The 113,377-nt window shown below is 60.7% G+C and carries 107 protein-coding genes, 2 tRNA genes, 1 other RNA gene, 1 pseudogene and 1 riboswitch (1 of these 112 cut by a window edge); of the genes and pseudogenes, 50 read left to right on the top strand and 61 right to left on the bottom strand.

The window, feature by feature from the left end; genetic code table 11:
* The 6 genes from ACM6IP_RS02975 to ACM6IP_RS02950 form a co-directional block, all read left to right on the top strand.
* Positions 1-2,365 carry the 3' portion of a multidrug efflux RND transporter permease subunit gene (locus ACM6IP_RS02975; protein ID WP_414860920.1) on the top strand. It extends 731 nt beyond the left edge of the window, so the window shows 2,365 of its 3,096 coding nt (coding positions 732-3,096); its start codon lies off the left edge, out of view; the stop codon is at positions 2,363-2,365.
* Between the two features lie 8 nt (positions 2,366-2,373).
* Positions 2,374-3,051, top strand: a complete 678-nt coding sequence (locus ACM6IP_RS02970; RefSeq protein WP_414860919.1) for a heavy metal response regulator transcription factor — start codon at positions 2,374-2,376, stop codon at positions 3,049-3,051.
* A complete protein-coding gene (locus tag ACM6IP_RS02965; RefSeq protein ID WP_095168928.1) occupies positions 3,041-4,405 on the top strand; it encodes a heavy metal sensor histidine kinase in 1,365 nt (454 codons plus the stop codon). Before ACM6IP_RS02970 ends, ACM6IP_RS02965 begins: the two co-directional genes overlap by 11 nt.
* A gap of 141 nt (positions 4,406-4,546) precedes the next feature.
* On the top strand, positions 4,547-4,771 hold the full coding sequence (locus ACM6IP_RS02960) for a hypothetical protein (protein ID WP_095168929.1): 225 nt from the start codon (positions 4,547-4,549) through the stop codon (positions 4,769-4,771).
* Between the two features lie 193 nt (positions 4,772-4,964).
* Positions 4,965-6,284: an OprD family porin gene (locus ACM6IP_RS02955; protein WP_414860918.1), complete on the top strand. Its 1,320-nt coding sequence runs from the start codon at positions 4,965-4,967 to the stop codon at positions 6,282-6,284.
* Positions 6,285-6,561: 277 nt separating this feature from the next.
* Positions 6,562-8,070: a sensor domain-containing diguanylate cyclase gene (locus ACM6IP_RS02950; protein WP_095168931.1), complete on the top strand. Its 1,509-nt coding sequence runs from the start codon at positions 6,562-6,564 to the stop codon at positions 8,068-8,070.
* 71 nt (positions 8,071-8,141) lie between these two features.
* Here the strand turns inward: ACM6IP_RS02950 and lpxC are convergent, their stop codons facing one another.
* The 18 genes from lpxC to rsmI all read right to left on the bottom strand — a co-directional run bounded on the left by lpxC (position 8,142) and on the right by rsmI (position 27,706).
* Positions 8,142-9,053 carry a UDP-3-O-acyl-N-acetylglucosamine deacetylase gene (gene lpxC, locus ACM6IP_RS02945; RefSeq protein WP_007939852.1) on the bottom strand — a complete coding sequence of 304 codons (912 nt, stop codon included), beginning with the start codon at positions 9,051-9,053 and terminating at the stop codon, positions 8,142-8,144.
* Positions 9,054-9,165: 112 nt separating this feature from the next.
* The gene (gene ftsZ, locus ACM6IP_RS02940; RefSeq protein ID WP_095168932.1) at positions 9,166-10,362 is read right to left on the bottom strand and encodes a cell division protein FtsZ; all 1,197 of its coding nucleotides are present in this window, start codon (positions 10,360-10,362) and stop codon (positions 9,166-9,168) included.
* Between the two features lie 74 nt (positions 10,363-10,436).
* Positions 10,437-11,699: a cell division protein FtsA gene (gene ftsA / locus ACM6IP_RS02935; RefSeq protein ID WP_095168933.1), complete on the bottom strand. Its 1,263-nt coding sequence runs from the start codon at positions 11,697-11,699 to the stop codon at positions 10,437-10,439.
* 14 nt (positions 11,700-11,713) lie between these two features.
* Positions 11,714-12,580, bottom strand: a complete 867-nt coding sequence (locus tag ACM6IP_RS02930; RefSeq protein ID WP_095168934.1) for a cell division protein FtsQ/DivIB — start codon at positions 12,578-12,580, stop codon at positions 11,714-11,716.
* Positions 12,581-12,584: 4 nt separating this feature from the next.
* Complete coding sequence (locus tag ACM6IP_RS02925; RefSeq protein WP_095168935.1) at positions 12,585-13,541, bottom strand: D-alanine--D-alanine ligase; 957 nt, start codon at positions 13,539-13,541, stop codon at positions 12,585-12,587.
* A complete protein-coding gene (gene murC, locus ACM6IP_RS02920) occupies positions 13,538-14,998 on the bottom strand; it encodes a UDP-N-acetylmuramate--L-alanine ligase (RefSeq protein ID WP_095168936.1) in 1,461 nt (486 codons plus the stop codon). The genes ACM6IP_RS02925 and murC overlap by 4 nt, the downstream gene beginning before the upstream one ends.
* A complete protein-coding gene (gene murG / locus ACM6IP_RS02915) occupies positions 14,991-16,061 on the bottom strand; it encodes an undecaprenyldiphospho-muramoylpentapeptide beta-N-acetylglucosaminyltransferase (protein WP_401128404.1) in 1,071 nt (356 codons plus the stop codon). Before murG ends, murC begins: the two co-directional genes overlap by 8 nt.
* Positions 16,051-17,268 (bottom strand): putative lipid II flippase FtsW, encoded by a 1,218-nt coding sequence (ftsW, locus tag ACM6IP_RS02910; RefSeq protein WP_095168938.1) that lies wholly within the window; start codon positions 17,266-17,268, stop codon positions 16,051-16,053. The genes murG and ftsW overlap by 11 nt, the downstream gene beginning before the upstream one ends.
* On the bottom strand, positions 17,265-18,611 hold the full coding sequence (gene murD / locus ACM6IP_RS02905) for a UDP-N-acetylmuramoyl-L-alanine--D-glutamate ligase (protein ID WP_414860917.1): 1,347 nt from the start codon (positions 18,609-18,611) through the stop codon (positions 17,265-17,267). The genes ftsW and murD overlap by 4 nt, the downstream gene beginning before the upstream one ends.
* 5 nt (positions 18,612-18,616) lie before the next feature.
* Complete coding sequence (gene mraY, locus ACM6IP_RS02900; RefSeq protein ID WP_095168940.1) at positions 18,617-19,699, bottom strand: phospho-N-acetylmuramoyl-pentapeptide-transferase; 1,083 nt, start codon at positions 19,697-19,699, stop codon at positions 18,617-18,619.
* The gene (locus ACM6IP_RS02895; RefSeq protein ID WP_414860916.1) at positions 19,699-21,066 is read right to left on the bottom strand and encodes a UDP-N-acetylmuramoyl-tripeptide--D-alanyl-D-alanine ligase; all 1,368 of its coding nucleotides are present in this window, start codon (positions 21,064-21,066) and stop codon (positions 19,699-19,701) included. Before ACM6IP_RS02895 ends, mraY begins: the two co-directional genes overlap by 1 nt.
* Positions 21,059-22,522 carry a UDP-N-acetylmuramoyl-L-alanyl-D-glutamate--2,6-diaminopimelate ligase gene (locus ACM6IP_RS02890; RefSeq protein ID WP_159997893.1) on the bottom strand — a complete coding sequence of 488 codons (1,464 nt, stop codon included), beginning with the start codon at positions 22,520-22,522 and terminating at the stop codon, positions 21,059-21,061. The genes ACM6IP_RS02895 and ACM6IP_RS02890 overlap by 8 nt, the downstream gene beginning before the upstream one ends.
* Entirely contained in the window at positions 22,522-24,261 is a 1,740-nt protein-coding gene (locus ACM6IP_RS02885; protein WP_177440661.1) for a peptidoglycan D,D-transpeptidase FtsI family protein, read from the bottom strand. Before ACM6IP_RS02885 ends, ACM6IP_RS02890 begins: the two co-directional genes overlap by 1 nt.
* The gene (gene ftsL / locus ACM6IP_RS02880) at positions 24,261-24,554 is read right to left on the bottom strand and encodes a cell division protein FtsL (RefSeq protein WP_095168944.1); all 294 of its coding nucleotides are present in this window, start codon (positions 24,552-24,554) and stop codon (positions 24,261-24,263) included. The genes ACM6IP_RS02885 and ftsL overlap by 1 nt, the downstream gene beginning before the upstream one ends.
* Positions 24,551-25,498 (bottom strand): 16S rRNA (cytosine(1402)-N(4))-methyltransferase RsmH, encoded by a 948-nt coding sequence (rsmH, locus tag ACM6IP_RS02875; RefSeq protein ID WP_162530210.1) that lies wholly within the window; start codon positions 25,496-25,498, stop codon positions 24,551-24,553. The genes ftsL and rsmH overlap by 4 nt, the downstream gene beginning before the upstream one ends.
* Entirely contained in the window at positions 25,495-25,950 is a 456-nt protein-coding gene (gene mraZ / locus ACM6IP_RS02870) for a division/cell wall cluster transcriptional repressor MraZ (protein WP_019693566.1), read from the bottom strand. The genes rsmH and mraZ overlap by 4 nt, the downstream gene beginning before the upstream one ends.
* 454 nt (positions 25,951-26,404) lie before the next feature.
* Positions 26,405-26,758, bottom strand: an RNA gene (gene rnpB / locus ACM6IP_RS02865) — RNase P RNA component class A.
* A gap of 75 nt (positions 26,759-26,833) precedes the next feature.
* A complete protein-coding gene (gene rsmI / locus ACM6IP_RS02860; protein ID WP_095169036.1) occupies positions 26,834-27,706 on the bottom strand; it encodes a 16S rRNA (cytidine(1402)-2'-O)-methyltransferase in 873 nt (290 codons plus the stop codon).
* Positions 27,707-27,915: 209 nt separating this feature from the next.
* Between rsmI and ACM6IP_RS02855 the strand changes: the two genes are divergently transcribed.
* The 4 genes from ACM6IP_RS02855 (at position 27,916) to ACM6IP_RS02840 (ending at position 31,359) form a co-directional block, all read left to right on the top strand.
* Positions 27,916-29,727, top strand: a complete 1,812-nt coding sequence (locus ACM6IP_RS02855; RefSeq protein ID WP_095168945.1) for a penicillin-binding protein activator — start codon at positions 27,916-27,918, stop codon at positions 29,725-29,727.
* A complete protein-coding gene (locus tag ACM6IP_RS02850) occupies positions 29,727-30,089 on the top strand; it encodes a YraN family protein (protein WP_095168946.1) in 363 nt (120 codons plus the stop codon). Before ACM6IP_RS02855 ends, ACM6IP_RS02850 begins: the two co-directional genes overlap by 1 nt.
* Positions 30,090-30,190: 101 nt before the next feature.
* Complete coding sequence (locus tag ACM6IP_RS02845; protein WP_007904374.1) at positions 30,191-30,784, top strand: phosphoheptose isomerase; 594 nt, start codon at positions 30,191-30,193, stop codon at positions 30,782-30,784.
* Positions 30,781-31,359 (top strand): BON domain-containing protein, encoded by a 579-nt coding sequence (locus tag ACM6IP_RS02840; RefSeq protein ID WP_414860915.1) that lies wholly within the window; start codon positions 30,781-30,783, stop codon positions 31,357-31,359. Before ACM6IP_RS02845 ends, ACM6IP_RS02840 begins: the two co-directional genes overlap by 4 nt.
* 70 nt (positions 31,360-31,429) lie before the next feature.
* Here the strand turns inward: ACM6IP_RS02840 and ACM6IP_RS02835 are convergent, their stop codons facing one another.
* The 7 genes from ACM6IP_RS02835 to rplM all read right to left on the bottom strand — a co-directional run bounded on the left by ACM6IP_RS02835 (position 31,430) and on the right by rplM (position 36,302).
* Positions 31,430-31,843, bottom strand: coding sequence for a ClpXP protease specificity-enhancing factor (locus ACM6IP_RS02835; protein WP_095168948.1), 414 nt, complete (start codon positions 31,841-31,843; stop codon positions 31,430-31,432).
* Positions 31,844-31,859: 16 nt separating this feature from the next.
* The gene (locus ACM6IP_RS02830; protein ID WP_095168949.1) at positions 31,860-32,477 is read right to left on the bottom strand and encodes a glutathione S-transferase N-terminal domain-containing protein; all 618 of its coding nucleotides are present in this window, start codon (positions 32,475-32,477) and stop codon (positions 31,860-31,862) included.
* 150 nt (positions 32,478-32,627) lie between these two features.
* Complete coding sequence (locus tag ACM6IP_RS02825) at positions 32,628-33,410, bottom strand: cytochrome c1 (RefSeq protein ID WP_095168950.1); 783 nt, start codon at positions 33,408-33,410, stop codon at positions 32,628-32,630.
* Positions 33,410-34,621 carry a cytochrome b gene (locus ACM6IP_RS02820; RefSeq protein ID WP_095168951.1) on the bottom strand — a complete coding sequence of 404 codons (1,212 nt, stop codon included), beginning with the start codon at positions 34,619-34,621 and terminating at the stop codon, positions 33,410-33,412. Before ACM6IP_RS02820 ends, ACM6IP_RS02825 begins: the two co-directional genes overlap by 1 nt.
* On the bottom strand, positions 34,621-35,214 hold the full coding sequence (gene petA / locus ACM6IP_RS02815) for a ubiquinol-cytochrome c reductase iron-sulfur subunit (protein ID WP_095168952.1): 594 nt from the start codon (positions 35,212-35,214) through the stop codon (positions 34,621-34,623). The genes ACM6IP_RS02820 and petA overlap by 1 nt, the downstream gene beginning before the upstream one ends.
* A gap of 252 nt (positions 35,215-35,466) precedes the next feature.
* Complete coding sequence (gene rpsI / locus ACM6IP_RS02810; RefSeq protein WP_008080273.1) at positions 35,467-35,859, bottom strand: 30S ribosomal protein S9; 393 nt, start codon at positions 35,857-35,859, stop codon at positions 35,467-35,469.
* Between the two features lie 14 nt (positions 35,860-35,873).
* Positions 35,874-36,302, bottom strand: a complete 429-nt coding sequence (gene rplM, locus ACM6IP_RS02805; RefSeq protein ID WP_007905295.1) for a 50S ribosomal protein L13 — start codon at positions 36,300-36,302, stop codon at positions 35,874-35,876.
* 245 nt (positions 36,303-36,547) lie between these two features.
* On the opposite strand from rplM, the gene ACM6IP_RS02800 reads away from it, so the two are divergent.
* The gene (locus ACM6IP_RS02800) at positions 36,548-37,588 is read left to right on the top strand and encodes an NADP(H)-dependent aldo-keto reductase (RefSeq protein ID WP_401128426.1); all 1,041 of its coding nucleotides are present in this window, start codon (positions 36,548-36,550) and stop codon (positions 37,586-37,588) included.
* 102 nt (positions 37,589-37,690) lie between these two features.
* On the opposite strand, the gene ACM6IP_RS02795 is transcribed toward ACM6IP_RS02800, so the two are convergent.
* Entirely contained in the window at positions 37,691-38,827 is a 1,137-nt protein-coding gene (locus tag ACM6IP_RS02795) for an acyl-CoA dehydrogenase family protein (protein ID WP_414860914.1), read from the bottom strand.
* Between the two features lie 244 nt (positions 38,828-39,071).
* On the opposite strand from ACM6IP_RS02795, the gene ACM6IP_RS02790 reads away from it, so the two are divergent.
* From ACM6IP_RS02790 to ACM6IP_RS02770, 5 genes are all read left to right on the top strand, one after another.
* Positions 39,072-39,968: a GlxA family transcriptional regulator gene (locus ACM6IP_RS02790; RefSeq protein ID WP_174244637.1), complete on the top strand. Its 897-nt coding sequence runs from the start codon at positions 39,072-39,074 to the stop codon at positions 39,966-39,968.
* Positions 39,969-40,164: 196 nt separating this feature from the next.
* Entirely contained in the window at positions 40,165-42,111 is a 1,947-nt protein-coding gene (locus tag ACM6IP_RS02785; protein WP_414860913.1) for a flavin monoamine oxidase family protein, read from the top strand.
* Between the two features lie 205 nt (positions 42,112-42,316).
* On the top strand, positions 42,317-43,204 hold the full coding sequence (locus ACM6IP_RS02780; protein WP_095168956.1) for a nitrilase family protein: 888 nt from the start codon (positions 42,317-42,319) through the stop codon (positions 43,202-43,204).
* 16 nt (positions 43,205-43,220) lie between these two features.
* A complete protein-coding gene (locus ACM6IP_RS02775) occupies positions 43,221-44,414 on the top strand; it encodes a hypothetical protein (RefSeq protein ID WP_095168957.1) in 1,194 nt (397 codons plus the stop codon).
* 77 nt (positions 44,415-44,491) lie between these two features.
* Complete coding sequence (locus ACM6IP_RS02770) at positions 44,492-45,475, top strand: asparaginase (RefSeq protein ID WP_095168958.1); 984 nt, start codon at positions 44,492-44,494, stop codon at positions 45,473-45,475.
* A 92-nt stretch (positions 45,476-45,567) separates the two neighbouring features.
* On the opposite strand, the gene zapE is transcribed toward ACM6IP_RS02770, so the two are convergent.
* From zapE to ACM6IP_RS02755, 3 genes are all read right to left on the bottom strand, one after another.
* Positions 45,568-46,662 (bottom strand): cell division protein ZapE, encoded by a 1,095-nt coding sequence (gene zapE / locus ACM6IP_RS02765; protein WP_095168959.1) that lies wholly within the window; start codon positions 46,660-46,662, stop codon positions 45,568-45,570.
* A 90-nt stretch (positions 46,663-46,752) separates the two neighbouring features.
* Positions 46,753-48,108, bottom strand: a complete 1,356-nt coding sequence (locus ACM6IP_RS02760) for a tryptophan--tRNA ligase (RefSeq protein WP_414860912.1) — start codon at positions 48,106-48,108, stop codon at positions 46,753-46,755.
* A 24-nt stretch (positions 48,109-48,132) separates the two neighbouring features.
* Positions 48,133-48,762, bottom strand: coding sequence for an alpha/beta hydrolase (locus tag ACM6IP_RS02755; RefSeq protein ID WP_159997911.1), 630 nt, complete (start codon positions 48,760-48,762; stop codon positions 48,133-48,135).
* Between the two features lie 146 nt (positions 48,763-48,908).
* On the opposite strand from ACM6IP_RS02755, the gene ACM6IP_RS02750 reads away from it, so the two are divergent.
* Entirely contained in the window at positions 48,909-49,343 is a 435-nt protein-coding gene (locus ACM6IP_RS02750; protein ID WP_095168962.1) for a YhcB family protein, read from the top strand.
* Between the two features lie 164 nt (positions 49,344-49,507).
* Here the strand turns inward: ACM6IP_RS02750 and ACM6IP_RS02745 are convergent, their stop codons facing one another.
* Positions 49,508-50,236 (bottom strand): OmpA family protein, encoded by a 729-nt coding sequence (locus tag ACM6IP_RS02745; RefSeq protein ID WP_095168963.1) that lies wholly within the window; start codon positions 50,234-50,236, stop codon positions 49,508-49,510.
* Positions 50,237-50,351: 115 nt separating this feature from the next.
* On the bottom strand, positions 50,352-50,996 hold the full coding sequence (locus ACM6IP_RS02740; RefSeq protein ID WP_095168964.1) for an MBL fold metallo-hydrolase: 645 nt from the start codon (positions 50,994-50,996) through the stop codon (positions 50,352-50,354).
* Between the two features lie 134 nt (positions 50,997-51,130).
* On the opposite strand from ACM6IP_RS02740, the gene ACM6IP_RS02735 reads away from it, so the two are divergent.
* On the top strand, positions 51,131-51,337 hold the full coding sequence (locus ACM6IP_RS02735; RefSeq protein WP_414860911.1) for a DUF6434 domain-containing protein: 207 nt from the start codon (positions 51,131-51,133) through the stop codon (positions 51,335-51,337).
* Positions 51,338-51,365: 28 nt separating this feature from the next.
* Here ACM6IP_RS02735 and ACM6IP_RS02730 read toward each other — a convergent pair whose 3' ends face one another.
* Both ACM6IP_RS02730 and ACM6IP_RS02725 read right to left on the bottom strand, forming a co-directional pair.
* A complete protein-coding gene (locus ACM6IP_RS02730; RefSeq protein ID WP_159997915.1) occupies positions 51,366-51,866 on the bottom strand; it encodes a methylated-DNA--[protein]-cysteine S-methyltransferase in 501 nt (166 codons plus the stop codon).
* A gap of 151 nt (positions 51,867-52,017) precedes the next feature.
* Complete coding sequence (locus ACM6IP_RS02725) at positions 52,018-53,388, bottom strand: aspartate aminotransferase family protein (protein WP_414860910.1); 1,371 nt, start codon at positions 53,386-53,388, stop codon at positions 52,018-52,020.
* A gap of 233 nt (positions 53,389-53,621) precedes the next feature.
* On the opposite strand from ACM6IP_RS02725, the gene ACM6IP_RS02720 reads away from it, so the two are divergent.
* Positions 53,622-54,542, top strand: coding sequence for a LysR family transcriptional regulator (locus ACM6IP_RS02720; RefSeq protein ID WP_095168968.1), 921 nt, complete (start codon positions 53,622-53,624; stop codon positions 54,540-54,542).
* A gap of 15 nt (positions 54,543-54,557) precedes the next feature.
* Here the strand turns inward: ACM6IP_RS02720 and ACM6IP_RS02715 are convergent, their stop codons facing one another.
* The 5 genes from ACM6IP_RS02715 to ACM6IP_RS02695 form a co-directional block, all read right to left on the bottom strand.
* Entirely contained in the window at positions 54,558-57,296 is a 2,739-nt protein-coding gene (locus ACM6IP_RS02715) for a LuxR C-terminal-related transcriptional regulator (RefSeq protein WP_414860909.1), read from the bottom strand.
* A 223-nt stretch (positions 57,297-57,519) separates the two neighbouring features.
* Complete coding sequence (locus ACM6IP_RS02710) at positions 57,520-58,884, bottom strand: DUF1329 domain-containing protein (protein WP_095168970.1); 1,365 nt, start codon at positions 58,882-58,884, stop codon at positions 57,520-57,522.
* A gap of 27 nt (positions 58,885-58,911) precedes the next feature.
* Entirely contained in the window at positions 58,912-60,786 is a 1,875-nt protein-coding gene (locus tag ACM6IP_RS02705) for a DUF1302 domain-containing protein (RefSeq protein WP_159997923.1), read from the bottom strand.
* A gap of 337 nt (positions 60,787-61,123) precedes the next feature.
* Positions 61,124-62,806, bottom strand: coding sequence for a fatty acid--CoA ligase (locus ACM6IP_RS02700; RefSeq protein ID WP_414860908.1), 1,683 nt, complete (start codon positions 62,804-62,806; stop codon positions 61,124-61,126).
* A gap of 149 nt (positions 62,807-62,955) precedes the next feature.
* Complete coding sequence (locus ACM6IP_RS02695) at positions 62,956-64,140, bottom strand: MFS transporter (RefSeq protein WP_414860907.1); 1,185 nt, start codon at positions 64,138-64,140, stop codon at positions 62,956-62,958.
* Between the two features lie 86 nt (positions 64,141-64,226).
* Here ACM6IP_RS02695 and ACM6IP_RS02690 point away from each other — a divergent pair, with 86 nt between their 5' ends.
* Positions 64,227-65,000 carry an AraC family transcriptional regulator gene (locus ACM6IP_RS02690; RefSeq protein ID WP_414860906.1) on the top strand — a complete coding sequence of 258 codons (774 nt, stop codon included), beginning with the start codon at positions 64,227-64,229 and terminating at the stop codon, positions 64,998-65,000.
* On the opposite strand, the gene ACM6IP_RS02685 is transcribed toward ACM6IP_RS02690, so the two are convergent.
* Positions 64,984-65,613 (bottom strand): LysE family translocator, encoded by a 630-nt coding sequence (locus ACM6IP_RS02685; RefSeq protein ID WP_095168975.1) that lies wholly within the window; start codon positions 65,611-65,613, stop codon positions 64,984-64,986. The two genes, ACM6IP_RS02690 and ACM6IP_RS02685, sit on opposite strands and share 17 nt — an antisense overlap.
* Before the next feature lie 91 nt (positions 65,614-65,704).
* Here ACM6IP_RS02685 and ACM6IP_RS02680 point away from each other — a divergent pair, with 91 nt between their 5' ends.
* The 3 genes from ACM6IP_RS02680 (at position 65,705) to ACM6IP_RS02670 (ending at position 68,550) form a co-directional block, all read left to right on the top strand.
* Positions 65,705-66,670: a 2-hydroxyacid dehydrogenase gene (locus tag ACM6IP_RS02680; RefSeq protein ID WP_414860905.1), complete on the top strand. Its 966-nt coding sequence runs from the start codon at positions 65,705-65,707 to the stop codon at positions 66,668-66,670.
* Positions 66,671-66,703: 33 nt separating this feature from the next.
* Positions 66,704-67,702, top strand: a complete 999-nt coding sequence (locus ACM6IP_RS02675; RefSeq protein ID WP_095168977.1) for a class I SAM-dependent methyltransferase — start codon at positions 66,704-66,706, stop codon at positions 67,700-67,702.
* A 52-nt stretch (positions 67,703-67,754) separates the two neighbouring features.
* A riboswitch (yybP-ykoY riboswitch) is annotated at positions 67,755-67,876 on the top strand.
* An 89-nt stretch (positions 67,877-67,965) separates the two neighbouring features.
* Complete coding sequence (locus tag ACM6IP_RS02670) at positions 67,966-68,550, top strand: TMEM165/GDT1 family protein (RefSeq protein ID WP_095168978.1); 585 nt, start codon at positions 67,966-67,968, stop codon at positions 68,548-68,550.
* A 36-nt stretch (positions 68,551-68,586) separates the two neighbouring features.
* On the opposite strand, the gene ACM6IP_RS02665 is transcribed toward ACM6IP_RS02670, so the two are convergent.
* From ACM6IP_RS02665 to ACM6IP_RS02650, 4 genes are all read right to left on the bottom strand, one after another.
* Positions 68,587-69,405 carry a M48 family metallopeptidase gene (locus ACM6IP_RS02665; protein WP_095168979.1) on the bottom strand — a complete coding sequence of 273 codons (819 nt, stop codon included), beginning with the start codon at positions 69,403-69,405 and terminating at the stop codon, positions 68,587-68,589.
* A gap of 110 nt (positions 69,406-69,515) precedes the next feature.
* The gene (locus ACM6IP_RS02660) at positions 69,516-70,136 is read right to left on the bottom strand and encodes an SOS response-associated peptidase (protein WP_414860904.1); all 621 of its coding nucleotides are present in this window, start codon (positions 70,134-70,136) and stop codon (positions 69,516-69,518) included.
* Between the two features lie 35 nt (positions 70,137-70,171).
* Entirely contained in the window at positions 70,172-70,432 is a 261-nt protein-coding gene (locus tag ACM6IP_RS02655; RefSeq protein WP_095168981.1) for a putative signal transducing protein, read from the bottom strand.
* A gap of 12 nt (positions 70,433-70,444) precedes the next feature.
* On the bottom strand, positions 70,445-70,627 hold the full coding sequence (locus tag ACM6IP_RS02650) for a CPXCG motif-containing cysteine-rich protein (protein WP_095168982.1): 183 nt from the start codon (positions 70,625-70,627) through the stop codon (positions 70,445-70,447).
* A gap of 140 nt (positions 70,628-70,767) precedes the next feature.
* On the opposite strand from ACM6IP_RS02650, the gene ACM6IP_RS02645 reads away from it, so the two are divergent.
* Complete coding sequence (locus ACM6IP_RS02645; RefSeq protein WP_159997931.1) at positions 70,768-71,934, top strand: 1-acyl-sn-glycerol-3-phosphate acyltransferase; 1,167 nt, start codon at positions 70,768-70,770, stop codon at positions 71,932-71,934.
* A gap of 54 nt (positions 71,935-71,988) precedes the next feature.
* On the opposite strand, the gene ACM6IP_RS02640 is transcribed toward ACM6IP_RS02645, so the two are convergent.
* Positions 71,989-72,273, bottom strand: a complete 285-nt coding sequence (locus ACM6IP_RS02640; protein ID WP_159997933.1) for a hypothetical protein — start codon at positions 72,271-72,273, stop codon at positions 71,989-71,991.
* Between the two features lie 174 nt (positions 72,274-72,447).
* On the opposite strand from ACM6IP_RS02640, the gene ACM6IP_RS02635 reads away from it, so the two are divergent.
* Positions 72,448-72,654: a hypothetical protein gene (locus ACM6IP_RS02635; protein ID WP_095168985.1), complete on the top strand. Its 207-nt coding sequence runs from the start codon at positions 72,448-72,450 to the stop codon at positions 72,652-72,654.
* 70 nt (positions 72,655-72,724) lie between these two features.
* Here ACM6IP_RS02635 and ACM6IP_RS02630 read toward each other — a convergent pair whose 3' ends face one another.
* Complete coding sequence (locus tag ACM6IP_RS02630; RefSeq protein ID WP_095168986.1) at positions 72,725-73,309, bottom strand: YajG family lipoprotein; 585 nt, start codon at positions 73,307-73,309, stop codon at positions 72,725-72,727.
* A gap of 182 nt (positions 73,310-73,491) precedes the next feature.
* On the opposite strand from ACM6IP_RS02630, the gene ACM6IP_RS02625 reads away from it, so the two are divergent.
* Both ACM6IP_RS02625 and mqo read left to right on the top strand, forming a co-directional pair.
* Positions 73,492-73,725, top strand: a complete 234-nt coding sequence (locus tag ACM6IP_RS02625; RefSeq protein ID WP_095168987.1) for a hypothetical protein — start codon at positions 73,492-73,494, stop codon at positions 73,723-73,725.
* 711 nt (positions 73,726-74,436) lie between these two features.
* Positions 74,437-75,945 carry a malate dehydrogenase (quinone) gene (mqo, locus tag ACM6IP_RS02620; protein ID WP_095168988.1) on the top strand — a complete coding sequence of 503 codons (1,509 nt, stop codon included), beginning with the start codon at positions 74,437-74,439 and terminating at the stop codon, positions 75,943-75,945.
* 67 nt (positions 75,946-76,012) lie between these two features.
* Here the strand turns inward: mqo and ACM6IP_RS02615 are convergent, their stop codons facing one another.
* From ACM6IP_RS02615 to ACM6IP_RS02605, 3 genes are all read right to left on the bottom strand, one after another.
* On the bottom strand, positions 76,013-76,300 hold the full coding sequence (locus tag ACM6IP_RS02615) for a PA4642 family protein (protein ID WP_095168989.1): 288 nt from the start codon (positions 76,298-76,300) through the stop codon (positions 76,013-76,015).
* A 63-nt stretch (positions 76,301-76,363) separates the two neighbouring features.
* Positions 76,364-76,852, bottom strand: a complete 489-nt coding sequence (locus tag ACM6IP_RS02610) for a hypothetical protein (RefSeq protein ID WP_414860903.1) — start codon at positions 76,850-76,852, stop codon at positions 76,364-76,366.
* 121 nt (positions 76,853-76,973) lie between these two features.
* Entirely contained in the window at positions 76,974-77,531 is a 558-nt protein-coding gene (locus ACM6IP_RS02605) for a hypoxanthine-guanine phosphoribosyltransferase (RefSeq protein ID WP_095168991.1), read from the bottom strand.
* A gap of 164 nt (positions 77,532-77,695) precedes the next feature.
* On the opposite strand from ACM6IP_RS02605, the gene upp reads away from it, so the two are divergent.
* Both upp and ACM6IP_RS02595 read left to right on the top strand, forming a co-directional pair.
* Complete coding sequence (upp, locus tag ACM6IP_RS02600; RefSeq protein ID WP_095168992.1) at positions 77,696-78,334, top strand: uracil phosphoribosyltransferase; 639 nt, start codon at positions 77,696-77,698, stop codon at positions 78,332-78,334.
* Positions 78,335-78,336: 2 nt separating this feature from the next.
* Complete coding sequence (locus ACM6IP_RS02595) at positions 78,337-79,611, top strand: uracil-xanthine permease family protein (RefSeq protein ID WP_414860930.1); 1,275 nt, start codon at positions 78,337-78,339, stop codon at positions 79,609-79,611.
* Positions 79,612-79,694: 83 nt separating this feature from the next.
* On the opposite strand, the gene hemH is transcribed toward ACM6IP_RS02595, so the two are convergent.
* Together hemH and ACM6IP_RS02585 are read right to left on the bottom strand one after the other, a co-directional pair.
* Positions 79,695-80,717, bottom strand: a complete 1,023-nt coding sequence (hemH, locus tag ACM6IP_RS02590; protein ID WP_414860902.1) for a ferrochelatase — start codon at positions 80,715-80,717, stop codon at positions 79,695-79,697.
* A gap of 13 nt (positions 80,718-80,730) precedes the next feature.
* Positions 80,731-81,633, bottom strand: a complete 903-nt coding sequence (locus ACM6IP_RS02585) for a TIGR01777 family oxidoreductase (protein WP_414860901.1) — start codon at positions 81,631-81,633, stop codon at positions 80,731-80,733.
* Positions 81,634-81,829: 196 nt separating this feature from the next.
* On the opposite strand from ACM6IP_RS02585, the gene ACM6IP_RS02580 reads away from it, so the two are divergent.
* The 6 genes from ACM6IP_RS02580 (at position 81,830) to ACM6IP_RS02555 (ending at position 87,583) form a co-directional block, all read left to right on the top strand.
* Positions 81,830-82,816 (top strand): NAD(P)/FAD-dependent oxidoreductase, encoded by a 987-nt coding sequence (locus tag ACM6IP_RS02580; RefSeq protein ID WP_095168996.1) that lies wholly within the window; start codon positions 81,830-81,832, stop codon positions 82,814-82,816.
* Between the two features lie 146 nt (positions 82,817-82,962).
* Entirely contained in the window at positions 82,963-83,925 is a 963-nt protein-coding gene (locus tag ACM6IP_RS02575) for a YbgA family protein (RefSeq protein WP_414860900.1), read from the top strand.
* Positions 83,926-84,864, top strand: coding sequence for a MerR family transcriptional regulator (locus ACM6IP_RS02570; protein WP_095168998.1), 939 nt, complete (start codon positions 83,926-83,928; stop codon positions 84,862-84,864).
* Between the two features lie 20 nt (positions 84,865-84,884).
* Positions 84,885-86,330 carry a deoxyribodipyrimidine photo-lyase gene (phrB, locus tag ACM6IP_RS02565; protein WP_414860929.1) on the top strand — a complete coding sequence of 482 codons (1,446 nt, stop codon included), beginning with the start codon at positions 84,885-84,887 and terminating at the stop codon, positions 86,328-86,330.
* 72 nt (positions 86,331-86,402) lie between these two features.
* Positions 86,403-87,185, top strand: a complete 783-nt coding sequence (locus ACM6IP_RS02560) for an SDR family NAD(P)-dependent oxidoreductase (RefSeq protein ID WP_320333008.1) — start codon at positions 86,403-86,405, stop codon at positions 87,183-87,185.
* 92 nt (positions 87,186-87,277) lie between these two features.
* Complete coding sequence (locus ACM6IP_RS02555) at positions 87,278-87,583, top strand: YkgJ family cysteine cluster protein (RefSeq protein ID WP_095169000.1); 306 nt, start codon at positions 87,278-87,280, stop codon at positions 87,581-87,583.
* A 24-nt stretch (positions 87,584-87,607) separates the two neighbouring features.
* On the opposite strand, the gene ACM6IP_RS02550 is transcribed toward ACM6IP_RS02555, so the two are convergent.
* The 6 genes from ACM6IP_RS02550 to hemA all read right to left on the bottom strand — a co-directional run bounded on the left by ACM6IP_RS02550 (position 87,608) and on the right by hemA (position 92,966).
* Positions 87,608-88,126 (bottom strand): acyloxyacyl hydrolase, encoded by a 519-nt coding sequence (locus tag ACM6IP_RS02550; protein ID WP_414860899.1) that lies wholly within the window; start codon positions 88,124-88,126, stop codon positions 87,608-87,610.
* 107 nt (positions 88,127-88,233) lie between these two features.
* Positions 88,234-89,025, bottom strand: coding sequence for a glutamate racemase (gene murI, locus ACM6IP_RS02545; protein WP_414860898.1), 792 nt, complete (start codon positions 89,023-89,025; stop codon positions 88,234-88,236).
* Positions 89,018-89,773, bottom strand: a complete 756-nt coding sequence (locus tag ACM6IP_RS02540; RefSeq protein WP_095169003.1) for a molybdopterin-synthase adenylyltransferase MoeB — start codon at positions 89,771-89,773, stop codon at positions 89,018-89,020. Before ACM6IP_RS02540 ends, murI begins: the two co-directional genes overlap by 8 nt.
* Positions 89,767-90,597 carry a peptide chain release factor N(5)-glutamine methyltransferase gene (gene prmC, locus ACM6IP_RS02535; RefSeq protein ID WP_414860897.1) on the bottom strand — a complete coding sequence of 277 codons (831 nt, stop codon included), beginning with the start codon at positions 90,595-90,597 and terminating at the stop codon, positions 89,767-89,769. Before prmC ends, ACM6IP_RS02540 begins: the two co-directional genes overlap by 7 nt.
* Positions 90,598-91,680, bottom strand: a complete 1,083-nt coding sequence (gene prfA / locus ACM6IP_RS02530) for a peptide chain release factor 1 (protein ID WP_095169005.1) — start codon at positions 91,678-91,680, stop codon at positions 90,598-90,600. It lies immediately after the preceding gene.
* The gene (hemA, locus tag ACM6IP_RS02525; protein WP_095169006.1) at positions 91,677-92,966 is read right to left on the bottom strand and encodes a glutamyl-tRNA reductase; all 1,290 of its coding nucleotides are present in this window, start codon (positions 92,964-92,966) and stop codon (positions 91,677-91,679) included. The genes prfA and hemA overlap by 4 nt, the downstream gene beginning before the upstream one ends.
* Positions 92,967-93,283: 317 nt before the next feature.
* Between hemA and ACM6IP_RS02520 the strand changes: the two genes are divergently transcribed.
* The 9 genes from ACM6IP_RS02520 to ACM6IP_RS02480 all read left to right on the top strand — a co-directional run bounded on the left by ACM6IP_RS02520 (position 93,284) and on the right by ACM6IP_RS02480 (position 101,526).
* On the top strand, positions 93,284-95,008 hold the full coding sequence (locus tag ACM6IP_RS02520) for a tetratricopeptide repeat protein (RefSeq protein ID WP_095169007.1): 1,725 nt from the start codon (positions 93,284-93,286) through the stop codon (positions 95,006-95,008).
* A gap of 4 nt (positions 95,009-95,012) precedes the next feature.
* Complete coding sequence (lolB, locus tag ACM6IP_RS02515; RefSeq protein WP_414860896.1) at positions 95,013-95,630, top strand: lipoprotein insertase outer membrane protein LolB; 618 nt, start codon at positions 95,013-95,015, stop codon at positions 95,628-95,630.
* Position 95,631: 1 nt separating this feature from the next.
* Complete coding sequence (ispE, locus tag ACM6IP_RS02510; RefSeq protein WP_159997957.1) at positions 95,632-96,483, top strand: 4-(cytidine 5'-diphospho)-2-C-methyl-D-erythritol kinase; 852 nt, start codon at positions 95,632-95,634, stop codon at positions 96,481-96,483.
* A gap of 36 nt (positions 96,484-96,519) precedes the next feature.
* Positions 96,520-96,594: transfer RNA gene (locus ACM6IP_RS02505), tRNA-Gln, on the top strand.
* Positions 96,595-96,640: 46 nt separating this feature from the next.
* Positions 96,641-97,582 carry a ribose-phosphate pyrophosphokinase gene (locus ACM6IP_RS02500; protein ID WP_003171603.1) on the top strand — a complete coding sequence of 314 codons (942 nt, stop codon included), beginning with the start codon at positions 96,641-96,643 and terminating at the stop codon, positions 97,580-97,582.
* Positions 97,583-97,721: 139 nt separating this feature from the next.
* Complete coding sequence (locus ACM6IP_RS02495; protein ID WP_095169010.1) at positions 97,722-98,321, top strand: 50S ribosomal protein L25/general stress protein Ctc; 600 nt, start codon at positions 97,722-97,724, stop codon at positions 98,319-98,321.
* A 168-nt stretch (positions 98,322-98,489) separates the two neighbouring features.
* Positions 98,490-99,074: an aminoacyl-tRNA hydrolase gene (gene pth / locus ACM6IP_RS02490; RefSeq protein ID WP_095169011.1), complete on the top strand. Its 585-nt coding sequence runs from the start codon at positions 98,490-98,492 to the stop codon at positions 99,072-99,074.
* A 22-nt stretch (positions 99,075-99,096) separates the two neighbouring features.
* Positions 99,097-100,197, top strand: a complete 1,101-nt coding sequence (ychF, locus tag ACM6IP_RS02485; protein ID WP_095169012.1) for a redox-regulated ATPase YchF — start codon at positions 99,097-99,099, stop codon at positions 100,195-100,197.
* A 210-nt stretch (positions 100,198-100,407) separates the two neighbouring features.
* Positions 100,408-101,526, top strand: a complete 1,119-nt coding sequence (locus ACM6IP_RS02480; RefSeq protein WP_414860895.1) for a transketolase-like TK C-terminal-containing protein — start codon at positions 100,408-100,410, stop codon at positions 101,524-101,526.
* A gap of 11 nt (positions 101,527-101,537) precedes the next feature.
* Here ACM6IP_RS02480 and ACM6IP_RS02475 read toward each other — a convergent pair whose 3' ends face one another.
* Positions 101,538-101,984 carry a MarR family winged helix-turn-helix transcriptional regulator gene (locus tag ACM6IP_RS02475; protein ID WP_414860894.1) on the bottom strand — a complete coding sequence of 149 codons (447 nt, stop codon included), beginning with the start codon at positions 101,982-101,984 and terminating at the stop codon, positions 101,538-101,540.
* Positions 101,985-102,159: 175 nt separating this feature from the next.
* Between ACM6IP_RS02475 and aceE the strand changes: the two genes are divergently transcribed.
* Positions 102,160-104,829, top strand: a complete 2,670-nt coding sequence (gene aceE / locus ACM6IP_RS02470; protein WP_414860893.1) for a pyruvate dehydrogenase (acetyl-transferring), homodimeric type — start codon at positions 102,160-102,162, stop codon at positions 104,827-104,829.
* A gap of 101 nt (positions 104,830-104,930) precedes the next feature.
* Here aceE and ACM6IP_RS02465 read toward each other — a convergent pair whose 3' ends face one another.
* On the bottom strand, positions 104,931-106,136 hold the full coding sequence (locus ACM6IP_RS02465; RefSeq protein ID WP_095169016.1) for an MFS transporter: 1,206 nt from the start codon (positions 106,134-106,136) through the stop codon (positions 104,931-104,933).
* 250 nt (positions 106,137-106,386) lie between these two features.
* Here ACM6IP_RS02465 and ACM6IP_RS02460 point away from each other — a divergent pair.
* Together ACM6IP_RS02460 and ggt are read left to right on the top strand one after the other, a co-directional pair.
* A tRNA-Met gene (locus ACM6IP_RS02460) sits at positions 106,387-106,463 on the top strand.
* Between the two features lie 147 nt (positions 106,464-106,610).
* Entirely contained in the window at positions 106,611-108,455 is a 1,845-nt protein-coding gene (gene ggt / locus ACM6IP_RS02455; RefSeq protein WP_414860892.1) for a gamma-glutamyltransferase, read from the top strand.
* Positions 108,456-108,523: 68 nt separating this feature from the next.
* Here the strand turns inward: ggt and ACM6IP_RS02450 are convergent, their stop codons facing one another.
* Together ACM6IP_RS02450 and ACM6IP_RS02445 are read right to left on the bottom strand one after the other, a co-directional pair.
* Positions 108,524-109,000 (bottom strand): GNAT family N-acetyltransferase, encoded by a 477-nt coding sequence (locus ACM6IP_RS02450; RefSeq protein WP_320333015.1) that lies wholly within the window; start codon positions 108,998-109,000, stop codon positions 108,524-108,526.
* Between the two features lie 25 nt (positions 109,001-109,025).
* Entirely contained in the window at positions 109,026-109,667 is a 642-nt protein-coding gene (locus tag ACM6IP_RS02445) for a LysE family translocator (RefSeq protein ID WP_159997963.1), read from the bottom strand.
* Between the two features lie 141 nt (positions 109,668-109,808).
* Between ACM6IP_RS02445 and ACM6IP_RS02440 the strand changes: the two genes are divergently transcribed.
* The 3 genes and pseudogenes from ACM6IP_RS02440 to ACM6IP_RS02430 all read left to right on the top strand — a co-directional run bounded on the left by ACM6IP_RS02440 (position 109,809) and on the right by ACM6IP_RS02430 (position 111,663).
* Positions 109,809-110,618 carry an AraC family transcriptional regulator gene (locus ACM6IP_RS02440; protein WP_414860891.1) on the top strand — a complete coding sequence of 270 codons (810 nt, stop codon included), beginning with the start codon at positions 109,809-109,811 and terminating at the stop codon, positions 110,616-110,618.
* Positions 110,619-110,695: 77 nt separating this feature from the next.
* Complete coding sequence (locus ACM6IP_RS02435) at positions 110,696-111,064, top strand: cupin domain-containing protein (protein ID WP_095169021.1); 369 nt, start codon at positions 110,696-110,698, stop codon at positions 111,062-111,064.
* 36 nt (positions 111,065-111,100) lie between these two features.
* Positions 111,101-111,663 (top strand): annotated as a pseudogene (locus ACM6IP_RS02430) (GNAT family N-acetyltransferase).
* On the opposite strand, the gene ACM6IP_RS02425 reads toward ACM6IP_RS02430, so the two are convergent.
* Positions 111,648-112,964 carry a methyl-accepting chemotaxis protein gene (locus tag ACM6IP_RS02425; protein WP_414860890.1) on the bottom strand — a complete coding sequence of 439 codons (1,317 nt, stop codon included), beginning with the start codon at positions 112,962-112,964 and terminating at the stop codon, positions 111,648-111,650. The pseudogene ACM6IP_RS02430 and the gene ACM6IP_RS02425 overlap by 16 nt on opposite strands.
* Positions 112,965-113,377 lie beyond the last annotated feature (413 nt).

Genomic DNA, 113,377 nt, shown 5'->3' with positions numbered 1-113,377 from the left:
ATACGGCGAACTGATCGTCTCCTACAAAGACGGCGCACCGGTGCACCTGCGCGATGTCGCCCGGGTGGTCAACGGCGCGGAGGACGCTTACGTGCAGGCCTGGTCCGGCACGCAGCCGGGGGTCAACCTGGTAATTTTCCGTCAGCCGGGGGCCAATATCGTCGAGACCGTCGACCGTATCCAGGCCGCGTTGCCCAGCCTGCAGGCGATGCTGCCGGCGTCGGTCGAGGTCAAGGTGCTGATCGACCGTACCCAGACCATCCGCGCCTCGCTGCACGAGGTAGAACTGACGCTGTTGATCGCGGTGTTGCTGGTGGTGGCCGTGATGGCGCTGTTCCTGCGCCAGCTGTCGGCGACGCTGATCGTCTCCAGCGTGCTCGCGGTGTCGTTGATCGCCAGTTTTGCCCTGATGTATGTGATGGGCTTCAGCCTCAACAACCTGACCCTGGTGGCGATCGTGATTTCGGTCGGCTTCGTGGTCGACGATGCGATTGTGGTGGTGGAGAACATTCACCGCCACCTGGAGGCCGGCGACGACCAACGCGTGGCGGCGATCAAGGGCGCCAGCGAGATCGGCTTCACCGTGGTCTCGATCAGCTTCTCGCTGGTGGCCGCGTTCATTCCGTTGCTGTTCATGGGCGGGGTGGTCGGGCGCCTGTTCAAGGAGTTTGCCTTGACGGCCACCTCGACCATCCTGATTTCGGTGGTGGTGTCCCTGACCCTGGCGCCCACGCTGGCAGCGCTGTTCATGCGTGCCCCCAAACATGACGCCCACGCCAAGCCTGGCTTTGGTGAGTACCTGCTGGCGCTCTATGAAAAAGGACTGCGTCGCGCCCTGGCCCACCAAAAGTTGATGCTCGGGGTCTTCGGTTTGACCCTGAGCATGGCCGTCGCCGGTTATGTGTTTATCCCCAAGGGCTTCTTTCCTATTCAGGACACCGGCTTCATCTTCGGCACTACAGAAGCCGCCGCCGACATCTCCTACAACGACATGGTGAAAAAACACCTGGCAATGGCCAAGATCGTCGCCGCCGACCCGGCCGTGGAGGTGTTCTCCCACTCAGTGGGCGTCTCGGGCAGCAACCAGACCATCGCCAACGGCCGCTTCTGGATCACCCTCAAACCTCGGAGCGAGCGCGATGTGTCGGCCAGTGAGTTCATCGACCGGATTCGCCCACAGCTGATGAACGTCCCCGGCATCGTCCTCTACCTGCGGGCTGGTCAGGATATCAACCTCAGTTCCGGCCCCAGCCGGGCACAGTATCAGTACGTACTCAAGAGCAACGACGGCCCGACGTTGAACCTATGGACCCAGCGCCTGACGGACAAGCTACGCGGCATCCCGGCTTTCCGCGACATATCCAACGACCTGCAACTGGGCGGCAGCATTACCCACATCACCATCGACAGGGCGGCGGCCGCGCGTTTCGGGCTGACCGCCAGTGATGTCGACGAAGCACTCTACGACGCCTTCGGCCAGCGCCAGGTCAATGAGTTCCAGACCCAGATCAACCAGTACAACGTGATCCTCGAACTGGACACCCGGCAACGGGGCAAGGCCGAAAGCCTGGCGTATTTCTACCTGCGCTCGCCCCTGAGCGGCGAGATGGTGCCGCTGTCGGCGCTGGCCCGCTTCGACGCACCGACCATCGGCCCGCTGTCCATCGCCCACGACGGCATGTTCCCCGCCGCCAACCTGTCGTTCAACCTGGCGCCTGGTGTGGCCCTGGGCGATGCGGTGATCCTGCTCAACCAGGCGAAAGCCGAAATCGGCATGCCGACCTCGGTCAACGGCAACTTCCAGGGCGCAGCCCAGGCATTCCAGAGTTCGCTGGCCAGCCAGCCCTGGTTGATCCTGGCGGCGCTGGTGGCGGTGTACATCATTCTCGGGGTGCTCTACGAGAGTTTCGTGCACCCGTTGACGATCATCTCGACCCTGCCCTCGGCAGGCCTCGGCGCCGTGATCATGTTGTGGCTGCTGGGCCAGGACTTCTCGATCATGGCGCTGATCGGCCTGGTGTTGCTGATCGGCATCGTCAAGAAAAACGGCATCCTGATGATCGACTTCGCCCTCGATGCCCAGCGCAAGGGTGGGCTTACGCCCGAGGACGCGATCTACCAGGCCTGTATCACGCGCTTTCGGCCAATCATCATGACCACCCTCGCCGCCTTGCTGGGCGCCCTGCCGCTGATGCTGGGCCACGGCCCCGGTGCCGAATTGCGCCAGCCATTGGGGATTGCCGTGGTCGGCGGCTTGCTGGTGAGTCAGGCGCTGACGCTGTTTACCACGCCCGTCATATACTTGTGGCTTGAACGGCTGTTTCATCGGCCTACACCAGCACCTGCGCTGGCGACTACACACTGAGGCGGGTCATGCGTGTCCTGATCGTTGAAGACGAAGAAAAAACCGCAGACTACCTGTATCGCGGCCTGACGGAACAAGGCTACACCGTGGACGTCGCCCCCGATGGCATCGAAGGCTTGCACCTGGCGCTGGAAAGCGACTATGCGGTGATTGTCCTCGACGTGATGCTGCCGGGGCTGGATGGCTACGGCGTGCTGCGGGCCTTGCGGGCGCGCAAACAGACGCCGGTGATCATGCTCACCGCCCGCGAGCGGGTCGAGGACCGGATCCGCGGCCTGCGCGAGGGTGCCGACGATTACCTGGGCAAGCCCTTCTCGTTCCTCGAACTGGTGGCCCGCCTGCAGGCCTTGACCCGCCGCAGTGGCGGGCATGAACCGGTGCAGGTGAGCGTGGCCGACCTGTGGATAGATCTGCTCAGCCGCAAGGCCACCCGCGCCGGTACCCGTCTGGACCTGACGGCCAAGGAATTCTCGTTGCTCAGCGTGCTGGCCCGGCGCCAAGGTGAAATCCTCTCGAAAACCTCGATTGCCGAAATGGTCTGGGACATCAATTTCGACAGCGATGCCAATGTCGTTGAAGTGGCAATCAAGCGCCTGCGGGCGAAAATCGACGGCCCGTTCGACGAGAAACTGCTGCACACCATCCGTGGCATGGGCTATGTGCTGGAGAGCCGTCGTGCCTCGTAACTCGATCGCCCTGCGCCTGAGCGCGATGTTCACCCTGGTGGCCGCGCTGGTGTTCCTGGTGATCGGCTGGGCCTTGTACCAGCAGGTCGACAAGGCTCTGGGCCTATTGCCGGAAGCGGAGCTGGATGCGCGCTACAGAGTGCTCGAATCCACGGTGGGCAGTCATGGCACCCCGGAACATTGGGTCAAGATCAACAACAAACTCAATCTGCTGGGCGAAGGTGACAAGTGCATCAGTTTCTGGATCATCAGCGGCGATAGCCGTTACGAATACGGCGCTATCACCCCACAGATCCGCGCCTTCGCCGCAGGCCCGCTGGGCATGCGCGACCTGCAGTTACCAGAGCAGCCCTACCCACTGAAAGTGCTGGTCAGCCAGTTCCCGGCCAAGGATCAGCGCCCGCCGTTGCGCTTCATGATCGGCATCGACACGCAGACTTTTTATGAAACCCAGCATCACCTGCTGATCGCCCTGATCAGCCTGGCGATCATAGGTGTACTGCTGGCCTCCGCATTGAGTTACTGGGTCGCGCGAATTGGCCTCAAGCCATTGATCAAGTTATCCCAGGAAGCGCAACGTCTGGCCCCACCGCTGCTGTCGGCGCGCTTGCAACTGTCGCCCTTGCCGCCGGAACTCGATCAGTTTGTCACCTCGTTCAACTCGACCCTAGAGCGGGTCGAACAGGCCTATACCCGCCTGGAATCGTTCAACGCCGACGTCGCTCACGAACTGCGTTCACCGCTGACCAACCTGATCGGCCAGACCCAGGTAGCCCTGACGCGCGGACGCTCGGCGGAACACTACTTCGAAGTGCTGCAATCGAACCTGGAAGAGCTCGAGCGGTTACGCTCGATCATCAACGACATGCTGTTCCTGGCCAGCGCCGACCAGGGCAGCAAGGCCACCAAACTCACCAGCACCTCGTTGGCCGATGAAGTGGCGACCACCCTGGATTACCTGGACTTCATCCTCGAGGATGCCCAGGTCCAGGTCCGGGTCAGCGGTGACGCCCAGGTGCGGATTGAAATCGCCCACCTGCGCCGGGCCTTGATCAACCTGCTGAACAACGCGGTACAACACACCGCGCCCGGACAGGTGATCGAGGTGCGGATCGACGCCGAACACCATCAGGTTCGCCTTGGAGTGACCAACCCCGGCGAGCCGATTGCCAGCGAACACCTGCCGCGCCTGTTCGAGCGTTTCTACCGGGTCGACGCCTCGCGCAGCAACAGTGGCGCCAACCACGGCCTGGGGCTGGCCATCGTCAAGGCAATTGCGCTGATGCACGGCGGCGATGTGTTTGTGCGCAGTGACGAAGGGGTCAATACCTTCGGTATCTACCTGCCCATCTAATGGCATCCGCAGGCTGGGCGCGGCACCAACTATTGCTGTTCCCGCAACAGTCCTTTCTGTAATCCGCTCTGTTTCCTTTTACCCGCGCCCCTTATCTTTGCCCGCACCAAACAGCACTTGCCAAGCAAGAAGGTTTTTCAGATGTCCAACAGTATGGGTATTGCCAGCGCTTTCGTTTTGTCGTCCTTGTTCCTCTCGCCATTGGCCATGGCCGAAGAGTCGCCAGCCTTTATCGCGCAGAATGCCGCGCGTGCAGCCGCCTTCGACAAGGCCCAGAACGAACTGACCGCCAAGGCGCAAAACCCTGAGCACGCCCCGCAAGCAGCGACTGTCCAGGCTCAGCCGCAGGTTGAGAAAGACAGCTGATTGATCGGCGTTTCGAGTTTCCCTCGACACTTTACTCGGCTCTTTCCCAAGTGAAGTTGTCTTAAAAGCCGCTGCTATCAGCGGCTTTTTTTTATTGTGTTTTTGCCCCGCGCGCGCACGTCCCCCTTAATAAGAAACACCGGATTTCAAACAATGACCCTACAGGTCATTGCGCCAAGGAGCTGTACCCCACGTGAGTATCACCGTCAAACTGTGCCCTCTGTTCATTGCAATCGCCGCAACGATCCCCACCGCCGCCCAGGCCACCGAAAACTCCCCGCACGAAGGTTTTGTCGAGGGTTCCAGCCTCAACCTCAGTGCCCGCAACTACTACATGAACCGCAATCGCCTGCAGCAGGCTGATGACAACATCGAGTGGGGCCAGGGTTTTCTCGGACAATTCGAGTCGGGTTACACCCAGGGGCCACTGGGTTTTGGCCTGGACGCCAATGCCATGCTCGGGCTGAAACTCGATGGCGGGGGCGGCACCGACGGCTCCAGCATCCTGCCGACCGGCGATGGCAACGGCAAAGCCCCGGGGTCGTTTTCCACCAGCGGCGCGACCCTGAAAATGCGCGCCATGGACACGGAGCTCAAGGCCGGTGACCTGTTCCTCAATAACCCGGTGATCGCCGGCGGCATGAGCCGCATGCTCCCGCAGACTTTTCGCGGCGTCAGCCTGAGCAACCACAGCTTCGACGGCTGGCTGCTCGAAGGTGGCCAGGCCAGTTTCACCAAGCCGTACAACCAGAGCGGGCACCAGCGCATCGGCACTGCCTACGGGACCTTGGCCGAGGGTGACGAAAGCCGCCACCTGAACTGGGCCGGCGTGGCCTGGAGCGCGGTGCCAGGGCTTAGCAGCAGCCTGTACGCCTCCGAGCTCAAGGACGTGTGGAACCAGTACTACTACGACCTCGACTACAACTACTCGCTGAGCGAGCACGTCGGCCTGAACCCGGGCCTGCACTACTATCACACCCAGGACAGTGGCGAGGCGCTGCTGGGGGCGATCGACAACAACACCTACAGCCTGCATTTGACCCTCGGTGTCGGTAATCACAGCGTCACGGCGGCGTACCAGCGGGTGAACGGTAATACCCCGTTTGACTACATCGCCCAGGGCGACAGCGTCTACCTCGACAACTCGCAGCAATACTCGGACTTCAACGGCCCCAACGAGCGTTCGTGGAAGCTCAAGTACGCCTATGATTTTGCCGCTGTGGGCATGCCCGGCCTGACCTCGGCCCTGTCCTATTCGCGCGGCACCCTCGACTTGCGCAAAGTCGATCCGCACAGCCCCGGCTATGGCGCGTGGTACAACGCGGACGGCCAGCACGCCAAACACTGGGAGCGCGATCTCGACCTGCAGTACGTGGTCCAGGACGGCACGGCGAAAAACCTCGCCGTGCGCCTGCAATGGGCAACCAACCGGGGTGGCAACGGCTATGGCGCACTGGACAACGACACCGATGAGTACCGGGTGATCCTCGACTACCCGCTGAACGTTTTCTAAGGCGCGCCTGCGCATACCTATGGGAATGAGCCGGGCGGCCCTCCGTCTGCTCGCGATGAACCGCAGAGCGCCGGATGTTCACGGCATTCGTGCGTTTTCGTTCACGTCCATCGCGAGCAAGCTCGCTCCTACATAATGCTTCATCGCGGGGCTGGCGTTTTTTGCGCCTGGGATCTATATATGCAACCAAGCTAACGATCAACGAACTGATATCTGCAATGCCGCCCGGCCCGTTCGGGAACTACGCTGATGATGTCCCTCTGCAGAAATCAGAACCATGAGTGCAAGCCGTACGCACCTCCACTTGACGGGTAACACCCGCCGCCCCGAATTCATGCTGATTCTGGGCAGCTCGCTGACCGTCATTGCCATCATCGCCATCGTCACTTTCCTGCTGATACGCGAGCACGCCAACGCGATGCAGGCGGCGACCCGCAGCGCGACCAATATCGTGCAGTTGATCGACGCGGATGTGCTGCGCAACGTCGAACTCTATGACCTGTCACTGCAAGGCCTGATTGCCGCCGCCCAGCGTGACGACCTGCAACAGGTGTCGGCACAGATCCGTCACCTGGTGCTGTTCGATCGCTCCAGCACCGCACGTTTCAAAGGCGACCTGCTGTTGCTGGACAAGTATGGCAACGTGATCGCCGACTCCTCCCTGGTGACCCCGAAGCCGGGGAACTTCGCCGACCGTGATTACTTCCTGGCTCATGCGTTCAACGATGACACCGGGATGTTTATCAGCCGTCCTTTCAAACCCCGCTGTGAGTGCCCCGACAGCGAGCAGTGGCGCATCAGTTTCAGCCGGCGCATCTCTTCACCCTCCGGCGAGTTTCTCGGCGTGGCCGTGGCGTCCATGCGTCTCGCGTATTTCGACGAGTTGTTCAAGAGCCTGAACATCGGCAACGACAGCACCCTCAATGTGCTCGACAAGGACGGTATTCTGCTCGCGCAAAAACCCATGCTGCGTGACAACAGCATCGGCAAGAGCTTCGGCAACCGCCCCAATGTGGTTCGAATCATGCGCGAAGGCACAGGCAGTTTCAGCAGTGTCTCAAGCATGGACCACCGCAATCGCCTGTACACCTTCTCGCGCGTCGGCAATCTGCCATTGACGGTGATCGTGGCGCTGTCCATGGACGAAGTCTTCGCCACCTGGAAACGCACCGCCTATGTGATCAGTGGTGCCACCGGTGTGCTGTGCATCGGCCTGATGTGGCTGGCCCTACTGCTGTGTCGCGAGCTGCGTTTGCGCCAGCACGCCGAGCAGGAACTCGCCCAGCAGGCGGCCATTGATTCGCTCACCGGAGTGGCCAACCGCCGCACCCTGGATACGGTATTGAATCGCGAATGGTCGCGTGCCCATCGCTCGGGGAAACCGCTGTCGGTGCTGATGATCGACGCCGATCACTTCAAAGCCTTCAATGACCGGCATGGTCATCAAGGCGGGGATGATGCGTTGCGCGTGCTGGCCAGGGTCATCAGCGAAAATATCCGCCGCCCGGCTGATCTCGCTGCACGCTATGGCGGCGAAGAGTTCGCCGCGGTGCTGCCCGAAACCGATACCGCCGGTGCACTGCGCATCGCTGAAAATATTCGTGCGGCGGTCGAACGACTACCGCCCTTTGCCGCCGACGAATCGCCCATGACCGTCAGCATCGGCCTCAGTACCTCCACGGGGCAACCGAACCAGAGCCTGGAAAACCTGATGTACACCGCTGACAAGGCGCTGTACCAGGCCAAGCACCGGGGACGCAACTGCGTGGTCAGTGCGCAGGAGTAGGTCCGGTATTTGCGCCAGGCATAAAAAAAGGCCACCCGAAGGCAGCCTTTAAAAACTAGAGAGGTTTTTACTTACACTGCCGCAACTGGGCGCATGTAAGAGATCGGAGCAGTGCTGGCGTCTTCAAAAGTCACGACTTCCCAAGCATCTGTCTGCTCAATCAATTTGCGCAGAAGCTGGTTGTTCAGTGCGTGGCCGGACTTGAAGCCCTTGAACTCACCAATCAGGCTATTGCCCAGCAGGTAGAGGTCGCCAATGGCGTCGAGGATCTTGTGCTTGACGAATTCGTCTTCGTAGCGAAGGCCGTCTTCGTTCAATACACCGTCCGCATCGACCACGATGGCATTTTCAACGCTACCGCCGAGTGCGAGGTTGTGCTTGCGCAGGTACTCGATATCACTCATGAAACCAAAGGTCCGGGCGCGGCTGACTTCTTTTACGAACGAAGTGCTGGAAAAATCCACGCTGGCACTTTGGGTGCGGTCACGAAACACCGGGTGATCGAAATCGATCTCGAAGCTCACCTTGAAACCTTCGAAAGGGACAAAAGTGGCGCGCTTGTCGCCATCTTCCACTGTCACTTCACGCAGGATACGGATGAACTTCTTGGCGGCATCCTGTTCTTCCAGGCCAGCCGATTGAATCAGGAATACAAAAGGTCCAGCGCTACCATCCATGATTGGCACTTCGGACGCGGAGAGCTCGACGTAGGCGTTATCGATGCCCAGGCCAGCCATGGCCGAGAGCAAGTGCTCCACCGTGTCCACTTTGACGTCACCGTTGACCAAAGTGGTCGACATGGTGGTTTCGCCAACGTTTTCTGCGCGAGCAGGAATCTGCACCACAGGGTCGAGATCGGCACGACAAAACACAATGCCAGTGTCGACAGGTGCAGGCTTGAGGGTCAGGTAGACCTTCTCCCCGGAGTGCAGGCCGACACCTGTGGCACGGATAATATTCTTCAGGGTGCGTTGTTTAATCATGGCATGGGCCGCTTCAGCGCAAAGTGCGAACTGGTATCAACAAAGGCTGGCGATAATAGCAGACCAGACCTTTGCTGAACACCAATCAACTTAATACGCCTGATACATTTCATCAATCGGCCTGACGACGCAGGAATGCCGGGATGTCCAGGTAATCCAGATCGTCTTGCGGATTGAGCTTTGCCGCCGCCGCTGCGCCGGCCTGAGCCTGGTTGCGCATCACGGTTGGACGGTCCAGGTCGCGGTAGTTCACCGACGGCATTTCCGGACGTGCGGCAGCGGCAGAAGGAGCCGGGGCGCTGGTCATGGAAGTGTGGACGGTGTTGTCGATGACCTTGACCGGCTTCTCGATTTTCGCGCCCAGACCGGTAGCAACAACGGTCACGTGCAGTTCGTCGCGCATGTCTGGATCGATAACGGTACCGACCTTGACCATCGCGTGCTCGGAAGCGAAGGCTTCGATGATGCTACCCACGTCGGAGTACTCACCCAGGGACAGGTCAGGACCGGCGGTGATGTTCACCAGGATGCCACGCGCACCTTGCAGGTTGACGTCTTCGAGCAACGGGTTGCGGATGGCCGCTTCAGTCGCTTCACGTGCACGGTTCGGACCGCTGGCGCAGCCAGTGCCCATCATCGCCATGCCCATTTCGCTCATCACGGTACGCACGTCGGCGAAGTCGACGTTGATCATGCCCGGACGCTTGATGATGTCGGAGATACCGCGCACGGCACCGGCCAACACGTCGTCAGCCTTGGCGAAAGCCGACAGCAGGCTGGCGTCCTTGCCGAGGATGGTCAGCAGCTTCTCGTTGGGAATGGTGATCAACGAGTCGACGCTTTCGGACAGCAGACGAATACCTTCGTCGGCCAGTTGCATACGCTTGCGACCTTCGAACGGGAACGGACGGGTCACCACCGCAACGGTGAGGATCCCCATTTCCTTGGCCACTTCGGCGATTACAGGTGCAGCACCGGTACCGGTACCACCACCCATGCCGGTGGTAATGAACACCATGTTGGTGCCCGCCAGTACTTCGGCGATGCGCTCACGGTCTTCCATGGCGGCCTGACGACCGACTTCAGGATTCGCGCCGGCGCCCAGGCCTTTGGTTACGCTGGTGCCCAGTTGCAGGATGGTCCGCGCGCTGATGCTTTTCAGCGCCTGGGCATCAGTGTTGGCGCAGATGAACTCAACGCCTTCAATGTTGCTCTTGACCATGTGATTGACAGCGTTGCCGCCGCCTCCGCCAACACCGATGACTTTAATGACCGGGCTTGCGGGGATGTTGTCTACGAGTTCGAACATTTTCCCTCTCCTTCAATTCTCTAGTTTTTTTCGCCTACTGCGCCTACTGCTTGTAACGGTGTTGCGGTAAATCTTTAGAAATTGCCCTGGACCCAGCTCTTGATGCGGTCGAGCAACGGGCTCTTGGCCTCTTCGTTGCTGTAGCTATCGCGGCTGCTGCTGATCCCCGAGAAGGAAATGCCGTCGGACTGCTTTTGCAGGCCATACATCAGCAAACCAACACCGGTTGAATAAATCGGGTTGCGTACTACATCGTCCAGGCCCTTGACGCCATGGGGTACGCCCAGGCGGACCGGCATGTGGAAAATCTCTTCGGCCAGTTCGACCGCGCCTTCCATCTTCGACGTGCCACCGGTCAGCACGATGCCGGCCGGGATCAGGTCTTCGTAGCCGCTGCGACGCAGTTCGGCCTGGATCAGGGTGAACAGCTCGTCGTAACGCGGCTCGACCACTTCGGCCAGGGCCTGGCGGGACAGCTCGCGGGGCGGACGGTCACCAACGCTTGGCACCTTGATGGTTTCACCGGCACCGGCCAGCTTGGCCAGGGCGCAGGCGTAACGAATCTTGATTTCCTCGGCGTACTGGGTCGGGGTGCGCAACGCCATGGCGATGTCGTTGGTCACCTGGTCACCGGCAATCGGGATCACCGCGGTATGGCGGATCGCGCCTTCGGTGAAGATCGCGATGTCGGTGGTACCGCCACCGATGTCCACCAGGCACACACCCAGCTCTTTCTCGTCATCGGTCAGCACCGAGTACGCCGAAGCCAGTTGCTCGAGGATGATGTCGTCGATTTCCAGGCCGCAGCGGCGCACGCATTTTTCAATGTTTTGTGCCGCATTGACCGCGCAGGTGACCACGTGGACCTTGGCTTCCAGGCGCACGCCGGACATGCCCAGCGGCTCGCGCACGCCTTCCTGGTTATCGATCACGTAGTCCTGCGGCAAGGTGTGCAGGACCCGCTGGTCGGCCGGGATCGCCACTGCCTGGGCAGCATCGAGCACGCGCTCGAGGTCGGCGGAGCTGACTTCACGATCACGGATCGCGACGATGCCGTGGGAGTTCAGGCTGCGGATGTGATTACCCGCCACGCCGACGAACGCCGAGTGGATCCGGCAACCGGCCATCAGTTGCGCTTCTTCGATGGCGCGCTGGATCGACTGCACGGTGGACTCGATGTTCACCACCACGCCCTTCTTCAGGCCGCGGGAAGGATGGGTACCGATCCCGACGATTTCCAGTTGGCCATCGGCCGCGACCTCGCCTACCAGTGCCACCACCTTGGAGGTACCGATATCCAGACCGACGATCATTTTGCCGCTTTGCACGTTTGCCATGGTCCTGCCTCTTCTCAATTCTTCGCGACGGCGGGTTGGGCCGTCGTGGGCGCTACAGGTTCCCGCCAGCCGACGGCAAGGCCGTTGGCATAACGCAGGTCGATGCGCGCAATGTTCGTAATCTGTTCTTTAAGCGTCTTGTCGTAGATGGCAAAGAAGCGGCGCATCTTTTCCACCAGGTTGCCGCGGCCCAACAACAACTCGATCCCCGGCCCCGCACTGCCGGCACCTGTGGTCAGGAACCAACTGCCGCGTTCACGCAACTCCAGCCGGGCAATGGAGAAACCCAGTGGCCGAAGCATCTGGCTCAACACCTGATACTGCTGCATCACTTGCTGCTGGGCCCGCTGCGGGCCGAACAACTGTGGCAAATGTTCGTAATTGGCCAGTTCACGCGGGGTAAACGCCTGGCCCTGGTTGTTCAGCAAGGCCTCGTCACCCCAACGGGCCACGGGCAGTTGTTCTTCCAGGCGAATTACCACCTGGTCAGGCCAGACGCGACGCACTTCGGCGTGGGCAATCCAGGGCATCTGTTCCAGCTCGGTGCGCATGCTCGCCAGGTCGATGGTGAAGAAGCTCGCCGCCACGTAGGGGGCGATCCGCTGCTGTACCGCTTGCTGGCTGATGTAGCTCAAGTCGCCCTGCACGTTGATCTTGGTGATCGGGCGGTCCGCGTACGGCATCAGGCGCTGGGCACCCTCATAGGTACCGAACCCCAACGCAACCAGCAGCACCGGCCAGAACACCGCTTTGAGAAAACCAAAATTGGCTTTCGGCAGGCGCACCGACATCGGCTCTTTGGCCACCATTCGGCTGGCACCCCGCGGTACCGGCTTGCGGCCGGGAGCGGGTGGCTGATGACGTAGCTGGGCGCCTTGCATGGACTTACCCTCGCGGCTCAATGCTTGCAGCCAGGATCGCCAACACCAACTGTTGGAAATCCAGGCCGGCTGCCCGGGCCGCCATCGGCACCAGGCTGTGATCGGTCATGCCCGGTGCGGTGTTGACTTCGAGGAACCAGAACTGCCCTTCGGCGTCCTGCATCACGTCAGCCCGTCCCCAACCGGCGATACCCAGCGCCTCACAGGCTTTCGCCGTAAGGTCCATGAGTTCTTGTTCCTTGGCACTGTCGAGGCCACACGGGATCCGGTACTGGGTATCGGAAGCCAGGTACTTGGCGTCGTAGTCGTAGAAAGTGTGCGGCGTACCCAGGGCGATCGGCGGCAACACCTGGTCGCGCAGCGTGGCGATGGTGAACTCCGGACCTTGAATCCATTGCTCGACCAACACTTGCGAATCGTAGGTACTGGCCGCTTTCCAGGCGTCGGTCAATTCAGACGCTGATGTCACTTTGGCCATACCGATACTTGAACCTTCATGCGCCGGTTTGACGATCAAAGGGAAGCCCAGTTCCGTCGCTGCCGAAATACAATCAGCTTCGCTGCTCAGCACGGCGTGACGCGGGGTCGGAATACCCAAGGTGTGCCAGACCTGCTTGGTGCGCAGTTTGTCCATGGCCAGGGCTGAAGCGAGGATGCCACTGCCGGTGTACGGAATACCCAGGCACTCGAGCAGGCCTTGCATGCTGCCGTCTTCACCGCCACGACCGTGGAGAATGATGAACGCACGGTCGATCTTTTCATCGAGCAGGCGCTGCAGGAAGTCGTCACCGACGTCGATCCCGAACGCATCCACACCGGCGCTCTGCAGGGCACTGAGCACCGCGTTGCCGGATTTCAGCGAGACTTCGCGTTCGGCGCTCTTGCCACCGAACAGCACGGCGACACGCCCGAAGTCTTGCGGGGCGATAGTCGAGAACAGGTTGGCGTAGGCTGCAGTCATTTCAACTTCCCCTCGCTAGGCGCGGCAACGGCGCCTGCGAACAACGAACTTTTCAACAATTTGGGTGCAAGGCCACCGATATCACCGGCGCCCTGGCACAGAAGGATGTCACCGGCACGCAGCAACGGCTTGACCAGCGGCGCGAGGTCGACGCCACGCTCGATGTAGATCGGGTCAAGCTGGCCGCGCTGGCGAATGCTGTTGCACAGCTTGCGGCTGTCGGCGCCCGGGATCGGCTCTTCGCCGGCCGGATAGACTTCCATCAGCAGCAGCACGTTGGCATCGGCCAGGACATTGACGAAGTCGTCATACAGGTCACGGGTGCGGCTGTAACGGTGCGGCTGATAGACCATCACCAGGCGACGCTCCGGCCAGCCACCACGCACGGCCTGGATCACCGCGGCCACTTCGGTCGGATGGTGGCCGTAGTCGTCCACCAGCATCACGCTGCCGCCTTCGACCGGCAGCTCGCCGTAGACCTGGAAGCGGCGGCCGACACCCTGGAAGCCCGACAGGCCCTGGACGATGGCTTCATCGCTGACGCCTTCGTCAGTAGCGATACAAATGGTCGCCAGGGAGTTGAGCACATTGTGGTTGCCCGGCATGTTCACCGACACATCCAGCGGCTCGCGATCAGGGCGCAGCACGGTGAAGAAGGTCTGCATGCCCTGCTGGCGAACATTGATTGCACGCACGTCGGCGTCTTCGCTGAAACCGTAGGTGACGGTTGGGCGCTTGACCTGCGGCAGGATCTCGCGAACCACTGGATCGTCCAGGCACACCACCGCCAGACCGTAGAACGGCAGGTTGTGCAGGAACTCGACGAAGGTTTTCTTCAACTTGTTGAAGTCGCCGTCGTAGGTCGCCATGTGGTCGGCGTCGATGTTGGTGACCACGGCCACCAGCGGCTGCAGGTGCAGGAAACTGGCGTCGCTTTCATCGGCTTCGGCGATCAGGTAGCGACTGGTGCCGAGCTGGGCATTGGTACCTGCTGCATTCAGGCGGCCACCGATGACGAAGGTCGGGTCCAGGCCACCGGCGGCGAACACCGAGGCGATCAGGCTGGTGGTGGTGGTTTTGCCATGGGTACCGGCAACGGCGATGCCGTGGCGATAGCGCATCAGCTCGGCTAGCATCTCGGCACGCGGCACCACCGGGATACGGCGCTCGAGCGCGGTCGCCACTTCCGGGTTGGAGGTGTTCACGGCACTGGAGACCACCAGCACATCGGCATTCGCGGCGTTCTCGGCGCGGTGGCCGAGGAAAATCTGTGCACCAAAGGATTCCAGGCGCTCGGTCACGGGGGAAGCCTTGAGGTCGGAACCGGACACTTCATAGCCCAGGTTCAGCAACACTTCGGCGATCCCGCACATGCCCACACCGCCGATGCCGACGAAGTGGATACGACGGATACGGCGCATTTCCGGCTGCGGCATGGCTTTCTGATTCTCAACCATGAACCACCTCCAGGCAGATATCGACCACGTTACGGGTGGCATCCGGTTTGGCCAGGCGACGAGCTGCGCCAGCCATGTCGTTGAGTCGTTGTGGTTGCATCAGGACCTCGGTCAGGCGCGCAGCCAGTTCTGCGGCGCCGGTCGTTCTTTGCGGCATCAGGAAGGCAGCGCCTTCACGAGCCAAATAATCGGCATTGCGGGTCTGGTGATCGTCGATCGCGTGGGGCAGAGGCACCAGCATCGAGGGCAGACCGGCAGCAGCCAGCTCACTGACAGTCAGCGCACCTGCGCGACAGACCACCAGGTCGGCCCAGCCGTAGGCTTGGGCCATGTCTTTGATGAACGGCTGCACTTGCGCCTCGACACCGGCAGCGCGGTAGCGCTCGGCAGTCACTTCATCGTGGTTTTTGCCAGCCTGGTGGAACACTTCCGGGCGCAGTTCGACGGGAACCTGTGACAAGGCTTCAGGCAGCAATTTGTTCAAGGGTTCTGCCCCCAGGCTTCCGCCCAGGATCAGCAAACGCGCCTGGCGTCCGGCCAGGGCCGGGCGCGGCGTATCGAGGAACAACTCGGCGCGCACCGGGTTACCGGTGGTCCGCCGGCTGCCACGGGCAGCAAAGGTGTCCGGGAAAGCTTCGCAGACTCGCGCGGCCAAGGGCACCAGCAACCGATTGGCGGTACCGGCCACGGCATTCTGTTCGTGAACGATCACCGGCACGCCGGCCAACCTGGCTGCTACGCCACCAGGGCCGGTGACATACCCGCCAAAACCAAGGACACACACCGGCTTCAGCTGACGAATGATTGCCCGCGCCTGGAACACCGCCTTGAGCAGCACAAAAGGTGCCTTGAGCAGGGACAACTTGCTCTTGCCGCGCAGGCCACTGACGTTGATCAGGTGCAACGGCAGGCCCGCATTGGGTACCAGCTCGTTTTCGATGCCACGGGGCGTGCCGAGCCAGTGCACGGTGTAGCCGCGCGCCTGGAACTCGCGGGCACAGGCCAGTGCCGGGAACACGTGGCCACCGGTGCCGCCCGCCATGATCAGCACATTAGCGCCCATGGGTTGGCTCCTCGGCAAAATCACTCTCCTTGAACTCCATCTCTTCGCTGCCCAGGTGGGTCCGACTCTCCCACTCGATACGCAGCAACAGCCCCAGGCACGCACAGCAGATCACCAGCGAGCTGCCGCCATAGCTGAGGAACGGCAAGGTCAGGCCCTTGGTTGGCAGCAGGCCGACGTTCACCCCGATGTTGATCAGGAACTGACCAATCCACAGGAACGACAAGCCGTAGGCGATGTAGGCGGCGAAGAACTGCTTGGACTTCTCGGCCCAATAACCGATGTACATGCCGCGGATGCAGACAAAGGTGAACAGTGCGACGGTGCACAGCGAGCCAATGGCGCCCAGCTCTTCAGCCAGGACCGAGAACACGAAGTCGGTGTGGGCTTCCGGCAGGTAGAACTGCTTCTGCACGCTGTTGCCCAGGCCAACTCCCAGCCACTCACCGCGACCAAACGCGATCAGGGCCTGGGACAGTTGGTAACCGGCGCCGAACTGATCGGCCCATGGATCGGCAAAGTTGGTCAGGCGCGCCATTCGATACGGCTGCACCTGAATCAACAGCACCACGGCCGCCACGGCCAGGACCACCATCAGGGAGAAGCGGAACAGCCCGACCCCGCCAAGGAACAGCATCGCTGCCGCCGCGCCCATCATCACCACGGTGGCCCCGAAGTCCGGTTCCATCAGCAACAGGCCCGCCATCGGCAGCAGCACGATGAACGGCTTGAAGAAGCCCATCCAGCTTTCACGCACTTCTTTTTGCCGGCGCACCAGATAACCGGCGAGGTAGATCACCACGAACACCTTGGCGATTTCCGAAGGCTGGACGTTGAAGAAACTGAAGCCGATCCAGCGCATCGAGCCGTTCACTTCGCGGCCGATCCCCGGGATGATCACCATCACCAGCAGGCCGAACGCACCAATCAGCATCAGCCAGCCCAGGCGTTGCCAGGTGGCGATCGGAATCATCATGGTGACGATGCAGGCCCCAAGGCCAAGCAGGACGTAGATCAGGTGGCGAATCATGTAATACAGGGCGCTGCCCGACTGCACGGCTGCCACTTCAGTGGAGGCCGATGCAATCATCACCAGCCCCAGGCCGATCAGCGCCAGGCACCCGGCGAGCATCGGGAAGTCGAGGTCGATACCGCGCCCGGTGATGATCGGCGACGGGTAAGGCTTGATGATGTTTCTCAAGTTCATGCCAAGTCCTCCACGGCCTGGGCGTACAGGTGCCCACGCTCTTCGTAGTTCTTGAACATGTCGAAACTGGCGCAGGCGGGCGACAGCAGCACGGCATCACCGGGCTGGGCCACGGCGCGGCATTGCGCGACCGCTTCGAGCAGCGAGTTGACGCGAATCCGCGGTACACCGTCGCCGATGGCCTGGCCGATCAGCTCGCTGTCACGGCCCATCAACACCACCGCACGGCAGTTTGCCGCGACCGGATCACGCAGGTCCTTGAATTCAGCGCCCTTGCCATCGCCGCCGGCAATCAGCACGAGCTTGCCGTCGATGTCGGCGCCCAGGCCTTCGATCGCCGCCAGGGCGGCACCGACGTTGGTGGCCTTGGAGTCGTTGTAGTAGCTCACGCCGTCCAGGTCACGCACCCACTGGCAGCGGTGCTCGAGGCCGGCGAAGGTACGCAGGGTGGCGAGCATGGCGTCGAACGGCAGGCCGACGGCGTGCCCCAGCGCCAAGGCCGCGAGGGCGTTGGACTGGTTGTGGGCGCCACGGATTTTCAGCTCGCGCACCGGCATCAGGTTGGTGAATTCGAAGGCCAGGTATTTCTCGCCGTTCTCTTCACGCAGGCCAAAGGCCTTGAAGTCAGGTTTGCCGAGGCCGAAGGTCCAGCACGGCAGGCCCTCGCCCATCAGCGGCCGGCTCAGGGCGTCCTGGCGGTTGACCACCACTTGCCGCGCGCCGCGGAAGATCCGGTGCTTGGCCAGGTGGTAGGCAGGCAGGCCGCTGTAGCGGTCCATGTGGTCTTCGCTGACGTTGAGCACGGTGGCCACTTCAGCGCCCAGGTGATCGGTGGTTTCGAGCTGGAAGCTGGACAACTCCATCACGTACAGCTCGACATCGTCGCTCAGCAGGTCGAGCGCCGGCGTTCCGAGGTTGCCGCCCACGGCCACACGCTTGCCGGCCGCAGCCGCCATGTCGCCGACCAGGGTGGTCACCGTGCTTTTCGCGTTGGAGCCGCTGATGGCGACGATCGGCGCTTTCGCGTTACGCGCGAACAGCTCGATGTCACCGGACAGTTTCACGCCACGGGCAGCCGCCGCCTGCAGGGCTGGTGTAGCCAGCGCCAGGCCGGGGCTCACGTAGAGCTCGTCGGCACGGCACAGGAACTCGACATCCAGCTCGCCACAACGCACTTCCACGTGCGGGTAGTCACGGCGCAGCGTGACCAGCTCCGGTGGATTGTCCCGCGTGTCAGCCACAGCGAACGCCACGCCCCGGTTCGCCAGGAAGCGAACCAGGGACATGCCGCTCTTGCCGAGGCCGACAACGATGCGGAAGTGGTCAGAAGCGATCAGAGACACTCGTTCTACCTCAGCTTCAGGGTGGCAAGGCCGAACAGCACGAGAATCACGGTGATGATCCAGAATCGGACGATCACGCGTGGCTCGGGCCAGCCCTTGAGTTCAAAGTGGTGGTGGATCGGCGCCATGCGAAACACCCGGCGACCGGTCAGCTTGAAGGACGCGACCTGGATCACCACCGACAGGGTTTCCATCACGAACACGCCGCCCATGATGAACAGCACGATTTCCTGGCGCACGATCACTGCGATGGTGCCCAGGGCCGCGCCCAACGCCAATGCGCCGACGTCGCCCATGAACACTTGCGCCGGGTAGGTGTTGAACCACAGGAAGCCCAGGCCGGCACCAATCAGCGCGCCGCAGAACACAATCAGTTCACCCGCGCCCGGGACATAAGGGATCAACAGGTATTCGGCGAATTTCACGTTACCCGACAGGTAGCAGAAGATCCCCAGGGCGCCGCCGACCATCACGGTCGGCATGATCGCCAGGCCATCGAGGCCATCGGTCAGGTTGACGGCGTTGCTGGAGCCGACGATCACGAAGTAGGTCAGGACGATGAAGCCGGCACCCAGGGGAATGCTGTAGTCCTTGAGCATCGGCAGGATCAGGGTGGTTTCCACCGGGCTGGCGGCCGTCATATAAAGGAAGATCGCCGCGCCCAGGCCAAACACCGACTGCCAGAAGTACTTCCAGCGGCTCGGCAAGCCACGGGAGTTCTTCTCGATGACTTTGCGGTAGTCGTCGACCCAGCCGATGGCGCCGAACAGCAGGGTCACCAGCAGCACGACCCAGACATAGCGGTTGGTCAGGTCGGCCCACAGCAGGGTGCTGACGCCAATGGCGGACAGGATCAGCGCGCCACCCATGGTCGGGGTGCCGGACTTGGACAGGTGCGATTGCGGCCCGTCGTTACGTACCGATTGGCCAATCTGACGATTCTGCAGGGTGCGGATCATCCACGGCCCGAAGCACAGCGACAGCGACAGCGCGGTCAGTACACCCAGAATCCCGCGCAGGGTCAGGTACTGGAAGACCGCGAAGCCTTTGTAGAACTGTTGCAGATACTCCGCTAGCAGCAGCAGCATTAATGTTTCTCCCCGCTCGAACCGCACAGAGCCGCAACGATGTTTTCCATCGCCGCGCTGCGCGAGCCCTTGATCAAAATAGTGGTGTTTGAATCGTGTTCGGCGCCCAGCGCCGCAATCAGGTCGGCCTGAGTGGCAAAGTGACGGGCCTGTTCACCGAAGGAGGCGACGGCATGCGCCATCAACGGCCCTACGGCGTAAAGTGCAGAAACCTTGCCGCTGGCATACGCGCCAACTTCGCGGTGCCCCTGCTCCGCCCACTCGCCCAACTCGCCGATATCTCCGAGCACCAGGACGGTGCGGCCGGAAAAGCCGGCAAGTATATCAACCGCAGCGCACATCGAGGTGGGGTTTGCGTTGTAAGAATCATCAATGACCCGCATGCCATTGCTCGCCAGTTGCGCCACCGCGCGTCCCTTGACCGGTTGCACGGCGTTCAGGCCGGTGACGATGCCGAACAGCGACACCCCGAGGGCGTGGGCAGCGGCGGCGGCCGCCAGGGCGTTGGCCACGTTGTGGGTGCCCAGCAGGTTCAACTGGACATGCTCGACACCCAGTGGACTGTGCAGCTTGAAGGACGGGCAGCCCCGTACATCGCGATCCAGGTCGCTGGCATGGAAGTCGGCCTGGCTGTCGTGCAGGGCGAAGGTCAGCACCTGGCGCCCGGCTGCGCGGGCCTTCCAGATGGCGAAAGCCTTGTCGTCGAGGTTCAGTACGGCGACGCCATCGGCGTCCAGCCCTTCGAGAATCTCGCCCTTGGCCTCGACGATTTTTTCCGGCCCGCCGAACTCACCGACGTGGGCAGTCCCGGCATTGTTGAGCACGGCTACGTGGGGCTTGGTCATGGCCACGGTGTAGGCGATCTCGCCGATGCGCGAGGCGCCCAGCTCGATCACCGCAGCACTGTGTTCGGCCGCCAGTTCCAGCAGGGTCAGGGGCACGCCGAGGTCGTTGTTCAGGTTGCCACGGGTCGCCAGCACCGGACCGCGGGTGCGCAGGATGCTCGCGAGCATTTCCTTGACCGTGGTCTTGCCGCTGGAACCGGTGATTGCCGCGACCGGCTTGGTAAAGGCCGCACGGTTCAGGGCGCCCAGTTGACCCAGGGCCTGCCGAGTGTCCTTGACCAGCAGTTGCGGCAAGGTGGCGTTGGCCACTGCACGCTCGACCAAGGCTGCGACCGCACCTTTGCCGGCCACTTCGTTGAGGTAGTCGTGCCCGTCGAAACGCGGACCGGCCAGGGCCACGAACAGTTGGCCCGGCACGATGGCCCGGCTGTCGATGCTCACGCCCTCGAAGCGGCTGTCGGTGCTGACCAGGCGGCCACCCAGCGGACCCGCCACTTCGCTCAATTGCAGGGCCTTAAGCATGGCTCACCTCCCAGGCGGTCAAGGCGCGATCGGCCTCCACCAGGTCAGAGAAGGCATGGCGTTGGCCATTGATTTCCTGATAGTCCTCATGACCTTTGCCAGCCAGGACGATCACGTCATCGGCGCTGGCGCCAGCAACAATTTCGGCAATCGCCTGACCACGACCGGCGACAAAACGCACGTTATCCACCGCACTGAAACCGGCACGGATGTCGTCGAAAATCTGCAGTGGGTCTTCGCTGCGCGGGTTGTCATCGGTCACCAGCACGCCATCGGCCAGGCGCTCGACCACTTCGGCCATCAGCGGACGCTTGCCACGATCGCGATCGCCGCCGCAGCCGAACAGGCACAACAACTGACCCTTGGCGTGCGGACGCAGGGCCAGCAGGACTTTTTCCAGGGCATCGGGGGTATGGGCGTAGTCGACTACCACCAATGGCTGGGTGCCGCCACCCAGGCGCTGCATGCGACCGGCCGGGCCTTCGAGCTTGGGCAGCACACGGAGGATTTCGTCCAGCGCATAGTCCAGGCCGAGCAAGGCACCGACCGCGGCCAACACGTTGCTCAGGTTAAAACGACCGAGCAAGGCGCTGCGCAAATGGTGTTCGCCCTGAGGCGTTACCAGCGTGGCACGCACACCCTCGTCGTCGAACTGCGCTTCGCGGCAATACAGGTAGGCGCTGGCGTCTTCCAGGCTGTAGGTGATCAGGCGCGATTCACCCTTGTCGGCGGCCAGCTGCCGACCGAATTCGTCGTCGAGGTTGACCACCCGGCACTTCAGGTCATTCCAGGCGAACAACTTGGCCTTGGCTTCACCATAGGCCTGCATGGTGCCGTGATAGTCCAGGTGATCGCGGGACAGGTTGGTCATCACTGCCACGTCGAAGGCCAGCGCGCTGACGCGTCCCTGATCCAGGCCGTGGGAAGAAACCTCCATGGCCACCGCTTTGGCTCCGGCCTTTTTCAGGTCGGCCAGGGTGGCTTGCATGTCGATCGGGTTGGGCGTGGTGTGCAGGCCACTTTGCAGCGCGCCGTAGAAACCACTGCCCAGAGTGCCGACGATGCCGCAGTGCTGGCCGAGCAAATCGAGGGCCTGGGCAACCAACTGGGTCACACTGGTTTTGCCGTTGGTGCCGGTGACACCGACCAGGTTCAGATGCCGGCTCGGGTCACCATAGAAGCGTCCAGCGATGTCCGACAGTTGCGCGGCCAGGCCTTTGACCGGGATCAGCGGCACATCGGTAATCGGCAGGACGGTCGCCCCTTCGACTTCATAGGCCACGGCTGCCGCACCGCGTTGCAGGGCATCGGCGATATGCGCACGGCCATCGAACTTGCCGCCAGGCACTGCGAGGAACAAGTCCCCGGCGCGCACATTGCGGCTGTCCAGGGCCAGTTCGCGAATCAACAGGTCGCGGCCGGCATGGGCGAAAATCTTGTTCAGGCTCAGAGACATCAGCCGCGCCCTCCGTTGGCTTTTAGTGGGATCGCCGGGGTGGCATTGGCTTGCTGGGTCGGCGGCAGGTTGTCCGGCGAGATGTTCATCAGGCGCAGGGTGCCCGACATCACTTTGCTGAACACCGGTGCCGAAACCAGGCCACCGAAGTAGCCGGCCTTGCTCGGTTCATCGATCACCACGACGATGGCAAAACGCGGGTCGCTCATCGGGCCGAAACCGGCAAACAGCGAGCGGTAGGAATTGACGGCGTAGCCCTTGAGACCTGCGGAGGTCTTACGCGCAGTACCGGACTTGCCGGCCACGTGATAGGCCGGAACCTGCGCACGGAATACTCCGCGCGGCGCCTCGATCACTTGCTGCAGCATGCCCTGCATGGTCTTGGCGACGTCTTCCGGAATCACCTGGGTGGTTTGCGGCAGCTTGTCGGTCTTGACCAGGGTCAGGGGCGCGATACGGCCGTTGTTGGCCAATGCCGAGAACGCGTGGACCAACTGGATCGCGGTTACCGACAGACCGTAGCCGTACGACAGCGTGGCCGTCTCGGCCTTGCGCCATTCGCGGTAGTTGGGCAGGTTGCCAACGCGCTCGCCTGGGAAGCCCAGGCCGGTGTCCTGGCCCAGGCCGATTTTCTGAGCCAGGCGGAAAATAGTCTCGCCGCCAATATCGAAGGCGATCTTGCTCATGCCCACGTTACTGGAGTTGATCAGGATCCCGGTCAGGTCGAGCACCGGACCTTCGCTCCTGGACACGTCACGAATGGTGTACTTGCCCAGTTGCAGGGTGCCCGGATAGACCTCGACCCGATCACTCGGCTTCCAGCGCCCGGTTTCCAGGGCGGCACTCATGGAGATGGCCTTCATGGTCGAGCCCGGCTCGAACACGTCGATCATCGCGCGGTTACGCATCATCGCCGGCTGCAGGTTGCGACGGTTGTTCGGGTTGTAGGTCGGCTGGTTGACCATGGCCAGGATCTCGCCGGACTTGACGTCCATGATCACCAGGCTGCCGGCCTTGGCACCGTTCTCGATGATCGCGTTGCGCAGTTCGCGGTTGGCCAGGTATTGCAGGCGCAGGTCAATCGACAACGCCAAGGGCTTGCCGGCCTTGGCGTTTTTGGTGACCTGAACATCTTTGATCAGTCTGCCGCGCCGGTCCTTGATGACCTGGCGTTTACCGGGGACCCCGGCCAGCCATTCGTCATAGGCCAGCTCCACACCTTCGCGGCCATGGTCGTCGATATCGGTAAAGCCGACCATGTGGGCGGTGACTTCCCCGGCCGGGTAGAAGCGCCGGAACTCTTCGATGCCATAGACGCCAGGCACTTTCAGGTCGAGCACCACCTGGCCTTGCTCCGGCGTCAGGCCGCGCACCAGGTAGATGAATTCTTTATTGGCCTGGGCTTCCAGGCGCTCGGTCAGCGCACGCGGGTCCTGGCCCAATGCGGCAGCCAGGGCCGGCCAGCGGTCCTTGGCGCTCTGCATTTCCTTGGCGTTGGCCCACAGGGTGGTGACCGGAGTACTGACCGCCAAAGGCTCGCCGTTACGATCGGTGATCAGGCCACGGTGCGCGGGAATCGGGATGTGGCGCATGCTGCGCGCGTCACCCTGGCCCTTGAGGAAGGCACGGTCGACCACTTGCAGGTCAATGATGCGCCAGGCAATCGCCGCCACCATGATCCCGAGCAAGCCCACGACCAAGCGAAACCGCCACGGAAAGAGTGCCCCCTCGAGTTTCATCATGGCGCCACCATCCGCACTTCTGCCGCGCCGGGAATGCGCATCTTCAGTTGTTCGGTGGCCAGCACTTCAATACGGCTATGAGCGGTCCAGGTGCTCTGCTCGAGAATCAACCGCCCCCACTCCGCCTGCGCCTTGTCGCGCACACTCAACTCGCCGTACAACGAGTTGAGCAATTGCCGATTCCAGTGGGCGCTGTAGGACACCGCGATCGCGGAAACCAGCACGCCGATAAACAGCAGCAGCATGATAAAGCTGCCGCCTGGAAGAGGCTTGGCGAAAAGCTTGCTCACCGCAACTTCTCCGCGACACGCATGACAGCGCTACGGGAACGTGGGTTGGCTTTGAGTTCGGCTTCGCCGGCGAACTGCGCTTTGCCATGGACTTTGATTTTCGGCACAAAAGCTTCGAAACGTACCGGCAGGTTGCGCGGCAGGTTGTCGGTTTCACCCTTGACCAGTTTGCGCATGAACAGCTTGACGATGCGATCTTCCAGCGAGTGGAAGCTGATCACTACCAGGCGGCCGCCGATTTCCAGCGCCTCGAGTGCTGCTTCGAGGCCGGCTTCGAGATCGCCCAGTTCATTGTTGACGTGAATTCGCAGGCCCTGGAAGGCACGGGTAGCTGGGTTCTTACCTTTTTCCCACGCCGGGTTGGCGACTTTCAGCACTTCTGCCAGGTCACCGGTGCGCTCGAACGGCTTGATGTCGCGACGCTCAGCCACGGCACGGGCCATACGCCCGGAGAAACGTTCTTCGCCATATTCCTTGAACACCCGGGCGATTTCTTCGACGGGCGCGGTGTTGACGAACTCGGCAGCACTGATCCCGCGGGACGGGTCCATGCGCATGTCCAGGGGGCCGTCATTGAGGAAGCTGAAGCCACGCTCAGGGTCGTCTAGCTGGGGCGAAGACACGCCCAGGTCGAGCAGCACACCGCTGACTTTGCCGGCCAGGCCGCGCTCGGCAACTTCCGAACCCAGTTCGGCAAAGCTGCGCTGCACAACGACAAAGCGGCCGTCTTCGGCCGCTAGCGTTTGCCCGGTGGCAATCGCTTGAGGATCTTTGTCAAACCCCAGCAACCGGCCATCAGGACCGAGCTGGCTGAGTATCAGGCGGCTGTGGCCGCCGCGCCCGAACGTGCCATCGAGATAGCAACCATCAGGGCGTACGGCGAGAGCCTCGACGGCTTCGTCAAGCAGTACGGTGATGTGGTTAAAGCCGCTATCAATAGTCACAGGATCAAATCACGCAGTTCATCAGGCATAGCGCCCGGTTGTTGAATAGCAGCCAGGTCAGCAGCAGACACTGCATCCCAGGCATCCTCGTCCCACAATTGGAACTTGTTCAGTTGGCCTACCAACATCGCGCGCTTATCCAACTTGGCATATTCACGCAGACGCGGCGGAACCAGAAAACGACCACTGCCGTCGAGTTCGAGGTCGACGGCATTACCAATCAGCAAACGTTGCAGGCGACGGTTCTCTTCGCGAAGCGAAGGCAGTGCGCGCAGTTTGGTTTCAATCAGCTCCCACTCATCGAGGGGGTAAACACACAAACAAGGATCAACCGCATCAATGGTCACGATCAGTTGCCCGGAACTGCGCGAAACCAACTCGTCACGATACCGGCTCGGCATAGCGAGACGGCCTTTTGCATCGAGACTGATAGCGTTAGCTCCGCGAAACACGTCAGCGTTTCTCCAAATTCTAGCGTTTTACGCTCAAAAAACCCACTTCATGCCACTTTCCGCCACTTGCGCACACTATAGGAATGCGCCTACCGCACCGTCAAGGCGCGCAGTAAAGGAAAACCCTTACAGATCGGAGATTTAGCGGTACAAAAGAAGGGGTTACGAGTATTTGGCGGATGACTCAGCTCAATAACTTGAAGCAGCGCAGGAGGCTACGTTCAGAAGTTAAAGTAATTTGTTAAGAGTAAGATTTTTTCGGTATTACGAAAGCGCTTCTGCTATTGATTCAGCAGGGTGGGTAATTGCTACTACACGCGCGCCTCTACAAGGGGGTCAAACGAGATGATGGCATATCGATATCAAGTAACGCGTGCCCACAACATGCTGCGGGCGGTGAACCGATAATACCAAGCCCCTGTGCCGGTGATTCAAGCACAAAAGCGAAAAAAAGGTGGAGAGTCGATCTATAAGCCGGGTTCTGTCTTGAACAGTCATTCGTCTACGATGGCCATCACTGGACACCTTTAGCAACCTACCCGGTCCCAGCGCGGGCCACGCCTTGGGACCCTATTTGGTCTTGCTCCAAGTGGGGTTTACCTAGCCACGAACTGTTGCCAGTCGTGCGGTGCGCTCTTACCGCACCTTTTCACCCTTACCGGCACCGAAGCGCTTAGGCGGTTATTTTCTGTGGCACTTTCCGTAGGCTCACGCCTCCCAGGCATTACCTGGCACTTCGCCCTATGGAGCCCGGACTTTCCTCCCCCCCCTAATTTTCATAGAGGGCAGCGACTGTCCAATCGACTCTCCGCCGCGAAGGTTAACGGCACAGCGCCCGAAGAACAAGCAATAAAAGCCTTTTGCCGCTCTGCAGGCCCCGTTTTTACTCGCCCTTCTGTTTTTCCAGGGCCACTTGATAGAGCACATTCTTGCGCTCACCGGTAATTTGCGCCGCCAACGCCGCGGCACGCTTGAGCGGCATCTCCTCGAGCAACAGATTGAGGATGCGCATGGCCTCGCTGCTGACCGCCTCCTCAGTCTCTGGCGCGGTCCAGCCCGCCACCAGCACCACGCACTCGCCACGCTGCTGATTGCTGTCGCCCTCGACGAACGCACGCAGCTCGGCCAGGGGCAGGCCCTTAAGGGTCTCGAAGGTCTTGGTCAGCTCGCGCGCCAACAAGGCTGGCCGCTCGGGGCCGAACACCAACTCCATGTCCTGCAGGCATTCGAGGATCCGGTGAGGCGCCTCATAGAAGATCAGGGTCCGCGGCTCTTCCTTAATGGACTCCAGGCGCGCGCGCCGGCCAACAGCCTTGGCCGGCAGGAAACCTTCGAAGATAAACCGGTCGGACGGCAATCCCGCCGCCGACAATGCGGCGATCAGCGCGCACGCCCCGGGAACCGGGACTACATTGATACCGGCAGCGCGGGCCTGGCGCACCAAGTGATAACCCGGATCGGAAATCAGCGGCGTACCGGCATCGGAAATCAGCGCAACATTGTCACCGGCCAGCAACCGCGTGATGAAGCGACTGCCTTCGTCGCGCTCGTTGTGTTCGTGACAAGCCGCCAAGGGCGTAGCGATGCCGAAATGTTGCAGCAACCGCAGGGAGTGGCGCGTGTCTTCGGCGGCGATCAACGCCACCTCACGCAAGATTTTCAGCGCACGGGCACTGATGTCATCCAGGTTGCCGATGGGCGTCGCCACCACATAAAGCGAGCCAGCAGCGGAATTCAAAGCACCTGGAGCAGTCAAAGCGCACACCTCATGATCGGTAAAAGCGCCATTGTAGCGCGTAGAAGCCCGCTGGATGCGCACCACTGTCATCAGGACGCACTACCTTTTCGTGAGCACGGCAACATTTACACGACCTAAATTGCACGATTCACGCCAGTAACATCGCGCCCCGGCCAGTGCTTGGGTACAATTCCACGCTAATTTGATCGAGTATCAGGAACACTTACATGATCGCTTGCCTGCGGCTGTTCACTGCCCTCTGCCTCGCTGCCCTGTTGGCGGCTTGCGCCAGCTCGCCCTCGTCCAGCCTTGGCGACCTTCCACGGACGGCCGATGCCAGTATCGAGCAACTGCTCGAACAGGCTGCCACCAGCACCAATCCGGAAAAGGCTGCCCTGCTGCGCCTGAGCGCGGCCGACCTGGCGTATCGCCAGGGTAACGCCGGCCAGTCCGCGCAAATCCTGCAACAGGTTCCGCTGGAAACGCTCAAGCCGGGCCAGCAGGTCTATGCCAGCACCCTGGCCGCCGAACTGGCGATGACCCGCAACCAGCCCAAGGCGGCACTGACCGCCCTGAGCCACCCAAGCCTGCAGCGCCTGAGCGAATTGCCGGACGAGCAACAGGTTCGCACCGGCACCGTGCGTGCCCGCGCCCTCGAAGCCGACGGCCAGACGCTGGCCGCCGCCCGCGAGCGGATTGCCATCGCGCCGATGCTCGAAGGCGAAGCCGCGAACAAGAACCACGAGGCGATCTGGGCACTGATTGCCTCGCTGCCCACCGACCAGCTGCAACCGATCACCGACGACGTGCTCGGCGGTTGGATGAGCCTGGCCGTGGCGGTAAAAACCGCCGGCACCCTGGAACTGCAACAGGCTGCCATCGACAACTGGAAAGCCCAGCACCCGAAACATCCTGCCGCCCTGCAGTTGCCACTGCCACTGACCCAACTCAAGCAACTGGCCAGCCAGCCGCTCGGCAAGATCGCCCTGCTGCTGCCCCAGGAAGGCCCGCTGGCCTCGGTGGCCAAGGCCCTGCGCGAAGGTTTCATGGCTGCTCACTACCAGGCCCAACAGGCCGGACAGAACCCACCCGCCATCGAGTTCTATGACAGCTCGCGCCTGACCTCGCTGGACGACTTCTATCGCAAGGCCCAAGCCGATGGCGTGCAACTGGTAGTCGGCCCGCTGGAAAAACCCCTGGTCAAGCAACTCAACGCGCGCCCTCAACTGCCGATCACCACCCTGGCGCTGAACTACAGCGAAGGCGACCAAGGCCCGGCCCAACTGTTCCAGTTCGGCCTCGCGGCCGAGGACGAGGCGCGCGAAGTATCCCGTCGCGCACGTGCCGACGGCCTGCATCGCGCTGCGGTACTGGTACCTAAAGGCGAATGGGGCGACCGCGTCCTCAAGGCCTTCAGCCAGGACTGGCAAGCCAATGGCGGCAGCATCATCGGTGTCGAACGTGTAGACCAACCCGTGCAACTGGCCCAGCAGATCGCCGACCTGTTCCAACTGCGCCAGAGCGAAGGTCGCGCCAAGAGCCTGCAAAGCACCGTCGGCTCGCAGATCGCCGCACAGCCGTCGCGCCGCCAGGACATCGAGTTCATCTTCCTCGCCTCGACCCCACAACAGGCGCAACAGATCAAACCCACGCTGAACTTCCAATACGCGGGTGACGTGCCGGTCTACGCCACGTCCCACGTGTACAGCGCCAGTGGCGACCAGAACCAGTACAACGACATGAACGGCGTGCGCTTCTGCGAAACCCCATGGCTGCTCAACACCAGCGACCCGCTGCGCCAGCAAGTGACTGCACAATGGCCACAAGCCAATAGCAGCCTGGGTCGGCTGTACGCCATGGGCGTCGACGCCTACCGCCTGGCCCCGCGCCTGGGTCAACTCAAGGCCCTGCCGGACAGCACCATCGAAGGCCAGTCGGGCAACCTGAGCATGAGCCCGACGCAACGGGTTCAACGCCAGCTGCCCTGGGCGCAATTCGTCAACGGCCAGGTCCAACGCCTGCCGGACACCCCGCGCTGATGCCCGACAGGTCACGCCAGCAAAGCGGTCGAGATGCTGAAAGCCAGGCGCTCCAGCATCTCCAGCAACAGGGACTGCGCCTGCTGGCGCAGAACTGGTTGTGTAAACGCGGCGAGCTTGATCTGGTCATGCTTGACGGCGATACAGTAGTATTCGTCGAAGTCCGCTACAGAAAAAACACCCAATGGGGTGGCGCGCTCGGCAGTATCGATGCGCGCAAGCGTCAAAAACTGGTACTCGCCGCGCAGTATTTCCTGCAGAGCGAGTCACGCTGGGCCGACTCCCCCTGCCGTTTTGATGTGGTTGCCATAGACAGCACTGCAGCGCATCTGAACTGGCTACGGAATGCCTTTGATAGCTGACCGCTGTCGGGCAGGACCGATTTTCACCCAACACTTTTGCTCTTTGCTTTGCGGGCCGCACATTGCTGTGCCACCAGGCCGCGCCACTTAAGGTCACACAGATGGACATGCAATCCCGAATTCGCCAGCTTTTTCAGGCCAGTATCGATACCAAGCAACAGGCGATGGACGTACTTGCACCGCACATCGAGCAAGCCAGCCAAGTGATGGTCAACGCCCTGCTCAACGAAGGCAAAATGCTCTCGTGTGGCAACGGCGGTTCGGCCGGTGACGCACAGCACTTTTCCTCCGAGCTGCTCAACCGCTTCGAGCGCGAACGCCCCAGCCTGCCGGCCATCGCCCTGACTACTGACAGCTCGACGATCACCTCGATCGCCAACGACTACAGCTACAACGAAATCTTCTCCAAGCAGATCCGCGCCCTGGGCCAACCCGGTGACGTCCTGCTGGCGATTTCCACCAGCGGCAACTCGGCCAACATAATTCAAGCGATCCAGGCCGCACATGATCGCGAAATGATTGTCGTAGCATTGACCGGTCGCGATGGCGGCGGCATGGCGTCGCTGCTATTGCCGGAAGACGTGGAGATTCGCGTACCGGCCAACGTCACCGCACGCATTCAGGAAGTCCACCTGCTGGCGATCCATTGCCTCTGCGACTTGATCGACAGCCAATTGTTCGGGAGTGAAGAATGACCCCTAATCGCCTAGGCCTACTGGCCCTGACGCTGTGCCTCGGCATCAGCGGATGCACCTCGGTGGTGAACGCCAGCCGTGAAAGCCCCATTCAGGATGACCGTGGCACCCGCACCTTCGGCAGCAAGATCGACGACTCGCTGATCGAAACCAAGGTTGGCGTGAACGTGGCCAAGGCCAACCCGGACCTGGACACCCAATCGCACATCGTCGTCACCAGCTTCAACGGCGTGGTACTGCTGGCCGGGCAAACGCCCCGTGCCGACCTCAAGGCCCAGGCCGAGCAGGCCGCTGCCGCTGTGCAGCGGGTCAAGACGGTGCACAACGAACTGCAGATCATGCAACCCTCGTCACTGTTGGCACGCAACAACGACGCCTGGCTGACCACCAAGATCAAGACCCAGATGCTCACCGACGCCAGCATTCCCGGCTCACGCATCAAGGTCGTGACTGAAAACGGCATCGTCTACCTGCTGGGCTTACTGACCAAGCAGGAAGCGGCCCAGGCCACCAACCTGGTGCAGAGCGTTTCCGGGGTGCAGAAGATCGTGAAACTGTTTGAGTACATTGACTGACACGCTCTCCTGCAGGAGCACGGCTCCTGCAAGTAATAAAAAAGGCGATCCGAATGGATCGCCTTTTTTATTACTTCACCACCTTCAAGCTTGGCCGTCCACTAGGGCGCGGTGGCTCGTTGTCGGGTGGCGGCAGATCATCTTCGGGCTCGAACTCGTCCTCGCCCTCTACCGGCGACTCCAAGTCAAACACCATACCCTGGCCATTCTCCCGAGCGTAAATACCCAGGATTGCAGCTATAGGCACGTACAGGGTGTGCGGCACACCACCGAAGCGACCTTCAAAGCTCACTGCATCGTTATCCATGTGCAGATGACGCACGGCAGCGGGCGAAACGTTCAGGACAATCTGTCCGTCACTGGCAAATCCTTGTGGCACCTGCACCGAAGGAAACTCGGAGTTGACCAGCATGTGCGGGGTGCAATCGTTATCGACAATCCACTCATAGAGCGCACGGACGAGATAAGGACGACTGGAGTTCATAGCGGCTCCTTAAGCCTTAGCGCATATCGCGTTCGACACCAGACAGGCTCGCCTGGAATGCCTCACGCGCAAACTGGCGCTCCATATAATCAAGCAGCGGCTTGGCCGGCCGCGGCAGTTCAATACCCAGGATCGGCAAACGCCAGAGTATCGGTAGTAGGCAGCAATCCACCAGACTTTGTTCCTCACTGAGGAAAAACGGCTTGTCGGCGAACAACGGCGAGACACCCGTGAGGCTCTCTCGCAGTTCCTTGCGCGCCTGCACGCGTGCTGGCTCCTTGGTCCGTGAGTCCAGGATCAGATCCACCAGGCCACACCAGTCACGCTGGATGCGATGGATCAGCAGGCGGCTATTGGCCCGCGCCACCGGATAAACCGGCAGCAAAGGTGGATGGGGATAACGCTCATCCAGGTATTCCATCACCACGGTCGACTCCCACAACGCCAGGTCACGATCGACCAGGGTGGGCAAGCTGCCGTAAGGGTTCACTTCGATCAGCTTTGGCGGCTGACGGCCCGCCTCCACACTGATGATCTCGGCGCTGACACCCTTCTCTGCCAGTACGATTCGCACTCGGTGGGAATAGTGGTCGGCGGGGTCGGAGTAACAGGCCAACCGGTTGGTCACGCCCATGGCGGTCCTCCTCGCTTGTTGAAATTATTGAAAGCGGAAAAACGAGCGCGCCCAGAGGGCGCCTCCCGTAACGCCTGGATGACCAGACTCGTTACGTTTACAGAGACGCCCTTGGGCGCGCGCGATTAACAGCAAATGCTTGAAGCTAGATCAATGCACATCTTTCCAGTATTCGCGCTTGAGCAAGTAAGCGAATACGAAGAAGAACGCCAGGTACAACAGTACGTAGGTACCAATGCGCTGATGCTCCAGCTTAACCGGGTTAGCCGAGTAAGCGAGGAAGGTTACCAGATTCTTGACCTTCTCATCGAACTGCTCTTCGGTCAGGGCACCGGACTTCGGCACGATGGTCAACTGATCGCACGCTTCATGAGTCAGCGGCGTACCGGTCAGCGGATCATATTGCTTCTTGCCGTCCTCGACGATCTGCACCTGTTTGCAGCCTACGACCTGACGACCTTGCAGGCCGACCAGCACGTTGGGCATGCCGACGTTCGGGAACACCTTGTTGTTCACGCCCCAAGGACGCGACGGATCTTCGTAGAACGACTTCAGGTAGCCGTAGAGCCAGTCAGTGCCACGCACCCGAGCTACCAGGGTCAGGTCAGGCGGCGCAGCGCCGAACCAGGCCTTGGCGTCTGCCGGCTGCATGCCAATGTTCATGTGGTCGCCGATCTTGGCGCCGGTGAACACCAGGTTCTTGAGCATCAGATCGTGAGGAATCCCCAGATCGTCGGCAACGCGCTCATAGCGCTGGAACTTGGCACTGTGGCAGCCCATGCAGTAGTTGGCGAAGGTACGTGCGCCATCTTGCATTGCCGCTTTATCGGAGACGTCGATGTCGACCTTTTCCAGCTCAGGACCGCCCGCGGTGGATGCGAACGAGAACACAGGCAAAGCAGCAAGAATCAGTACAGCAAATAGCTTTTTCATCAGCCAGTCACCCTTTCCGGAACCGGTTTTGTCTTCTCGAGCCGGGTGTAGAACGGCATCAGAATGAAGTAGGCGAAGTACAGGAAGGTACATACCTGCGACAACAGCGTACGACCTGGCGTTGGCGCCAGAACACCCAACACACCCAGGATCACGAACGAAATGCAGAACACCCAGAGCCAGATCTTGCTCATCCAGCCCTTGTAGCGCATGGATTTGACCGGGCTACGGTCAAGCCATGGCAGGACGAACAGCACGGCGATCGCGGCGCCCATGGCGATAACGCCCAGGAGCTTGTCGGGAACGGCACGCAAGATCGCGTAGAACGGGGTGAAGTACCAGACCGGAGCGATGTGCTCTGGGGTCTTGAAGGCGTTCGCCACTTCGAAGTTCGGCTTCTCGAGGAAGTAACCGCCCATTTCCGGGAAGAAGAACACGATCGAGCAGAAGATGAACAGGAACACCACCACGCCGACGATATCTTTCACGGTGTAGTACGGGTGGAAGGCAATGCCGTCCAGCGGTACGCCGTTTTCGTCTTTGTATTTCTTGATGTCGACGCCGTCCGGGTTGTTCGAACCGACTTCGTGCAGCGCCAGGACGTGCAGCACTACCAGGCCAAGAATAACGATCGGCAAGGCCACCACGTGCAAGGCGAAGAAGCGGTTCAGGGTGATCCCGGAAATCAGGTAGTCACCACGGATCCACTGGGTCAGGTCGTCGCCGATGACCGGAATCGCACCGAACAGCGAGATGATCACCTGGGCACCCCAGTAGGACATCTGGCCCCACGGCAGCAGGTAACCCATGAAGGCTTCCGCCATCAGGGCCAGGTAGATCAGCATGCCGAACACCCACACCAGCTCACGCGGCTTCTGGTACGAACCGTAGAGCAAGCCACGGAACATGTGCAGGTAGACCACGACGAAGAACGCCGAAGCGCCGGTGGAGTGCAGCAGACGCAGGATCGAGCCGTACTCGACGTCGCGCATGATGTATTCGACGGAGGCAAACGCCTCTTCCGCCGACGGGGTGTAGCTCATGGTCAGCCAGACACCGGTAACGATCTGGTTAACCAGAACCAGCAGTGCCAGGGAGCCAAAGAAGTAGAAGAAGTTGAAGTTCTTCGGAGCGTAATACTTGCTGAGATGGTCTTCCCACATCTTGGTCGCAGGAAAGCGCGCATCAACCCAATCCATGAACTTGCTCATCACGCGTTCTCCGTATCGACGCCAACGACAATGATGTCGTCCGACTCATAGGAATGCGGGGGAACTGGCAGGTTCAAAGGCGCAGGCTGCGATTTGAAGACACGGCCAGCCAGGTCGTAGTGGGAGCCATGGCAAGGGCAGAAGTAGCCGCCCACCCATTTTGGACCGAGGTCGGCCGGCGCCACTTCTGGACGGAAGGTCGGTGAACAGCCCAGGTGCGTGCAGATACCGATCAGCAGCAGCACTTCCGGCTTGATCGAACGCGTCTTGGGATCCACATAGGTCGGTTGTACCGAGGCCTTGGAGTCCGGATCGGAGAGATCCCCCTCGATCTTCGTCAGGTTCCCCAGAATCTCCTGGGTGCGGCGGACGATGAATACCGGCTGACCGCGCCATTCGGCAATCATTTGCTGACCTGGCTCGATTTTGCTGACATTCACTTTCACCGGTGCACCTGCGGCTTTCGCCTTGGCACTGGGAAACCACGACCCCACGAACGGGACCGCAGCCCCCACCGCTCCTGCAGCACCCACCACGGATGTGGCTGCTACCAAGAAGCGACGCCGGCCTGTATTCACGCCGTCATTGCTCATCCAGTCCTCTCCCATCAGCTTTGTGGCCTGTTAAATCAGGCATCTACTAAGTAAAAATCTGAACTTATAAAAATTTTGCAGAATGGTAATGAAAAGCCCCAATTCTGACAAGGTAATTACCACCCATGGGTACCGCCAAGCCTTGTAGTATAGGGCTTCTGCGGATGTGGCAAGTTGTCACACCAAAAATCATCGCCCATAAAAAACGCCCAGCTCCGCGAGGAGACTGGGCGCTTTGAACGCGAAAGCGAATTAACGCTTCGAGTACTGCGGACGCTTACGCGCTTTACGCAGACCAACTTTCTTACGTTCAACTTCACGCGCGTCACGGGTTACGAAGCCAGCTTTACGCAGTGCACCGCGCAGAGTTTCGTCGTAATCCATCAGAGCGCGAGTGATGCCGTGGCGGATTGCGCCAGCTTGACCACTTACACCACCACCGATCACGGTGACGTAGATGTCGAACTTCTCGACAGTCTCAGTCAATTCCAGCGGCTGACGAACTACCATGCGGGCAGTTTCGCGACCGAAGAAATTTTCCAGCGAACGGTTGTTGATGGAGATGTTACCAGTGCCCGGACGCAGGAAAACGCGTGCGGTTGCGGTCTTGCGACGGCCAGTGCCGTAATTTTGAGTCGCCGACATAATGAACTATTCCGTTAAAACTTCAGTTCTTGGGGCTGCTGAGCAGTATGAGGGTGAACAGCGCCCGCATAGACTTTCAGCTTACGATACATGTCGCGACCCAGTGGGTTCTTAGGCAGCATGCCTTTAACCGCGGTCTCGATCACGCGCTCAGGGGCTTTAGCGATCAGCTTTTCGAAGTTGATCGACTTGATGCCGCCCGGGAAACCGGAGTGGGAGTAGTAGATTTTGTCGGTGGTTTTAGCACCGGTTACACGAATCTGCTCGGCATTGATAACGACGATGTAGTCGCCGGTGTCAACGTGAGGAGTGTACTCAGCTTTATGCTTGCCACGCAGACGGCTCGCGATTTCGGTGGCCAGACGACCCAGGGTCTGACCTGCAGCGTCGACGACAAACCAGTCGCGCTGTACTGTTTCCGGTTTAGCAGTAAAAGTTTTCATTCTTTATAGCCTCAGGGGCCGCCCTGTAAATTAGACGGCGGATCTTACTGAATAGTGCGTACTTTGACAAGTCAAAGGCAGCCGGGTACAGACGCTATCGGGGGCTCGGGTCGGCGCGTCCGTTCAACGGCAAGATTCTTCGGCGGCGGCGCATCACTTCCACTGCAGAAAGAGGTGCGCAATTATGCAGATTGCGAAAAATTTTTCAACCTGCTTTTATGATTGTTTTGCCAAGGGAGCACCCGATGGACTATCGCCAGCTAGGCCGCACCGACCTGAATGTCAGCGCCATCTGCCTCGGAACCATGACCTGGGGCGAGCAAAACAGCGAGGCAGAGGCCTTCGCGCAGATCGAGCGAGCCAAGAGCGCCGGGATCAACTTCATCGACACCGCCGAGATGTACCCGGTCCCACCCCAGGCGCAAACCTACGCCAGCACCGAACGCTACATCGGTAACTACTTCAAGAGCCGTGGCGACCGAGCCGACTGGATCCTGGCCAGCAAGATCGCCGGCCCCGGCAACACCATCGACTATATTCGCGACGGTCACCTCAAGCACAACCGCGAACACATCGTCCAGGCCCTGGACGCCAGCCTCAAGCGTCTGCAAACCGATTGGATCGACCTCTACCAGTTGCATTGGCCGGAGCGCAGCACCAACTTTTTTGGCCAACTGGGCTACAAGCACAAGAGCGAAGTCAACCTGACGCCGCTTGAGGATACCCTCCAAGCCCTGGATGAACAGGTCAAGGCCGGCAAGATCCGTCACATTGGCCTATCCAACGAAACCCCATGGGGCACCATGCGTTTTCTCGCCCTGGCCGAAGCCCGTGGCTGGCCGCGTGCGGTGACCATCCAGAACCCCTACAACCTGCTCAACCGCAGCTTTGAAGTGGGCCTCGCGGAAATCGCCATCCGCGAACAATGCGGCCTGCTCGCCTACTCGCCGCTGGCGTTCGGTTTCCTGTCAGGCAAATACGAAGGTGGCGCGCGCCCGGCAAAAGGCCGCCTGAGCCTCTACAGTCGCTTCAGTCGCTATTTCAACCCGCAATCGGAAGCTGCCTGCAGCCGTTATGTCGCGCTGGCCCGTGAACACGGCCTGGACCCAGCACAAATGGCCCTGGCTTTCGTCACCCAGCAACCGTTCGTCACCAGCAACATCATCGGGGCGACCACGATCGAACAACTGGACAGCAACATTGCCAGCTTCGACCTGAAGCTGTCGGATGAAGTGCTGGCGGGGATCGAGGCGATCCACAAGGATCACCCGAACCCGGCGCCATAACCCCCACTTGTAGGAGCGAGCTTGCTCGCGAAAAGCCTGAGCACACCGCTGGGTGCCAGGCTTTCAACGCTATCGTTGACGACCATCGCGAGCGAGCTGTTCCTACAATGATCTGGCAATGATCTCCTTCATGATCTCGTTGGTCCCCGCATAAATCCGCTGCACCCGCGCATCGGCCCAGGCCCGGGCGATCGGGTATTCCCACATGAAGCCGTAGCCGCCATGCAACTGCACGCATTCGTCGAGCACCTTGCATTGCAGGTCAGTGCCCCAGTACTTGGCCATCGCCGCCGTCGGCACGTCCAGCTTGCCTTGCAGGTGCAGTTCCAGGCAGCGGTCGACAAACACCCGGCCAATCTGGATCTCAGTGGCCATTTCCGCCAGCTTGAAGCGGGTGTTCTGGAAGTCCGCAATCGACTTGCCGAACGCCTTGCGCTCGCGGGTGTAATCCAGGGTCCACTGCAGGGCGGCCTCCGCCGACGCCAGGCCGCCTACGGCCACCGTCAGGCGCTCCTGTGGCAACTCCTGCATCAGATAGGCGAAGCCCATCCCGGCCTGCCCCAGCAGGTTCTCCTTGGGCACCCGGACGTCCTGGAAGAACAGCTCCGAGGTGTCCTGGGCCTTCATGCCGACCTTTTCCAGGCGCTTGCCCTTGGCAAAGCCCGGGGTGTCGGCTTCCACCAGGAACAGGCTGGTTCCCTTGGCCCCGGCCTTGGGATCGGTCTTGGCGACGACAATCACCAGGTCCGCCAGGTAGCCGTTGGTGATAAAGGTCTTCGAGCCGTTGATCACATATTCGTCGCCATCCAGCACTGCAGTGGTCTTCACCCCTTGCAGGTCGGACCCCGCGCCCGGCTCGGTCATGGCAATGGCCGTGACCATCTCGCCCGAAACCAGCTTGGGCAGGTATTTGTGTTTCAAGGCCTCACTGCCGTAATGCAGGATGTACGGCGCAACGATGTCCGAATGCAGGGAGAAGCCGATGCCGGTCAAGCCCAGCCGCCCGACTTCCTCGATCACCACCGTGCTGTAGAGAAAGTCCGCCCCCAGGCCACCGTATTCCTCCGGCAGATGGGAGCAGAGCATCCCCGCCTCCCCCGCCTTGTTCCACAACTGGCGGTCGATGTAGCCCTGTTTTTCCCATTGAGCATGAAACGGCACGGCTTCCTTTTCGAGGAAGGTGCGCACGCTATCGCGAAACAATTCGTGCTCGGAGCTGAACAAGGTTCTAGGGATCATCGGGGCACCTGTCGTTATTGTTGAACGAAAATGTATGCCAGAGACTAATCCCACCACCTGCAACGGGACACTGGACACATCCGCCAAAAAATAAGACGATCCAGCCGCTTGGTGACCACTTTCCCCTATAAGAATAAATTGAATTATGTCTATCCAATCTTCTGCGCCGTTGCGGCGCGTCAGCATCCTGGCGATCGACCGGGTGTTTGCCTACACCCTCATGCAGGCCAAGGATTTTTTCCACCTGGCCAGCCTGCGGTACGGCAAGCAACAGGGCCAGGGCCTGACCCCCGGCTTTGAAACCCGTGTAGTCAGCCCCGACGGCAAACCCGTCAACAGCTTCAGCGATGTGCTGATGCCGGTGGACGGCGGCCTGGAAAATGCCGACATCATCATCCTCCCTGCGTTCTGGGACGACTTCGACACGTTGTGCCAACGTTATCCACAGGTGTTGCCGTGGCTGCGTGAGCAGCATGCACGGGGCGCAGTGCTCTGCGGCGAAGCCACCGGGGTGTTCTGGCTGGCCGAGGCCGGCCTGCTCGATGGCAAGGAAGCGACCACCTACTGGCGCTTTTTCAACACTTTCGAAGAGCGTTTCCCCAAGGTCCAGCTCAACAAGGACAAGCACCTCACGGATGCCGACAACCTGTTTTGTGCCGGCGGCACCACCTCGGCCTGCGACCTCTACATTTACCTGATCGAGCGCTTCTGCGGGGCCAATGTGGCCCAGGCCGTGGCCCGCGACATCCTGTATGAAGTGCAACGCAGCTATTCCCCCGGCCGCATCGGCTTCGGCGGACAGAAGCTGCACCAGGACGTAATCATCCTGCAGATCCAGCACTGGCTCGAAGAGCATTTTGCCGACAAGTTCCGCTTCGAAGACGTCGCCCGCGAGCACGGCATGAGCATCCGCAACTTCATGCGTCGCTTCCAGACCGCCACCGGCGACAAGCCGCTGCACTACCTGCAACGCCTGCGCATCGAAACCGCCAAGGGCTTGCTGTCCGGCAGCCGCAAGAGCATCAAGACCATCAGCTACGAAGTCGGCTACGACGATGCGAGCTTCTTCGCCCGACTGTTCCGCCAGCACACCGAATTGTCGCCCAACCAGTACCGGCAGCAGTTTCAGCAGGCGGCGTAGCCGAACACCAACCGAATGTGGAAGCGAGCCTGCTCGCTTCCACACAGAATCTTGCGCCGGCCACGCAGTTCTTTCGCTGTGCATTTTCCTACGCAAAAAGCGGAATACATAGCGCCGGAGAACCCAACCCTACCCACAGACGCAACCCCTTAAAAACTTCAACATCTTCCCTGCAGACCATCAGGGAAGATCAAACATGACTATCGGATCAAGCTACAACTACCCTTCATACATCGCCAAGGAGACCGACCGAACAAAGCGCTCGGCTAAAAATAAATGGGCGGCTCGCTTTCCCAATCCGCCGGATTTGTGCTTTGACTATCGTGCACTGGTAGAGCAGGAAAACGGCATCGCCAGGGCAACTGACCCGCAACATAAAATCTGCATCATCGGCGCCGGCGTCACAGGCCTGACCGCCGCCAGAGAGCTCTATCGCTGCGGCTTTACCCATATCACTCTCATCGAGCAATCCAGGCGCATCGGCGGCAGGCATCTGACCGTTCCCGGCAGCCGAAACTCGACAGCAAGCCATACACCGTTTGAAATGGGCGCCATGCGCATGCCCTTCTTCAACCGGGCGGATGAGCCACCGACAGAAGGTCGGTCGCTGATGGCTTACTACGCCAATCAATTTGAATTGGCGTTTTCAGACTTCGCCAACCCCGGCAGCCAATGGGTTAACTCGACAGGCATCTATCTCCGGGAGGGCAGCATGGGCGGCGGATCGGCGCCGCAAATGTTGATATGGAAAAACGAAGACGGCGTCACACCGCCTCCCGGCGATGAGTTGCAAAAGGTTTATTCCAAATGGAAAGCCTTTGCCGATCGCATGACCCGCCACGTTGCTGAGCTCTACGCGAGCCAGGAATGGGAAGCCATATGGGCTTCTATCGTTGAAAAATACGAGAGTGTCTCGTTCCGCGACCTGGTCAGCATGCCAGCACTGGAAGCTTGGGATGCCCGCTCACCCGGGGATTTCGGCGGAATGGGAATGCCTGCGCAAGAGTCCGCAATTTTTTACGCAATAGGTATAGGTGACGGTAGCTGGGGAGCTTTTTATGACGTCTGCTGCCTCTACCCTCTGCGTACTGCGATTTTCGGTTTCAGCAGCCAATTGCAACTGATCCATGGTCGTGTGGACTCAAACGGCGATCCACTGGATTCGCCCTACCTGAATAGCGAAGCCGTTTTTGACTCAATGGGGCAGAGTTTTGACAAGCCCCGCTACATCGGTCTCGCCGCTTTGGACGAATGCCTGCTGTTTGTGAAAACCGATGAAACCGGAAAGTCCATCTACGAACATTGCCTCGAAAGAAGCAATGGGCTTCTCACCGACTCATCCGTTACAAAACTGGAAAAGCTGACCAATCAAAATATACGCGTCCATTACAACTGGAAACACAATCAACCCGAGCAAATCCAGGAGCAATTTGATGACTTTGACTCGGTCATCATGACACTACCCTCCTGGCTGATTGAAACTCGAATCAAGCTCGAAAATTTCACCCGGGAGATGCTGCCTTTCGAGACGATTAACGCCTACAAAACCGCACACTGGGAAACTAGCTGCAAAGTGTTTGCACCGCTGAAAAAATCATTTCTCTCGAAAAACAAAAACATCCCGCAAGCCATCGTAACCGACAGTTTCATCCACGATGTCTATACCTACCGCTACAACGACAATTACAGCTATGACTGCATCCTGCTGAGTTATACCTGGGAAGATGACGCAACCAAACTCGCCTCATTCAGCGATAAGGAGCTGGTATCAAGATGCGCCGAAGAGCTGGATCGCATACTCATGAACTCTGCCAACGTCCAGGAAAAAATCTCTCCCTACATCGGCATTGAGCAAGCCGTGGTTCAGCGCTGGATCACTGATAAAAATGCTCTGGGCTGTGCCAAGCTTTACCGACCGGGCACCTACTACGATGCCGTCAGCCTGATGAAGTACAACCGGGACTTTGCTCATGTTTCAGGCTTGTATTTGTCCGGCGAGTCATTTTCTGTCGATGCCGGTTGGACGGAGCCATGTTTTCGCGGTGCTGTCGATGCAGTGATTCATATCTGCAACAAAACCGCCGCGACGTTCAATGGCGGATTTTCCTTGAGCGACTACCCGCACTACCAAATCAAAATCTGATCCCCCCGTTTCAGAGCCATGCACGCAATACATGGCTCTACCTCTCGCGCCGACTACCCAGGGCCATCAAACATCACTCTGATCCATTTTCGGACAAGGACTACGACCTAAACGGAAGTAGCTGACTTACACCCCATTCCTGATTCCTCTCTCATACACACGCCATTTAACAGCTTGAAAAACAATAAAAAGAGGAACGACGAAAATGAATGAGCCAACAAGCCCTGTTCGTGTAGCAGTCGTGCAATTCGATCCACAAGTCGGCATCGAAAAATGTGTAGGTAATCTGCGTCGCAGCCTGGAATTGGCGCTTGAAGCGGTAAACCGAGGTGCGAATCTCATCGTTCTGCCCGAACTTTCCAATACCGGCTATTTCTTCAGCAATCGACAGGATGCCTTCGCCCATGCCGAAGCGGTTCCTGACGGGCCAAGCGTGCAGAGCTGGATCGACTTCGCCCGCGAGCACAACGTTTACCTCGTGGCCGGTCTCGCCGAACGCGACGGCATGCGACTCTTCAACACCGGCGTTCTGGTGGGACCAGATGGTTTTATCGGCAAATACCGCAAAGCCCATTTGTGGAATCTGGAGAAGCTCTGGTTCACCCCCGGCGACCTGGGTTTCCCGGTTTTCGACACACCGATCGGCCGCATCGGGCTATTGATCTGCTGGGACATCTGGTTCCCGGAGGTGCCACGGATCCTCGCCCAACAAGGCGCAGACATCATTTGCAGCCTGAACAACTGGGTCTGGACACCGCCGCCGCTGTTCGACGATGCCGGTAAGTGCATGGCGTCTTATCTGACGATGACCGCCGCTCACGTCAACAACGTGTTTATCGCTGCCGCCAGCCGGATCGGCGAGGAGCGCGGCGCACGCTATCTGGGTTGCTCGCTGATTGCCGGAACCAACGGCTGGCCGATTGGCGCCGTGGCTTCGGCAGACAGGCAGGAAATCCTGTTTGCCGATGTCGACCTGACCAGCTCCCGCAGTGCGCCCATCTGGAACAACCTGAACGATCTGCATCGCGATCGTCGGGCCGATCTTTACGATCAGATGCTCGGCTACACCCAACACCCTTGCCTCCCACGTTGATCAGGAGGCCTATTGCATGGAAGTTACAACCGACAAAAACCAACCATCGCGCAAATCACCGATTGATACAGCCGTCGCCCTGCTAATGATCGGCGCGACACTGCTGATCGTCTGGCTTTCTTTCAGCAACCGGACTTTCTGGGGAGCGCATTGGCCCGGGTACGGCGACATGGTATCGCTGCTACCCGAACCGAGTGCCTGGTTGCGTTGGGTGTTAGGTGACATCAGCGAGGTGGCTTTCTACAAGCACGAGTTCGCCTCGATCGGCCTGCTGGCGGGCGCTTATCTGGCTTACTGGGCGAATCGAACGGGGAAATCCTGGCAAGGGTTTGCCATCTCCTATGGAACGGGACTTTGGCCCTGGCTAGTCACCAGTTCGTTGCTCGGGCTGCTGCTGAGCAATCTGCTGTGGGGCTGGACGGTGACAGCCACAACCTGGCAACCCACATTCGTAGCATTCGTCTCGCTGCCAGCGGCGATGGTGCTGATGTTTGGTGGAGGCTGGAAGGTCACGATCAACGGCGCACTCATGGGCGCCGTACTCGTCACACCGATGTGCCTACTGATCGTCAACTACGTGTGCCAACCCCTGGCCTTGCCTGCAGTGATTGGCAATGTGCTGGGCATGGCGGTTGCCAGCGTCCTGGCGTTTCTGCTCTGCCGCTATTGGCCGAACCTGGTGAAATCCAGGTCGTCGCAAACGCCACCCGCCTCCATAGCCCCCGCCAAGGCGCCCGACTATGGCGTTATCTGGAGCCTGCGCCGGATTCTGGCGGACTTTTCCGAAGCACCGTTCTTCGGCAATGAGCTGGCCAGCCTTGGCCTGATACTGGGTGCACTGCTGGCGTACAGCTTGAACCCTTCAAGCCCCGCGTACGGATCAGGCTTGTTGCTGCACATCATTGGCGCGCAGGCATTAGCCTCGGCCATCGGCGTGCTGATCTGGCGTCGACAATGGATGTTGCGCGGCTGGTATCCCACTTACATCCCGCTGGTTTCAGTGGTGCCCGCGGCGATCCTGGCCTATGGCGGCAGCTGGCAGATAATCGTCTCAAGTGCACTGCTGGGGGCATTGCTCGCACCACCGCTGGCCTGTGTGATTGCCAGGAAATTACCGGCCGACATGCATGCCTACATCGCCAATGTACTGTCGATGGCCATCAGTACACTGCTGATCGTGCCGCTGATCGGTTTTCTGATCGCTGATTAATGCCCCAGCCATTCGGCTGTATCGCGGCCTCAATAGCGGATACAGCCACTTTTCATTACAAACAAGCGAGGTATCCCATGGACCTGCCCAAACTGTCCATCGCGGCACTTGGCGGCACGGTAAGCATGCAAGCGAGCAATGCCGGTGAAGGCGTCATCCCGACCGTCAGCGGCGAAGCCCTGCTGACTTCCATACCGGAACTGACGACACTGGCCGGAGTCACCGTCGAGACCCTCGGCCTGCTGCCCAGTGCGTCCCTGGATTTCGAGTTTTTGCTGAACGTATTGTCCTGGGCTGAGTTTCAGGTCAAACAGGGCGCCGTTGGGGTCGTGATAACCCAGGGCACCGACACACTCGAAGAAGCCGCGGTGTTTTTGGATTACCTGTGGCCCTACGACACCCCCTTGGTGCTGACCGGTGCCATGCGTTCCGCAGCTCAGCCAGGTGCCGATGGACCGGCCAATCTACTGGATGCATGTCGCGTTGCCTTGGCGCAGAACAGCCGGCAGCGCGGTGTCCAGGTCGTAATGAACGGACAGATTCATCAAGCGTGCAGCGTACGCAAAACCGATTCGCTGGCATTGCAGGCGTTTTCCTCTCCAGTCGTGGGGCCCGCGGGCCTACTGGTGGAAGACCGTGTTCGCTACCTGCGCCCGCCGGGGCCGCGCACGGTGTTACCGATGCCGCAACGGACCACACAGAAGGTTGCACTACTTGAGGCCTCACTTTCGGCCGACACCCTGCTACTGGAAAATATTCTCGCACTCGATTACGACGGGCTGGTGATCGGCGGTTTCGGCGCTGGCCACATCTCGCAGCGCTGGGCGACAACGATTGAGCATATTGCCAAACGAATCCCGGTGATCATTGCGACCCGAACCGGCTCCGGCTCCACCGCACGTGCCTCTTACGGTTTTGGCGGTGGTGAAATGGACTTGATCCGCAAGGGGGCATCGATGGCGGGTTTTCTATGTCCGCGAAAAGCCAGAATTCTGCTTTGGTTGCTGCTTGGTTGCCAACGGCAGCACGAGCTTGCGCAGTATCTCAACGAAGATATTTGACTTCAAAACAATGTACAAACCTGTGGGCGGAGGATTTGCGCTGACAAAAAAGGGCCTGCAATCGCAGGCCCTTTTTTATATTCCGAAACACCTTACGGCTTATGCGCCCGCGACAGGAACTCGTGGGATTGCATCTCCAGCAGGCGACTCAAGGTGCGCTGGAACTCGAAGTTCAAGCGACCACCGGTGTACAAGTCTTTGAGCTCGACTTCGGCAGAAATGATCAGTTTCACGTTACGGTCGTAGAATTCGTCGACCATGTTGATGAAACGTCGGGCGATGTCGTCGGTGGTAACGCTCATCTGCTCCACGCCACTGAGCAGCACGGCATGGAAGATCTTGCCCAGTTCGATGTAGTCGTTCTGGCTGCGTGGGCCGTCGCACAGTTCGCGGAAGTCGAACCAGGCCACGTCGTCACACGTACGCAGGGCGCGAATCTCGCGGTTCTCGATCATCAGCACGTCGTTTTCGACCGCAGCCGTGCATTCCGGTGTCAGCGCGCGGAAGCTTTTGCGCAGGCTCTCGTGGGACGCTTCGTCGAGCGGGAAGTGGAACAGCTCTGCCTGCTCAAGGTGACGCAGACGGTAATCGACGCCGCTGTCGACGTTGACGATGTCGGTGTTCTGCTTGATCAGCGCAATCGCCGGCAGGAACCGCGCACGTTGCAGACCGTCCTTGTACAGGCCGTCCGGCACAATGTTGGAAGTCGCGACCAGGGTCACGCCGTTCTTGAACAACTCTTCCATCAAGGTGCCGAGGATCATCGCGTCGGTGATATCGGAAACGAAGAACTCATCGAAGCAGATGACCCGCGCCTCGTTGGAAAAACGCTTGGCGATGATGGTCAGCGGGTTCTTCTCGCCACCGAGGGTCTTCATCTCTTCGTGCACGCGCTTCATGAAGCGGTGGAAGTGGGTCCGGGTCTTTTCCTTGAACGGCAGCGCTTCATAGAAGGTGTCGACCAGGTAAGTCTTGCCGCGACCTACGCCGCCCCAGAAGTACAGGCCCTTGACCGGCGCCTGGTCTTTCTTGCCGAACAGCTTGCCGAGCAGGCCCGGCTTGTTCTGCGAGGCTGCAACCAGGTCGTCGTACAGGCGCTGCAAATGACGCACGGCAGTTTCCTGGGCGGCGTCATGGAAGAACTCCGGACGTTTGAGATCAGCTTGATATCGTTCTAGGGGCGTCATAATTCGTTAGCAAGGCAACAAAAACGGGCCGTCACTGTAGCGACGGCCCGAAAGAATGGCAATCGGCCCTTGGTCGGGCCGCGCCGCTGATTATTCCTGGACTGGCGTCAGAGCGACCCGCAGGGCGTCGATGGCCAGGTCCCGCGCTGCACTGTCGGCAAAGGCCGGGCTGTCGCCGACGCACGCGCCTTCGAGCCAGACGCTGAAACCCAGGTCGTCGCTGCGCACATCCAGCGCCTGGCCGGATTGCAGCTGCTTGGTCACCTGCCCTGCGGCTTTGCCATCGGCAAAGTTGCGCGACAGCAACAGTTGCTCGCCATCGGCCGCCAGCAGACGGAAGCGGAAACTGCCGTCGTCTTCACGGAAGCTGACAAAACGCGCGGCCTTGGCGGGTTTTTTCTTGGTGCTGGCAGCGACTTGCGTCTGATTGACGAAAGAACGCAGGCCGACCGCCTCACGCAGTTCGTTGAGGAACGGGGTGGCCACGGCGCGGGCTTTTTTCGCACCGACCTGCAGGATGTCTTCCAGGTCCGATGGGCGCGCAATCAGTTGGTGATAACGCTCGCGGGACTCGCCCAGTTCGCTGTCGAGCAGCTGGAACAGACGATTTTTCGCTTCCCCCCAACCCAGGCCCTGCAACAGTTCGCTGCGGAACTCAGCGGCTTGGGCCGCAGTGGCAAACGCTTGGAACAGGGTGAACAGGTGCGAGTTGTCCGGGTCCTTGGCTTCGCCCGGGGCGCGGGAGTCGGTGACGATGCGCGAGATCGCATCCTTCATGTCCTTGGCGCTGGTGAACAACGGAATGGTGTTGTCGTAGCTTTTCGACATCTTGCGCCCATCCAGGCCGGGCAAGGTGGCGACGCTTTCTTCGATCAGCGCCTCGGGCATGGTGAAAAACTCCTTGCCCTGGCCAAACAGGTGGTTGAAGCGCTGGCCGATGTCGCGGGCCATTTCCACGTGCTGGATCTGGTCGCGGCCGACCGGCACCTTGTGCGCGTTGAACATCAGGATGTCCGCGGCCATCAGCACCGGGTAGCTGTACAGGCCCATGGTGATGCCGGCGTCCGGGTCTTCGCCGGTCTCCAGGTTCTTGTCCACCGACGCCTTGTAGGCGTGCGCACGGTTGAGCAGGCCCTTGGCCGCGACGCAGGTCAGCAGCCAGGTCAGCTCAGGAATTTCCGGGATATCGGACTGACGGTAGAAGGTTACCCGGTCCACATCCAGGCCACCGGCCAGCCAGGTCGCAGCGATTTCCAGGCGCGAGCGCTGGATACGCAGCGGGTCGTCGCACTTGATCAAGGCGTGGTAGTCGGCCAGGAAATAGAACGAATCGGCATTGCTGTCGCGGCTGGCGACGATCGCCGGGCGGATCGCCCCGGCGTAGTTGCCCAGGTGCGGGGTGCCGGTGGTGGTGATGCCGGTGAGGATGCGCGTACGAGTAGTCATGGGTAATCGCTTATCAGACTGCTATCAATTCGAAAGGCGCGGCAGCAGCAGATCCTTGAGATCGGTCAGCTTGCCGTGAAAAAAGTGTCCGCATTCTGCCACTTTCAGCAGCTCATGGGGGCGATCAAGGGCCGCGGACCAATCGTAAACCAGCTGCGGGTCGATCACTTCGTCGGTTTCCGGCTGGATCAGGGTCAGGGCGCCGTGCTGCGGCAACGGGTCCTGATCCCCCAGGCGCATCACCGCCGGTGCCACCATGAACAGCCGGGCCAGGGTTTCGCCCTTGGCCTCCAGGCGCCCACCGAGGCTGGCCGCGACAAAACCGCCGAAGGAAAAACCGAGCAAGGTCAGGGGCAAGTCAGGGTGCCGGGCCCGTAGCCATTGGGCAGCCGCCTGGGCATCGTCGACTTCACCAGTGCCCATGTCATGGCTGCCGGCACTGGCACCCACTCCACGGTAGTTGAATCGCAAAGTAATAAAGCCGGCATCGCGCGCGGTGCGCTGCAGGGTCGAAACCACTTTATTGAGCATGGTGCCGCCCTGCACCGGGTTGGGATGGCAGATCAGCGCCAGGCCACGTGGTTCGGGGGAATCCAGGTACAAGGCTTCCAATTGACCCACCGGGCCAGCAATCTCTACAGGGGTTTCACGCATAAGCAAGGAAGGAACTCCGTGACCTCTCGAAGGGTCGACTCGTCTAGCTAAAAGTCTGCGCCTGGCATGATTGCGATCTCGTCGCGGTATACAGCGCAGGTCCGAGCCGTTAACGTAAAGCAAAGCCGTTTATAGAGGAAGGACTCGTGGAACACTCGCTCTTAGTTTGGTTGTTGCCGACTCTTGCCCTGGTTGCCGGTGTCGCTATTGGATTCCTGGTTGCGCGTCTGCTGCCCAATGCCGTGCCTAACAGCACGCAGCGTCAGCTGGATGACATTCAGGAACGTTTTGACAGCTATCAGAATGAAGTGGTCACCCACTTCAACAGCACCGCAACGCTGGTGAAAAAACTCACCCAGAGCTACCAGGAAGTACAAGACCACCTCGCCGAGGGTGCCAACCGCCTGGCCCTGGACGAGCAGACTCGCCAACGCCTGCTGGCCGCGCTGCACGCCGATGCCGCCCAGGCCCCACGGGAACGCCTGACGCCACCGCGCGACCAGGAACCACCTCGCGACTACGCGCCAAAAACGCCCAACGCACCGGGCATGCTCGATGAGCATTACGGCCTGAAGAAGTAATACGCTTTCAGGCGATCGCCAAAAGCCCCCGGATCAGTGATTGCCCGGGGGCTTTTTTGTGCCTGTGCGTCTTGCCCACGAGAGGCCGTCAATGGCCATAAAAAAGCCCGCCCGGTCACCAGGACCGGGCGGGCTTTTCTTACACCTGGGGTTCAGTCAGATGTTCATGGGTACTGCTGCACTTGCCCTTGCTGCTGGCCGCCATACTGCTGGCCAGGAATTGCCTTGAGGTTGACCTCGACACGGCGGTTCTGCGCCCGACCGTTGACGTCGCCGTTGCTGGCAACCGGGTTGTCCGGGCCTGCGCCACGTGCCGACAGGTTGGCACCGCTGACGCCCTGGGACGTCAGGTAGGTCGCGACGCTTTGCGCACGACGCTGGGACAGGTCCATGTTGTGCTGGCGGCTGCCGGTGCTGTCGGTGTAGCCAACGATTTCGATCTGGTTCTGGTTGAACTCTTTCAGCGAGCCGGCCAGGTTGTTGAGCGGCTGGTAGAAACTTGGGGCAATGTTCGCCGAATCGGTGGCGAAGGTGATGTTGCCCGGCATGATCAGCTTGATCTGATCGCCCTGGCGCTGCACTTCAACCCCGGTGTTGGCCATGCTGGCGCGCAGTTTCTTTTCCTGCTGGTCGGCGTAGTAGCCATAACCGGCGGCGGAAGCACCGACCACGGCGGCGCCGATCAGCGCCCCCTTGCCACGGTTGTTGTGGTCGATGGCAGCACCCGCCAAGGCGCCAGCCAGGGCTCCCAAGCCACCGTACTTGGCGGTTTTGCTCATGCCCGTGGAGCCACCGTCGGCCTGACCCTGGTTGTCATAAGGGTTAGGGGACGCACAGCCCGACAACAAGGCCACGGCAGTTGCGACAATAATCAAACGACGCGAGGTGAACATGGAGAGCTCCTACTTTTACATTCTGTGGTGCAGCGGACGATAGCAATGGACCCCTGCGGGCGTTGGAACACGGCAACCGGCAAAAATTCCGTGGCGACCTGTAACACCGGCTGTCCTAGGCGCGGACAAACGGATTTTCACGCATCTCGTCGCCCAGGCGGGTATCGGGACCATGCCCGGTGACCACCGTCGCCTCTTCATCGAGGGTGTACAGGCGTTGCTTGATTGAGCGCACGATAGTCGCCTGGTCACCGCCCCACAAATCCGTGCGCCCTACCCCACGCCGAAACAAGGTGTCGCCGGCTATCAGCAGCTTAGCCTCTGCAAACCAGAAACTCATGGAGCCCGGTGTGTGACCTGGTGTGTGCAACGCGACACCACAGCCGCACGCCAGCTCTTCATCATCATCCAGCCAGCGATCCGGAGACGGCACCGGGGTATAGGGCACGCGAAACATCTGGCATTGCATCTCCAGGTTGTCCCAGAGGAACTGATCCTCCTTGTGCAAATGCAGGGTAGCACCGGTTTTTTCCTTCAACTGGCCCGAAGCCAGGAAATGATCCAGGTGCGCATGGGTATGAATGATGCTCACCACCTTCAGGCCCAGGGCCTCGAGGCGCGCCAGGATCAATTCATGATTGCCACCCGGATCGACGACGATGGCCTTTTTGGTGATCGGGTCGCCAATGATCGTGCAGTTGCACTGCAAAGGGCCGACGGGGAAGGTTTCGCGGATCAGCGCGGGTTTGGCAGCGTCCATGGATGTTCCTGGAAAAAATGGATCGGCTATTCTGGCACAGCCCGCCACAATCGCCGATGGCAGGCCGGTAACAAAACGCCCCCGGCCCTGGCATTCGCCAATGCCTGAACTGCCGCCCCAACACGGACACACCCATGACGTTCAACTGGCACAACGACTTACTGACAACCGCAACCCCGCTCGACAAACACTACAAAAACACCCAGAACGTCCGTCGCTTCATGCACGAGCACTGCGGCCCAGACTTCCGCTTCGACCGCGATTTCATGGCCTGGATCCGCAGCGGAACGCCTGCAACCCTGGGCGATGTGGTCGATGAGTGGCGGCGTCGGCAACCGTAGCCGAAGGGCCGCGTATCTAATCTCGCTCTCAAAACGCCAACTGCAACGTCTCCTTCCCCTCCAGCCCCAACAGGTACTGCTTGGCTTCCAGGCCGCCGGCAAACCCGGTCAGGCTGCCTGATGCGCCAATTACCCGGTGGCAGGGGGTGACGATCGAGATCGGGTTCTTGCCGTTGGCGGCGCCCACCGCGCGGACGGCCTTGGGGCTGCCGATCTGTTGGGCGATCTGGCTGTAGCTGCGGGTTTCGCCGAAGGGGATGGTCAGCAGGGCCTGCCAGACCTTTTGCTGGAACTCGGTGCCGACAAAGTCCAGTTGCAGGTCAAAGTGCTCGCGCTCACCGGCGAAGTACTGCTGCAGCTGGCGTTCGGTTTCCTGCAGCAGCGGGCTGTGGATATCTTCCAGCAGCGGGCCGATGCGCACGCGGTTGAGGCGTTCGTTTTCCCAGAGGATCGCGCAGAGTTTGTCGCCGCTGGCGATCAGGGTCAGGGTGCCGACCGGTGACGGCATCCGTTTGAATACGTATGACATGGGTGACTCCTGGATCCGACTGTTCAGGTGCGGTCGTTGAGTTGTCAGAGAACGTATTCAGGGTAATCCAGGGTTCAAACGCAAGAACTACGTTTCTTGCGTTTGAATTTTCCAGGCGGACAGGGGCCCGCGACAAGGCCTTCAGAAAGGGTTAGAGCCGGCCATACTCCTGCGCCGTGCGATCCAGTGCCCGCAGTGTCTTGGCGACCAGTTCGTCGACTTCTTCGCGGCTGGCGATCAACGCCGGGGCCATGATCATGCGCCCCAGGGTGGAGCGGATGATCACTCCCTCTTCAAAGCCCAGGGTTCGGCAGCGCCAGGCGATGTCATTCTCGTTGACAAACCGTTTACGGCTGCCCCGATCCTCGGCCAGCTGTAAGGCCGCGACCATGCCCACGCCCTGGATATCGCCCACCAGCGGGTGCTGGCCGAACACCTCGCGCAGGCACTGTTGCAGGTAAGGCCCGATGTCCTCCTTGACCCGAGTGACCACTCCTTCATCGCGCAGTGCCTTGAGATTGGCGATCGCCACCGCGGCGGCCACTGGGTGCCCGGAATAGGTCAGGCCGTGGGCGAATACCCCACCCTGCTCCACCAGCACCTGGGCGATTTTTTTTGACAGGATCAGCCCGCCCATGGGGATGTAGCCCGAGGTCAGGCCCTTGGCGATGGACAGGGTATCGGGCTCGAATCCGAAGTGCTCATGGGCGAACCATTCACCGGTGCGACCGAAGCCTCCGATCACTTCGTCGGCACACAACAACACGTCGTACTGGTGGCAGATGCGCTGGATTTCCGGCCAGTAGCTCTCTGGCGGGAAGATCATCCCGCCCGCGCCCTGGAAGGGTTCGGCGATGAATCCGGCAACCTTGTCGGCCCCCAGCTCGAGGATCTTGGCCTCCAGTTGTTGCGCCGCCCGCAGGCCAAATTCGGCCGGGGTCAGGTTGCCTTCATGGGCAAAAAAGTACGGCTCGTCGATGTGCGCGATGTCCGGCAGCATGCCACCCATCTCGTGCATGAACTTCATGCCGCCGAGCGCCGTGGCCGCCAGGGTCGAACCGTGATAACCGTTCCAGCGGCCGATCATCACCTTCTTCTCGGGCTTGCCGAGCACTTGCCAGTAACGGCGCACGGTGCGGATCAGCACTTCGTTGGCCTCGGAACCGGAGTTGGTGTAGATCGCGTGGCTGTAATGCCCCGGCAACAGGCTGAAAAGCAGCTCCGACAGCTCGATGACCTGCGGGTGGGTAGTGTGGAAAAACATGTTGTAGTACGGCAACTGCTCGAGTTGCCGGGTCGCCGCGGCGGCCAGGTCCTTGCGCCCATAGCCCAGGTTGGTGCACCACAGCCCCGACATGCCATCCAGGTAACGCCGCCCGTCGTTGTCCCACAGGTGCAGGCGCTCGCCTCGCACCATCACGCGCGGCCCTTCGTCGTTGAGGGCTTTCTGATCGACGAACGCGTGGATGTGATGTGCAGCGTCGGCGGCCTGGTAGTCGCGGGTTTCACGTGGGGTGGTCATCGCCAGTTCTCCGTTGTGGTGATTGATAGTGGCCCAGGTACCCGCAGGGCAAAAATAGTAAAAATGTGTTCGCAGGCGATGAAAAAACTGGGCAGCGATTTCCCCCATGCGCGCGTCATGTGGTTATTGTTCAGGCATGACCCAATCGTCGCCCACGCGGACCTGGGCGGTGCGCAAATTGCTTGGGATCAGCGGTCGAGACCGACACCTGCCCCATCACCCCGAGGTTTGCCGTGGCTGCCTACAATCTGCGTCAACTGAAGTACTTCATCACTACCGTGGAATGCGGCAGCGTCGCCGAGGCCTCGCGCAAGCTGTACATCGCCCAGCCGTCGATCTCCACGGCCATCAAGGGCCTGGAAGACAGCTTCGGGGTGCAGTTGCTGATCCGCCATCACGCCCAGGGCGTCTCCCTCACCCCCAGCGGCGCACGCTTCTATCGCAAGGCCCAGGAGCTGCTGCGCATGGCCAAGGAGTTCGAGCAGAACGCCCTGGCCGACAACGATGTGGTGTCCGGGCAGATCGACATCGGCTGCTTCGAGACGGTGGCACCGTTGTACCTGCCGCAACTGATGGCCGGGTTTTCAGCGCTGTACCCGGGGGTGGAGATCCGCATCCGCGATGGCGAACAGCAGGAGCTGGTGCAGGGGCTGACGTCGGGCGCCTTTGACCTGGCGATCCTCTATGAGCACGACCTGGATGGCACCATCCAGACCGAACCCTTGATGCCGGCGCAACGCCCTTATGCCCTGCTGCCGGCCGATCACCGCTTCGCCCAGCAGGCCCAGGTGTCACTGCGCGACCTGTGCCTGGAGCCGATGATTCTGCTGGATGTGCAGCCGAGCCGGACCTACTTCGTCAGCCTGTTCGATGAGCTGGGGCTGACCCCACGAATCGCCTTCAGCTCACCCTCGATCGAGATGGTGCGTGGCATGGTCGGCCAAGGTTTCGGTTTTTCGATCCTGGTCACCCGGCCACATTCGCAATGCACCTACGATGGACAAAAAGTGGTGTGCGTGGACATCGTCGAAGACGTCACCGGTTCCGGGTTGGTGGCCGCCTGGCTCAAGCGCGGGCAATTGACCAAGCCGGCGCAGTTGTTTGCCGATTACTGCCGGGAGCAGTTGACGGCCAAGGCCCTGGGATCGGCCTGATGTGACGAGCCCTGGTCAGGCCAACAGTCCCAGTTCTTTCGCCCGGGCCACGGCCTGGGTGCGACGCTCGACGCCGAGCTTGCTGTTGATGTGGCTGGCGTGGGTTTTCACCGTGTGCAACGAGATGAACAACTGATCGCTGATTTCCTGGTTCGAACAGCCCCGGGCAATCAGTTGCAGCACCGCTTGCTCACGAACACTGAGGGCTTCGCCGCCGGGTTGGCTCTCAACGCTTTCGCGAATCGCGACGTGAGGCAAGTGTTCCATCAGGCTCTGGCGCAGAGCCGTGGGTGGACAGTGGGCCAGTTGCTCACGCAGCCAGTCCGGTCGCTCGCGCAATAACCCATCAAAAGGCTGCAACACGCCACCGCTGGCGGCCTCGAACGCCTGGGCCATGGCCCGACGTGCTTCTGGCTCGCGCCCATGGCCCAGCAACAGGCTGACTTTCTGAATCAGCGCCATCACGCTGAGCATCTGCCGCCCACTCTTTTGCCCATGCTCGAACAAGACATTGAGACGCCCTTCGGCCAGCATCGGCTGGTTTTGCATCGACTCCAGCAGGGCTTGCTGTAACTCGATGTGCAGGGGCATTTGCGGGTGGAATTCGGGGGGCGCCGCGGCCTGTTCGCCGTTGTAGGTCTGGCCCAGGCGTGTCAGCCAGGCGCCGGCCAGGTCGGTACGCCCCTGGGCCAGCCACAGTTCACATTTGACCAAGGTCAGCATGGCCAGGTAGTAGATCGGCGGCACGTCCCAGATGTGCATCAGCCGCTCGGCCTCGGCCAGTTCGGCGAACGCCTTGGCAAACTCGCCCCGGCTGCCTTCCAGCCGGGCGATCACACTGTGGCCGATCAGCACGCTGATGTCGCGGCAGGCCCGTGCTTCCGTCAGGCCGGCGTGCAGGCGGGCGAGCCCGAGTTCGGGTTGCAGGCGCAGGACCAGCAGGAAGCCTTCGTACAGGGTCAGGCGCGCGCGCACCGCATACAGCCGTTGCGGCGACAGGCCCTGCAAGCGTTGCTGGCCCTGGTGGACTTCGTCCAGGGCACGCAGGATTTCCCCTCGCGCCTGCAGCACCCGGGCGCGGTCGTAATGGGCCAGCGCTTCGAACAGGGGATTACCGACCCGTTGTGCCAGCTCCAGGGATTCGCGGTTCAGCTCTCGGGCACGCCACAGGTCGGCGTCGGCGATGGCCAGGTTGGACAGGGTCGACAGGCACATCAGCCGCTGGCCATAGCGTTTGTGCGGCAGGCTTTGCAGGGCCTCGGTGCAGTACAGCAAGGTCAAGTCGCGCTGGCCGCGGCCACGGGCGATGATCCCGCTCAAGGCCAACCATTGCGCCAACATGGATTTTTGCGCAGTGGCCGAAGGCGCCGGCAGGAACCGGCTGAGGTGGCTGGCCAACTCTTGCGCAGCATCCAGCTGGCAGGCCAGGCCCAGGGCCCAGCTGTACAGCACGATCAGCCGTGGGGTGCTGACCAGCAGGCTGTCGGGTAAGTCCATTTTCCAGCGCAGCAACATGCCGACGTTCTGTTCGGCCAGCAGCTGTTCTTCGGACAGGTTTTGCACCAGGTTCGCCGCCACATCCAAGTGCCCGGCCCGCAAGGCCTGCTCCACGGCTTCGTCAAGCAGGCCCTGGGCATTGAACCAGCGACACGCCCGCAGGTGCAGGCTGGCGACGGGCACCATGGCGTTAACGGTCGGGCGGCTGCGCAGCAGGTCGGAAAACAGGTGGTGATAGCGGAACCAGTGCCCCTGCTCGTCGAGCGGGACCAGGAACACCTGGTGGGACAGCAGGTAACGCAGGATTTGCGCACTGTCGTGGGCTTCGCGCACCGCGTCGCACAGTTCGCTGCAAAAGCGCTCCTGGGGCGCGGTGTCGTAGAGGAAGGCCTGGACCTCGGCGGGCAGGCAATCGATGACTTCTTCGAGCAGGTAGTCGCGGATCAGCCCTTCACCACCGTGCAGTGGCGGTGGCAGTATCGCGCCATTGCCGGCTTCCGACGCCGCGAGCAACCAGAAGCGTAGCCCCGCCACCCAGCCTTCGCTGCGCTCAATCAGGCTTTCCAGCGCCTCGCCACGCAGCGAACTGCTGTGCCGGTTCAATAGGGCCAGGGATTCGTCGTGCGTCAGGCGCAGGTCCTGCTCGTGCAGTTCGAGCAATTGCCGCGACAGGCGCAAACGGGCCAGGTGCCAGTCTGGCCGCTGGCGACTGGTTACCAGCACCAGCAGGCCATCGGGCAGGTGATTGAGGAAAAACTGCAGGCAGCGGTCCAGCACCGGGCCCTGGGCCAGGTGATAGTCATCCAGCACCAGCAACAATGGGGCGCTGGGCGAGAGCTGGACCGCCAGTTCGTCGAGCAGCCCGTCCAGCCACTCTTCGAAGGCGAACGGTTGATGACGCTGGCGCATTTTCAGCAGGCCCAGGGCCTGGGCGCCCAGCCGAGGGAAATAGTGCTGCAGGCCTTCGAGCAACCGCTCGAGAAAACGCCCCGGGTCATTGTCTCGCGGGCTGAGTCCCAGCCACAGGCTTTGCCAGTGGTCCGGCAGGCTCTGGCAGAACTCCACCGCCAGTGAGCTTTTACCAAACCCGGCCGGGGCGCTGACCAGCAGCAGTCGCCCGGTCAAACCAGCACTCAGCCGCTCGCACAACCGCGGCCGCAGGATGTGGCCGTCGGGCAAGGGGGGACGGTAAAAGCGTCCTTCCAGCATCGGCACGGCCGGGCCAGGAGGGCTGTGGATTCGGAACAGGTCAGTCATAGCCAACTCTTATTGAAGTGCTGTTGTCGGCATTGCAGATGTCCGCAGACTAGCGGCAAACCGCCAGGGTTTGAAGACAATTGCTACAAATGGCTACAAAAAGTCTGAGCGCCCTCTGGCGTCGTCACCGATTCGGTGGGTGTCGATCACTTTATCCAAGGCAAAAAAAACGCCCCGAACCAGTCGGGGCGTTTTTCGAGGATGCGGCCTCTGGTGCAGCGTATTAGCGAACACCTTCCTGACGCAGTGCGGCCGGGGTGAAATCGCTGGTGGTGGCGGTGAAGCCGAAGTCGTAAGCCTGTTTCTCTTCGTTCTTCATGCCCAGTGCCAGGTAACGGCCGGACTGCAGGTCGTAGAGGGTTTCCAGGGCATACCACGGCACTTGTTTGTCGTAGTAGTCCTGGGCATGGGCTTCGGCCACGCGCCACAGTTGACCACGACCGTCGTAGTGGTCGATTACCGCGGCTTGCCAGGTGTCTTCGTCGATGTAGAAGTCACGCTTGGCGTAGATGTGACGCTGGCCTTCCTTCAGGGTCGCAACCACATGCCACACGCGGCGCAGCTCGTAGCGGGCCAGGTCCTGGTTGATGTGCCCGGCCTTGATGATGTCGGAGTACTTGAGCTTAGGATCGTCAAGCTTGTAGCTGTCGGAGGCGATGTACATCTCTTTCTTGCCTTCGAGCTTCCAGTCGTAGCGGTCCGGTGCACCGTTGAACATGTCCAGGTTGTCGGAGGTCCGCAGGCCGTCGGCTGCAGTACCCGGGCCATCATAGGACACTTGCGGGGCACGGCGCACACGACGCTGGCCGGCATTGTAGACCCACGCCGAACGCGGCTCCTTGACCTGGTCGAGGGTCTCGTGGACCAGCAGCACACCACCAGCCAGACGCGCCGGCGCGGTTACTTTCTGCTTGAAGTAGAACAGGATGTTGCCCGGGTTTTTCGGGTCGTAGTCCTTCATTTTGTCGCGGAACACGAACTGGTCCTGGAAGTACACCAGGCTGTAGGAGCCGTTGGCTTGCGGCGTGGCCTGGGTGACCAGGCGGGTCACGCTGCCACCACGGTAGCGGGTGATGTGGTTCCAGATCACTTCCACACCGGTTTTCGGGATTGGGAACGGCACGGCCGTTTCGAAGTTTTCCAGGCCGTTGCCACCCGATACAAGGGTGGTGTTGGTGGCGTTGCGCTTGATGGACGCGAACACTTCAGGCGGCACGGTGGCGCCACGGTGAGAGGTGTACACCGGCATCTTGAAGGTTTCCGGGTAACGCTTGAACATCGCGTATTGGCCCGGCGCCAGCTTTTCCTTGTACTTGTCGACGTTCTGCGCGGTGATAGTGAACAGCGGTTGCTCGCTGGCATAGGGATTGGACAGGAAGCCCTTGCTGTCTACCGTGCCGGCATTCTTGGCCAGGGGTTTCCAGCTCGGAATCGAGCCGTCGGCATTGCCGGTCATTTCTGCGCCCATCGGCGTCAGGCTCTTGCCCAGCTTATCGGCTTCGGCTGCCGGAACGGCGCCCATGACGCCGGTCGCCAGCAACGAAAGCCCCAGTCCTGCGACGTACACCAGATTCTTGGTTATTTTCATTTCTTGTTCGTCCTGAAGAAGCAGTGCTTAGAAGTTCACGCCGACGCTGAGCGCGACGAAGTCACGGTCATCCACGGTGGTGTACTTGCCGTCGAAGAAGTTGGTGTAGGCCAGGCTCGCGGTGTAGGTGTTCTGGTACTCGGCATCCAGACCCAGGCTGACGGCCTTGCGACCCTCCTCGAAGTTGCCGCCAGGACCAGGCGAGTAGCCGCTGACGTCATGGGACCAGGCCACGTTCGGCTTGAGGTTGACCCCGGCGAATACGTCGTTGTAATCCCAGATCGCACGACCACGGTAGCCCCAGGAGGTTGGCGTGGTGAAACCTTCATCGTTGCAATTGCGGGTCGCGTTATTGGTGGCGGTCCCTGGACCGGCACCGGCGATGGTCCGGCCGTTGAGGAATTCGCAGGAAGCACCTGGCAGTTCGCCCGGACCATAGACCGGGTCACGGCCGTAACGGACATCGGAGGTGCTTTCCAGCCCACCGACGTGAGTCACGCCGACTTCACCGACCACAGTCAAGCGGCTGGCGCCCATCACCTGGTCAAAGAAGTGCGTCAGGGTGGTCTGGAACTGGGTCACTTCCTTGCGGCGATAGCCGTGCAGGTCGGAACCCGGTGCTGCCGACAGCAGCGAAGCGTTGGCCAGCGCGCCGCCCAATGGACGAACCCCGGCGAACAGGATGTCGGTGGAGTTGAGTTGTACCGGTGCATTCGGACGGTAGCTCAATTCACCTTGCCACGCCGTGCCGGTAGGCAAGGTGGTGGAGAAGCTCAGGCCGTAGAGGCGAATGTCTTCAGGGTATTCGACGAAGTACTGCGAGTTGCCCGCCACCAGCAGTGGCCCGAGCGCAGCGAATGGCCCCGGCAACGACGCGGCGGTGTTGTAGACCGACTGCGAGGCCCCCGTGGCGCTGAAGATCGGCGCACGGCTGTGGTAGTTCATGAAATAGGCACCGAACTCGGTGTCCAGCGGATCGAACATGTACTTGAAGGACGCGCCCCACTGGCCGCTGTCCCGTGCATCACGGTCCGGACCGCGGCGCACCAGCACACCTTCCTCATTGACGTCGACACCGTTCGCAGCCAATGGCCCCAGGGCGATGGCCGGAATGGTCGAGCGCTTGTTCAGTACGCGCAGGTTGTTGTCGCAACCGTCGGCGACGATGTCCGGCTGGGAGAAGAAGGTGCCGCAGTTATCGACAACGGTCTGGTCCCATTCCAGTTGATAGAACGCCTCGGCCGAGAGGTTTTCGGTCAGGCTCTGGGACACGTAGAACATGTTGACCGGGATCAGGCCTTCCTTGATCTCGGCACCCGGACGACGGAATGCGGACACATCGATCGGGTTGATGGAGTTGATGCCGCCGCCGATGAAGGTACTTTCACCCCAACTGACCACCTGTTTGCCCAGACGCACGGAGCCCGGCTGATCGGCAATCGCGTAGTTGTGGTAGACGAAGGCGTCGAGGATCTGCCCGCCGGAGGACTTGGCGCCTTCCTTGCGGTTGTCGTTGCTGACGTCCTTGAATTCCAGCTCTTCGTTCTGCAGCGCGAAGTCATACCAGTACTTGCCCCGGACAAACACGCCGGTGTCACCGTACTTCAGTTCAAGGTCATGAATGCCTTTGAAGATCTTCGAGAACGCTTGCCCGCTCTTGAAGTTCAAGTGGCCGTCATCGGAGGTCTGGGACAGACCGTGCCCACCGTTGTTGACGCCGATGAGGTTCTTATTTGGCGATTGGGTCGACACACTCATGCCCAACGAGAGGGACGAGTCGAATTGACCTTCGATTTCACCAACGTTGAAACTGACGCCGAATGCAGGCCCGGCGAGCGTAGAGGCGAGACTGACCGCCAAGGGCAGTTTCGCCCGGCGCCAGAACTGGTTTACTGATGTCATCGACGCTACTCCATGTGCTTTTATTGTTATGGCAGTGAGCACTTTTAAAAACGCTCTGGAGGACAGTGAGCCATGCGCTCGCGAAGTCATCCAAAGTTGCATCGCCCCTGTTCGTGCGTGCGTCTCGCTCTTAAAAATCCTTGAACGGACTATATCCAGCAGGCTGTACTGCTTGATCCCTCTAAAGTGTGATTTGCAGCCCCCAACCACTCTGGAACGGTCCTTCTGCCAGTCCGGCAGATGCCGGCACGGCAAGGATGGCTGAAAATTCGGAATTAACAAGCCAAGCGCTTGCTTGGTGGGCGTGTCGTGCCCTTTCGGGCACGACACAGGAGACTTAAAGCGTCGACAGGAAGGTGCTGTTGTTGGCCTGCCACTGTGTGATGTCGAGGCGAATGCGTTTCTTGTCGAGCTTGCCGACACTGGTCTTGGGAATTTCCGTAACAAGGGCGATCTGACTCGGGATGGCCCACTTGCTCAGGTGGCCCAATTCGACGAATGGCTTGAGGTGCTCCTTGAGTTCCTTGGCCCCAATCACGTGGCCTTCACGGATCACCAACAAGGCAAACGGGCGCTCTCCCCACTGCGGATCGGGAATGCCCACTACTGCTACTTCGCGTACCGCCACGTGCCGGCTGATCAAGTCCTCGAGGTCCAGGGACGAGATCCACTCGCCGCCGGTCTTGATCACGTCCTTGATCCGGTCGCGGATGTCGATCACTCCCATGCTGTCCAGGGTCGCGACGTCCCCGGTATGCAGCCAGCCCCCGGCCCAGAGTTCTGCGCCCTTCTGCGGCTCGTTGAAATAACCTTCGGTGAGCCACGGTGCGCGCAGCACCAACTCGCCCTGGGACTCGCCATCGGCCGGCAGAAAGTTACCCTCGGCGTCGATTACTGCCGCTTCCACCAATGGCACCGGCACCCCGGCCTTGATTCGGTAGGTGGTGCGTTCGTCCTCGGTACCGGCCATCAACTCATCGTTGAGGTGGGCACAGGACACCAGCGGCCCGGTTTCCGACATGCCGTAGGCCGCAGTGAGCTGAATCCCCTTGGCCTTGGCCGCTTCGTACAGCGCACGGTTCAGCGCGCTGCCGCCAATGACGATTTTCCAGCCCGCAAAATCGGTGTTTTGCGCCGCCTTGGAGTTGAGCAGCATTTGCAGGATGGTCGGTACGCAGTGGGAGAAGCTGACTTTTTCCTTGCGCCACAGCTCCACCAGGTATTCCGGGTCGTAACGGCCAGGGTAGACCTGCTTGAGGCCAAGCATGGTGGCCACATAAGGCAGGCCCCAGGCGTGGACGTGGAACATCGGGGTGATGGGCATGTACACATCGTTGGTCCCCAGCAGGCGCACGCTGTCGATGCTGCCCATGATCGTCGACACGCCCATGGTGTGCAGCACCAGTTGCCGGTGGGTGAAGTACACCCCCTTGGGGTTGCCGGTGGTGCCAGTGGTGTAGAAGGTAGTCGCTACCGAGTTCTCATCGAAGTCGGCGAAATCGTACTGCGGGCTCGCCCCCGCCAGCAGTTGCTCGTACTCACCCACCAGGTTTGGCAGCTCGGCAGTCTTTTCCGGCAAGTCGGTGAGCAGGAGGGTTTTCTCCACCGTGGTCAGGTGCCCGGCGATGGCCTGGTACAACCCGACGAACTCACTGTTGACCAGCACGAAGCGGTCCTCGGCGTGGTTCATGGTGTAGAGGATCTGCTCAGGCGACAGGCGTACGTTGATGGTGTGGATCACCGCGCCGATCATCGGGATGGCGAACATGCATTCCAGGTAACGATGGCTGTCCCAGTCCATCACCGCCACGGTATCACCGGCCTTGACCCCTGCCGCCGTCAGCACGTTGGCCAGCCGCGCGACGCGCTCGATCAGGGTCGGATAGCTGTAGCGCAACTGGTCGCGGTAGACAATCTCGCGGGTTTTCTCATACCGACTGCCCGACATCAGCAATCGCTTGATCAACAGCGGGTATCGATAAGCACCTTCGGCTGGCGGAATAACGCGAGTCTGCAACATAAGCATCCCTTTCATCTGACTGCACGGTCTTGGCGTAAAGACTGCACTTTAGTCAGCCTGGACGCGCGCTAAATCAGCCAAAGGAATGATTTGAGAACAGGGCAAATGCTGGCTCTAAGCCAGCACCGCTGTGGAAAAGACGCCCTCCGTCAGGCCGCTTGTCCTACTGCTGCCTCGGCCGGTGTGCGTGGGAATATCAGCGCCGAGAGGAAGGTCAAAGCAGCAAAACCGGCCAGGATCAGGTACAGCCCGACAAAACCCTGGCGGGGCTCGACAAAGGCAATCAGTGGGATGGCCGTGGCGCTGGCACCGAAGGACAGGCAGTAGCGCAAGGCGAACACCCGCGATTGCCATTGCGGCGCAACGAAGTTGGCGACCATCGCGTCATTCACCGTGACCTGCCCGAACACCACGAACATGAAGGCGGCACCCAGCACTATGACGGCCGAGCCCTCGACATAAGCCATGGCAAACAACAGCGGGGCCTGGCACAGGGTGAGGAGCATGAACGGCCATTTCAGGCTGAAGCGATGCAACACCCGACCGATACTCAACTGCGCCACCGCGCCAAAGGCGTAAGCCAGGCTGACCACCACCCCAAGGGTTTGCGGTGAGGCGAACAGGTCATGCAGGCGTTCCTGGAACAACTTCGGATAGGTCATGGTCGTGGCATTGAACACCACGCCACCCGTGGCGGTAGCCAGGGCCAGTACCCCGAACACCATGACCATGGAGATCCGCTGGCCCGCGGCGCCCTTGAGAGGGGCATGGGCGCGCACGGGAATCGGCTCCTCGCGTACCTGCAAGGCAAAGCCGATGCCCAGGGCGATGGCGGCGACACCCGGCAGGATAAACGCCGAACGCCAGCCAAACTGCGCCACCAGCAAACCGGTGACCAAGGCCGAAAACGCCACCCCCAGATTGCCCCACATGCCGTTGATGCCAATTTCCCGGCCTCGGTTCTGGGCGTAGGCCACCAGCATTGCAGTGCCAACCGGGTGATAAATCGCGGCAAACACCCCCATAAGCGTCAACCCCAGGACCAGCATCGGCGCAGAGCTGCTCAGACCGGTGAAAATCGCCGAGGCGCCAATCCCGAAGAAAAACACCAGCATCATCTGGCGTCGGCTCCAGTGGTCGCCCAGCCAACCCGCCGGCAGCGAGCAGGCACCAAAGGCAATGAACCCGCCCAGGGACAGGCCGATCATGGCGGCGTAGTCCAGGCCGAAGACCTCGGTCATGCCCAGCACGGCGGCGGGGAAAATCAGCATGAACATGTGGTCGATCACATGGGCGGCGTTGATGTAGCGGATGACATTTCTGGGTTGATGCATGGCGGCACACTATTCGTTGAGGGTGTGGCGTTATGCTAAGTTGGCAATAACACGCATTCCTGACAACAAACTCATCGAACCAGACAATGTTAATCAGCCACTTCCACCATGGCCCCGTCAGCGCCCATCCGCGGGATTACCCGGATGGCGCGCATCAGGAGCGACATATCCATCGCGAGGCGCAATTGCTGTACGCCATGTGCGGCACCATGCGCGTGGTCACGGCCCAAGGTGCGTGGGTGATTCCGCCGACACGGGCGGTGTGGATTGCACCGTGGATCGAGCACGAGATCTTCATGTCGGGCAAGGTCTGCATTCGCTCGCTGTTCATTGACCCCGAACTGTCGCCCGCCAACCTCAGCCAATGCTGCGTACTGGCCGTCACCCCGTTGCTGCGCGAGCTGATCCTGAAGGCGGTGCAAGCCCCCCGCCATGCAAAGAACCCGCTGATCCAACAGTTGATGCTCGAAGAAATTGCCGGCCTGGAAAACCTCCCGCTGCACATCCCCATGCCCGAGGACCGACGCTTGCAAGGGATCTGCATGGCCCTGCTGCAAACCCCCGACCATCCCAATACCCTGGAAGATTGGGCGCAACAGGTCGGTGCCAGTTCACGCACCCTGGCGCGACTGTTCCAGCAACAGTTGAAGATGAGCTTCAACGCCTGGCGCCAGCAACTGCGCCTGATGGAAGCCCTGCCGCGACTGATCGCCGGGCAAAGCGTGCAGAGCGTTGCCGATCAATTGGGCTATGGCAGTGCCCGAGCCTTCAGCGCGATGTTCCGGCGGTTGCTGGGGCACAACCCCCGGGAATACCTCGGCGCGCTGAATCAGCTCAGCGCGATCAATGCATCTCGGTAAAGGCCAGCTTCACACCGATGGCGATCAGCACCACCCCCATCATGCGGTCGAACCAGTGCCCCATGCGGGCAAAACCGGCGCGCACTCGCTGCTGGCTGAACAGCATCGCCACCAGGCAGAACCAGATGGCAGTCGCCACGGCCAGGTAGATGCCATAGCCGGCCTGAATCGACAGCGGCGTATGCGGGTTGATCACCACGGTGAACAGGGACAGGAAGAACAGCGTGGCCTTGGGGTTCAGGCCGTTGGTGACGAAGCCCGAGGTAAAGGCGCCGCGCGCCGTACGAACGCCGGCTTCCTTGTGCAGGTCTTCAGTGGCTGGCTTGGCCGGCTGCGCGCGCAGGGCCTTGTAGCCGATGTACAGCAAGTAGGCCGCCGCCAGCCACTTCAGGGCGTTGAACAGCACGATCGACTGCGACACGATCAAGCCGATGCCCAGCAACGAGTAACCCACGTGCAGGAAGATCGCGCTGCCTACCCCCAACGCCGTCCAGGTACCCGCGCGCCGACCGTGGGTCACGGCCTCGCGCACCACCACGGCAAAGTCCGGACCGGGACTTGCGACGGCCAGCAGGTGAATCAGGGCAACGGTCAAAAACTCTGTCCAGTACATTGGAGCTCCTTGAGGGCAAGCGTAACTATTTATTTCATCTGGTAGGCTCGGCAGATTACGCCTTCAGACTCACGCGCAAAAGGTACAGTTAATGACGAACAATCGCCGCGCCGTTTTCCTTGATCACCCATCACTGGACTTGGGCGACCTCGACCTCAGTGCATTGCGCGACTGCTTCAGCGAACTGCAACTGTTCGCCCAGACCGAACCCGGACAAGTGGCCGAACGCCTGCAAGGCGCCACGGTGGCGATCACCAACAAGATAATGATCGATGCCAGTGCCATGGCCGCCAATCCGGACCTGAAACTGATCCTGATCACCGCCACTGGTACCAATAACGTCGACCTCGCCGCCGCCCGCGCCCAGGGGATTACTGTGTGCAACTGCCAGGGCTACGGCACACCGTCGGTGGCCCAGCACACGATCATGTTGCTGCTCAACCTGGCTACCCGCCTGGATGACTATCGCAAAGCCGTCGACGCAGGCCGCTGGCAGCAGGCCAAACAGTTCTGCCTGCTGGACTACCCGATTGTCGAGCTGCAAGGCAAAACCCTCGGTCTGCTCGGCCACGGCGAACTGGGCGGTGCGGTGGCGCGACTGGCCGAAGCCTTTGGCATGCGGGTGGTCTCGGGCCAGCTTCCTGGCCGCCCAGCCCGGATCGACCGGATGCCGCTGGATGAGTTGCTGCCCCAGGTCGACGCCCTGACCCTGCACTGCCCGCTCAACGAACACACTCGCCACTTCATCGGCGCCCGCGAACTGGCGCTGCTCAAGCCCGGCGCTTTCGTGGTCAACACGGCGCGTGGAGGCCTGATCGATGAACAGGCGTTGGCCGATGCCTTGCGCAGTGGCCATCTGGGAGGGGCAGCCAGCGATGTGCTGAGCGTCGAGCCGCCGACCGCCGGCAATCCGCTGCTGGCCAGCGATATTCCGCGCCTGATCGTCACCCCGCACAACGCCTGGGGCAGCCGCGAAGCGCGCCAGCGGATCGTCGGCCAGTTGCGCGAAAATGCCCGGGGCTTTTTCAGCGGTACACCGCTGCGGGTCGTCAGTTGATAAACTGCCGCACTTTTTTTCAAGGAGCAGAGTATGGATCCGCGCAGTGAAGTACTGCTTCGACAGGCTGAATTGTTTCAAGGCAACGTGCTGCTGGCCGGTTTGCCTGCCGACGATTTGCTGGGCAAATTGCCCGACGCCCATGGCTGGTGCTGGCACGCCGGCGATCAGGCGGCCCTGGACGCGCGTTTTGCCGAGCGCAGCCATTTCGGGGTGAACGCGCCCACGCGTGAGTTTGCAACGGCGGTGCTGTTCCTGCCCAAGTCCAAGGACCTGACCGACTACATCCTCAACGCCCTCGCCTCGCGCCTGGCCGGTTGTGAACTGTACCTGGTGGGGGAAAAACGCAGCGGCATCGAAGGCGCCGCCAAGCAGCTCAACCCATTCGGTAAACCACGCAAGCTCGACAGCGCGCGGCACTGCCAGTTGTGGCAAGTGACCGTGGCCAATGCACCTCAAGCCAAGTCCCTGGAAAGCCTGGCACAGACGTATGAGTTGCCGCTGGCCGAAGGCCCGTTGACGGTCATCAGCCTGCCGGGCGTGTTCAGCCACGGTCGACTGGATCGCGGCAGTGCCCTGCTGCTCGAGCATCTCGACAAGCTGCCCAGCGGCCATCTGCTGGACTTCGGTTGTGGTGCCGGCGTACTGGGCGCGGCGGTCAAGCGCCGTTACCCGCACAACACCGTGACCCTGCTCGACGTCGACGCCTTTGCCGCCGCCAGCAGCCGCCTGACCCTGGCAGCCAATGGTCTTGAGGCCGAGGTCCTGACCGGCGATGGCATCGACGCTGCCCCCATGGGATTGAGTGCGATCCTGAGCAATCCACCGTTCCATGTAGGTGTCCACACGGACTACTTCGCCACGGAAAACTTGCTGCGAAAAGCGGTTAAACATCTGAAAACTGGCGGCGAACTACGACTGGTAGCCAACAGTTTCCTGAAGTACCAGCCGCTGATCGAAGAGCACCTGGGACAGTGCTCGATCAAGGCCGAAGGACAGGGTTTCCGCATCTACCGGGCCAAGCGCGGCTGAAACACCGGATGAAAAAGAAGGCTTGCCGAATGGATTTTGCCTAGGCAGAATCCGCTCCGTCCTAGGGGAGTAGTCTCCCACGAGCGCCATGCTCGTCCGGCATACGTCAACATACTTGGTCAACAGGCCATGGCGTATGCGACCCAAGCGTCCGCACAGACGGACCGCAGGGTTTGACAAGACCTATGACACGCACACCTTACCCGGGGCGGGAAGGCTGTACGTGTCATAGCCGTGTCGACCCGCCCCTTAGGAAAACCCTGATGTTGGATTCGCTACTCGTTCCTACCGCAATCGTTGCCTTGGCCGAAATCGGCGACAAGACGCAACTGCTCGCGCTTATTCTCGCCGCCCGCTTCCGCAAACCCTGGCCGATCATCGCCGGCATCGTCGCCGCGACCCTGGCCAACCACGCCGCCGCTGGCGCCGTGGGTGCCTGGTTCGGCAGCTTCTTCTCGGATGCGACCCTGCACTGGATTCTCGCCGCCAGCTTTGCCGCCACCGCGCTGTGGACCCTGGTGCCGGACAAGATGGATGACGACGAGACCAGCACCGCCCGCAAGTTCGGGCCGTTCCTGACCACGCTGATCGCGTTCTTCCTGGCGGAGATGGGGGACAAGACCCAGGTCGCCACGGTGATGCTCGCAGCGCAATACCCGGAACTGTGGCTGGTGATCATCGGCACCACCGTCGGCATGCTGATCGCCAACGTACCGGTGGTGCTGGCGGGCAACTTTGCCGCAGACAAACTGCCCCTGACCCTGATCCGACGCCTGGCGGCATCGGCATTCCTGATCCTGGCGATCGTCGCGGTGTACAAGGCGATGCAGAGCAGTGGCTGGGTTTAAGACGGATGGCGCGGCGCTACAAGCGCCGCACACTCCTCAGGACTTCTTGGCTTGCTGATACAGCGGCATGACTTTCGGAATCGCCGCCTGCAACGAGGAAATCCGGCTGGCCGAGGCCGGGTGCGTACTCATGAACTCCGGCGGCGCGCCCTCGTTCAGTTTGCTCATCTTGTTCCACAAGGTGATCGCGGCGTTCGGGTCGTAGCCGGCACGGGCCGCCAGCTCCAGGCCGATCAGGTCGGCTTCGTTTTCGTTGGCCCGGCTGTTGGGCAAGGTCATGCCGTAGTTGGCCACGGTATCGGCCAGGGCCAGGGTGTCCTGGCCCAGACCGAGCAAGGCACCCGCGCCCTGCTTGGCCATTTCGATGCCATAGGCCTTGGACATCGCTTCACGGCCATGCTCGCGCAGGGCGTGGGCGATTTCATGGCCCATGATCGCGGCGATTTCATCGTCGTTAAGTTTCAGCGTATCGATCAGCCCGGTGTAGAAAATGATCTTGCCGCCAGGACCGCAGTTGGCGTTGAGTTCATCACTCTTGATCAGATTGACTTCCCACTTCCACTGCGCCGAATCCGGACGGAATACCGGGGCCTGGGCGATCAGACGAGTGGCGATGGCCTGGACTCGCTTGGCATCACTGCTGGTCCTGTCCAGCACGCCCTTGCTGCCCGCCTCGCCCACGGTCTTCTGGTAAGACTGGGCGTACATCTGGTTGACCTCGTCGGTCGACAGCATGCTGAACATCCACTGCGAGCGCTCTACGCCCACGGCCCCGCCGCTGGTGGTGTTGACCGACTGACAACCACTGAGCAACAGACTGACGCCCAGCGCGCACACAACCCAATTCTTGTTCATGAATACACTCCCTGAAAACATGGCGCGTATCGTAGGCGGTGGCGGGAGTCGGCGCCAGATGTAACAGACGCGCAACCCATCATTTACCGAGTGAAACGTGGCGCAGCGACTCAACCTGGGGTCAGGCACTCCGGGGCATTGAGCTTGGGGTCATTGACCAGGTTCGCCAGGACCCGCTCACGCAGGGCCGCGGGCTCGCTGGCAAGCAGTGCCTGCAGGGCATGCAGCGGAGTCTGCGGGTCAAGCCAGGCCTCCTGGCCGGCTGCGTCGAGAATCAATGGTCGCCGTTGGTTGGCCGCCGGTTGGGTAATCACCGCCGTGCTCAACCACAGTTGTTCCTGCACTGGATAGGCTTCCCAGATGGCCGCAAAAAACAGCGACGATCCCTCACCCGGAGTCAGCCAATACGGGCGCTTGCGCGCGGTGCCGCGCCATTCGTAAAAACCGTTGGCCGGCAGCAGGCAGCGCCGCTGACGGAAGGCCTCACGAAACATCGGCTGTTCGGCGACAGTTTCCGCCCGGGCATGGGCCGGCGTCTTCGACAGGTCAGTCAGCCAGGGCGGCGTCAAACCCCAACGGGCACGTGCCAACGTGCGCTCACCGGCTTCGGCACGCAGGATCAGCACCGAAGCATTCGGCGAAATATTCCACTGCGCCTGCTGATCGGCCGGAAAACCGGGCAAGGCCGCGAACGCGGGGTTCCAGCGAAACAGGGCAAAACGTCCACACATGGGGCAACACGACTCTTGATCAAACGAACGTCAGCCTAACAGACCAGCACGCCCGGGAAGCTATCCGGTTCGTCGCCGGGCATCGGCAACGCCGCATTGTACGCGGCGATCAGCTCACGGGCGTATTGCGCCTGATCATTATCCACCGCCAGGCCCAGCAGGCCGAACACCGGCAACTCCCCTGCCGCCCCGAGCAGATCACGCCCCACCAGATGGGCCTCGACCCCTTCGCTGGCCAGCATCCCTTGCAGCAACTCACCTTCCATCAGGTTTTCCGGCTCGTAGATGCGCTGCATAGAGGCCACTCCTCACTCGTTTTCACTGTGAACTTCGAGCATCCATTCCTGACCATCGGTCTGCAGCGTGAACACTATCGGCCGACAACACACCGGGCAGTCCTCGACATACGTCTGGTCGCCCCCGGACAAATCCAGGACCGCTTCGGCGTCTTCACCACAATAAGGGCACTCATAGTGCTCGGTTTCCAGCATCGCGGTCTCCCAAGTGACTTGTGCGTATAATCGCCGGTCTATTTGCAGGGCTATTTTTGTTTGAGCAGATTTTTCAGACCGTACCCTGTGTGGATTTGATCCAATCCATTACTTACCCTAGCCGTTTCTAACAAGAGAGCATGATGGGCGAATTCGATGCCATCCGACCTTACGACGACAGCGAAGTCCCAGCGGTGCTGGCACGGCTGCTGAGCGACAAGGCGTTTCTAGATATCCTCACCCACTTTCGCTTTCCGCGGTTTGCCGGCGCCTTGGGCTGGATGCTCAAACCCCTTATAGCTCATCGGCTGCGCCGTGAGTTCGCGGGTGTCAGCTCGGTTGCCACTTTGCAGGACAAAGTCGAGTTCTATGTCGACCACACCATCGAGCGCGCCACCGACGGCGTGACCTATACCGGTGTCGAGCAATTCAAGTCCGGCAGTGCCTATCTGTTCCTGGCCAACCATCGCGACATCGTGATGGACCCGGCCTTCGTCAATTACGCGATCTATCACGCAGGCCTGCCCACGCCGCGCATCGCGATTGGCGACAACCTGCTGCAAAAGCCCTTCGTCAGCGACCTGATGCGCCTGAACAAGAGCTTCATCGTGCACCGCTCCATCAGCGGTCGACGGGAGAAGATGGCGGCCTATCAATTGCTGTCGGCGTATATCAACCACTCGATTCGCAACGATTGCCAATCGATCTGGATCGCCCAGGCCGAAGGCCGCGCCAAGGACGGTGACGACCGTACCGAATCGGCAATCCTCAAGATGTTCCACATGAGCCGCAAGGACGAGCCGTTTGCCGAGGTGATCCTGTCGCTGAACCTGACCCCGGTCTCGATCAGCTACGAGTACGACCCGTGCGACCAGGCCAAGGCTCGCGAGCTGTACATCCGCGCCACCACCGGCAGCTACACCAAGGAGCCCGGCGAAGATGACGTAAGCATCGCCAAGGGCATTACCGGCTACAAGGGCCGGGTCCACGTGAACTTTGCCGCGCCGATCAGCGAGCGATTCGAAGACACCAAGCAATTGGCAATCGAGATGGACCGGCAGATTCTCGGTGGCTACCGCCTGTTCCCGGTGCACTACCTGGCCTACGCCCAGTGGCAGGACGCCGACCCACAATTGAGCGTGCCGAGTGCCGCCGAGCTGTTCCCGGCCGACGAACTGGCCAAGGCCCGGCAAGAATGGCAAGACCGCCTCGCGGCGTGCCCCGAGGAGCACCGTCCGTTCCTGGTGCTGCAGTACGCCACCCCTGTGCGTAACCAGTATCGGGTCAAGGCCGGGCTCCCCCTGTAGGGCTCTGCCGGCAATAAAAAACGGCGCCTTGAGCGCCGTTTTTTTATCTGTGCATCAGACCCGGGTGCTGATCCACGACACCAGCAGCGCCAGGCCCAGGCAGGCAAAACCAAAAGCATAGAAGACCCGATTCAGGCGCAAGGTGGCGATGCTCGCCAGATGCATCTGGTTGTCGGCACTGGCACGCCCGGCCTGGGCTGCCAGGCTGGCCCGCGCCTGTTGCTCGCGGCGACGGGTCGAGTGAAGCAGCCAACCACCCGGGCAGGCGAACAGCAGTGCGAGGAGGTTGATCAGCTTGGCGGGATGAGCGGAAAACAGCGACCAGAGTTGCAGTGACATCGTGGACCTCAATCGAAACAGGGCATGCGCGGCGCGAATTCTACCCAAACCCGCACTGTCTGCCCGGGCTTTCCGACAAAAAACCAAACATCTGCCTGACTAATGTTCTGCGTCACGGCTTCGTCATCTAAATACGCCAGTCTGTCGCCCCTCGAAACCGACACGGAGCTTGTCATGCTGCACGCCGAAAACCAGGACCGCCTATACCTCATCACCCCAACCGACGAACAACAGGCCCTCGTCGGCAGCCTGGCCTTCAATGTCCAGGATCGTCACTGGCTGGTGTATTGCGCCTTGGGCGGGCACCAGCATGCCGACCTGCCGGAAACCGACCTGCTGACCGGGGTGAGCGTGCTGGATTTCTATTCGCAGGCAGCGTGAGCGGCTCCCACAGACATTAAAAAACCCGGACCATGACTGGCACCGGGTTTGGTAAACGCACTACAAAGCGTTACTCGGCCAGGATCTGCCCCACAGTCGGGTCCTTGAACAGGCGGGTCAACGCATCACTCAACACATCGCTGACCAGCTTGGTGTTGGTCTCCTGGTTCGGCGCCATGCCAAAGCGCTGGTCCAGCGAGGCACCGTAACGCCCGCTGTAACGGCGACCGGCGTTCTGCACATCAGAGCGGAAGGTCGCGCCAATGGTGGCCTCGGTCACGTACATGCCTTCCTTGGGCGACTGATACTTCAGTTCCGCCAGGGTCACCGTCAACTGCGGGGCATTCAGCGCATTGGCGGTCGGGGTGAAGCCCAGCAGCCGCACAGCTGCTTCGGCCTGGGCCTGTAGCTTGGGCAGGATCTGCGCGCTCTGCACTGTGATCGCGCTGGTTTCAGGGTACAAACCACCACGGGTGCCCAGGGTCGGCGACGGACGACCGTCCACCACCTTCACCACCACCGGCTGGCCACGCCCGACCGGTGCCAACTGAGTCGTCAGCTTCGGCTCCGGGGCGAGTTGTTGCGGGCTGTGGGCGCAGCCAACCAGGGTCAAACTGGTCACAGTGATCAAACCGAACAACAGGCGTTGCAACATGCGTTTCTCTCCAGAATCAGGCACAGACAGACGCGCAGTATAGCGGTCGGCACCGGCTGCAAACCAGCAACCCTGAACACCGGCTGAAGACTTGTGCAATGTCATCGCGCGCGACTGCTCGGTCACGGGAGTGTCATGCCACACTGCTAACTTCAACGCTGTCACTGAACGAGGGCATCGCCATGCATTTTCTCTGGTCGCTTTTCGCTCCACGCCGCACCTATCGTTACTTCGCCCGACTCGACAGCGCCGAACGCTGCCTGGCATTCAAGCACTGCCAGATGCCTCCGATGGGCGATGGCTGGGTCGAAATCAACGAGATTCGCCCCCACTGGTTGCACCAGCCACTGCCCGCCAGCGCCCGCCTGAGCCCGCGCATTCGTCGCCTCAGGTTGCACTCGGCACTGGCCGGCTGACCGAACGGCTAATAAAAGTCATTAAACACGACCATTTCCCTGCGTTTCTTCGCTACAATCTCCCCCCGATTATAAGGACGTCTCCTGATCGGGCCTCGCAGCACCGCTGATACCTGCGTATTGGCACCCCCGCACCGCCCACAGAGAGCCGCCCACACAGATCGAGTGAAGCTGGCGAGCTTGCTGTTTATCTTGCAAACCACCACTTTTCGCGAATCTGCAGAGCTGTCATGACGCTCGGCCACTGAGCTGTTTGCCCGTTTTTAACGCGGGTCCGGTGCCAGGCGCAGATAGCCCTTTTTGAGGTTCACGTCTTCAAAAGAGCGTGAAAAAACGGGTTTTCACAACTTCACAAGAGTGTGGCGAGCAAATGAATAGTTTTGCGTCTGAATATGCACCATTAGCGTCTACAACAGCCCAACGACACAGGACCGGATACGCCTCGAATACCGGAGCCTGAAGCCTGTCCGCTACGGATTTGGTTGCACAAACGGACGTATCGACCATAAGTCGAATTGCCTGCCGCGCGCTGAAATGAGTTCATGGGAACCCTGAGGCCAGTAGGTAACGTCTGTCGAAGTTGCGATAAATTGCGAAGATTCGGACATGGCGATCCTGGCCATGGGTGACCTGGGGCTCTACAGAGTATGCCCCGTAACTCCTGGCAGCTATGCCGACAATTTGGTGCTGCAGATTTTGGAGACGCGTTAAATGGCGCATAACGAAGCAGTCGACGTAGTACTGGTTGGGGCCGGCATCATGAGTGCCACCCTCGCTGTACTGCTCAAAGAGCTCGACCCCGCGATCAAGCTGGAAGTCGTCGAGCTGATGGATTCCGGGGCCGCGGAGAGTTCCAACCCGTGGAACAACGCCGGTACCGGTCACGCCGGCCTGTGTGAGCTGAACTACACACCACAGGCCGCTGACGGCAGCGTCGACATCAAGAAGGCCGTGCACATCAACACCCAGTTCGAGGTGTCGAAGCAGTTCTGGTCCTACCTGACCCGCAAAGGCACCTTCGGCTCGTCGAAATCCTTTATCAGCCCGGTCCCGCACCTGAGCTTCGTGCAGGGTGACGCTGGCGTGTCGTTCCTCAAGGAACGCTTCAACGTGCTGAAGAAGCACCATGCCTTCGCCGACATGGAATACACCGAAGACAAGGCCAAGATGGCCGAGTGGATGCCCTTGATGATGCCTGGGCGTGACGCTGGCGAGACCCTCGCCGCGACCCGCGTGATCAACGGCACCGACGTCAACTTCGGCAACCTGACCAATCAACTGCTCAAGCACCTGACCAGCGCCGGCGATGCCCAGGTCAAGTACTGCAAGCGCGTGACCGGTCTCAAGCGCAATGCCAACGGCTGGACCGTCAGCATCAAGGACGTCAACAGCGGCAACAGCCGTGAAGTCGACGCCAAGTTCGTGTTCCTCGGCGCCGGCGGCGCGGCCTTGCCGTTGCTGCAGGCCTCGGGCATCGAGGAAAGCAAAGGTTTCGGCGGTTTCCCGATCAGTGGCCAGTGGCTGCGTTGCGACAACCCGGAAGTGGTCAAGCATCACCAGGCCAAGGTCTACAGCCAGGCCGCGGTAGGTTCGCCGCCCATGTCGGTACCGCACCTGGACACCCGTGTGGTCGATGGCAAGACGTCCCTGTTGTTCGGGCCATACGCCGGTTTCACCACCAAGTTCCTCAAGCACGGATCCTTCATGGACCTGCCGCTGTCGGTACGTGCCGGTAACATCGGACCGATGCTGGCCGTGGCCAAGAACAACATGGACCTGACCAAGTACCTGGTCAGCGAAGTGATGCAATCCATGGAACAACGCCTGGAGTCGCTGCGTCGCTTCTACCCTGAAGCGAAAGCCGAAGACTGGCGCCTGGAAGTGGCCGGCCAACGGGTGCAGATCATCAAGAAAGACCCGAAAAAAGGCGGCGTGCTGCAGTTCGGCACCGAACTGGTCGCAGCCAAGGACGGATCGCTGGCCGCCCTGCTCGGCGCTTCGCCAGGTGCTTCGGTGACCGTTTCGATCATGCTCGAGCTGATCGAGAAATGCTTCCCGGGCAAAACCAAGGGCGAATGGGCTGGCAAACTCGCGGAAATTTTCCCGGCCCGTGAAAAAGTCCTGGAAACCGACGCTGCGCTGTATCGCAAGATCAACGCGCAGAACAACGTCGCCCTGGAGCTGGTGGAAGCCAGCAGCGAGACTCCAAGCTTCGCTTGATCCTCGCCCATGAAAAACGCCCCGCTCTCAATGAGAACGGGGCGTTTTTTTATGGCCTTGAAAAAGCTCAGCCGCGGGCTTTTTCGATCAGCTCGATGTACTCGGCGCTGTTGCGCTGGTCCTTGATCACTTCGGCGAAGGTCTGGCCATGCTCATCCTTGCCGTCCAGGTCGTAGCCGGCTTCGACAAAGAACGTCAGGAAACGCTCGAAATCGTCGATGCGCAGGCCGCGATAAGCCTTGATCAACTTGTGCTGGGACGGTGAAGTCGCGTCAACCGGTTCGAAATCGAGGAACAACTTGATCTGCTCATCGCCGATCTCGTCACCAATCACTTGTTTCTTATCTTTACGCATTGCCGACTCCAGCTCGCAGACATTTCACGGGGCAGGCAGTTTACCCCCGCCCTGCCCGATGCCTCAACGACCACGCTTCACTGCACCCGTGTGCAGGTCTGCCCAAATGTGACCATTGGCGTAGCTGAGAAACTGACAATAGACCGTGTCGTTGCGTAACAGGTCCAGCACCACCCGGTACTGGGCCATGGGGTAAAACAGGGTGAGGGTACGGGTATTGGCGTCGTAGATCGGCTTTTTCAGGCTTTTGCTTTCGCCGTCGAAATTCACCAGCACCTGGCTGATGGTGGCCCCCTTGCTCAGGGGCTTGCCCTTGAGGCGAATCAGCACCGGCGAAGTCACCGGGATCGGCTGCTGATTGGACTGGCGCTGGCTGCCAACCACCACCGAATACTCGGTGACCTGTAACAGTTGCTGCTGCTCGGGCGAGGTGTCGCGCAGGGTCAGGTCGTCGGGCGGCAGGAATTGCCCGTGCATGACTGCAGGCGCGGCCGCCAGTGGCAGGCTGAGGCTCAGCAACAGAACGGCGCAACTGCGGATCAAAAGGCTCATGACGGGCTCCAGAATCGGGCCCAGCACTGTAGCAGCTGACGCAGCCTGCGTCCGGTGGTGCAGCCTTCTCGACCCATTGAGCAACGAGTGCCTGATCGAGAAAGCTGCGGGGCGTTCCGGCTTACATACCTTTAACGGCAAAAATCCCGTTGGCGTTGCGCCAGTAGCCTTTGTAGTCCATGCCGTAGCCGAAGATGTAACGGTCAATGCAAGGCAGCCCGACGAAATCGGCCTTCAGGTCCGGACGCGCCTTGCGGTCGTGGTCCTTGTCGATCAGTACCGCGGTGTGCACTTTGCGGGCACCGGCGTGTTTGCAGAAGTCGATGATCGCGCCCAGGGTGTGCCCTTCGTCGAGGATGTCGTCGATGATCAGCACGTCACGGTCGATGAACGAAACTTCCGGCTTGGCTTTCCAGAACAGATCGCCGCCGCTGGTTTCGTTGCGATAGCGCGTGGCGTGCAGGTAGGACGCTTCCAGCGGGAAATGCAGATGGGTGAGCAACTTGCCAGAGAAGATCAGCCCGCCGTTCATCACGCAGAACACCACGGGATTGCTGTCAGCCAACTGTTCGTTGATGAGCGCACCGACACGGGCGATGGCCGCCTCGACTTCAGCTTCGGTGTACAGGCAGTCAGCCTCTCGCATGATTTGACGGATATGCTCGAGATCAGCGGACATGGTGCTCTCCAAGGGGTGGCGGATTCGGAAAAGCGAGCAAAGGTACGCATCCCGACCGGTCGAATCAAGCGTTTCTGGACTAACGTTCTGAATGTCTATAGGACAACAACCCCGGATAGATTAATCTAGGCCGGTTTTTTTGCCCGCCGCCGGAGCCTTTCCCTATGCCCATCCGTGAGATCCGCCATCCGCTGATCCGACACAAACTTGGCCTTATGCGCCGCGCCGACATTAGCACGAAGAATTTCCGTGAGCTCGCTCAGGAAGTCGGTGCCCTGTTGACCTACGAGGCAACCAAGGACCTGCCCCTGGAAACCTACGACATCGAAGGCTGGTGCGGTACCGTATCGGTCGAGAAAATCGCCGGTAAGAAAATTACCGTGGTCCCTATCCTGCGCGCCGGCATCGGCATGCTCGAAGGTGTCCTGAGCCTGATCCCGGGCGCCAAAGTCAGCGCCGTGGGCGTGGCCCGCAACGAGGAAACCCTCGAAGCCCACACCTACCTGGAAAAACTGGTTCCAGAAATCGACGAACGACTGGCCATGATCATCGACCCGATGCTCGCCACCGGCAGTTCCATGGTTGCCACTATCGACCTGCTGAAAAAAGCCGGCTGCAAGGACATCTGCGCCATGGTCCTGGTCGCAGCCCCCGAAGGGATCGCGGCTGTCGAGAAGGCTCACCCGGACGTGACCATCTACACCGCCTCGATTGACGAAAAACTCAATGAACACGGCTACATCATTCCGGGCCTCGGCGATGCTGGCGACAAGATCTTCGGCACCAAGCAGAAGGACGCGTGAGCATGCAGGATGAGTTCAACGACCCGCTCTGGCGCCAGGTCCTGTCGGGCGCCCAGATGCTGTTCGTGGCGTTCGGCGCGCTGGTGTTGATGCCGCTGATTACCGGCCTCGACCCCAACGTCGCGCTGTTCACGGCGGGCCTGGGGACTCTGCTGTTCCAGCTCGTTACCGGGCGCCAAGTGCCGGTGTTCCTGGCTTCGAGCTTTGCCTTCATCACCCCGATCATTCTTGCCAAGGGCCAGTTCGGCCTGGCGGCAACCATGGGCGGCGTGATGGCGGCAGGTTTTGTCTACACCTTCCTGGGTCTGGCCGTGAAGATCAAGGGCACCGGTTTCATCGACCGCCTACTGCCTCCGGTAGTGATTGGCCCGGTGATCATTTCGATCGGCCTGGCCATGGCGCCGATTGCCGCGAACATGGCCATGGGCAAGGCCGGTGACGGCAGCGAGCTGATTCATTACCAGACGGCGATGATGATCTCGATGCCGGCGCTGCTGACCACCTTGATCGTGGCCGTGTTCGGCAAAGGCATCTTCCGCCTGGTGCCGATCATTTCCGGGGTGCTGGTGGGCTTTGGCATGGCGTTCTACTTTGGTGTCGTCGACGCCGCGAAGATCGCTGCGGCGCCCTGGTTTGCCTTGCCACACTTCACGGCACCGGAGTTCAACTGGCAGGCGATCCTGTTCATTGTCCCGGTGGCGCTGGCCCCGGCCATCGAACACATCGGCGGGGTCATCGCCGTCGGCAGCGTGACCGGTCGCGACTACCTGAAAAAACCGGGCCTGCATCGCACCCTGTTTGGCGACGGTATCGCTACCACGGCAGCCGGCATGCTCGGCGGCCCACCCAACACCACCTACGCCGAAGTCACCGGCGCGGTGATGCTGACCAAGAACTACAACCCGAAAATCATGACCTGGGCGGCGATCTTCGCCATCAGCCTGGCGTTTGTCGGCAAGTTCGGTGCGCTGCTGCAAAGCATTCCAGTACCGGTGATGGGCGGGATCCTGTGCCTGTTGTTCGGCTCGATTGCCGCGGTGGGCATGAACACCATGATCCGCCACCAGATCGACCTGGGCGAAGCGCGCAACCTGGTGATTGTCTCGGTCACCCTGGTGTTTGGGATCGGCGGTGTGCTGATCGGCACCGGCACCGGCCCCGACGACTTCGGCCTCAAGGGCATCGCCTTGTGCGCGATTGTCGCGATCGGGTTGAACCTGCTGTTGCCGGGCAATGACGGCTGGAAGAAAAAGCAGCCGGATGAGCCGCTGCTCTAAAGTCTTTACTGCCGCAAAGAACGTTATCGCGGGCAAGCCTTGCTCCTACAGGAACATGGCTTGCCCGCGATGCTTTCGGCCTTCTACAAAACCACTGGCGCCCTTTCACACAGGGTGTTCAACGCCTGCGCCCACTGCGGCTCATCGTTGAGGCACGGCACCAGTACCAACTCCTCGCCCCCCGCCTCGCGGAACTGCTCCAGGCCACGGTCACCGATCTCTTCCAGGGTTTCGATGCAGTCGGCGACAAACGCCGGGCACATCACCAGAATCTTCTTCACCCCACTTTTCGCCAGCTCGTCGAGACGCGCTTCGGTGTAGGGTTCGATCCATTTGGCACGCCCCAGGCGCGACTGGAACGACACCGACCACGTGCCTTCCGGCAAGCCCAGGCGCTCGGCAAACGCAGCTGCCGTACGCAGGCACTGGCCGCGATAACAGGTGGCAAGCACCTCTGCCGGCGCTGCGGCGCAGCAATCGCCATTACCTTCAAAGCAATGACCCGGATTGAGCTTCTTCAGGTGCCGCTCCGGCAAGCCGTGAAAACTCAACAACAGATGGTCGTAGTCCTGCGCCAGGTACGGTTTGGCGCTGGCCACCAGGGCGTCGAGGTATTCCGGTTGGTCGTAGAACGGCTGGAGAATCGCGAACTGCACCTCGAGTTTTTTCTCGCGCACCACCCGCTTGGCTTCCTCGATCACCGTGGTCACGGTGCTGTCGGCAAACTGTGGATACAACGGCGCCAGGGTGATTTTCTTGATGCCTTGGGCGGCCAGGCGAGTCAGCACCGTCTCGATCGACGGCTCGCCGTAGCGCATCGCCAATTCGACCGGTCCCTGGGTCCACTGCGCCTTCATGGCCTGCTGCAAGCGCCGGCTGAGTACCACCAGCGGCGAGCCTTCGTCCCACCAGATCGAGGCGTAGGCATGGGCCGACTGTTCCGGGCGCTTGATCAGGATCAACGACACCAGCAGGCGCCGCACCGGCCACGGCAGGTCAATGACGTAAGGGTCCATCAGGAATTGATTGAGGTAGCTGCGCACGTCCGCCACCTGTGTGGAAGCGGGCGAACCCAGGTTGACCAGGAGCAACGCGTGATCGGTCATGCAACGTCCTATTTCAAAGGCGGCTGGACAGGTCGTCCAGAGCCGCACGCAAATCAGTGAAACGAAAGGTGAAGCCTGCCGCCAGTAACCGCATCGGGGTCACCCGCTGGCCGCCCAACAGCAACAGCGACAACTCACCGAGCCCGACCTTCAACACGAACGATGGCAGGGGCATGAAAGCCGGCCGGTGCAGGACACCGGCCAGCGTCTTGGCAAATTCGCGATTGCGTACCGGTTTTGGCGCGCAGGCATTATAAGGACCGCTGGCCATATTCTGATGCAGAAGAAAATCAATCAGCGCGATTTGATCGTCGATATGAATCCATGACATCCACTGCCGGCCATTGCCGATAGGCCCGCCCAGCCCCGCTTTGAAGGGCAGGCGCAGGCGCGACAAAAAGCCGCCCTCGGCCGACAGCACCAGCCCGGTCCGCACCAGCACCACGCGCAGGCCCAAGGCTTCGGCGCGTTGTGCGGTTTCTTCCCAGGCGATGCACAGCTGGCTGGCGAAGTCTTCGCTGACCGGTGGCGAATCCTCGGTCAGCTCACGCTCGCCGCCATCGCCGTACCATCCCACCGCCGACCCGGAAATCAGCAAGTGGGGTTTTTCCTCAAGGCTTTCCAGCCAGGCCAGCAGGGTTTCGGTCAGGCTGATCCGGCTGCTCCAGAGCAACGCCTTGCGCCTATGAGTCCAGAGTCGATCGGCAATCGGCGCACCCGCCAGATTGATCAAGACATCCACCGGCTCCTGTCCGATTTCTTCCAGACGCGCGATGCCTCGCACCTGGGCGCCACACAGGGTCGGCACTTTTTCGGGTTTGCGACTCCACACCGTCAGGCTGTGGCCCTGACTCAACCAGAGTCGGCAAAGCTGGCGTCCTATCAATCCAGTACCGCCGGTCAGCAATATGTGCATGACATGTTCCTCGCGTGGCGTTTTACCTCGATCACTAGTCTATTTTTATAAGCAGGGATGTTTCGGATCGGGCGGGCTCTGTGATTAACAATAGGCCAAGCTGTCAGAACGAGAACGCTGAAAGTTATACCAAAAAATATAATTGTACAGGTTTAACCCTAAGCGTAGCCTGTAGAGAAAGGTAAACGAGGCCCCTATGACTCTACCCATCGCAATTATCGGCACCGGCATCGCCGGACTTTCCGCCGCCCAGGCTCTGCAAGAGACCGGCTACGTCGTGCAACTGTTCGATAAAAGCCGTGGCAGCGGTGGGCGCATGTCGAGCAAACGCAGCGACGCTGGCGCACTCGACATGGGGGCGCAGTATTTCACCGCCCGCGACCGGCGCTTTGTCACTGAAGTGCAGCGCTGGCAAGCCAACGGCTGGGTCGCCGAGTGGACACCGCAGCTCTACAACTTTCAGGGCGGCCAGCTCAGCCCGTCGCCAGACGAGCAGACCCGCTGGGTCGGCACGCCGCGCATGAGCGCCATTACCCGCGCCCTGATTGGCGACCTGGAAGTGCACTTCGCCTGCCGCATCACCGAGGTCTATCGCGGTGAACAGCACTGGCATCTGCAGGATGCCGAAGGCTTCACCCACGGCCCCTTCAGCCATGTGGTCATCGCCACGCCCGCCCCGCAGGCCACAGCCCTGCTGGCTGCCGCACCGAAGCTGGCCGGAGTCGCCGCCGGGGTGAAAATGGACCCGACCTGGGCCGTCGCCCTGGCATTCGATACGCCGCTGGATACCGCGATGGAAGGCTGCTTCGTGCAGGACAGCCCGCTCGACTGGCTGGCCCGCAACCGCAGCAAACCGGGGCGCGACAACAGCCTGGACACTTGGGTGCTGCACGCCACCAGCAGTTGGAGCCGACAACACATCGACCTGTCCAAGGAAGCGGTGATCGAACAACTGCACGGCGCCTTTGCCGAACTGTTGCACAGCGCCATGCCCGCCCCGACCTTCAGCCTGGCCCACCGCTGGCTGTATGCGCGCCCTGCCAGCAGTCACGAATGGGGCGTACTGGCCGATGCCGACCTGGGCTTGTATGTGTGCGGCGACTGGTGCCTGTCAGGGCGGGTCGAAGGCGCCTGGCTGAGTGGCCAGGAAGCTGCCCGCCGCTTGCACGAGCATCTGCAGTAGTCGCTTCCCGTAGCTAGGCTTTGGCGGCTACGGGGGCGCTCGATAAAACCTATACAAAAAGTTTGACTTGTACACCTTTCGACCTATGATCAAAACATGTTGTACAGCGAACATCGCTTGTACAGGTTTTAATCCGAGGTCTGCCGATGTCGAGTGAATCACCGCGCAAGCCGAAAATCGCCATCAGCGCCTGCCTGATGGGCGATGAGGTGCGCTACAACGGTGGGCATAAAGAATCCCAGCTCTGCAGTCGTACCCTCAGCAATTATTTCGAGTTTGTCCCGGTGTGCCCCGAAGTCGCCATTGGCCTGGGAATTCCCCGCGAGCCGATTCGCCTGGTCGGCGATCCGCAGCACCCGAGCGCCATCGGCAGCGTCAACCGACAACTCGACGTAACCCAACCGCTAGCCGACTACGGGCAACGCATGGCCGCTGAATTGACCGATCTGTGCGGTTACATCTTCATGCATAAATCCCCGTCCTGCGGCCTGGAACGGGTCAAGGTCTATCACGCCAACGGCAACCCGCAGGACGGTGGTGGCCGGGGTATCTATGCCGCGGCGTTTTGTGCCCGCCACCCGGACCTGCCGGTGGAAGAAGACGGCCGACTCAACGATCCGGTGCTGCGCGAGAACTTCCTGACCCGAGTGTTTGCCTATGCCGCCTGGCAGGATTTGCTGCAGCAGGGTCTCAGCCGCCATGGCCTGACCGACTTCCACGCACGCTACAAGTACCTGCTGATGGCCCACAACCCGCTGCAGTACAAGGCCCTGGGCAAACTCCTGGGCAGCATGGGCCAGAGCGACCCCGCAGAACTTGGCCCGCGCTATTTCAGTCTGTTGATGAAGGCGCTCAAGCAATGCGCCACCCGCGGGACCCACAGCAATGTACTGCAACACCTGTGCGGCTATTTCAAACAGAACCTGAGCGTCGAGGACAAACAGGAAGTCCAGCACGTGATCGGCCAATACCGCCTCGGCGTCGTGCCGCTGGTGGTCCCGCTGACCCTGCTCAAGCATCACCTGCGTCATCATCCCGATCCGTACATCGCGCAACAGGTCTACCTGCAGCCGCACCCGGAAAACCTCAGCCTCAGAAATGCGATTTGAATGAACATGCCCAGCGCTACTCACACCCAAGAGCCCGACACCGACTACCAGCAGGCGCTGGACGAAGGCTGGCTGCCGATCCGCGAAGTCGCCCGCGTGACCGGCGTCAACGCGGTCACCCTGCGTGCCTGGGAGCGTCGCTATGGGCTGGTGGTGCCGCAACGCACCCCCAAGGGTCACCGGCTGTTCTCGGCCGAACATGTGCAACGCATTCACGACATCCTGACCTGGCTCAATCGCGGCGTCGCGGTGAGCCAGGTCAAGCAGTTGCTGGACACACCGCAAGCGTTCAGTTCGCCGGTGGAAAATGACTGGCAGATCCTGCGCCAAAACCTCGCCCAGGCCATCTTTCGCCTGGCCGAGCGCCAGGTCGATGACCTGTTCAACCAGGCCATGGCCCTGTACCCACCACGGACCTTGTGCGAGCAACTGCTGATGCCATTGCTGGCAGAGCTCGAACAACGCTGGCAAGGGCAATTCGGCGCACAGATGGAGCGCACGTTTTTCTACAGCTGGCTGCGCAGCAAGTTCGGTGCGCGGATCTACCACAACAACCGCCAGTTACGCGGCGCCCCACTGCTGCTGGTCAATCACTCCGACCTGCCGCTCGAACCTCACCTATGGCTCTGCGCCTGGCTGATCAGCAGCGTCGATTGTCCGGTGGAAGTGTTCGACTGGCCTTTGCCGGTGGGTGAACTGGCCCTGGCGGTCGAACACCTGCAAGCACGCGCGGTGCTGCTGTATTCGAGCAAAACCAGCAACCTGAAACAGCTAACGAAACTCCTGAACAATGTCAGTTGCCCAAAGCTCATCGTCGGACCAACGGTATGTATCCACCAGGCCGGTTTGTCCGAGATCGCCACTGAAATCGCTGATGTATTACTGGCCGACGATCCCCTGTCGGCTCACCAGGTATTGATTCAGCGAGGACTGATCTGATGTCCAGTGCGCAAGCGACCCTGCAATTGATCTGGCTGCGCAGCGACCTGCGCCTGCATGACAACACGGCTCTGAGCACCGCCGCCAATCGTGGCCCGAGCGTCGCGGTGTATCTGTTGAGCCCCGAGCAATGGCTGGCCCATGACGATGCCCCCTGCAAAGTGGATTTCTGGCTGCGCAACCTGCGCGAACTGAGCCAGGCGTTGAGCGCGCTGAATATCCCGCTGCTGATCCGCAGCGCCCCTGCTTGGGACGATGCACCCCGAGTGCTGGCACAGCTGTGCAGCGAACTGAACGTCGAAGCGGTTCATGCCAACGAAGAGTACGGCGTTCACGAAACCCGCCGGGATGCCGCCGTTCGCCTGGCCCTCGACACCCAAGGCATCACCCTGCATCGCTATCTGGATCAGTTGCTGTTCCAACCTGGCAGCGTCCTGACCAAGACCGGTGGCTACTTCCAGGTCTTCAGCCAGTTCCGTAAAGTCTGCTACGCCCGCCTGCACGGCGCTCTGCCACGATTGGTGACGGCACCCGGGATGCAAGCGCCGACGGGTATCGACTGCGACCCGGTCCCCGAGCAAGTGCAAGGCTTCAAGCCCTCGAGCGAGCAGCTTCGCGCACTCTGGCCGGCCGGTGAGGATGAGGCGCAGCGACGCCTGGAGCACTTCACCGATGCCCAGATCAACTACTACAAGGACGAACGCGACTTACCGGCCAAACCCGGTACCAGTCAGCTTTCAGCCTATTTGGCAGCCGGGGTGATTTCGCCTCGCCAGTGCCTGCATGCGGCGTTGCAAGCCAATCAGGGCGAGTTCGAAAGCGGCAGCGTCGGCGCTGTTACCTGGATCAACGAACTGCTGTGGCGCGAGTTCTACAAACACATTCTGGTCGGCTACCCCCGTGTTTCCCGGCACCGCGCCTTTCGCCCGGAAACCGAAGCCCTGGCCTGGCGGGATGCGCCCGACGAACTGGCCGCCTGGAAGGAGGCGCGCACCGGCCTGCCGATCATCGACGCCGCCATGCGCCAGTTGCTGGAAACCGGCTGGATGCACAACCGCCTGCGGATGGTGGTGGCCATGTTCCTGACCAAGAACCTGTTGATCGATTGGCGCGAAGGCGAGCGGTTTTTCATGCGTCACCTGATCGACGGTGACCTGGCGGCCAATAACGGCGGCTGGCAATGGAGTTCGTCCACCGGGACCGACTCTGCGCCCTACTTCCGGATTTTCAATCCGATCAGTCAGTCGGAGAAATTCGACGCCGAAGGCCTGTTCATCAAGCACTGGCTGCCGGAACTGGCGGGGCTGAACAAAAAAGATATCCACAACCCGGCCGCCATGGGCGGGTTGTTTGGCGTGGCGGATTATCCGCTGCCTACCGTCAACCTCGGCCAATCGCGCGAGCGCGCACTGGCAGCCTTCAAACGTCTGCCCACGCGTCTTGAGGTGAACAGTTCAGAGGGATGACGGATGGCGATACTTTGCCTAGAGTTTCCCCAGACCAACGATTCGGGATGACGGCTTGAACAGGAGCAAAGGATGATTCGGATACCCACACGACGTTATTGGTTAACCGATGCCAGCAATGGCCTGGGTGCCGCCCTGGCCGAGCATCTGCTCAAATCCGGTGCGCACCTGGCGTTGAGCGCTCGCGCCGTGGCTCCCCTCAAAGCCTTCGCCCGCCGCTACCCTGGGCAAGTACTGGTAGCCCCTGGTGACCTGACCAACAGCCAGACCGTGCGCGAGATCGGTGAGCAGATCCAGCAGGACTGGGGCGCGCTGGACACCGTCATCCTCAATGCCGGGACCTGCACGTACGTCGACGCCGCGCAGTTGGACACCAACCTGATCGAACACCTGGTGCGCTGCAACCTGCTTGCCAGCAACTATTGCATCGACGTCGCCTTGCCGCTGCTGCGCACGGGCATCGCGCCGTACCTGGTGGGCATAACCAGTTCTGCGACTTACCTGTCACTGCCGCGAAGCGAAGCCCAGGGAACGTCGAAAGCCGGCCTGCGTCACCTGTTCGAATCGCAGCGCATCACGCTGGCCGAGGACGGCATCGAAGTCACCGTGGTCACCCCAGATTTTATCGCCAGCCCCCTTGGCGGACACGATGTCTTGCCACTGCCGTTGAGCTGGACCGCCGACAAGGCTGCCCGCTACATCATCGACAACCTCAAGTTGCGCCCGCTGGAACTGCCCCTGCCGGCGCTGTCCATGACCGCGCTGTGGCCGCTGTCGAAACGCCCCGGTGAAGGCCAACTGGCGATTGGCAAACCCATGGCCTGGAGTGCGCCACCGATCAAGGACCTACCGTAACCCCCCACGGACGGTCCCGCCTGGGCGCCCGACAAGCGAGCGTCCGTCAGTGCTTTCACACAGGCGCAGCGCACTGCCTTACACTGGCGCCCATGAATACCATCCCCCTCACCGAAATCGTCGAGCCGGCGGTCACTTGCTCGACGTGCGCGGCCTGTTGCTGCCAGCTCGAAGTGATGCTGATCACCGACACCGGCGTGCCCGAGCGCTTTATCGATACCGACGACTGGGGTGGAGAAGTCATGCTGCGCCTGGACGACGGTTGGTGCGCAGCGCTGGATCGGGACACGATGATGTGCACCATCTACGAAAAACGCCCGCTGATTTGCCGGGAGTTCGAAATGGGCGCGCCGGAATGCATCGAGGAACGCCAGGGGATAACTACCGCCTACAGGTGATGGCGTTCCTTCGCCAGCAAGGTCCTATAGAGCCATGGTGTAGTGCAAGGCGTAACTTTCGACGCCGTCGTTGGGACTGCTGATCCCGGCGTTGGAGTAATGGGTGGCGCGGATCCCCACCTCATGTCCACCGGCAAAACGCAGGCCGGCGCCAAAGCGGTCTTCGAACTGGAAGGCCGAGCCGAGCTTGTTGTTCTCAACTTCCGTGTGGGCAAAAACAGCCACCCCGATGCCGACTTCAAGATAGGGCCTGAGCGATTCCCCGGCGAACTCATACACCAGCACCGGCGAGAACGACAGGCTGTGGTTGCTTGTCCTCTTGTCACCATCCCAAAAGGTGTAGGCCCCGTCCCAGTAGCCGGTCAGACGCCCAACTTCGCTCTGCCACCAACTCTTGTTCCATTCAGACTGCAGCCCCAGGCGATACGTCATGGTCGAATCACTGGTTTGCCCGACTGCAAACTCGATACCCGCCGCTTGTGCGCTGTAGCCATGCCCCAACAATACGGCCGCAAGCGCAGCCAGACAGAACACTCGCTTCATAGGAAACATCCTTTTTATGCGAACGATTGTTTTAGGTTTTTTTTGCTCAACAGTCGCTGTAATAGAATCTCGCCCCCAAGCAGAAGTTCAGCTGAATTTCAGCGTGTCTACTGGTTGAAGCTTTGCACAACGCCACCGTTATGCCAGAGCAGCGGCAGGATATTTCTCAGGTGCTCGGGACTGGCGCTGGTCCAGAATTGCGCAGGTCGGGCGGGACCGTCCGCCAGCAGTTCACGCTCAGCGAGCAAGCGCTGGGTTTGCCGGGCAACGGCAGCGCCGGTGTCGATCAGACTGATGTCGGCGGGGAGCATTTGCGCGAGGATTGGCTTGAGGAAGGGGTAATGGGTGCAGCCGAGGATAATCGTGTCGCAGCCCTCGTCCAGCAGGGGCTGCAGGTAGCTGCCCAGCAACTGGCGCAACGCCGGGCTCTGCAAGTCACCGGCTTCGATCAACTCCACCAGGCCCGGACACGGCTGGGTGACTACCCGTACATCGGTGGCGAAGCGGTCGAGCAAGGCGGCGAACTTGGCACTCTGCAAGGTTCCGGTGGTGGCCAGCACGCCGACTACCCCGCTGCGGGTCGCCGCCGCTGCCGGCTTGACCGCTGGCTCCATGCCGACAATGGGCCACGACGGGTAGTCGCGACGCAAATCCGCCACGCCGGCCACGGTTGCCGTGTTGCACGCCACGACCATGGCCTTGGCGCCTTGGGCCTGGAGAAAGTCGGCCATCACTGCGCAGCGTTGGCGGATGAACGCCGGGGACTTCTCGCCGTAGGGAATGTTGCCGCAATCGGCCACGTACAGCAGCGACTCATTGGGCAGCAGCCGGTGAATCTCCGCCAGCACCGACAGCCCGCCAACGCCGGAATCGAACACGCCGATAGGCGCCTCACGCATGTTTGGCACCACAGACGCTGCAGCTCGGATCACGCTTGACCCGCAGCTCACGGAACCGCGTGCCGAGGGCATCGATCAACAACAAGCGGCCCACCAGCGGCTCACCAAAGCCCACCAGCAGTTTCAACGCTTCCAGGGCTTGCAGGCTGCCGACCAGCCCCACCAGCGGGCCGACCACGCCGGCTTCGCTGCAGGTCAGTTCGGCCTCGCTGCCGTGCCCATACAGGCAGTGGTAACAGGGACTTTCGGCGCGACGCGGGTCGAACACCGACAACTGACCTTCCAGACGAATTGCCGCGCCGCTGACCAGAGGCTTGCCCGCCGCCACGCAGGCCGCATTCACGGCTTCGCGCGTGGCAAAGTTGTCGGAACAATCGAGCACCAGGTCGACCGCCGCTACTGCCGCCGCCAACGAGTCGGCGTCCAGCGCGGTGCGATGGGCAACCAGTTGGATCTCGGGGTTGATCGCGCTCAAGCGATGGAGCGCCGAATCAACCTTGCTCATGCCGACGCTGTCGGTGTCGTGGATGATCTGGCGCTGCAGGTTGGTCAGGTCGACTGTGTCGAAATCCGCCAGGTGCAATTCACCCACGCCCGCAGCCGCCAGATACAGCGCCACCGGTGCACCCAAGCCACCAAGGCCGATGATCAACGCGCGGCTTTGCTTGAGTCGCAACTGGCCGTCGATGTCGACGTGCTGCAACAGAATCTGCCGGCTATAGCGCAACAGCTCTTGATCATTCAGCACGGCAGGCGCCCCAGGCTGATCCGTTGGTGACCGCCGAGGTCCACGCGGCTGTGAACCTCTACGAAATCCTGGGCCAGCAGTAAATCACGCACGGCTGCCGCCTGATCGTATCCATGTTCGAGCATCAACCAGCCACCGGCTTCGAGGTGTTGCGGCGCCTGGGCGATAATCACCCGCAAATCATCCAGGCCATCGGTCCCGGCCACCAGCGCGCTGGCCGGTTCGAAGCGCACGTCACCGGCAATCAGGTGCGGGTCGGCGGCAGCAATGTACGGCGGGTTGCTGATGATCAGGCTGTAGCGATGGTCCTTGAGGGCATCGAACCAGTGACTGCTGAGCACTGTGACGTTATGCAGATGCAGGCGCTGGCGATTGCGCTCGGCCAGGGCCACCGCCTCCAGCACGCGGTCCACCGCCGTCACCTGCCAGGCCGGACGCTCGCTAGCCAGGGCCAGGGCGATCGCCCCGCTGCCGGTACCCAGGTCGAGCACCTTGGCCGGTGTCGCCGGCAACAGTTCAAGAGCGGTTTCCACCAGTAGCTCGGTGTCCGGACGAGGGATCAGCGTGTGCGGTGCGACCTCCAGGTCCAGCTTCCAGAAGCCCTGTTGCCCGAGGATATAAGCCACCGGCTCACCGCCGCGACGACGCTGCAGGTAGTGGGCAAAGGTCAGCGCGGCATCACTGGGCACGATGCGCTCGGGCCAGGTGTGCAGGAAGCTGCGGGATTTGCCCAAGGCAGCGGCCAGCAGCAGTTCGGCATCCAGGCGCGCGGTAGGCGAGTCAGGCAGGTCGGCTGCGCGCAACAAACTGGCAATGATGGTCATTTATTCACCTATCGCCGCCAGTTGGTCCGCCTGGTACTCGGCCAGCAGTGGCTCGATCACGGCATCAACGCCACCGGCGAGGATTTCATCGAGGGAGTACAGGGTCAGGTTGACCCGGTGGTCCGTGACCCGACCCTGGGCGAAGTTGTAGGTACGGATCCGCTCGGAGCGATCACCCGACCCCACCAGCAGTTTGCGCTCGCTGGCAATGGCATTGGCCGCCGCGCTGGTCTGCTGGTCGTTCAACTTGGCCGACAACCAGGACATCGCCCGCGCCCGGTTCTTGTGCTGCGAACGCTCTTCCTGGCATTCGACCACGATGCCGGATGGCAAGTGGGTGATACGAATCGCCGAGTCGGTCTTGTTCACGTGCTGACCGCCCGCACCGGAGGAGCGGTAGGTGTCGACCCGCAAATCCGCCGGGTTGATCTCGATCGCTTCCTGCTCGTCCGGCTCCGGCAACACCGCCACGGTGCAGGCCGAGGTGTGGATCCGGCCCTGGGATTCGGTGGCCGGGACCCGTTGCACGCGATGCACACCGGATTCGAACTTCAGCTTGCCATAGACATTGTCGCCTTCGACCCGGGCGATGACTTCTTTATAGCCACCGTGCTCACCGATGTTCTCCGACAGGATCTCGACCCGCCAGCCACGGCGTTCGGCATAACGCGAATACATGCGGAACAGGTCGCCGGAAAAAATCGCCGCCTCGTCGCCACCGGTGCCGGCACGAATCTCGAGGAACACGTTGCGCCCGTCATTCGGGTCCTTGGGCAGCAGCATGCGTTGCAGGCTGGCTTCCAGTTCGAGCAGTTGCTCCTTGGCTTCGCGGACTTCTTCCACGGCCATTTCGCGCATGTCCGGGTCGCTGTCCTTGAGCAGGGCCTGGGCCCCTTCGAGGTCGCCCTGAACCTTGAGCAACTGTTTATAGGTGGCGACAATCGGCTCGACTTCCGCGTATTCCTTGGAATAGGTGCGGAACTTGTTCTGATCGGAAATGACTTCGCCATCGCCAAGCAAGGCGGTCAGTTCCTCGAAACGGTCCTGGAGGATGTCCAGCTTATTGAGCAGTGACGCTTTCATTGCGGTTTTTTATCCGAAGAGCTATCCGACGCGCCCTCACCGAGGGCAAAGAGTTCCTGGGCCATGGCCAGCGCATCGAGGCGGCCTTCGGCAGTCAGCTTTTTCAACTGCACGCTGGGCGCGTGCAGCAGTTTGTTGGTCAGGCCACGAGCCAGTTGCACCAGCACATCCTCGGCGCTGCTGCCATTGGCGAGCAGGCGCTGGGCCTTTTGCAATTCTTCATCACGCAGGCGTTCGCTCTGTTGACGATAGGCCTTGAGCACATCGACCGCAGCCAGTTCGCGCAGGCGCACCATGAAGTCGTCGGCGCCGATTGCCACCATCTCTTCCGCTGCCTGGGCTGCACCCTGGCGACTCTTGAGGTTTTCGGCGACCACTTCGTGCAGATCGTCGACGCTGTACAGGTAGACGTCGTCCAACTCACCCACTTCCGGCTCGATATCTCGCGGTACGGCAATATCGACCATGAATATCGGCTTGTGCTTGCGCAGTTTCAAGGCGCTTTCCACGGCGCCCTTGCCCAGGATCGGCAATTGGCTGGCGGTGGAGCTGATCACGATATCGCTGCGCACCAGTTCCGCCGGGATGTCCGAGAGCAACACTGCGTGGGCGCCGAACTGTTCAGCCAACAGGCTCGCGCGCTCCAGGGTTCGGTTGGCGACCACGATGCGCTTGACCCCCAGTTCGTGCAAATGGCGGGCGACCAGGGTGATGGTCTCGCCGGCGCCGATCAGCAACGCCTGGCTGCGTTGCAGATCACTGAAAATCTGTTTGGCCAGGCTGACGGCGGCAAACGCCACCGACACCGGGTTCTCGCCGATGGCCGTGTCGGTGCGCACCTGCTTGGCGGCATTGAACGTCGCCTGGAACAACCGCCCGAGCAATGGGCCGATGGTGCCGGCCTCACGCGCCACGGCGTAGGCCGATTTCATCTGGCCGAGGATCTGCGGCTCACCCAAGACCAGCGAGTCGAGCCCGGAGGCGACCCGCATCATGTGACGAACTGCCGCATCATCTTCGTGCACATAAGCACTCGCGCGCAGCTCTTCGAGGCTCAAATGGTGATAATCGGCCAGCCAACGCAGCACGGTATCGGCACTCAGTTGATCCTGTTCTATATAGAGTTCGCTGCGATTGCAGGTGGAGAGGATCGCAGCTTCGCGGCTGTCGGTGAGTCGGCAGAGCTGCTGCAAGGCCTCAACCAGCTGCTCCGGAGTAAAGGCCACGCGCTCGCGGACGTCTACGGAAGCAGTCTTGTGGTTAATACCGAGTGCAAGGAAGGCCATTCAAGATCGCTGATGATGTCGAGAAGCCGACAATTGTCCTACTTCGCCAGACCGAGAACAACCACCGTTAACTATTGTCCTACTACCTTGTGCCTTTATAGGTGCATGTAGGAGCGGGTGCCCGCTTGCGGGTTGCTCGCGAAAAACTCAAGGCATCGCGCTATTTCAGGGTGCCCGCGTCAGCGTTGACAACCATCGCGAGCAAGCCGCAAGCGGGCGCCCGCTCCTACATAAAGAGATAAAGAGCGCCCCGGTTATGTTTGGCCGAAGGCTTGTGTCATGATGATCCGACCGCAGGTTAGTCGTCCTCTTCCTATATGAATAGATCTTCCGCGTTGCTCCTCGCTTTTGTCTTCCTCAGCGGCTGCCAGGCCTTGGCGCCCGTTTCGACGGACGGTACGCCGCCGGTCGCAGGCAGCACAGCAGCCCCTGAAAAGCCCAAGGTTTACAGCTCCTTCAGCGAAGAGACGATCTTCAGCCTGCTGAGTGCCGAACTGGCTGGCCAGCGCAATCGTTACGACATTGCCCTGGACAACTACGTGACCCAGGCCATCAACACCCAGGACCCGGGCATTTCCGAGCGGGCGTTTCGCATTGCCGAATACCTGGGAGCTGACCAGGCGGCACTCGATAGCGCACTGATCTGGGCCAGAAATGCCCCGGAGGACCTCGAGGCACAACGCGCCGCCGCCATCCAGCTGGCGCGCAGCGGCCGTTATGACGACTCCATGGTCTACATGGAGAAAGTCCTGCAGGGCAAGGGTGATACCCATTTCGACTTTCTCGCCCTGTCGGCCGCCGACACCGACCAGGACACCCGCGACGGCCTGATGAACAGTTTCGACCGTTTATTGCAGCGCCACCCGAACAACGGCCAACTGATTTTCGGCAAAGCCCTGCTGCTGCAACAGAATGGCGACTCCCAGGGGGCACTGAGCCTGCTGGAGAAAAACCCGCCGGAAGCTGGCGAAGTGGCGCCGATCCTGCTGCGTGCGCGCTTGCTGCAGAGCCTCAACCGGGGCGATGAAGCACTGCCGCTGATGGAAAAAAGCATCCGCCAGTACCCGGACGACAAGCGCCTGCGCCTGACCTATGCCCGCCTGCTGGTGGAACAGGACCGCATGGATGACGCCAAGACCGAGTTTTCCAGCCTGGTCCAGCAGTACCCGGATGACGATGAGCTGCGCTACTCCCTAGCCCTGGTATGCCTGGAAGCCAAGGCCTGGGACGAGGCCAAGGGTTACCTGGAAGACCTGATTGCCCGGGACAGCCACGTCGACTCCGCGCACCTGAACCTGGGGCGCATTGCCGAAGAGCGCGGCGACCCCCAAGGTGCCTTGATCGAGTATGCCCAGGTCACGCCAGGCAGCGAGTACCTGCCAGCCCAATTGCGCCAGGCCGACATCCTCATGGAAAACGGCCGTAGCGTCGAAGCCCAGAGCCGCCTGGCCAAGGAACGTGACGAGCAGCCGGACTACGCGATCCAGCTGTACCTGATCGAAGTCGAGACCCTGGCTGCAAACAAGCACGAAGACCGCGCCTGGAGCGTGCTCGATAAAGCCTTGAAGCAGTACCCGGACGATCTCAACCTGCTCTACACCCGCGCCATGCAGGCGGAAAAACGCAACGACCTGGCGCAGATGGAGCGTGACCTGCGGCAAATCATCAAGCGCGACCCGGATAACGCCATGGCATTGAACGCCCTGGGTTATACCCTGTCGGACCGTACGACCCGCTACGCTGAAGCCAAGACGTTGATCGAACAGGCGCACCAGTTGAGCCCGGAAGATCCCGCCGTCCTCGACAGCCTCGGCTGGGTCAATTTCCGCCTGGGCAACCTCGACGAAGCCGAGCGGTATCTGCGCCAGGCCCTGGAGCGCTTTCCCGACCAGGAAGTCGCCGCGCATCTGGGTGAAGTCCTGTGGGCCAAGGGCAAACAGCGAGAAGCCAAACAAATCTGGGCCAAATTCCTCAAGGAACAGCCTGACAGCCCTATCCTGCGCAGCACCATCAAGCGCCTGACCGGATCCGAGACTCTTTAAAATCATGTTTTTGCGCCACATCATCGCTTTCAGCTTCATCGCCCTGCTCGCCGGCTGCGCCGGTTTTGGCGCCCGTGAATCGGTCGAGGGCCACGGTGATCCCGCGTCATGGCGCGAGCACAAACTGCAATTGACGGCCCTCGATGGCTGGCAGATCGACGGCAAGATCGGCATTCGCGCCCCGAAAGACTCAGGCAGCGGCACCCTGTTCTGGCTGCAGCGCCAGGACTACTACGACATCCGCCTGTCCGGCCCGCTGGGTCGTGGGGCCGCACGCCTGACCGGCCGCCCCGGCGATGTCAGCCTGGAAGTGGCCAATCAGGGTCGCTACAGCGCCGCGAGCCCGGAAACCCTGCTCGAAGAACAGATGGGCTGGAAACTGCCGGTCTCCAACCTGGCCTGGTGGGTCCGCGGACTGCCGGCACCGAGCAGCAAGAGCCGCCTGACCCTGGATGCCGACAGTCGCCTGGCCAGTCTTGAGCAGGACGGCTGGCAGGTGCAATACAGTGCCTATACCCAGCAAAACGGCTACTGGCTGCCCGAGCGCATCAAGCTGCACGGCACCAACCTTGATGTCACGCTGGTGATCAAGGCCTGGCAACCGCGCAAGCTGGGGCAATGACATGCCGGCCACTCGCCTGACATTACCTTCGCCAGCAAAACTCAACTTGATGCTGCACATTCTTGGGCGCCGCGAAGACGGCTACCACGAACTGCAGACGCTGTTTCAGTTTCTCGACTACGGCGATGAAATCACCTTTGCCGTACGCGAAGACGGCATCATCCAGTTGCACACCGAGTTCGAAGGCGTACCCCACGACAGCAACCTGATCGTCAAGGCCGCGAAAAAACTCCAGGCGCAATCCGGATCGGCACTGGGCATTGATATCTGGATCGACAAAGTCCTGCCCATGGGCGGCGGAATCGGTGGAGGCAGTTCAAATGCGGCCACCACCCTGCTGGGTCTCAACCACCTCTGGCAGCTGGGCTGGGATGAAGATCGCCTGGCCGCGCTCGGCCTGACACTGGGCGCGGACGTTCCGGTTTTTGTGCGCGGACATGCCGCGTTTGCCGAGGGTGTGGGGGAGAAACTGACCCCCGTGGAACCCGAAGAACCCTGGTATCTCGTACTGGTACCGCAAGTATCTGTAAGTACAGCAGAAATTTTTTCCGATCGGTTGTTGACACGTAACTCGTCTGCCATTAAAGTGCGCCCCGTTCCCAAGGGAAACAGTCGAAATGACTGCTTGCCGGTGGTAGCAAGGCGTTATCCAGAGGTACGTAACGCTTTGAATTTGTTAGGTAAATTTACCGAAGCAAAACTCACCGGAACTGGAAGTTGTGTGTTTGGGGGCTTCCCAAGCAAAGCTGAAGCTGATAAAGTCTCGGCCCTTCTTACAGAGACCCTTACAGGGTTTGTAGCAAAGGGAAGCAACATTTCGATGTTGCATCGCAAGCTGCAAAGTCTGCTCTAAAGGAATCGATTACTGGGTAATCGTTGCAACAGATACAGGGGCGTCGCCAAGCGGTAAGGCAGCAGGTTTTGATCCTGCCATGCGTTGGTTCGAATCCAGCCGCCCCTGCCATTTTCCTATACTCATCCAGGTTACCCTCAGCCTTCAGGTACTGCGCGTGTCCAAGATGATGGTCTTTACGGGGAACGCCAACCCCGATCTGGCTCGACGTGTCGTACGTCAGCTGCATATCCCTCTCGGTGACATCTCTGTCGGTAAATTTTCCGACGGCGAAATTACAGCCGAGATCAATGAAAATGTCCGCGGTAAAGACGTCTTCATTATTCAGCCGACTTGCGCTCCGACCAACGATAATCTGATGGAACTGGTAGTGATGGCCGACGCCTTCCGCCGCTCCTCAGCCACTCGAATCACTGCGGTGATCCCCTACTTTGGTTATGCCCGTCAGGATCGCCGTCCGCGTTCCGCACGTGTAGCTATCAGCGCGAAAGTTGTTGCTGACATGCTTACCGTAGTCGGCATCGATCGTGTTCTCACGGTTGATTTGCATGCTGACCAGATCCAGGGCTTCTTCGATATTCCGGTAGATAACATCTACGGCTCCCCTGTATTGGTGGATGACATCGAAGACCAACGCTTCGAAAACCTGATGATCGTGTCCCCGGACATTGGCGGCGTCGTGCGTGCACGTGCCGTTGCCAAATCCCTGGGCGTGGATCTCGGGATTATCGACAAGCGCCGTGAGAAAGCTAATCACTCTGAAGTGATGCATATCATCGGTGATGTCGAAGGGCGTACCTGCATCCTGGTTGACGACATGGTCGATACCGCCGGCACCCTGTGCCACGCGGCTAAAGCCTTGAAAGAGCATGGCGCTGCCAAAGTCTTTGCCTACTGCACACACCCTGTGCTGTCGGGTCGGGCTATCGAGAACATTGAAAATTCCGTGCTGGACGAGCTGGTGGTGACCAACACCATCCCGCTGTCCGCTGCAGCACAAGCCTGTGCACGTATCCGTCAACTGGATATCGCACCGGTTGTTGCCGAAGCGGTTCGCCGCATCAGCAATGAAGAATCGATCAGCGCGATGTTCCGTTAAGGGCCCTGCCCTTCGGACTTCTCGATGACGAAAAGCGCCCCGCCCCGGCATACCTGTCGGGGCGGGGCTTTTTTGCCCATATCGCCTTTAGCGCTGGTCGCAAACGCTGGGGCGAATGTGGTTATTTTGGAGATACAACATGAACGATTTTACTCTGAATGCTGAAGCGCGTTCCGACCTGGGGAAAGGTGCGAGCCGCCGCCTGCGTCGTCTCGCAAGCCTGGTTCCAGCTGTAGTTTACGGTGGCGAAAAAGCCCCTGAATCCATCAGCATGCTGGCCAAAGAAGTTGCCAAACTGCTCGAAAACGAAGCGGCCTACAGCCACATCATCGAGCTGAACGTTGGCGGTACCAAGCAAAACGTAATCATCAAAGCTCTGCAACGTCACCCGGCCAAAGGCCACGTGATGCACGCTGACTTCGTACGCGTTGTTGCTGGTCAGAAACTGACCGCTATCGTTCCTGTGCACTTCATCAACGAAGCTGCTCCAGTGAAGAAAGGCGGCGAGATCTCGCACGTTGTTGCAGAAATCGAAGTTTCCTGCCTGCCAAAAGACCTGCCTGAATTCATCGAAGTTGACCTGGCTAACGCCGAAGTCGGCTCGATCATTCACCTGTCCGACATCAGCGCTCCTAAAGGCGTTGAATTTGTTGCTCTGGCTCACGGTAACGACCTGGCTGTTGCCAACGTTCACGCTCCACGTGTTGCTCCAGAAGCTGCAGAAGGCGCTGCAGAGTAATTTACTCTGTACGCCGGAGTGACCGAGTAACATCGCGGGCTGGAACGTAGCGAGAAAGCGGGCGGAACGCGGAGTTTACATCATGGTAAATGAGCACTTTTCGTCCACTTTCGCCGCACATCTCCATGGCTGCGATGTTACTAACCACTCCAAGGAAGGGCCCCTGACGTGACTGCCATAAAACTGATCGTTGGCCTGGGAAATCCAGGCGCCGAATACGAACAGACCCGGCATAACGCAGGGGCCCTTTTTGTTGAGCGCATCGCGCACGCGCAAGGGGTCAACCTTGTCGCCGATCGCAAATATTTCGGCCTGACCGGGCGCTACTCGCACCAGGGTCAGGATGTTCGCCTGCTGATTCCCACCACGTACATGAACCGCAGCGGCCAGGCCGTAGCGGCCCTTGCAGGTTTCTTCCGCATCAAGCCTGAAGAAATTCTCGTGGCGCATGACGAACTCGACCTGCCTCCCGGCGTTGCCAAGCTCAAGCAAGGCGGCGGCCATGGCGGTCACAACGGGTTGCGCGACATCATCGCGCAACTGGGCAATCAGAATACGTTCTACCGCCTGCGGCTTGGCATTGGCCACCCGGGCGTCGCCAGTATGGTTTCAAATTTCGTCCTGGGTCGTGCGCCACGCGCCGAACAGGAAAAACTCGATGCCAGCATCGACTTTGCCCTCGGCGTGCTGCCGGATATCCTCGCCGGAGAATGGAACCGCGCGATGAAAAACCTGCACAGCCAGAAGGCCTGACTTTTACCCGAGGGGAAACACCATGGGATTCAATTGCGGCATCGTCGGCCTGCCTAACGTCGGCAAGTCCACCCTGTTCAACGCCCTGACCAAGTCCGGTATCGCGGCCGAGAACTTCCCCTTCTGCACCATCGAGCCGAACAGCGGTATCGTGCCGATGCCGGATCCACGCCTGGACGCCCTGGCGGCCATCGTCAATCCAAAGCGCATCCTGCCGACCACCATGGAATTCGTCGACATCGCTGGCCTGGTAGCCGGCGCTTCGAAAGGTGAAGGCCTGGGCAACAAGTTCCTGGCCAACATCCGCGAAACCGATGCTATCGCCCACGTGGTCCGCTGCTTTGAAGACGACAACGTGATTCACGTCTCCAACAGCGTCGACCCGAAACGCGACATCGAGATCATCGACCTGGAACTGATCTTCGCCGACCTCGACAGCTGCGAGAAGCAACTGCAGAAAGTCGCGCGCAACGCCAAGGGTGGTGACAAGGACGCCGTGGTCCAGAAGGGTCTGCTGGAGCAACTGATCGCCCACTTCACCGAAGGCAAACCGGCGCGCAGCCTGATGAAGAACATGAGCACCGACGAAAAAGCGGTGATCAAGGGCTTCCACCTGCTGACCACCAAGCCGGTGATGTACATCGCCAACGTCGCCGAAGACGGCTTCGAGAACAACCCGTTGCTCGACGTGGTGATGGCCATCGCCGAAGAAGAAGGCGCCATCGTTGTCCCGGTGTGCAACAAGATCGAAGCGGAAATCGCCGAGCTCGATGACGGCGAAGAGAAAGACATGTTCCTCGAGGCCCTGGGCCTGGAAGAGCCTGGCCTGAACCGTGTGATCCGTGCCGGCTACGAGATGCTGCACCTGCAGACCTACTTCACCGCCGGTGTCGAAGAAGTCCGCGCCTGGACCGTACGCGTCGGCGCCACCGCCCCGCAAGCTGCTGGCGTGATCCACACCGACTTCGAAAAAGGCTTCATCCGTGCCGAAGTCATCGCCTACAACGACTTCATCCAGTTCAAGGGTGAAGCCGGTGCCAAGGAAGCCGGTAAATGGCGCCTGGAAGGCAAGGACTACATCGTCAAAGACGGCGACGTGATGCACTTCCGCTTCAACGTGTAAGCAGAGCGTTGGTTTCCTGAAACATCGGGAAGCCAAACGACAAAACCGCGCCATGGCGCGGTTTTGTCGTTTCTGGGCCAAGCTCTCTACTAGGTGATGCTCGCCCGTCTCCAGGCATTTTTTGGCTTCCGAAAATTCGTTGCATTTGCAATCATATTAATGGATGCAGTATGGTGCAAGGACCACGGAACACATGGAGTGCTTTGCAATATGATCGGATTTTCCAGTTTCAGGACAACCCGGGAGACCGGTCTGGCAGCCCAGGCCTGCATCGAAAAAATCCAGACGCTTGCCCATCAGGCCAATAAAGGATTCTCTTCGCCGCTCTACGCCATGATCGATATCGCCGATCGCCTGGAAAGGGATCCGCAAACGGCAAGGAATATCTGGGTAGTGCGATCCAACCAGCAGTCCGGCGCTGAGACAACGCACACACGAATCAGCGCCTGGCCACTGCGATTCAGCCCACAGGCCCATGCCAGCGAAAAACCCTTGCTGTATCTGAGCAGTTCCGTGACCTCGGCAGAGCTCTGTGCGCTATCGAGTGAGTCCGCCCAGCGCGGGATTTTCTGCAACGACATTGAAACGCTATCCTCCAACTGGCCCAAGGGCGCTCATCCCTGGCTCCCACTCTGGCTGGCCGCCAACCCGCAATGCCTGCCATTCGATCCAGCCAGCGGCGCGGAAGCACGCGCCATTGCAATTGCAGCCTTGCAGAGTCTGTATGTAGAAGGTCGCCACGGATTTTATTACATGGCGCTTCATGATGATCCCAATGACTTCACAGGGCCAATGAGTAGCCTCAGTGCGAACCAGGCGCTCAAAGGCATGTACAAGGTCAGCGAGCTGGATACCGACATACAGCAGCCTCGGGTTCGCCTGCTGGGTGCGGGACTGGCCTTGCGCGAAGTGATTTCAGCGGCGCGGATGCTGCGTGAGGATTGGGGCGTGGCCAGCGAGCTCTGGAGTTGCCCCAGCTATACCCGCCTGGCGCGAGATGCCAATAGCGCCGAACGCTGGAACCGCATGCATCCCGGTAGGCTTCGGCGTTCCTCGCACTTGCGCGATTGCCTGAATACCAAGGACTCCCCGGTCATTGCCGTGACCGGATACGCACAGCATGTAGCCGATCAGATCGGCGCGCACATAACCTCGCGCTTTGTAGCGCTCGGCGCCGACTCAACCGAATCGCTACCTGGCGAACCGACCTCGGGCAAGACGGTGGACAAGCACTGGATTGTCACGCTGGCGCTGCGAGCGCTGGCCCAGGAAGACAAGATCCCCCAGGAGTACGTCGAGCAGGCGATGCGGCGCTATCTGCTGCAATGAAGCATTCGCAGCTAGTGCGCGCTGTTGCGTGCGGCACTGGCGGCACGCTCCAAGGCGTCACTGAAAAAGCGTTGTTGCTGATTATCGAATTGCGACAGAAACAATTCGTCCACCGCGCCTTCGTAAATCTTCCACATCTTTTTGCGCAACACTTTGCCGCTCTCGGTGATGGAGGCACAGGCTCCGCGGCCGTCATCACTGGCACGACTGCGCTCGACCAAGCCCTCGGCCTCCAGGCGGTCGATCAAGCGCGTGAGATTGTAGCGCTCGATAGCCATTACATCGGCCAGTTCATTCATGCGCCGAGTGCCATTGGGACCGCTTTCCAGCCCCCACAACGCATCGTACCAAGCGTAGGCCGGTAACCCGGCTGCGGCCAGACGGCGCTCGATTTCCCGTATCAGACAGCGGTGAGCCCTGACGAATCTGAACCAGGTATCCGGCTCGCTTGAAGACATGTTTCACCCTTCCAATGAAATCGATTTAGTTGCAATTGTAACGCGCAGCACGATAAATTCCGTATATGATTGCAATTGCAACTACATTCATTTTAAAGGATTGGCGCACACCAATCCCCCTTCACCACATCACCGAATGACTCGGTGCTAGCGCTGCACTATCCAGGAGACGACGATGGCACAACAACCCGTGTTTCTCGACGAAGATCCACAAGAAACTCGCGAATGGCTCGAATCCATCGAATCGGTCTTGAGCGTCGAAGGCCGCCCTCGAGCCCATTACCTGATCGATCAGTTGCTGGATTTCGATGTCAGCCAGCATGGTGACTTTTACGGGCGCGTCACCACGCCCTACGTCAATACAATTGCCGCGGACCGCCAGCAAGCCTATCCCGGCGATCTAGCCGTAGAGCGACGGATCAATGCCTATATCCGCTGGAACGCCCTGGCCATGGTCCTGCGTGCCGGCAAACATTCGAACGTTGGCGGGCATATCGCCTCCTATGCCTCGGCAGCCGTCCTTTACGACGTCGGCTTCGAGCATTTCTTCCGTGGCCGGACCGAGCAGTTCGGTGGCGACATGGTGTATATCCAGGGTCACTCCTCACCGGGTATCTATGGGCGTGCCTACCTCGAAGGTCGCTTGAGCGAAGATCAACTGGATAACTTCCGACGCGAGACCGATCGCGATGGCGTTTCTTCCTACCCTCACCCTCGGCTCATGCCCGATTTCTGGCAATTCCCCACCGTGTCCATGGGGCTGGGGCCGATCACCGCGGCCTATCAAGCGCGCTTCATGCGATACCTCGAGGATCGCGGCCTGAAGGAACATCAAGGTCGAAAAGTCTGGGCGTTCCTGGGGGATGGGGAAATGGACCAACCGGAGTCTCTAGCGGCCATTTCGCTGGCGGGCCGGGAAAAGCTCGACAACCTGATCTTCGTCGTCAACTGTAACCTGCAGCGTCTGGACGGCCCGGTACGTGGCAATAGCAAGGTGATCCAGGAATTCGAAAGCCTTTACCGGGCAGCCGGCTGGAACGTCATCAAGGTGATCTGGGGAGGTGGCTGGGATGCCCTGTTGGACAAGGACACAAGCGGCCAGCTACGTCAGCGCATGATGGAGTGCGTCGACGGCGAGTATCAAAACTACAAATCCCAGAACGGTGCTTACGTACGCGAACACTTCTTCGGCAAATACCCCGAGTTGCTGCAACTGGTCAGTGACATGAGCGACGAAGAAATATGGAAGCTTTCTCGCGGCGGCCACGATCCGGAAAAAGTCTACAACGCCTATGCGGCCGCCATGCGCCACACCGCGGGGCCGAGCGTCATCCTGGCCAAGACCGTCAAAGGTTTTGGCATGGGTGAAGCGGGCGAAGGACAGAACATCAATCACCAACTGAAGAAGATGGGTAACGATGCGATCAGGGCCTTCCGTGATCGCTTTTCGCTGGAAATCACTGACGATCAACTGGGTGAAATGCCCTACTTCAAGCCTGCTCCGGACAGTATTGAAGCGCGCTATCTACAAACCAGGCGCACCCAACTGGGTGGTTACATTCCACAACGAATCAGTGTGGCAGAGCCCCTGCTGATCCCACCGTTATCGACCCTGAGTACCCAGCTCAAAGGTACCGGCGAGCGCGAGATTTCCACCACCATGGCCTTCGTGCGCATCCTTGGTACGCTGCTCAAGGATCCGAATATCGGCAAGGTGATCGTCCCCATCGTCCCAGATGAATCACGGACCTTCGGCATGGAAAGCCTGTTTCGCCAAATCGGTATCCACTCCCACGTCGGCCAACTGTATACGCCCCAGGATGCTGGTCAACTCAGCTACTACAAAGAGGCCAGGAACGGTCAAATCATGCAGGAAGGCCTGAACGAATCCGGCGCCATCTCCTCCTGGATCGCGGCCAGTACCTCGTACAGCAACCACGGCGTGATGACCGTGCCCTTCTATATTTTCTATTCCATGTTCGGCTTCCAGCGCGTAGGCGATCTCGCCTGGGCCGCCGGTGATGCTCGTGCCCGGGGTTTTCTGCTCGGCGCAACCTCAGGCAGGACCACCTTGATGGGTGAAGGTCTGCAACACGACGATGGCCACAGCCACGTGCTGTCTTCGACCGTCCCGTGCTGCGTGTCCTACGACCCGACCTACGCCTATGAGCTGGCAGTGATCATCCAGGACGGCATGCGGCGCATGTACGTCGAAAACGAGGACATCTACTACTACATCACCCTGCTCAACGAAAACTACGCGCATCCGGACCTGCCCGAGGGTGCCGAGCAAGGGATTCTCAAAGGAATGTACCCGCTCTCAGCCAGCGTGCAACAGTGCGAAGGCAAGCATGTGCAACTGCTGGGCTGCGGCTCGATCCTGCTGGAGGTCATCGCCGCTGCGCAGTTGCTGGAGTCGGACTTCGGCGTCAGCAGTGAGGTCTGGAGCGTGACGAGCCTGACCGAACTGCGTCGAGAAGGCCAGGAGGTCGAGCGCTGGAACCTGCTGCACCCGCAAGAGACGCAACGAGTCGGTCATGTGGAAAGTTGCTTGCAGGACAAACAGGGGCCGATGGTAGTCGCGACCGATTACATGAAAATATTTGCCGATCAAATCCGTCCGTTCGTCCTCAAGCGTCGCTTCATCGCGCTGGGCACAGATGGTTTCGGCCAATCGGATACTCGCGAATCATTGCGCAAGTTTTTCGAGGTCGATCGTCACTTTATTGCTGTAGCCGCCTTGAAGGCGCTGGCCGATGAAGGCACGTTGCCAAGAGAAAAAGTGGCACAAGCAATTGCCCTCTATGGCATTGACCCGGAGAAACAGAACCCCGCCAAAGTCTGACAGTGCTTGCGCACCCAAGAAAAAGCCGCGTTTGATACGCGGCTTTTTTGCGCCTGACATACTCAAAAGCCAAACCACGCTCCTACAAGGAATGTGGCGGATCAGGCCTTTTTGGTGCGCGGCAGGAAGATCGCCAACACCCCGAGCAGCGGCAGGAACGAGCACAGGTAATACACGTACTCGATGCCGTGGATGTCCGCCAGGTAGCCCAGCAGCGCCGCACCAATCCCGCCAAAACCGAACATCAGGCCGAAGAACACCCCGGCGATCATTCCGACATTGCCCGGCACCAATTCCTGCGCATAGACCACGATGGCGGAGAAGGCCGAGGCCAGGATGAAGCCGATCACCACGCTGAGGACGCTGGTCCAGAACAGGTCGACATGGGGCAGCAGCAAGGTGAACGGCGCCACACCCAGGATCGAGAACCAGATCACCGCCTTACGGCCGATCTTGTCGCCGATCGGCCCACCGAAAAAGGTCCCCGCCGCCACCGCACCGAGAAACAGGAACAGGTGCAACTGCGAGCTGGCCACCGACAGGTCGAACTTCTCGATCAGGTAGAAGGTGAAGTAGCTGGTCAGGCTGGACATGTAGAAGTACTTGGAGAACACCAGCAGGCCAAGCACCACCAGCGCACTGAGTACCCTGCCCTTCGACAGCCCGTGGGTCGCCGCCTGGCCTTGCTTGAGCTTGAACAGGCTCAAGTGGTTGGCGTACCAGCGGCTGATGCGGTACAGCACCAGCAGGGCGAACACGGCGAACAGACCGAACCAGGCCACATTGCCCTGGCCGAACGGAATGATAATTGCAGCGGCCAGCAAGGGGCCGAATGCCGAGCCGGCGTTACCGCCCACCTGGAAGGTCGACTGCGCCAGGCCAAAGCGTCCACCAGAGGCCAGCCGTGCCACTCGCGAGGCTTCCGGGTGAAAGGTCGAGGAGCCGATACCGATCAACCCCGCCGCCAGCAGGATCAAGGGGAAGCTGCCGACCTGGGACATCATCAGGATGCCGATCAGGGTGCAGATCATGCCCAGCGGCAGCAGATAAGGCTTGGGGTGACGGTCAGTGTAGTAGCCGACCCAGGGCTGGAGCAGCGAGGCAGTGAGCTGGAAGGTCAAGGTGATCAGGCCGACTTGAGTGAACGTCAGCCCGTAGTTCTCCTTGAGCATCGGATAGATCGACGGCAGCACCGCCTGGATCAGGTCGTTGATCAAATGCGCCAGCGCCACCGCGCCGATGATGCGCATGACCAAGGGGCTACTTTGCGCCGCAGGGGCGGCCACTTGAGGATTACTGGTTGCCATGAAAGTTTCCAAACAGCAGATGGGTGCGCAAGTGCAGGTGCGCCAATGTGCCATTTTTCAGTGCGGCAACGCCATCCCCTTAGCCTGCTAACGACTTGAAACAATCCACCTATGGGATGATTTGCCCGGGAGCGAAGCAGAAAAACCGGGGTTTTTCCGCGGTCGGAGGATAAGCGGTTGAAAGCGTAGAGAAATATTTTAGATTTATGCTTGACACATCGTCGTTCCAAGCCAATAATGCGCGCCACTTGGCTACATAGCTCAGTTGGTTAGAGCATAGCATTCATAATGCTGGGGTCCGGGGTTCAAGTCCCTGTGTAGCCACCAAGTACTAAAAACGGCTTACCGCAAGGTAGGCCGTTTTTTTATGCCTGGAGAAAAGTGCCACCCCGCCGACATCCGCCCCGACGTTGCAGCTGGCGTCTGCCGCCGATACAGTCGCCCACTCTATTTCCCCACGGACGGAGTGCCCTCGTGTTCCCAGCCTTCCCTACACGCCGCTTGCGCCTTGGCGCCCTGTCGCTGCTCGCCACCGCACTGACTCTCGCCGCCTGTAGCGCGCCACCCGCCTCGACCACCGTCAGCACCCTGCCCGCAGCGCCGGAAATGGCCTCGGGCTTTCGCACCGACCTGAGCACCCAGTACGCCAGCAAGCACATGGCGGCTGCGGCCAACCCACTCGCCGCTGCCGCCGGGCGGGAGATGCTGCGCCAGGGTGGCTCGGCCATCGACGCCGCTATCGCCATGCAGGCAGTGTTGACCCTGGTAGAACCCCAGTCCTCGGGGATTGGCGGCGGCGCCATGATCGTGCTGTGGGACGGCAAGGCCGTGCGCACCTACGATGGCCGTGAAACCGCACCGGCGGGTGCCAACGAACGCTTGTTCCTGCAGGCTGATGGCAAGCCCATGCCGTTTCCGCAGGCGCAGATCGGTGGGCGTTCCGTCGGCACGCCGGGGGTCTTGCGCGCACTGGAGATGGCGCATCGCGAACACGGGCGCCTGCCATGGGCCAGGCTGTTCGAGCCGGCCATCGAGCTGGCGCAAAAGGGCTTTGCGATCTCGCCACGCTTGCACACGATGATTGCCTCCGATCCGTTCTTGCCGCGCTCCCCCGACATGGCCGGGTATTTCCTCAACCGCGATGGCAGCCCGAAAGCCGTCGGTACCCTGCTGCAGAATCCGGCCCTGGCCAAGGTCCTCGAGCGCATTGCCAAGGAAGGTCCGGACGCCCTGTATCAGGGGTCGATTGCCGAGGAAATCGTGGCCAAGGTCCAGGGCCACGCCAACCCCGGCAGCCTGTCGCTCAACGACCTCAAGGGCTACCGGGCCAAGGAGCGCGCCGCGCTGTGCAGCGACTACAAGCGCTGGCAGGTCTGCGGTATGCCGCCGCCCTCCTCTGGCGGGATCGCCGTGGCGCAGATCCTCGGCACCTTGCAGGCCCTGGAAGGCCGCGACAGCCGTTTTGCCCTGGCGCCCCTCAGGCCGATCAAGAATGAGCGTCCGGCCGGCCTTGAACCCGCTCCTGAGGCCGTGCACCTGATTGCCGAAGCTGAACGCCTGGCCTACGCCGACCGCGCCCTGTACATCGCCGACTCGGACTTCGTGCCGGTGCCGCTGGCCGGCCTCCTCTCCCCTGCTTATCTCGACAGCCGCGCCGCCTTGATCGGTGAGCGCAGCATGGGCACCGCCAAGCCGGGCACACCGGCAGGCATCCAGGTGGCGTATGCGGCGGATCGTTCGCCGCTGCGCATCTCGACGTCCCAGGTGGTGGCGGTCGATGACTTGGGTGGGGCGGTGTCGATGACCACCACCGTGGAAGCTGCCTTCGGCTCGCACCTGATGGTGCAGGGCTTCATGCTCAACAACCAGATGACCGACTTCTCGTTCATCGCCGAAGAACACGGCCAGCCAGTGGCCAACCGGGTCGAGCCGGGCAAACGCCCGCGTTCATCCATGGCGCCGACGTTGGTCTTCGACCGCCAGAGCGGCGAACTGCTGGCCACCGTGGGTTCGCCCGGCGGCTCGCAAATCATCGAATACGTCGCCAAGTCAGTGATCGGCATGCTCGACTGGCAACTCGACCCGCAAGCCGCCATCAGCCTGCCCAACTTCGGCAGCCGCAACGGCCCCACCGAACTGGAACGCGGCCAGTTCAGCCCGGCGCTGATCCAGGCGCTCAAGGACAAGGGGCATACGGTAAACGAGATCGACATGACCAGCGGCACCCAGGCCATCATTCGCGTCCGCGACGCGCAGGGCAAGGCTGCCTGGGCCGGTGGCGCCGATCCACGGCGTGAAGGTGCAGCGCTGGGGGATTGACCGGAAAACGGGACACAAACTGCCCTTCGCGGCAGTGGCGAGCGCGCTTGCTCGCCACTGCCCGCCGTCTACGCCGCTATACGCAAATGCACCAAGGCCAGCCGGCGGCCCTCGGGGTCCTGGCGTTCTTCAATGGCAAACGGGGTAAACCCCAGTTTGGGGTAGAGCAACAACCCGGCCACGTTAGTGTTGAAACACGACAGCGTCACCTCCCGGGCCTGGTGCCGGGTGCGGGCAGTCGTGATCATCTGTTCGATCAATTGCGCACCGATTCCCTTGCCCCGCACCTCAGGGTCGACGATCACGTTGCCGATAGTGCAGGTGCCCGCCGTTGCCCATTGATAGAAATTGGCAAAACCGACCACCACACCGTCCAGCTCGATCACTGTGGAGTCCGAACGTTTGTCGATCGAACCCTGTAATTGTTGGTCGGTCAGCGGCCAGGTCGCGGCCGGGAAAAAGAAAAACTGTTCTTCCTGATTGCGCGCAAAACCACGGATTCGCGGAATATCCTGGGCTTCTACCGCTCTGAAAGTGATGGTCATGGGTGGGGTCTCCTTGTCCCTTTTTTCAACGATTGGCAACCAGATGGGCGCCAAACAATAGGTAGCAACTACCGGCAAAACGATCCAGCCACTGCCGCGAGCGGCCGTAAGCCTGGGCAACTCTTCGGCTGGCAAACAACAGCGCCACGCTGCAGTACCAACTGAAGGACAACGTAGCCATGGTCAGCACTGCCAGCGCCAGCAGCATTGGCGGTGGCGAAGCCGGCATCGAGGTGGCGAATATCGTGGCGACGAACAGCGCGGACTTGGGGTTGGTCATGTTACCCAGGAAACCCAGGCGATAGGCGCTGAACAAACTGCGCTGCGCCTGCCCCAGGCCCTCACTGGCGCCCAGCTCCAGCGCTGGCTTGCGCTTGAACTGTTTGAGCCCCAGATAGATCAGGTAGGCCCCTCCGGCAATCTTGAACGCCAGGTACAAGGTCGGGGCCGCCGTGAACAGCGATTTGATTCCCAGGCCACCGGCCAGGCCCCACAACACCGTACCCGTCGCGACTCCCATGGCGGCCACGACGCCATGGCGGCGCGAACAACTGGCGGCCAGTTGCGCCGTGGTGAAAAAATTCGGCCCCGGGGTAATCACCGCCACGGTCCAGAGCAACGCCAGCGATAACAGGGGCGCGACGTAGGTCAGGGGTTGGACATCCATTTGTCAGTCACCTGTGTGATCGCTGGAATAGCGTTTTTACTCGACCTTGAGCCCATCAGGCAACCGGTTATCCGGCTGACAGCCCACCCGCACCTGGGATACCGTGGGAACCAGTGCCAACCCCATGAATGAAGACTACCCATGAGCAAGCCAAGACTCCTCACCGACTGGTTCCATCGCGCCCCCCAAAGTGCTGGGCTGGAGCGGATCGAGGCGTATTTTTCGGGGCACGGCTATGACCTTCACCGGCACGACACCTACGCCATCGGCCATACCCTGGCCGGGGTCCAGAGTTTTCAGTATCGCGGCGGTTGGCGCCACAGCCTGCCCGGCAGCACCATGGTGCTGCACCCGGACGAAGCCCACGATGGCGAGGCCGGTACCGAAGAAGGCTTCAAGTACCGGATGCTCTACGTCGAGCCGGCGCTGATCCAGCAGATGCTCGGTGGTCAGCCACTGCCATTCATCAAGACGGGGATCAGCAATGATCCACGCCTGTTCGCCGCCACCGGAGCGCTGCTGCAAAGCCTCGATCGCCCGCTCGACGCGCTGGAGCAGCAGGATGCCCTGTTTGACCTGGCCCAGGCCCTGCACGTCGTTTCCGGCGCCTGCGCGCGGCGTCAGCGCTTCGATTATGTGGCGGCGGAGCGCGCACGCGAGTTCATGCACAGTGCTCTCGATCTGCCGGTGACCCTCGACCAACTGGCCGAGCACAGCGGGCGCGATCGCTGGAGCCTGTCACGGGACTTTCGCTTGTTGTTCGGCACCAGCCCCTACCGCTATCTGACCATGCGCCGCCTGGACCTGGTGCGCGCGCTGCTGATGCAGGGCGAGTCGCTGAGCAACGCCGCGCTGATCGCCGGCTTCAGCGATCAAAGCCACATGACTCGGCAATTCGGCAAGGCCTATGGCCTGTCACCCGCGCGCTGGATGAACATGCACCGCGCCTGAGCGCCGCACAATCGTGCAAGAGTCTGCTGCAGGTCCCGGCTACCCTGGGTTCGCCATCAACCTCCAGGAGCCGTGCCATGCCGTCCCATCAAAGCCTCAACCTCGCCAGCAAACTGCAACAGATCACCGAGCACTGGTCGCCGCGGGTGATTGCCGAAATGAACGACTACCAGTTCAAAGTGGTGAAACTGCTGGGGGACTTCATCTGGCATGATCACCAGGACACCGACGAAACCTTCATCGTCCTCGACGGCCAGTTGCGCATCGACTTTCGCGATGGCCAGGTACTGGTGCGCAAAGGCGAAATGTACGTGGTGCCCAAGGGCGTCGAGCACAAGCCCTATGCCGAGCAGGAAGTCAGCCTGATGCTGATCGAACCCCGCGGCGTACTCAATACTGGCGAGGCCGGTGGTTCGCGCACGGCGCAAAATGATCAGTGGATCTGAAGCGCGACGCGGCTAAACGCTGAATAAGGAGATTCAATGCACGCCTTTCCCATCCTCGACACCCCGCGCTTGCACCTGCGTGAAATCCAGATGGACGACGCGCCGCAATTACTGGCGATTCATGGCGACGCACAGGCCATGAAGTGGTTCGGGATCGACCCTCTGACCGAGCTGGCCCAGGCCGAGGAACTGGTCGAGACCTTTGCGGCTTGGCGCACCCACGCCAACCCCGGTACCCGCTGGGGCCTGCAGCTCAAGGGCGAGGACCGGCTGATCGGCAATTGTGGCCTGTTCAAATGGAATCGTGGTTGGCAGAGCTGCTCCCTGGGCTTCGCCCTGCTGCCCTCGGCTGGGGCAACGGACTGATGGGCGAGGCACTGGAGGCGGTGCTGGCCTGGGGCTTCACACACATGCAACTGAACCGTGTGGAGGCCCTGGTCCATCCACGCAACCAGGCCTGCCTGAGCCTGCTCGAACGCCAGGGATTCAGCCAGGAAGGACGGTTGCGCGAGGCCGGATTCTGGTCCGGCAGGCACTGCGATTTACTGATGCTGTCACGCTTGCGCAGCGATCGCTGCAGCCCTCAAGTGGCGAGCTGATTGGCGAACTGCCCGACTGCGCTGACCACTTTCTGCGCACCGTCCTGGATCTCGACAATCACCGTGCCCGCCTCTGCCGCCAGCGCCAAGCCTTGCTCAGCCTGGAGTTTGCCGTCGGTCATCAGCACCACCGCATCGCGCACCATGTCCTGGTTCTGACGCACCACCCCGACGATTTCGTCGGTGGCTTTACTGGTACGCGAAGCCAACTGCCGGACTTCGTCCGCGACCACGGCAAACCCACGGCCCTGCTCGCCAGCGCGGGCGGCTTCAATGGCCGCGTTAAGCGCCAGCAGGTTGGTCTGCTCGGCAATGCCGCTGATGGTCTTGACGATGCTGCCGATCACCAGTGACTGCTCGTTGAGTGCCTCGATACCTTCTCCGGCCTGCTGCATGTGACGGGCCAGCTCACGCATCACATCGACCGCCTGGGTCACCACCGCCGTGCCGCGTTGTGCGCTGCTGTCGGTCTGCAACGAGGTGGTATAAGCGATGTTCGCCGCCTCGGCGACCGCCTGTTCCTGCTTGACCTGGTCGGTGATGACGGTGGCAAATTTCACTACCTTGTACAGTTTTTCGTTGGCATCGCGCACCGGGTTGTAGGACGCTTCCAGCCAGACCGTCCGCCCGTGACCATCGACCCGTTTGAAGCGGTCGGCGACGAATTCACCGGCATTCAAGCGCCGCCAGAACTCCTGGTAGCCAGCACTCTGGTATTCCTGCGGTTCACAAAACAGGCGATGGTGCTGGCCCTTGATTTGCGCCAGGGTGTAGCCCATGCCGCTGAGGAATCGCTCGTTGGCCATCAGTACATGGCCGCCCAGGTCGAACTCGATCACCGCGGTGGAACGCACGAGTGCGCCGATCAGGTTCTCGTGCTCACGGGAGGCTTCGATGGTGCGAGTCAGGTCGCTGGCATAAATCGATACGTGCCTGACGCGCCCATCCGGGCCACGCACCGGCTGGGAGATCGAGCGCAACCAGGCTTCTTCACCGCTGCCGCGCAGCAAACGCAGGGCACCGGCGAAGTGCTCGCCACGGGTCAAGGCATGGCGAAAGCGTTGGTGAAATTCGTCGCTCTTGACGTGCGGCGGAACTATATCGTCGATCGGCCGGCCAATCAGTTCGTTGCCCTTGTAGCCCATTTGCTCGGCGAAATTGTGGTTGATCGCTTGCACTCGACCATCCGGCTCCAGAGTGAGCACCAGCATCTCGCTGTCCAGGCTTTCCTTCACTTGTTGAAGGCTGGAGAGTTCCTCGCGCAGAGCCGACAGCTCCTGCTTCAAGCGTTTGTTGAACATGGGGGACACCAAAGGGCCGAGTTGAGTGCATCGCTGTGCCTAGCCATCGGCTTTGCGCGGATTTTCTGAAGAGCCAGGCCGGCTTGTCCGACAAAAATACTCGGCGATTGCCCCTCGCCCCTGGTTGGCGGCCCTATGTTGGCATTGGTATCTATACAACTGTGGTGCGACCAGGATGTTGGATTCGACCGAGTACATATCCATTTTTGCGGTAATGGCCTCCTATGGTTCCGCCTGACGGCGGCTCACTTTTGAACAGCGCAAAAGTAAGCAAAACGCTCTTACCCCACCACTCGGCACCTCGCTTAGGCTCGGTGTTCCCTCACTCCGGCTTGAATCCGTGGGCCGCCGCCCCGCGCCATCCATGGCGCGGGGCGGCTAACCCGGCGTCCTGCCGGGTTACCCACGGATTC

The sequence above is a fragment of the Pseudomonas sp. IT-P176 genome, assembly GCF_949767245.1.
GTDB lineage: Bacteria > Pseudomonadota > Gammaproteobacteria > Pseudomonadales > Pseudomonadaceae > Aquipseudomonas.
Note: the sequence above shows the minus strand (reverse complement) of the source record. Positions and strands in the feature narration are given on the sequence as shown.

Coding starts and splice junctions, on each gene's coding strand:
- ACM6IP_RS02560 (WP_320333008.1), top strand. CDS start 86,403: ATGATTCGGATACCCACACGACGTTATTGGTTAACCGATGCCAGCAAT.
- ftsA (WP_095168933.1), bottom strand. CDS start 11,699: ATGGCAAACGTGCAAAGCGGCAAAATGATCGTCGGTCTGGATATCGGT.
- ACM6IP_RS02930 (WP_095168934.1), bottom strand. CDS start 12,580: ATGCAAGGCGCCCAGCTACGTCATCAGCCACCCGCTCCCGGCCGCAAG.
- ACM6IP_RS02615 (WP_095168989.1), bottom strand. CDS start 76,300: ATGCGTAAAGATAAGAAACAAGTGATTGGTGACGAGATCGGCGATGAG.
- ACM6IP_RS02745 (WP_095168963.1), bottom strand. CDS start 50,236: ATGTTCACCTCGCGTCGTTTGATTATTGTCGCAACTGCCGTGGCCTTG.
- murG (WP_401128404.1), bottom strand. CDS start 16,061: ATGGGCGCTAATGTGCTGATCATGGCGGGCGGCACCGGTGGCCACGTG.
- ftsZ (WP_095168932.1), bottom strand. CDS start 10,362: ATGTTCGAACTCGTAGACAACATCCCCGCAAGCCCGGTCATTAAAGTC.
- ACM6IP_RS02735 (WP_414860911.1), top strand. CDS start 51,131: ATGACGTTCAACTGGCACAACGACTTACTGACAACCGCAACCCCGCTC.
- ACM6IP_RS02695 (WP_414860907.1), bottom strand. CDS start 64,140: ATGCATCAACCCAGAAATGTCATCCGCTACATCAACGCCGCCCATGTG.
- rplM (WP_007905295.1), bottom strand. CDS start 36,302: ATGAAAACTTTTACTGCTAAACCGGAAACAGTACAGCGCGACTGGTTT.
- ACM6IP_RS02800 (WP_401128426.1), top strand. CDS start 36,548: ATGGACTATCGCCAGCTAGGCCGCACCGACCTGAATGTCAGCGCCATC.
- ACM6IP_RS02950 (WP_095168931.1), top strand. CDS start 6,562: ATGAGTGCAAGCCGTACGCACCTCCACTTGACGGGTAACACCCGCCGC.
- ACM6IP_RS02475 (WP_414860894.1), bottom strand. CDS start 101,984: ATGTCTTCAAGCGAGCCGGATACCTGGTTCAGATTCGTCAGGGCTCAC.
- ACM6IP_RS02755 (WP_159997911.1), bottom strand. CDS start 48,762: ATGCGTGAAACCCCTGTAGAGATTGCTGGCCCGGTGGGTCAATTGGAA.
- ACM6IP_RS02675 (WP_095168977.1), top strand. CDS start 66,704: ATGGATCCGCGCAGTGAAGTACTGCTTCGACAGGCTGAATTGTTTCAA.
- ychF (WP_095169012.1), top strand. CDS start 99,097: ATGGGATTCAATTGCGGCATCGTCGGCCTGCCTAACGTCGGCAAGTCC.
- ACM6IP_RS02840 (WP_414860915.1), top strand. CDS start 30,781: ATGACCCCTAATCGCCTAGGCCTACTGGCCCTGACGCTGTGCCTCGGC.
- ACM6IP_RS02555 (WP_095169000.1), top strand. CDS start 87,278: ATGAATACCATCCCCCTCACCGAAATCGTCGAGCCGGCGGTCACTTGC.
- ACM6IP_RS02760 (WP_414860912.1), bottom strand. CDS start 48,108: ATGACTACTCGTACGCGCATCCTCACCGGCATCACCACCACCGGCACC.
- ACM6IP_RS02740 (WP_095168964.1), bottom strand. CDS start 50,996: ATGGACGCTGCCAAACCCGCGCTGATCCGCGAAACCTTCCCCGTCGGC.
- ACM6IP_RS02890 (WP_159997893.1), bottom strand. CDS start 22,522: ATGTCTCTGAGCCTGAACAAGATTTTCGCCCATGCCGGCCGCGACCTG.
- ACM6IP_RS02650 (WP_095168982.1), bottom strand. CDS start 70,627: ATGCTGGAAACCGAGCACTATGAGTGCCCTTATTGTGGTGAAGACGCC.
- ACM6IP_RS02825 (WP_095168950.1), bottom strand. CDS start 33,410: ATGAAAAAGCTATTTGCTGTACTGATTCTTGCTGCTTTGCCTGTGTTC.
- ispE (WP_159997957.1), top strand. CDS start 95,632: ATGCCGGCCACTCGCCTGACATTACCTTCGCCAGCAAAACTCAACTTG.
- petA (WP_095168952.1), bottom strand. CDS start 35,214: ATGAGCAATGACGGCGTGAATACAGGCCGGCGTCGCTTCTTGGTAGCA.
- ACM6IP_RS02795 (WP_414860914.1), bottom strand. CDS start 38,827: ATGATCCCTAGAACCTTGTTCAGCTCCGAGCACGAATTGTTTCGCGAT.
- ACM6IP_RS02670 (WP_095168978.1), top strand. CDS start 67,966: ATGTTGGATTCGCTACTCGTTCCTACCGCAATCGTTGCCTTGGCCGAA.
- ACM6IP_RS02855 (WP_095168945.1), top strand. CDS start 27,916: ATGATCGCTTGCCTGCGGCTGTTCACTGCCCTCTGCCTCGCTGCCCTG.
- ACM6IP_RS02605 (WP_095168991.1), bottom strand. CDS start 77,531: ATGTCCGCTGATCTCGAGCATATCCGTCAAATCATGCGAGAGGCTGAC.
- ftsW (WP_095168938.1), bottom strand. CDS start 17,268: ATGAACTTGAGAAACATCATCAAGCCTTACCCGTCGCCGATCATCACC.
- ACM6IP_RS02635 (WP_095168985.1), top strand. CDS start 72,448: ATGCTGCACGCCGAAAACCAGGACCGCCTATACCTCATCACCCCAACC.
- ACM6IP_RS02610 (WP_414860903.1), bottom strand. CDS start 76,852: ATGAGCCTTTTGATCCGCAGTTGCGCCGTTCTGTTGCTGAGCCTCAGC.
- ACM6IP_RS02830 (WP_095168949.1), bottom strand. CDS start 32,477: ATGGGCGTGACCAACCGGTTGGCCTGTTACTCCGACCCCGCCGACCAC.
- ACM6IP_RS02785 (WP_414860913.1), top strand. CDS start 40,165: ATGACTATCGGATCAAGCTACAACTACCCTTCATACATCGCCAAGGAG.
- ACM6IP_RS02570 (WP_095168998.1), top strand. CDS start 83,926: ATGAACATGCCCAGCGCTACTCACACCCAAGAGCCCGACACCGACTAC.
- ACM6IP_RS02885 (WP_177440661.1), bottom strand. CDS start 24,261: ATGAAACTCGAGGGGGCACTCTTTCCGTGGCGGTTTCGCTTGGTCGTG.
- ACM6IP_RS02780 (WP_095168956.1), top strand. CDS start 42,317: ATGAATGAGCCAACAAGCCCTGTTCGTGTAGCAGTCGTGCAATTCGAT.
- zapE (WP_095168959.1), bottom strand. CDS start 46,662: ATGACGCCCCTAGAACGATATCAAGCTGATCTCAAACGTCCGGAGTTC.
- ACM6IP_RS02835 (WP_095168948.1), bottom strand. CDS start 31,843: ATGAACTCCAGTCGTCCTTATCTCGTCCGTGCGCTCTATGAGTGGATT.
- rpsI (WP_008080273.1), bottom strand. CDS start 35,859: ATGTCGGCGACTCAAAATTACGGCACTGGCCGTCGCAAGACCGCAACC.
- ACM6IP_RS02960 (WP_095168929.1), top strand. CDS start 4,547: ATGTCCAACAGTATGGGTATTGCCAGCGCTTTCGTTTTGTCGTCCTTG.
- ACM6IP_RS02660 (WP_414860904.1), bottom strand. CDS start 70,136: ATGTGTGGACGTTTTGCCCTGTTTCGCTGGAACCCCGCGTTCGCGGCC.
- mqo (WP_095168988.1), top strand. CDS start 74,437: ATGGCGCATAACGAAGCAGTCGACGTAGTACTGGTTGGGGCCGGCATC.
- ACM6IP_RS02970 (WP_414860919.1), top strand. CDS start 2,374: ATGCGTGTCCTGATCGTTGAAGACGAAGAAAAAACCGCAGACTACCTG.
- ACM6IP_RS02495 (WP_095169010.1), top strand. CDS start 97,722: ATGAACGATTTTACTCTGAATGCTGAAGCGCGTTCCGACCTGGGGAAA.
- ACM6IP_RS02710 (WP_095168970.1), bottom strand. CDS start 58,884: ATGAAAATAACCAAGAATCTGGTGTACGTCGCAGGACTGGGGCTTTCG.
- prmC (WP_414860897.1), bottom strand. CDS start 90,597: ATGACCATCATTGCCAGTTTGTTGCGCGCAGCCGACCTGCCTGACTCG.
- ACM6IP_RS02715 (WP_414860909.1), bottom strand. CDS start 57,296: ATGACTGACCTGTTCCGAATCCACAGCCCTCCTGGCCCGGCCGTGCCG.
- ACM6IP_RS02700 (WP_414860908.1), bottom strand. CDS start 62,806: ATGTTGCAGACTCGCGTTATTCCGCCAGCCGAAGGTGCTTATCGATAC.
- ACM6IP_RS02665 (WP_095168979.1), bottom strand. CDS start 69,405: ATGAACAAGAATTGGGTTGTGTGCGCGCTGGGCGTCAGTCTGTTGCTC.
- ACM6IP_RS02585 (WP_414860901.1), bottom strand. CDS start 81,633: ATGCACATATTGCTGACCGGCGGTACTGGATTGATAGGACGCCAGCTT.
- ACM6IP_RS02645 (WP_159997931.1), top strand. CDS start 70,768: ATGATGGGCGAATTCGATGCCATCCGACCTTACGACGACAGCGAAGTC.
- lpxC (WP_007939852.1), bottom strand. CDS start 9,053: ATGATTAAACAACGCACCCTGAAGAATATTATCCGTGCCACAGGTGTC.
- murI (WP_414860898.1), bottom strand. CDS start 89,025: ATGCGTGAGGCGCCTATCGGCGTGTTCGATTCCGGCGTTGGCGGGCTG.
- ACM6IP_RS02655 (WP_095168981.1), bottom strand. CDS start 70,432: ATGCAGCGCATCTACGAGCCGGAAAACCTGATGGAAGGTGAGTTGCTG.
- hemA (WP_095169006.1), bottom strand. CDS start 92,966: ATGGCCTTCCTTGCACTCGGTATTAACCACAAGACTGCTTCCGTAGAC.
- ACM6IP_RS02435 (WP_095169021.1), top strand. CDS start 110,696: ATGCCGTCCCATCAAAGCCTCAACCTCGCCAGCAAACTGCAACAGATC.
- ACM6IP_RS02680 (WP_414860905.1), top strand. CDS start 65,705: ATGACGAACAATCGCCGCGCCGTTTTCCTTGATCACCCATCACTGGAC.
- ACM6IP_RS02705 (WP_159997923.1), bottom strand. CDS start 60,786: ATGACATCAGTAAACCAGTTCTGGCGCCGGGCGAAACTGCCCTTGGCG.
- upp (WP_095168992.1), top strand. CDS start 77,696: ATGCCCATCCGTGAGATCCGCCATCCGCTGATCCGACACAAACTTGGC.
- ACM6IP_RS02625 (WP_095168987.1), top strand. CDS start 73,492: ATGCATTTTCTCTGGTCGCTTTTCGCTCCACGCCGCACCTATCGTTAC.
- ACM6IP_RS02550 (WP_414860899.1), bottom strand. CDS start 88,126: ATGAAGCGAGTGTTCTGTCTGGCTGCGCTTGCGGCCGTATTGTTGGGG.
- ACM6IP_RS02440 (WP_414860891.1), top strand. CDS start 109,809: ATGAGCAAGCCAAGACTCCTCACCGACTGGTTCCATCGCGCCCCCCAA.
- murC (WP_095168936.1), bottom strand. CDS start 14,998: ATGGTTGAGAATCAGAAAGCCATGCCGCAGCCGGAAATGCGCCGTATC.
- ACM6IP_RS02845 (WP_007904374.1), top strand. CDS start 30,191: ATGGACATGCAATCCCGAATTCGCCAGCTTTTTCAGGCCAGTATCGAT.
- ACM6IP_RS02595 (WP_414860930.1), top strand. CDS start 78,337: ATGCAGGATGAGTTCAACGACCCGCTCTGGCGCCAGGTCCTGTCGGGC.
- ACM6IP_RS02925 (WP_095168935.1), bottom strand. CDS start 13,541: ATGACTGCAGCCTACGCCAACCTGTTCTCGACTATCGCCCCGCAAGAC.
- ACM6IP_RS02445 (WP_159997963.1), bottom strand. CDS start 109,667: ATGGATGTCCAACCCCTGACCTACGTCGCGCCCCTGTTATCGCTGGCG.
- ACM6IP_RS02580 (WP_095168996.1), top strand. CDS start 81,830: ATGACTCTACCCATCGCAATTATCGGCACCGGCATCGCCGGACTTTCC.
- ACM6IP_RS02575 (WP_414860900.1), top strand. CDS start 82,963: ATGTCGAGTGAATCACCGCGCAAGCCGAAAATCGCCATCAGCGCCTGC.
- ACM6IP_RS02640 (WP_159997933.1), bottom strand. CDS start 72,273: ATGTCACTGCAACTCTGGTCGCTGTTTTCCGCTCATCCCGCCAAGCTG.
- lolB (WP_414860896.1), top strand. CDS start 95,013: ATGTTTTTGCGCCACATCATCGCTTTCAGCTTCATCGCCCTGCTCGCC.
- ACM6IP_RS02770 (WP_095168958.1), top strand. CDS start 44,492: ATGGACCTGCCCAAACTGTCCATCGCGGCACTTGGCGGCACGGTAAGC.
- ACM6IP_RS02465 (WP_095169016.1), bottom strand. CDS start 106,136: ATGGCAACCAGTAATCCTCAAGTGGCCGCCCCTGCGGCGCAAAGTAGC.
- ACM6IP_RS02850 (WP_095168946.1), top strand. CDS start 29,727: ATGCCCGACAGGTCACGCCAGCAAAGCGGTCGAGATGCTGAAAGCCAG.
- ACM6IP_RS02450 (WP_320333015.1), bottom strand. CDS start 109,000: ATGACCATCACTTTCAGAGCGGTAGAAGCCCAGGATATTCCGCGAATC.
- ACM6IP_RS02425 (WP_414860890.1), bottom strand. CDS start 112,964: ATGTTCAACAAACGCTTGAAGCAGGAGCTGTCGGCTCTGCGCGAGGAA.
- ACM6IP_RS02690 (WP_414860906.1), top strand. CDS start 64,227: ATGTTAATCAGCCACTTCCACCATGGCCCCGTCAGCGCCCATCCGCGG.
- ACM6IP_RS02820 (WP_095168951.1), bottom strand. CDS start 34,621: ATGAGCAAGTTCATGGATTGGGTTGATGCGCGCTTTCCTGCGACCAAG.
- ACM6IP_RS02630 (WP_095168986.1), bottom strand. CDS start 73,309: ATGTTGCAACGCCTGTTGTTCGGTTTGATCACTGTGACCAGTTTGACC.
- ACM6IP_RS02725 (WP_414860910.1), bottom strand. CDS start 53,388: ATGACCACCCCACGTGAAACCCGCGACTACCAGGCCGCCGACGCTGCA.
- ACM6IP_RS02730 (WP_159997915.1), bottom strand. CDS start 51,866: ATGTCATACGTATTCAAACGGATGCCGTCACCGGTCGGCACCCTGACC.
- ACM6IP_RS02775 (WP_095168957.1), top strand. CDS start 43,221: ATGGAAGTTACAACCGACAAAAACCAACCATCGCGCAAATCACCGATT.
- aceE (WP_414860893.1), top strand. CDS start 102,160: ATGGCACAACAACCCGTGTTTCTCGACGAAGATCCACAAGAAACTCGC.
- mraY (WP_095168940.1), bottom strand. CDS start 19,699: ATGCTGCTGCTGCTAGCGGAGTATCTGCAACAGTTCTACAAAGGCTTC.
- ACM6IP_RS02685 (WP_095168975.1), bottom strand. CDS start 65,613: ATGTACTGGACAGAGTTTTTGACCGTTGCCCTGATTCACCTGCTGGCC.
- ACM6IP_RS02480 (WP_414860895.1), top strand. CDS start 100,408: ATGATCGGATTTTCCAGTTTCAGGACAACCCGGGAGACCGGTCTGGCA.
- hemH (WP_414860902.1), bottom strand. CDS start 80,717: ATGACCGATCACGCGTTGCTCCTGGTCAACCTGGGTTCGCCCGCTTCC.
- ACM6IP_RS02895 (WP_414860916.1), bottom strand. CDS start 21,066: ATGCTTAAGGCCCTGCAATTGAGCGAAGTGGCGGGTCCGCTGGGTGGC.
- prfA (WP_095169005.1), bottom strand. CDS start 91,680: ATGAAAGCGTCACTGCTCAATAAGCTGGACATCCTCCAGGACCGTTTC.
- ACM6IP_RS02520 (WP_095169007.1), top strand. CDS start 93,284: ATGAATAGATCTTCCGCGTTGCTCCTCGCTTTTGTCTTCCTCAGCGGC.